The following is a 113,833-nucleotide window of genomic DNA, read 5'->3' on the forward strand; positions in this document are numbered from 1 at the left end:
GGGCAACGGGCAATCACTGCCTGAGCGATTCGCGCCAAGCAGCCCAGGCGCAGCGCCGAGTCACCGCTCGACCGATTCGGGCGCCGCGGCACGCCCGTTCATTTCACGCTGAACTTGTAGCTGCCTTGCGTGCGATGGCCGTCGGTCGCAACCGCCACCCATTTGACCGTGTAGGCGCCCGGCTGCAACGGCTTGAGCGCGACCGACATGTGCTTGCGGCTGGCATCGACGATCGATTTGTCGGTCGTCACGAGCACGCCTGCCGCATCGACAACCGCGATCGAGCTGAATGCAGGCTCAAGCGTCTCGGTGAAATTGATCGCCACATCGTCAGGCGCCGCAACCACGGCGTTCGCGGTCGGCTGAGTCTGCTCCGGTTTCGCATGAGCCAACGCAAAACCCGGCAACGTGAGCACAAGCGCGGCGGCGATGCCGCCGCGCGCCATCAGCATGATCTTCTTCGATGTCATTGGATACCTTCATTAAAACGACGAAACAAACGACCAAACACGGCGCGCCGGTGCGGACCGCGGCCGTCAGCTTACCAGCCTTACGCGCGCGTGCGCCCCTGCGCGAACGTATTGGCGCACGCCCGCTTGATACAATGCGCACGCCATGGATCTCGAAAGCATTCTGTTTACGCAAGGCTTCGGCTCGCGCCGCCAATGCCGCGCGCTCATCGACGCGGGACGCGTCGCGATCGGCGGCGCGACGTGCGCCGATCCGCAGGCATCGTTCGATGCCGACCGACTGATCTTCAAAGTCGACGGTGTCGCGTGGCCGTACCGCGCGCGCGCGTATCTCGCGCTCAACAAGCCCGCTGGTTACGAATGCTCGCGCGAGCCGCAGCATCATCCGAGCGTCTTCAGCCTGCTGCCGCCCCAGTTCGCCGAGCGCGGCGTCCAGTGCGTCGGACGGCTCGACCAGGACACAACGGGCCTGCTGCTGCTGTCCGACGACGGTCAATTCGTTCACGCATACACGTCACCGAAGCGCAAGGTGCCGAAAACCTATGCCGCCACGGTGCGCCACCCGCTCGACGGCGCGCAACTCGACGCGCTGCGCGCCGGCGTGCTGCTGCACGGCGAGCCGAAGCCCGTCGCCGCGATTGCCGCGCATGCCAGAGAAGAACGACTCCTCGAATTGACTATCGCGGAAGGCAAATACCACCAGGTCAAACGCATGGTCGCCGCAGCGGGCAACCGCGTCGACGCGTTGCACCGGATTCGCATCGGCGGCTTCGCTCTGCCAGAGGATCTCGCGCAAGGCGCGTGGCGCTGGCTCGACGCATCCGAGCTGGCCGCGTTGCGCAATACAGCGAAAACCCTGTAAGGGAAAGCCCGCACGGCCTGCGCACGAGCGGCTCCGGGCTTGCTGCTTCGCAGCATGGCAGCCTCGAAAAGCCTCGCTATACTCAAATCACAAGCACAAAACATGAGTACAGGGTTTTTCTGGTTTGGGGAGGCATGATGATCATCAGCAGTCCGATTGAAATTTCGTCCGTGATCCTCGCGTTCGCGGCGCTTGGTGCGATCGTGATCGGCGGATTGCTCACCGCGATGCATTTGAAGCACAAATATCACCCGAACCTGATCGGCGCGATGATCGGCGCGCTGTTGTGCTTCCTGCTGATCGAGGCGCTGCCGGCGCTTACTTGAGCGCGTCCGGCCCGGCGGTGGCGCGCAGGAACGCGTCGACGCTGGGGTAGCGCAGCATGATGCGCAATTCGTGCTTCATGCGCGCGTTCACGAGCCGCCGCGATTCGCGCATGAACGAAAGCAGCGTCGGATCGAGCCGCCGCTGCGCGTCGGCGCGCGTAATACGCGGCGGGCTCGGCTTGCCGAACGCACGCGCGACTCGCTCGAAATACTCCGCCATCTTCATCTCGGTGTCGTCGCACGCATGCACGGCCCGCGCCGGCTTGCCGCGCACGGCCGCGCGCAGCAGGATCGAAGCGAGATCGTCCGCGTGAATGTGATTGGTGTAGACGTCGTCGGCATCGACGAGCGCTGGCGTGCCCTTGTCGAGCCGCGCGAGCGGCAGCCGGTTTGCCGCGTAGATGCCCGGAATGCGGATGATGCGCGCAGACAGCGCGCCGCGCGCGGTCGCGCGGCGCAATTGGCGCTCGGCCGACACGCGCCGCCGCGCACGCGGGTTAGCCGGCCGCACCGGCCGCGTTTCGTCAACCCACGCGCCGCCGCAGTCGCCGTAGACGCCGCTCGTGCTCGCGTAGACGACGACCGGCCGCGACGGCACGTCGGGTACAATATGCGAGCGCCGAAACCGCGGCCGAAATGGCTGCCGAATCGCTGTCACGGCGGCCTGCTTCGCGCGCCATTTGCCGTATGCACGGCCCGCCTGCGCACCCGCCAAGCGGCGCGGCACCCGCCGCGGCGATGCCAACGCGGCGATCAGCGCCTGCGTGCGGCGATCGGCGTCGCCCGTCGCCTGCGGCGGCGCGAGATGCAGCACGGTATTCGCGAGCCGGGAAAGACGCGCGAGTGTCGCCGGCTCGTCGAGATTGCCGACGAGCGGCACGGCGCCCGCCGCGCGCAGTTCGGCGCGACGTGCCGGCTGGCTCGTCAGCGCGACGATGCGCAGGTTCACGCGCCGCGCGCGCAGCTGAGCGACGCAGCGCATGCCAACATCGCCGCAGCCAACGATCAGCACGCGCGAGCGGCGCAGGATTCGTGTCGCAATCATGGTGTACCGGTTGATTCCTTCGGGATGCATTGTAGCTGCCGTGCCTGAATCGCACGGTCCCCACATACTGTTCTCAACGGACTTATGGCTTTTAACGTAACCATCAAGCAAAGCGGCCGGCAATTCCAGGTCGAGGCCGACGAAACCGTGCTCGCGGCAGCGCTGCGTCAGAACGTGCATTTGCCGTACGGTTGCAAGAACGGCGCATGCGGCTCGTGCAAGGGCGCGGTCACGCAAGGTCAGATCGAGCAGGGGCCGCATTCGGCGTCGGCGCTGTCAAACGACGAACGCACGCGCGGCCTGGCGCTGATGTGCTGCGCGAAACCGCAAAGCGACCTCGAAATCGACGTGCGCGAAATCGCGGGCGTCGACGGCGTGCAAGTGAAGAAGCTGCCCTGCCGCGTCGCGGCGCTCGAGCGCCGCGCGGACGACGTGATCGTGCTGAAACTGCAGCTTCCCGCAAACGAGCGGCTGCAGTACCTCGCCGGTCAATACATCGAATTCATCCTGAAGGACGGCACGCGCCGCAGCTACTCGATGGCGACACCACCGCACGAGGACGGTCCGATCGAGTTGCACATCCGCCACATGCCGGGCGGCAAGTTCACCGATCATGTGTTCGGCGCGATGAAGGAGCGCGATATCCTGCGCTTTGAAGGCCCGCTCGGCACGTTCTTCCTGCGCGAGGAATCGGACAAGCCGATCGTGCTGCTCGCCTCCGGCACGGGCTTCGCGCCGATCAAGGCGATCATCGAGCATGTAAAGCACCTGAAGCTCGAGCGTCCAATGACGCTTTACTGGGGCGCGCGCCGCAAGAAGGATCTGTATCTGCTCGACGTCGCCGAACAATGGGCGGGCGAAATCCCGAACTTCAAGTTCGTGCCGGTGCTCTCCGAGCCCGACGACAGCGACGGCTGGACGGGCCGCACAGGCTTCGTGCACCGCGCGGTGATCGAGGATCTGCCGGATCTGTCGGGCCATGAGGTGTATGCATGCGGCGCGCCGGTGATGGTCGAATCGGCGCAGCGCGACTTCACGCAGCATCATGGTCTGCCCGCGGACGCGTTCTACGCCGATTCGTTCACGAGCGCCGCGGACCTCGCGCATACGGTCTGAGTGCCTTGCGCCGGCATGTGCGCGCAGATCGAACCGCCGCGACACCGAATTGCCGCGTCGCGGCGGTTTACTTGAAGCCAAGCGTGCCTTAAGCTTGCGCCCATGAACCGTTTCCAGTCCACGCTTCGACGTCGCCGCCCGCTTCCCGTCCCGGATGCCGCCGGCTCGTCACGGACTCGCGCCTAACCGCTTCCCTGTTACGCGCAAGCTGTTCGAACCACCCAGCCACGGCATGTACCGTGGCTTTTTTTGTTGCTTTTCATTCCGCTTCATTTCGCTAACCCCTGCCCGGAGCCCGCCGCCATGCCGTTGACCGATTACCCGATCGACTCGCTGATGTACATCACGAACCGCCCCGACATCGTGTTCACGCACGGTAAGGGATCGTGGCTCCACGACCATACCGGCAAGCGCTATCTGGACTTCATCCAGGGTTGGGCGGTCAATTGCCTCGGCCACTGCAACGACGGCCTCGTGCACGCGCTGCAAGCGCAAGCGGAGAAGTTGCTCAACCCTTCGCCTGCCTTCTACAACGAACCGATGGCCAAGCTCGCGGCCCTGCTCACGCAGCATAGCGTCTTCGACAAGGTATTCTTCGCGAACAGCGGCGCGGAAGCGAACGAAGGCGCGATCAAGCTCGCGCGCAAATGGGGCCGTCGATACAAGAACGGCGCCTACGAGATCATCACGTTCGATCATGCTTTCCACGGCCGCACGCTCGCGACGATGTCGGCAAGCGGCAAGCCCGGCTGGGATACGCTCTTCGCCCCGCAGGTGCCGGGTTTCCCCAAGGCCGAGTTCAACGATATCGCGTCGGTCGAAAAGCTGATCGGCGACAAGACGGTCGCCGTGATGCTGGAGCCCATCCAGGGCGAAGGCGGCGTGATTCCGGCGACGCGCGAATTCATGCAACAGTTGCGCGCGCTGACGAAGCAGCACGGCCTGCTGTTGATCGTCGACGAGGTGCAAAGCGGCTGCGGCCGCGCCGGCACGCTGTTCACATACGAACTCGCGAACATCGAACCGGACATCATGACGCTCGGCAAGGGCGTGGGCGGCGGCGTGCCGCTCGCGGCGCTGCTCGCGAAGGCCGATGTCGCGGTGTTCGAAGCGGGCGATCAGGGCGGCACCTACAACGGCAACCCGCTGATGACGGCGGCGGGCCATGCGGTGATCTCGCAGCTCGTCGCGCCCGGCTTCCTCGAAGGCGTGCGCGCGCGCGGCGAATATCTGAAGAAGAAGCTGCTCGAGCTGTCCGACGAGCGCGGCTTCGAAGGCGAACGTGGCGAAGGCCTGCTGCGTGCGCTGCTGCTCGGCAAGGACATCGGCCCGCAGATCGTCGAGAAGGCGCGCGACATGCAGCCCGTGGGCCTGCTGCTGAACGCCGCGCGGCCCAATTTGCTGCGCTTCATGCCGGCGCTCAACGTGAGCATCGACGAGATCGACCAGATGCTCGCGATGCTTCGCTCGGTGCTCGATTCGCTTTGATGAGAGCATGCCGGCGCGCACTCCGAGCGCGGCCGGCCCGCTGTCGATGAGCGTGCGGGGCTCGCGCGCGACGATATCGACGCCGCGCTCGCCGTGCGGCGCGCCGCATTTTCCGAATACCCGAATAGGCCGCGCGGGCGGCGCGCGGCCCATCCGCGCCGCGCGTCATGCCGTGATCGGCCCCGAGCCCGGCTGTGGATTGCCGAGCGCGTCGGTCGGCACCGCCTGCTGCTCGAATGCCGCGAAATAAGCGGCCCACTGCTGGTTGCCGTCGATACAAACCATCAGCGCGCCGTCCTGCCACACATCGTTGTGATCGGCGCCGTCGTCACCCGCGCGGTGCAGATAATGCGCGCCGGACGACCCCTGGTTCATGTGCGTGTCGTGAATGCCGTTACCTTCGCTATAGGTCCGGCCGAACACGTAGAAATCGAGACCTTGCTGCTGCGCCTGGTTGACAAGACGCAGCACCGACGGTATCGGTTCCGCATGCTCGGAGCCGTCCATCACGTCGCTCGAGCGCCACGCGCCCGTCTCGTTCAGGATGTCGCTGCGCGTGTAATCGAGCGCGGGCAGCGCGTCGCGGCCGGTGAGATCCGTGAAGCCCTCGTGCGCCGCCGCGAGCGTGTCCGTGATCGGATGATGGAAATCGTAGACGAGCTTGTATTTGAGCAAGTCGTCCGCGTCATTGGTGCCGACATTGATCGCGACATCCCAATCGCCCGCCGGCAACGCGAGCGTCAAATGCACGTGATATTGCGTCTCGGCGCCATGCCCCGCCGCCTTCAGCCCCGCCACCGCTTTCACCTTCGCCTTTACGAAACCGTAATCCAGACTCACGCTTCGCCTCCTGATTCGAGTTTGCCGTACGCTCGACATACGCGGTTCGTGAATGGATTCGACAGCGCGCGGGGAGTTCACTGCGCCTGCAAACGCCCGATAAGAAAAAGGCCGTCACGGCCAACCGTGACGGCCTTTCGAAAGCATCAGGAGCGATGCGCCGCCGCACGCGACGCGATCATGCGCTCACTCGCCTAGGTAGGCCGCGCGCACCTTCGGATCGTCGAGCATCTGCTTGGCGTCGCCCGACATCGTGACCATCCCGGAATCCATCACATAGCCTCGATCGGCTGCCTGCAACGCGAGGCGCGCGTTCTGCTCGACGAGCAGCACCGTGAGCCCCTCCTTCGAGATCTCGCGCACCACCTCGAAGATCTTCTCAACCATGATCGGCGACAGCCCCATCGACGGCTCGTCGAGCAGCAACAGCTTGGGCCGGCTCAGAATCGCGCGCGCCATCGCGAGCATCTGCTGCTCGCCGCCCGACAGCGTGCCCGCCAGCTGCGTCGCACGTTCCTTCAAACGCGGGAAGAAACCGAACATCCGCTCCACGTCCTGCTTGATGCCGTCGCTGTCGTTGCGCAGATACGCGCCCATCTGCATGTTTTCGACGATCGACATCCGCGCGAAGATGCCGCGCCCTTCCGGCACCATCGCAAGGCCGCGCTTGAGCAGTTCGTGCGTCGGCACGCCCTTGATCGACTGGCCGTCATACTCGATGTCGCCCGCCGAATACGGCTTGAGACCCGTGATCGCCTTCATCGTCGTGGTCTTGCCCGCGCCGTTCGCGCCGATCAGCGTGACGAGCTCGCCCTGACGGACTTCCAGATCGACCCCCTTGACGGCTTGGATGCCGCCGTAGTTGACCTGCAGGCCTTTGATTTTCAACATTGCCGCTGCCATCAGTGCACCCCTGCGCCGAGATAAGCTTCAATCACTTTCGGGTCCTTCTGCACATCCTGCGGCAGCCCCTCGGCGATCACCTTGCCGTAATCGAGCACCGTCATCCGGTTGCACAGCCCCATCACGAGCTTCACGTCGTGCTCGATCAGCAGGATCGTGCGGCCGTCGGCGCGGATTTTGTCGAGCAGCCGCGTGAGTTCGACCTTCTCGGTTGCGTTCATCCCCGCCGCCGGCTCGTCGAGCGCGAGCAGTTTCGGATCGGTCGCGAGCGCGCGGGCGATCTCCAGGCGCCGCTGATGGCCATATGACAGATTGCGCGCGGTGTAATCCGCATACTGCAGCACGCCGACGTAATCGAGCAGTTCGATCGCGCGTTCCCTGATCTCGCGCTCTTCCTTGCGCTCGGCGGGCGTCTGGAACACCGCGCCGATCAGGCCGTGCTTCGTGCGCACGTGGCGCCCGACCATCACGTTCTCGAGCGCGGTCATTCCGCCGAACAGACGAATATTCTGAAACGTGCGGGCGATGCCCGCCTTTGCGACCTGATGGACGGCGGTTGGCGTGTAAGTTTCGCCGTCGAGCTTGAACTCGCCGGAATCGGGCGTATAGAGCCCGGTGATCACGTTGAAGAACGTGGTCTTGCCGGCGCCGTTCGGGCCGATGAGACCATAGATCTCGCCCTCCCGAATCTGGAGGCCGACGTCGGACAACGCCTGCAGGCCGCCGAAGCGTTTATTCACGCCTTTGACGGACAGACGAATTTGTTCGCTCATTACCTTCTCTCCTGTGTCGGCGGGAGTTAGCGCTTTAGCGCTTACTCCCGCCCCATGCAACGCTGTCGGCGGACGTCAGCGCTTTAGCGCTTACTCCCGCCCCATGCAACGCTGTCGATAGGAATCAGCGCATCAGCGCTCACTCCACTCGCGCGATTCAAGCGCGCACCGGCTTCTTGCCGCCGCGTTTCGCCAATTTCGCGATCTTGTCCTCATGCTTCGGCGCGGGCCACAGGCCCTCCGAGCGGTACAGCATGATGACGACCATCGCGAGGCCATACAGCGCCTGACGGATCACTTCAGTATCGACAACATCGTGACCGAACAGCATGTGTTGCAGCGGGCTCATCGTCGAGCGCAGGAATTCGGGGAACACGGCGAGCAGCACGGCGCCGAGAATCACGCCCGGAATATGTCCCATGCCGCCCAGCACGACGCACGCGAGCACGACGACCGATTCCCAGAACGTGAACGATTCCGGCGACACGAAGCCCTGAAACGCGCCGAACATCGCGCCCGACAGCCCGCCGAACGACGCGCCCATCGCGAACGCAAGCAGTTTCACGTTGCGGGTGTTGATGCCCATCGCCTTCGCGGCGATCTCGTCCTCGCGGATCGCGGCCCACGCGCGGCCGATCCGCGAGTGTTGCAGCCGCGTGCAGACCCAGATCACGAGCAGCGCGCAAAGCACGAACAGGTAGTAATACAAATAGACCGAAGGCAGCGAGAAGCCGAAGATCTCGTGCGTCTGCGCGAAGTTGAAACCCGCCACCTTGACCGGATCGACGCCCGTGATCCCTTGCGGCCCGTTCGTCACGTTGACCGGACGATCGAGGTTGTTCATGAAAATACGCACGATCTCGCCGAAGCCGAGCGTGACGATGGCGAGATAGTCGCCGCGCAGACGCAGCGTCGGCGCGCCGAGCAGAATGCCGAACACCGCCGCGAGCGCCATCGCGATCGGCACGATGAGGAGAAACGGCACATGCAGGCCGGCCGGCGCGAGCTGCGCGATCCAGTCGAAATGCGACGTCAGGTGCGGCGAGCTCAAGAGCGCCGCGGTATAAGCGCCCACCGCGTAGAACGCGATGTAGCCGAGATCGAGCAGCCCCGCGAAGCCGACGACGACATTCAGCCCCAGCGCGAGCATCACGTATAGCATCGCGAAATCGAGCACGCGCACCCAATAGTTGCCGCCCGTCGCGCCGATGATGAGCGGCGCGGCAATGACGAGCGCGGCGGTCAGCACGCCGATAGTGACCGTCTTCGCGGTATGACGCTCGTCGACGAGCGTCGCGGACGTTTCGATCGGTTGAATCGATGTCATGTTGTTCTCCTCCCGTTACGCGCGATCGGCGACACGTTCGCCCAGCAGGCCCGACGGCCGGAACACCAGCACGACGATGAGCACGATGAACGCGAACACGTCCTGATAGTTACTGCCGAACACCCCGCCCGTCAGATTGCCGATATAGCCCGCGCCCAGTTGCTCGATGAGACCGAGCAGCACGCCACCCACCATCGCGCCGCCAAGATTGCCGATCCCGCCGAGCACGGCGGCCGTGAATGCCTTCATGCCGGGAATGAAGCCCATGTAGAAATGCACGTTGCCATACTCGGACGCAATCATCACGCCCGCGAGCGCAGCCAGCGCTGAGCCGATCATGAACGTCGCCGAAATCACGAAATTCGGATTCACGCCCATCAGGCTCGCCGTGCTCGGGTTCTCGGCGATCGCGCGCATCGCGCGGCCGAGCTTGGTCTTGTGCACGAGAAGCAGGAGCCCGCCCATCACCACGAATGCGACGATGATGATCGTGATCTCAGTCAGCGAAATCACCGCGCCCGGATTGTTCTCGCCCGCCTTGATCACGTTGATCGGATCGGTCGGCAGAAGCTGCGGAAACGGCAGCGGATTGCGCGACCAGATCATCATCGCGGCCGTCTGCAGCAGGATCGACACGCCGATCGCGGTAATCAGCGGCGCCAGGCGCGGCGCGCGGCGCAGCGGCCGGTACGCGACACGCTCGACCGTGAAGCCGACGCACGCGCAGACGAGCGCGGCGATCACGAGCCCGATGGCCAGCGTCGCGATATGGCCCAGCTCCGGAAAATGGTTCTGCAACACGGTGATCGCGGAGAGTGCAACCATTGCGCCCACCATCAGCACATCGCCGTGCGCGAAGTTGATGATGCCGAGAATGCCGTACACCATCGTGTAGCCCAACGCGATGATGGCGTAGATGCTGCCGAGCACCAGCCCGTTGAGAATCTGCTGGATTAAAATATCCATTTAAAGCTCCTTGGTCCGTGCCGTCCGGACGATGCTCGGCCACGCGGATAAGCGATGGAGTCGCGCCGTTTCGGCGGGCACTGCGGGTCCTGAATCAATACCGGTAGGTGATGTCGCCCCGGCGCGCAGCGCGCGAAAGCATGCCGCGCGCATCGAGCCGGGATAGAGGCGGAAACGGCGCCGCACGGATTTTCGGCACCACCCGAATCCCGTTGAAATTCTCACGACTTGAGGACGGTGTGCTGGGCCTCCTTGAAGTCGTAGCGTGTCCGAGCACGCGCCTTCCGGCCGCACGGGCGGTGCATCGGATGAACCGCCGCCGCGCGCCGCGAACGCGCTGCAAATGCCGCGGCGCAATGAAGGCGCGCCGGGGCGTCGGCGCGCACGCCGGCAAGCAACCGAACCTGCGCGCGAACGCATACACGCGAAATGGACGTCGCAACTGCGCGCGCGGCGAACCGCGCACAGCCGGCCCCGGCGCGCATGCCGCGCGGGAACCCCCCGGGCATCGCCACTCCGGGACGACACGTAACGGCGCATGCCGTAAAAAGCGCAACCGCAGCGCCGTCGAACTCGGCGCAAGCCAACTTCCGATGCATCAAAACAGGTCTCCAGCGCCTTGCCCAATTCGTGTTTCAAGGCCCCAGGCCTGAAAACGGGCGAATTGTAACTCTATTTATAGAAGCGCCAATATTCCTGATTCGACAGGGTTTTCCTGCATTGCAACCTTTTTCAGGAAGGCCATTTCAATTTAAATAGCAACTTGGTTGCACCAATTTAACGCCATCCGGTTGCTCCACAAAGGGCCATCAAAACAAAAGCGCGCCCGAAGGCGCGCTTTCGCAATACAACCCGAGGCGAAACAGCCGCCGCCGATCAAGCGGCAGGCGGCAGATTCAAGCCGCGCGGCAGCGGGAATGAAACGTTTTCCTCAATGCCCTCGAGCGCACGCACGTTGGTCACGCCAAGCTCGCGCAAACGCGCGATCACCGCCTGCGCGAGCACTTCGGGCGCCGACGCACCCGCCGTCACGCCGATCCGGCGCTTGCCTGCGACCCAAGCCGGATCGATCTGCTCGGGCGCATCCACCATGTACGCGGCGACGCCGCGCTTTTCCGCGACCTCGCGCAAACGGCTCGAATTCGAACTATTCGGACTGCCGACGACGATGACGACATCGCATTGAGGCGCCATGAACTTCACCGCATCCTGGCGATTCTGCGTCGCATAGCAGATGTCCTGCTTCTTCGGCTCGCGAATCGCAGGGAATTTCTGCTTGAGCGCCGCGATGATCTCGGCCGCGTCGTCGACCGACAGCGTCGTCTGCGTGACGAGCGCGACGCGCCCCGGATCGGGCAATTCGAGGCGGTTCACATCCTCGACGCTCTCGACGAGATGCATCCCGCGCTCGACCTGCCCCATCGTGCCCTCGACCTCCGGATGCCCCTTGTGGCCGATCATCACGATATCGACGCCCTCCTGGCGCATCTTCGCGACCTCCACGTGCACCTTGGTGACGAGCGGGCAAGTCGCGTCGTAAATGCGCAGCCCGCGTACCGCCGCCTCGTCGCGCACCGCCTTCGATACGCCGTGCGCGCTGAAGATCACCGTGTTGCCGGACGGCACTTCGGCGAGTTCCTCGACGAAGATCGCGCCTTTTTTCTTCAGATCCTCGACGACGTATTTGTTGTGGACGATTTCGTGGCGAACGTAGATCGGCGCGCCATGCATCGCGATCGCGCGCTCGACAATCTCGATCGCCCGGTCAACGCCCGCGCAAAAACCGCGCGGCTGAGCGAGCAGGATCTCGGCATCGGCCGCAGCAACCTGGCCGGACAGCGTATCGATGGAGCTCATGATTACAGAATCCCGATGATTTTCACTTCGAACGTGAGCGCCTGGCCCGCGAGCGGATGATTGAAATCGAACAGCGCCGACGTCTCGCCGACCTCCTTGAGCACACCAGCATAACGCCCGCCGCCGGGCGCGTTGAACTCGACCAGATCACCGGGTGTGAAATCCTCGCCGACCATCGCGTTCTCACGCAGCGTGGCCATCGACACCCGCTGAATCAACTCCGGATTGCGCGGCCCGAACGCTTGCTCGGGCGCTAGCCGAAAAGTCGAATGGTGCCCCGCCTTGAGCCCGATCAGAATCTCTTCCAACGACGGCGCGAGCTGCCCGGCGCCGAGCAGCAGCGTGGCGGGCTTGTCGGTAAACGTGTTGACGATGTCGGCGCCGTCGGCCAGGGCGAGCCGGTAATGAAGCGTGACGTGGGAACCGGGCTTCACTTCTGCAAGGTCGATGAGACTCATGATGGTACTCGTTCAATCGGCGCCTGAAAAACGCGGGCGGCGCGGTACAAAGCCCCTATTGTAAGTCACCCTCGGCGATCGGGGCGGCAGATGGCGTCATTGGCGCCGCCGCCTCCGCCCGGTCATGGAGCCAGCAAGATGCAGCACGACCTTCTGATGATTGGCGAAGACACCGATGAACCGCCGCGAGAACGGCGCGCGGCGGCGGCCCCGCCCGCCGCGGCCGCGCTCACGGCCTGCCGCGCCGCGGCACCTGCGGCCGCGCCGATGCCCGCGCGGCGTGGCGGCGATCTGCCGCGCGAACGCTTGCTCGAACGCGGCCCGGCCGCGCTATCCGATGCGGAACTCATTGCGCTTTTGCTTGGCACCGGCCTACCCGGCCACGATGTCTTCGCGCTTGCGAACACGCTGCTCATGCGCTTCGGCTCGCTGCGCGCGTTGCTCGACGCGGCGCCCGGCGATTTCAAGGGCCTGCGCGGCATCGGCAATGCGCGCACCGCGATGCTCGTCGCGGTCGTCGAGCTGGCCCGGCGCGCGCTCGCCGAAAAGGCGCGCGAACGGCCGCTCGTCGATTCGCCCGGCGCGCTCGAGGATTACTTGCGGCTCATGATCGGCACACAGCCGCGTGAGGTTTTCGTTTGCCTGTTCCTCGACGCCCGGCACCGCGTGCTGCGAACGGAGGAAAGCGCGCGCGGCTCACTGACGCGAATGGCCGTCTACCCGCGCGAAATCGTGCGGCGCGCGCTCGCCTTGAACGCGGCCGCTCTGATCGTCGCGCACAATCACCCGTCGGGCGCCGTGCAGCCGAGCGCCGCAGACCGGCGGCTCACGTGCGTGCTGCGCGATGCGCTCGCGCTCGTCGACGTGCGGCTGATGGACCATCTCGTCATCGGCGCAAACGATACCTTCTCGTTCGCGCACGCGGGCTGGCTCTAGCACGGACGGCCTGCGCGGCCGGCCCGAACCCGCCGACAAATTGGGTTTGATTTTCCTGAGGTTTTTCTGTTAGAATCGCCGTCTGACTTTTTTCCAACCAGTTCTGAAGCCGCTTCAGCGGTCCCGCAAGCCTGTTTTGTCCATACCGGCACAAGCTCGCGGAAACCGTCACCGGCGATTGAACCCCGAATTCAGCGTATTAGGAGTGCTCTCATGGCACGCGTATGCCAAGTGACTGGGAAAGCGCCGATGAGCGGCAACAACGTTTCCCACGCGAACAACAAAACGAAGCGTCGCTTCCTGCCGAATCTGCAAAACCGCCGGTTCTGGGTGGAAAGCGAAAACTGTTGGGTGCGCCTGCGCGTCTCGAACGCCGGCCTGCGCCTGATCGACAAGAACGGCATCGATTCCGTGCTCGCTGACCTGCGCGCACGCGGCGAAGCCTAAGCCCAAAGGAGCACTACCATGGCGAAAGGCGCACGCGACAAAATCAAGCTCGAGTCGACCGCAGGCACGGGCCACTTCTACACGACCACGAAGAACAAGCGCAACATGCCGGAAAAGATGGAGATCATGAAGTTCGATCCCGTCGCGCGCAAGCACGTGGCATACAAGGAAACCAAGATCAAGTAATGCTCCGGTTTCCACGAGCCTGACGATGACGAAAAGCCCCGCAATCGCGGGGCTTTTTACTTGAGCCGCCGTCCGCGCTCCGTTCTGAAGCGGTATGCTCTGCACTTCCCGTTCGCCTGGCGCGCGGCGGGGAAGATGAGACAGAACGCACAAGCAACGGAGATGCAGATGAATTTCGATGTGGCGATTGTCGGCAGCGGCCTCGCCGGCCTGTCGGTCGCGCTCAATCTCGCGCAAACACGCCGCGTCGCGCTGATCGCGAAGCGCTCGATGATGGAAGGCGCGAGTGACAACGCGCAAGGCGGAATTGCCGCCGTGCTCGATTCGGCGGACAGCGTCGAAAACCACGTCAACGATACGCTGATCGCAGGCGGCGGCCTGTGCGACGAAATGGCAACACGCTACATCGTCGAGCGCGGCCGCGAGGCGATCGAATGGCTGATTTCGCAAGGCGTGCCGTTCACGAAGGATGATGCGGCCGAGCTGGGCTTCCACCTGACCCGCGAGGGCGGTCACAGCCACCGCCGCATCATTCATGCTGCCGACGCGACCGGGCATGCCGTGCTCGCGACGTTGTCCGAGCGTGTGCGCAGCCATCCGAACATCACGTTCTTCGAGGATCACCACGCGATCGACCTGATCACGTCGGATCGCCTCGGGCTGCCCGGCCTGCCCGGACGGCGCTGCGTCGGCCTCTACGCGCTCGACGTGCAAAGCGGCCGCACGGTGACGATCGAAGCGCCGCACACGGTGCTCGCGACGGGCGGCGCCGGCAAGGTGTATCTGTATACGACGAATCCGGACACCTCGACCGGAGATGGCATCGCGATGGCATGGCGTGCGGGCTGCCGAGTGGCGAACATGGAATTCATTCAGTTCCATCCGACCTGCCTATTCCACCCATATGCCAAGTCGTTCCTGATCACCGAGGCCGTTCGCGGCGAAGGCGGCGTCCTCCGGCTACCGGACGGCACCCGCTTCATGCCCGAGCATGATCCACGCGCCGAGCTTGCGCCGCGCGATATCGTCGCGCGCGCCATCGATTTCGAGATCAAGAAGCGCGGCATCGATTGCGTCTACCTCGACATCAGCCATCAGCCGGAAGCATTCCTGCGCGAGCACTTTCCGATGATCCACGCGCGATGCCTCGAATTCGGCATCGACATCGCAAAAGAGCCAATTCCCGTCGTGCCGGCCGCGCACTACACATGCGGCGGCATCGTCACGGATTTGGCCGGCCGCACGGATCTCGCGGGGCTCTACGCGGTGGGCGAAGCATCGTACACCGGCCTGCACGGCGCGAACCGGCTCGCCAGCAATTCGTTGCTCGAATGCCTCGTGATCGGCCGCGCCGCCGCCGGTGCAATCGAAAGCGCCGGCTACGATTCGGCTACGCACGGCCCGCTGCCTGCGTGGGACGAGAGCCGCGTATCGGACCCGGACGAGGAAGTCGTCGTCGCGCACAACTGGGACGAACTGCGCCGCCTGATGTGGAACTACGTCGGCATCGTGCGCACGGACAAGCGGCTCGAACGCGCGAAGCACCGGCTGAAGCTGCTGCGCAACGAGATTCACGATTATTACTCGAATTTCCGCGTGAGCCGCGATCTGCTCGAACTGCGAAACCTGGTCGATGTCGCGTCGCTGATCGTCGACAGCGCACGCGCGCGGCGCGAAAGCCGCGGCCTGCACTACAGCCGCGACTGGCCGCATGCGCTGCCGAAAGCGTTGCCGACCGTGCTTACGCCCACGCGGCGAGCAGCAAAATAACCACCTGACCGGTCGCGCACGGCCCACTGCGCGGCGCCGTGCGCGCGATGAAACCAGGCCGCCGGCACATCACGCGCCGGCGGCCTGGTTTCATTTGTCTAATGCATGTTGAAACGGGTCGCCACTTTTTCGAAAAAAATCGAAGCAACCACCGGCAGCGCGAAAGATCGACCGGACGCCGCGGCGCAGCCGCAATTCAGCCTGCTTTTTTCAAGCCGCCGCCCGCGTCTGCCCCATCATTCCTGCCGGACAGCGCGGCCCTGCTGCGCCTATTCGACGATGCGCATCGAATAATCGGTCGCGCGCACGTCTTTCGTCAGCGCACCGATCGAGATCCGGTCGACGCCCGTCTCGGCAATCGCACGCACCGTGTCGAAATTCACGCCGCCCGATACCTCGAGCACCGCGCGGCCTGCGGCGATGCGCACCGCCTCGCGCATCGCATCGAGCGTGAAATTATCGAGCAGCACCGACTGCGCGCCATGCGCAAGTGCGGTGCGCAACTGATCGAGCGTCTCGACCTCGATCTGCACCGGCACATGCGCATCGAGTGCGAACGCCGTATCCAGCGCCTCACCGACGCCGCCCGCCGCCGCGATATGGTTTTCCTTGATCAAGATGCCCGCATAGAGCGCGAGCCGCTGATTCGCGCCGCCGCCCACGCGCACCGCGTACTTCTGCGCGAGCCGCAGGCCCGGCAACGTCTTGCGCGTGTCGAGGATGCGCGCGCGCGTATCGGCGATCCTGTCGACATAGCGGCGCGTTGCCGTCGCGACGCCCGACAGCAATTGCAGGAAATTGAGCGCATTGCGCTCGCCTGTCAGCAGCGATCGCGCCGGGCCGCGCAAGTCGCAGACGTTCGAGTCCGGCGTCATCCAGGCGCCTTCGCGGCAGTGCCACTGAACCTCGATCGCCGGATCGACCGCGTGCATCACCGCATCGAACCACGGCACGCCGCACAGCACCGCTTCTTCGCGCACGATCACGCGCGCGGCACGCGCCGGGCCATCCGGCACGAGCCGCCCGGTCTGGTCGCCCGCACCGACATCCTCGGCAAGTGTATCGGCGACATTACGCGCGATCGCCGCGTCGAACGCGGCGCCGTACTCGCGCGAGATGTCCGCAAACAGCGGCGACACTGCATGTCTGGTCATGCCGGCCCCACGTTCGCGAAAAGTTGCTGATCGCGCTGCAAATCGCCGCTCGCCTGCACGCGCTGCTTGTGACGCGCCGCGAAATCGAGCATCCGGTCGATCGGCACGCGCGCGCGCTCGGCAATGGCGGAATCGACGAGGATTTCACCGTAGCCGTGCTCGAGCGCGTCGGCCAGATTTGACAGCGCGTTCATCGCCATCCATGGGCAATGCGCGCAGCTCTTGCAAGTCGCGCTATTGCCGGCCGTCGGCGCCTCGATAAAAACCTTGCCCGGCGCCGCGAGCCGCATCTTGTGCAAAATACCGAGATCGGTCGCGACAATGAAGCGCTGCGCATCGAGCTTCACGGCCGCGTCGATCAACTGCGACGTCGAGCCGACCACGTCCGCGAGCGCGACGACGCTTTCCGGCGACTCGGGATGCACGAGAATCTTCGCGTCCGGATATTCGCCGCGCAGCAGTTCGAGCTCGACGCCCTTGAATTCGTCGTGAACGAGGCAGGAGCCCTGCCACATCAGCATGTCCGCGCCGGTCTTCTTCTGGATATAGCTTCCGAGATGCCGGTCCGGCGCCCAGATGATCTTCTCGCCGCGCGCATGCAGATCGGCGACGATCTCGAGTCCGATCGACGACGTGACCATCCAGTCGGCGCGCGCTTTCACCGCGGCGCTCGTGTTCGCATAAACGACCACCTGGCGATCCGGGTGCGCGTCGCAAAACCGCGAGAACTCGTCCACCGGGCAACCCAGGTCGAGTGAGCAGGTCGCATCAAGATCGGGCATCAGCACGCGCTTGCCCGGGCTCAGAATCTTCGCCGTCTCGCCCATGAAGCGCACGCCGGCGACAACAAGCGTCTGCGCGTCGTGATCGCGGCCGAAGCGGGCCATTTCGAGCGAATCGGCAACGCAGCCGCCCGTTTCGTCCGCGAGCGCCTGCAGATCCGCGTCGACATAGTAATGCGCGACGAGCACCGCCTTTTCGCGCTTGAGCAGCGCCCTGATCCGCGCCTTCCATTCATCGCGCTCGCCAGCCGTGAGCGGCGCGGGCACTTTCGCCCACGCCTCGCCGACGCCGCAAGCCGCTCCTGAGGCGAGCGGCCGGTCGAATTCGATGGGTTTGATCCCGATCGCCGAATGCATCATCAATCTCCTGTCGAGCAGGCGCGGCGTTTCGTGCCGCCTCTGCTCCCATGCCGCGATTGACCGGCGCCAGCACTTCGACGCCTGTCCAGCCCTGCGGCGGTGTGCCGATTGGGGTGAGCGCATAGCGCTCGGACGCCCCAGGCCTCACACTCCAATTCCATGCCACGCCCCTCCTCCCGTGGGCAGCCCACCCAATCATCAGTCCAGCGCAGGCGAGCCATTCGAGCGGGAACAAAAAACCCCGCCAGCGCGGGGTTTGTGACGTCCGGAAATTTTAATCGATTTCGGTCTGGACGGCTTATGCGTAGCGGCTCAGGCGTGTCGCGAACTCCTGCAGCGCCTTGATGCCGCTTTGTTCGGCACGATGGCACCAATCCTGCAACTGGGCCAGCAACTGTTCGCGCGACGCATTCGAGCGTTCCCAGATCGCGGCAAGCTCGGCGCGCAGTTGGAAGAACGTATGCAGCTTCTGGCTGTTCGCGAAAATCTCCGGCAGCAGGCGCTTTTGCGGCTCGTCTAGGCCTGCTTCGTCCTTGTGGAACCACTTGCGCGCGCCGTGCATCAATTGGTACTTCTCGCGCGCGCCCAGCTCCTTCAGATGCGCCAACTCCTGGCGATACGCACGCTTGAGCGTCTTCGCGTAACGCGCCATCACCTCGTAGCGGTTCGACAGCACCGCCTGCAGCGTTTCCTGATCGAGCACCGTCTTGCGTGCGGCCAGGCGCGGCGTCGGCGCGATCTTCTTCACTTTGGCGAGCCCGAACACGGACATGATGCGGATGTACATCCAGCCGATATCGAATTCGTACCACTTGTTCGACAGCTTCGCCGACGTCGCGAACGTATGATGATTGTTGTGCAGTTCCTCGCCACCGATCACGATGCCCCACGGAAACAGGTTCGTGCTCGCATCAGCCGAATTGAAGTTCCGATAGCCCCAGAAGTGGCCGAGGCCATTGACGACGCCCGCCGCCCAGAACGGAATCCAGATCATCTGTACCGCCCAGACAGTCAGACCGGCGAGGCCGAACAGCGCGACGTCGATCACCATCATCAAGCTCACGCCGAGAATCGGATATTTCGAGTAGACATTGCGCTCAAGCCAATCATTCGGCGTGCCGTGACCGTACTTGCGCATCGTCTCTTCGTTCTTCGCCTCCGCGCGATACAGCTCGGCGCCTTCGAGCAGCACCTTCCAGATCCCGCGCGTTTGCGGGCTGTGCGGATCTTCCTCGGTTTCGCATTTCGCATGATGCTTGCGATGGATCGACGCCCACTGGCCCGTCAGCATGCCCGTCGTCATCCACAGCCAGAAACGGAAGAAATGGCTCACGATCGGATGCAAATCGAGCGCGCGATGCGCCTGGCAACGGTGCAAATAGACGGTCACGCCGACGATCGTCACGTGCGTGACGGCCAGCGCGAACAGCACGATCTGCCACCACGAGAAGCGCAGAAGCCCGTTGGAAAGGAAATCGAGCAGGGAATTCAGCAAGGCGTTACCTGTGGAAGTAGTCAGACCGCCGGCTCAACCGCGGCCCATGTCAAGAAAATGAAAGCACACTGCGTAGTAGGACGGGATTTTACTGCATCCGTTCCAAGTCTTTGTAAAAAATGAACATTTCTTGTCGCAACGCAATACGCGGCGCTACGCGCCGGCCGCGGCCCTGCCCGCCGGCGCGCCATTCGCGCCCGCCGCCGCGAACCCGTCCGGCAGCCCGACCACGCGCACCTCGCGCTGTGGAAACGGAATCGAGATCCCATGCTCGGAGAAGAGCCGCCAGATGTTGCGGTTGACCGCCGAGCGCACGCCCGCCGTTCCCTTGGCCGCCTGATCGATCCAGAACGCAAGCTCCAGATCGACGCCGTCCGCGCCGAAGCCGACGAGGTATGGCGTTGGCGCGGGCTCCTCGAGCACGCGCTCGACGCCCTTTGCCGCTTCGACCAACAGCGCAAGCGCGCGCTCGACGTCCGACGTATACGCAACCTGCACCGCAACCTTCGCATAGCCGTGAGTCAGATACGACGACTGGTTCTGCACAATGTCGGTGACCAGTTTTTCGTTCGGAATCAGCGTCTCGTTGCCGTCGAGGCCGCGCACGACCGTGTAGCGGGTACGAATCTGCGTGACGACGCCCTGCTGGCCGCCGACGTTGATCGCGTCGCCAAGCCGCAGCGACCGGTCGAGCAAAATAATGAAGCCCGACACGTAATTGCTCGCGATCTTCTGCAGACTGAAACCGAGGCCGACACCGAGCGCGCCGCCAAACACGCCGAGCACCGTCACGTCGATGCCGACGAGCGACAGCCCGACCAGGATCGCCGCGAACACGAGAAGCGCGCGCCCGGCCCGCGACAGCACGACTTTCAGGTTCGCGTCGAGCGTTCTCGAGCGCGTCAGGCGCTCATCGAGCACCGAGCCGAGCCACATCGCGAGCATCAGCGTCACGCACAGCCACAGCACGCCCGAGATCACCGACATGAGCGTCAGATGCGCGTTCGCCACGCGAAATTGCACGCTGTCGAGCCATGCGATCACGTCGCGCTGGATGCCGAGCACGGTCAGCGCCATGGCTATCCAGACGACGGTCGACACGATCTTCTCGACGATCGACAGCCACGCGTGCGTGTGGCCGTCGCGCGCGAATACGCGGCGCGCGGCGAAAAACAGCACATAGATGACGCCGATCCCGATGAGCGGCACGAGCGCAAGCTGCAGCAGCGACGTCGGCATCAGGCCATCGAAAACGAGCTGCGCGAGCCACATGAACACACCGCCGACGAGCGGAAACAGCGCCCGGTTCAGGCTGAGCGAGCCCGCACCGGGCATGCGGCCTGCCGCGCGGCGTCGCGCGTCGATCCGGCTGCGCAGATAACGCGCGACGAGCCATGCGAGCACGAGCGCGCCGAAGAACGCGACGGCCTGCCAGATCATCGCGGGCTGGCTGAAATCGCGCACGACCGCCTCAAGCCGCCGGGTCAGCAGAAGATTCGTCATCATGCGTGCCGTCTCCCGCTACTGCGCGCGCCGCTCGAGAACCGCGGCGAAGAAGCCGTCGGTCGCATGCCGATGCGGCCAGAGCGACAGGTAATCGCCCGTATCGAGCGCGATCCGCTGCTCGGCGAACACGCGGCTCGCAGGCGTCAGCACGAACTCCGGATGCGCGTCGAGGAACGCCGCGACGATCGCCTCGTTCTCCGCGTCGAGCACGCTGCAGGTCGCGTAGACAAGCCGGCCGCCTGTTTTCACGAGACGCGCGGCGCTTGCGAGAATCGACGCCTGTTTCGGCGCAAGCTCGGCAATGGTCTCGCGCGTTTGCCGCCACTTCAGATCCGGATTGCGGCGCAGCGTACCGAGCCCGCTGCACGGCGCATCGACGAGCACGCGGTCGATCTTGCCCGCGAGGCGCTTGATCTTCGCGTCGTGTTCGCTGTCGATCAGCACCGGATTCACGTTCGACAGGCCGCTTCTCGCGAGGCGCGGCTTGAGCTTCGCGAGACGCTTGTCGGACACGTCGAATGCATACAGCCGGCCCGTCGAGCGCATCATCGCGCCGAGCGCGAGCGTCTTGCCCCCCGCGCCCGCGCAAAAATCGACAACCATCTCGCCGCGCCGCGGCGCGACGAGCGAGCACAGGAGCTGGCTGCCCTCGTCCTGGACTTCGATCAGGCCGTCCTCGAACAGCTTGAGCTTCGTGAGCGCCGGCTTGCCGACGACGCGCACGCCGGACGGCGCGAACGGCGTCGCGCCCGCCTCGATGCCGGCCGCGCGCAAAGCGTCGATCGCTTGATCCCGGGTCGTGCGCAGCAGGTTCGCGCGCAAATCGAGCGGCGCCGGATAATTGACGGCCGCGGCGAACTGCGCGAGTTCGTCGGCGCCGATTCGCTGCGCCAGCATCTGGTGGATCCAGTCGGGCAAGTTCGTGCGCACCCGCAGCGGCAGGCTCGCCGGGTCGATTTTCGCGACATGCTCGAGCCACGCCGCCTCGGCCTCCGACACGAACGGCCTGAGCGCGCCGCGCCCGGCCGTCTGCATCAGGCCGAGCAGCGCCAGGCGCCGCGCCGGCGCGCCGGCGCCGCTCTCGGCCAGATGCGCGTACTCCATCTTTCGCCGCAGCACCGCGAACACCGCCTCGGCGATCACGCCGCGCTCCGCGTGGCCGAGCTTCGGATGCGCGCGGAAAAAGCGGCTCGTCACGACATCGGCCGGGCCCGCGAACTTGAGCACCTCGGCAAGCAGCGCCTCGGTCTGCCCAATCAGAAAACCATGCAGCTTCATACGCCCTCACCCATCGAAATATCGGTCGCATCCGCGAACAGCCAGCGCGCACAGCCCGGCGCGAGCACCGCGCGCCCGTCCACGAGCCGCACCTGTTCCTGGACGAACCAACGCACCGCGCGCGGATACAGCACATGCTCGGCGGCCAGCACGCGCGAGGCGAGCGCGTCGGCGTCGTCGCCCGCGACGACGGGCACGGCCGCTTGAGCGACGATCGCGCCGCTGTCGAGCTCCGGAGTCACGAAATGAACCGTCGCGCCATGCACCGCGACGCCCGCGTCGAGTGCCTGCTGATGCGTGTGAACGCCCTTGAAGCTCGGCAGCAGCGACGGATGGATATTCAGCATCCGGCCCTCATAGCGTGCGACGAATGCTGGCGTGAGAATGCGCATGAAGCCGGCGAGCATGACGAGATCGGGCTCGAAGCGGTCGATCTCGGCCGCGAGGGCCGCATCGAAGCTATCGCGGCTATCGAAGCCGCGGTGATCGACGAGCGCGGTCGCAATGCCGTGCGACGCCGCGAATGCCAGGCCCGCTGCGCCCGGCCGGTTGGAAATGACGGCGGCGATCTCAGCAGGCCAGCCTTCGCGCGCGCACGCGCGCACTACGGCCTCCATGTTGCTGCCGCGCCCGGAAATCAGGATGACGAGTTTCTTCATCCGCGGAATTTTACCATTCGGCCCCGCCGTTTCCGGCATCACGAGCCGCCTGCGTGCACGAACGTTTATAATTATCTGCTTTGCGGCGTCTGGCCGCTCACTTCCCACGCTGTCATCCGCTAACGTGAAAGTCTTCCGCGGCCTGCCCAACGACGAAAGCCGCGCCCCGTGCGCGCTGACGATCGGCAACTTCGACGGTGTCCATCGCGGCCACCAGGCCCTGCTCGCGCGCGTGCGCGCGGCGGCGGACGCGCGCGGGCTGCCCGTCTGCGTGATGACGTTCGAGCCCCATCCGCGCGAATTCTTCAATCCGGCCGGCGCGCCGCCGCGCATCGCGATGCTACGCGACAAGCTCGAGGCACTGCGCGAGCACGGGGTCGACCGGGTCGTCGTCGAGCATTTCAATCACACGTTCGCGAACCAATCGCCGGATGCGTTCGTCGAGCGCACGCTCGTCGACGGCCTGCACACGCGCTGGATCATGGTCGGCGACGATTTCTGCTACGGCGCGAAGCGCGCCGGCAGCTTCGCGTCGCTGAAGGCAGCGGGCGAACACCACGGCTTCGAGGTCGAGCAGATGCAGACGCTCGCCGGCGCCGACGGCCAGCGCATCTCGAGTTCCGGCGTGCGCGCGGCGCTCGCCGCGGGCGATCTCGACGCCGCGGCGGCCGCGCTCGGCCATGGTTACGCGATCAGCGGGCATGTCGTCCACGGCCTGAAGCTCGGCCGCGACCTCGGCTTTCCGACGCTGAATCTGCCGATCGCACACAAGCGCCCCGCGCTGTCCGGCATCTTCGTCGTGCAAGTGCACGGCATCACGCCCGAGCCGCTGCCCGGCGTCGCGAGCCTCGGCGTGCGGCCGACCGTCGACGATTCGGGCCGCGTGCTGCTCGAAGTGCATTTGCTCGACTGGCACGGCAACGCATACGGCAAGATCGTACGCGTCGAATTCCTGAAGAAACTGCGCGACGAGGCGAAATTCGTCGATCTCGAAACGCTCGCGCGCGCGATCGCCCAGGACGTCGCCGACACGCGCGCGTACTTCGCCGCGCACGGCCGCGCGCCGGGCAGCCGCGCAACCGGCTTCGCGACGTCGGCCACCGACCGAATTAGCTGAAGCGCCGCTGCCCGTCTCGCCGGGTGCCCCGCCCGCCGCGCCGCCCGATCCCGGCGCCGCGCCCACGATACACGACGCGCGAGCGTCCTCGAGATTTTCAAAGCGATCCCGACATGAGCAACAAAAAAGCCGATTCGAAACCGCAGGCCAAATATCCGGTCAACCTGCTCGACACGCCGTTCCCGATGCGCGGCGATCTGCCCAAGCGCGAGCCGCAATGGGTCGCGGACTGGGAAGCGCGCGGCGTCTACGACAAGATCCGCGAAGCGAGCCGCGGCCGGCCGAAATTCATCCTGCACGACGGCCCGCCGTATGCGAACGGCGACATTCACCTCGGTCACGCGGTCAACAAGATCCTGAAGGACATCGTCGTCAAGTCGCGCAACATGGCCGGCTTCGACGCGCCTTACGTGCCCGGCTGGGATTGCCATGGCATGCCGATCGAAATCCAGATCGAGAAGCAGTTCGGCAAATCGCTGCCCGCGGCCGAGGTCATGAGCCGCGCGCGCGCGTATGCAGGCGAGCAGATCGATAAGCAGAAAGCCGGCTTCAAGCGTCTCGGCGTGCTCGGCGACTGGGACAATCCGTACAAGACGATGAATTTCGTCAACGAGGCCGAGGAAATCCGCGCGCTCGGCAAGATCCTCGAAAAGGGCTACGTGTACCGCGGCCTGAAGCCGGTCAACTGGTGCTTCGATTGCGGCTCGGCGCTCGCGGAGGCCGAAGTCGAATACAAGGACCGCACCGATCCGACGATCGACGTGCTGTTCCCGTTCGCCGAGCCCGACAAGACCGCGCACGCGTTCGGCCTGCCCGCGCTGCCGCGCGCCGACGGCGGCATCGTGATCTGGACGACCACGCCGTGGACGATTCCCGCGAACCAGGCGCTCAACCTGCATCCGGAGATCGTCTACGCGCTCGTCGAGACGGAGCGCGGCCTGCTCGTCATCGCCGACGAGCGCGTGCCAGCGTGCATGAAGGATTTCGGCCTGAGCGGCCGCGTCATCGCGACGGCGCGCGGCGACAAGCTTGCCGGCCTGCGTTTTCACCATCCGCTTGCCGCCGCGCATCCGGGCTACAAGCGCACGTCGCCCGTCTATCTCGGCGATTACGTGACGACCGATACCGGCACGGGCGTCGTTCACTCGTCGCCTGCCTACGGCATCGAGGATTTCACGTCGTGCAAGGCGCACGGGATGACCGACTCGGACATCATCAATCCGGTGATGGGCGACGGCCGCTATATCGAATCGCTGCCGCTGTTCGGCGGCCTGTCGATCTGGGACGCGAACCCGAAGGTCGTCGAGGCGCTGAAGTCCGCCGGCACGCTGCTGCGCAACGAGCACTACTCGCACAGTTACATGCACTGCTGGCGTCACAAGACGCCGATCATCTATCGCGCGACGTCGCAGTGGTTCGCCGGCATGGACGTGACGCCCGCGAGCGGCGGCAAGACGCTGCGCGAGACCGCGCTCGAAGGCGTCGACGCGACCGCGTTCTATCCGTCGTGGGGCAAGCAGCGCCTTCACAGCATGATCGCGAACCGCCCCGACTGGACGCTGTCGCGGCAGCGCCAATGGGGCGTGCCGATGGCGTTCTTCGTCCACAAGGAAACCGGCGAGCTGCACCCGCGCACGCTCGAGCTGCTCGAGGAAGTCGCAAAACGCGTCGAGCAGGCCGGCATCGAGGCATGGCAGACGCTCGATGCCCGCGAGCTGATCGGCGACGATGCGGACCTCTACGAAAAGAACCGCGACACGCTCGACGTCTGGTTCGATTCGGGCACGACGCATTGGCACGTGCTGCGCGGCTCGCACAAGGATCAGCTGCAATTCCCGGCCGATCTCTACCTCGAAGGCTCGGACCAGCACCGCGGCTGGTTCCATTCGTCGCTGCTGACCGCGTCGATGCTCGACGGCCGCGCGCCGTACAAGGCGCTCCTCACGCACGGCTTCACGGTCGACGGCGAAGGCCGCAAGATGAGCAAGTCGCTCGGCAACGGCGTCGATCCGCATGAAGTCGCAAACCGGCTCGGCGCGGAAATCATCCGGCTGTGGATCGCATCGACCGACTATTCGGGCGAGCTTGCGATCTCGGAGGAAATCCTCAAGCGCGTGACGGAAGGATATCGCCGGATCCGCAACACGCTGCGCTTCCTGCTCGCGAACCTGTCGGACTTCGATTACGCAAAGGACGCACTGCCCGCAAGCGAATGGCTCGAGATCGACCGCTACGCGGTTGCATTCGCCGCGAAGCTGCAGGCGGAGCTGCTCGCCCATTACGACAAGTACGAGTTCCACCCGATCGTCGCGAAGCTGCAGACGTTCTGTTCGGAGGATCTCGGCGGCTTCTATCTGGATGTGCTGAAGGACCGCCTCTATACGAGCGCGGCCGCGTCCCGCGCGCGGCGCGGCGCGCAAACGGCGCTCTATCACCTCACGCAGGGCCTGCTGCGCGTGCTCGCGCCGTTCCTGTCGTTTACCGCCGAGGAAGCCTGGCGCGTGTTCCAGCCGTCGAGCGAAACGATCTTCACCGAAACCTATTACGCGTATCCGCAGATCGACGGCGCCGACGCGCTCGTCGAAAAATGGGCGCTGTTGCGTGACGTGCGCGGCGCCGTCACGAAGGCGCTCGAGGAAGCACGCACCGCGAACCGCATCGGCTCGTCGCTGCAAGCCGAAGTCGTCGTGCGCGCGTCGGGTGCGCGCTACGACGCGCTCGCAAGCCTCGGCGGCGATCTGAAGTTCGTGCTGATCACGTCGGCCGCGACGCTCGCGAAGGTCGACGGCGAAGCCGACGAAGGCGTCGAAGTCGCGGCGTCGAAGTATCAGAAATGCGAGCGCTGCTGGCACTATCGCGAGGATGTCGGCGCGCACGCCGATCATCCGGCGCTCTGCGGCCGCTGTTTCTCCAACCTGTTCGAAAACGGCGAAATCCGGAGCGCGGCTTAAATGGTGAAAACCGTGTCCAAGGCAACCCAATCGAAATCCACGAGCGGCGCGCTCGCGCCGTGGCTCGGCCTCTCGCTGATCGTGATCCTGTTCGATCAACTGACGAAGATCGCCGTGCTGCGCACGTTCGCCTATGGCGTGCTGCACCCGCTCACGCCGTTCTTCAATCTGACGCTGATCTATAACCGCGGCGCCGCGTTCGGCTTTCTCGGCACCGCGAGCGGCTGGCAGCGCTGGGCGTTCACGGCGCTCGGCCTCGGCGCGACGGTCGTGATCTGCTACCTGTTGAAGCGCCACGGCCATCAGCGCCTGTTCAGCCTTGCGCTCGCACTGATCCTTGGCGGCGCGCTCGGCAACGTGATCGACCGGCTGCTGTACGGCCATGTGATCGACTTTCTAGACTTCCATGTCGGCGCGTGGCACTGGCCCGCGTTCAATCTCGCCGACACGGCGATCACGATCGGCGCGGTGCTCCTCGTCTACGACGAGCTGCGCCGGGTGCGCGGCACGCGCTGAGCGCCGGCACGGCGCGCAACGGCCGGCGCAGCGCGCCGGCCGCCCGCTTACGGAGGCCCCAATTGGCACACGCAGAACTCGCAGGAAAACACCTCGTCGTCGGCCTCACGGGCGGCATCGCGTGCTACAAGATCGCCGAACTCACGCGCCTGCTGACCAAGGCCGGCGCGAGCGTGCAAATCGTGATGACCGAAGCCGCGGCGCAATTCATCACGCCCGTCACGATGCAGGCGCTGTCGGGCCGCCCCGTCTATACGAGCCAATGGGACGCGCGGGTGCCCAACAACATGGCGCACATCGATCTATCGCGCGAAGCCGACGCGATGGTGATCGCCCCCGCGTCGACCGACTTTCTCGCCAAGCTCGCGCATGGCTTCGCCGACGATCTGCTGTCGACGCTCGCCGTCGCGCGCGACTGCCCGCTGCTCGTCGTGCCCACGATGAACCGTCAGATGTGGCAAAACCCGGCCACGCAGCGCAACGCGGCGCAGCTTCGCGCGGACGGCGTCGCCGTGCTCGGGCCGGATTCCGGCTCGCAGGCGTGCGGCGAGACCGGCGACGGCCGCATGCTCGAACCGGAGGCGATCTACGAGGCGATCGTGTCGCACTTCCAGCCGAAGGTGCTCGCGCACCGCCGCGTGCTGATCACCGCCGGCCCGACGTTCGAGCCGCTCGACCCGGTGCGCGGACTCACCAACCGTTCGAGCGGCAAGATGGGCTTCGCGCTTGCGCGCGCCGCGCAGCAGGCGGGCGCCGACGTCCATTTGATCGCCGGCCCCGTTTCATTGCCGACACCGTGGGGCGTGTGGCGCGAAGACGTGCAAACCGCTCAGCAGATGTACGACGCGGTGATGCATGCCGTGCCGAGCGCCGACGTCTTCGTCGCGGTCGCCGCGGTCGCCGACTGGCGTGCGGCGCAGCCCGCCGAGCACAAGATCAAGAAAACCGCCGATCACAAGATGCCGGCGCTATCGTTCGTCGAGAATCCGGATATCCTCGCGAGCGTCGCCGCACAGCCCAACGCGCCGTACTGCGTCGGCTTCGCGGCGGAAAGCGGCGATCTCGACGTGCACGGCGAGGAAAAGCGCGTGCGCAAGAACGTGCCGCTTCTGATCGGCAATCTCGGGCCGCTGACCTTCGGCCTCGACGACAACGAAGTCGTGCTGTTCGAAGCCGGCGGCACGACGCGCTTGCCGCGCGCGAACAAGATGACGCTCGCGCATGCGCTCATTGCCGAGATCGCCAAGCGGCTGCCCGACACTCGCCTGATTTAACGCCGGCCGGGCTTTCGCCCGCCGTCCCGCGGCCGTCTCACGCGGCCGCGCCTTTAAACCTCCGTCACCGATCGTCACCGCATGAAACTCGACCTGAAGATTCTCGATGCGCGGATGCGCGACTACCTGCCGCACTACGCGACGCCGGGCAGCGCCGGTCTCGACCTGCGCGCGTGCCTCGATGCGAGCGTCACGCTGAAGCCGGGCGACACGGCGCTGATCCGCACCGGCCTTGCGATCCACGTTGCCGATCCCGGCCATGCGGCGCTGATCCTGCCGCGTTCGGGCCTCGGCCATAAACACGGCATCGTGCTCGGCAATCTCGTCGGCCTGATCGACTCCGATTACCAGGGCGAACTGATGATCTCGACCTGGAACCGCGAACAGAGCGAATTCGTGCTGAATCCGTTCGAGCGCCTCGCGCAGCTCGTGATCGTGCCCGTCGTGCAAGCGACGTTCAATATCGTCGACGAATTCGCGCAAAGCGAGCGCGGCGCGGGCGGCTTCGGCAGCACTGGCCGGCACTGAGCGCCCGATGAAAAACGCGTGCGGGCGGATGACCGCCCGCACGCGCATCGCCCTGCGCTGCGGCACCGCTCACTCTTCGAACGCCCGCTCCTGCCAGCCGATCCGCAACGCACGCTCACGCTTCGCGCGCGTCGATTCGGCGATCGTCGCGTAAATCACGAGCGCGATCAGCACCCCCGCGAGAATCGCCGACGAGCCGATCGTGCCGGCCCCCAGCCCGCCCTTGGCGGGCGGCTTCGTCAGCAAATCGCCGAGCGTCGCGCCGAACGGCCGCGTCAGCACGAACGCCGCCCAGAAGAGGAATACGCGCGAAACGTTCGTCCAATATGCCGCGAGCACGATCACGACGAGCAGCCCGCCGATCAGCATTGCGCCGCCCGCGAAACCCAGGCCCGAACTGTCGGCGAGAAAATCGCCGAGCGCGGTACCGAGCGTGTTCGAGAACAGGATCGCGATCCAGTACAGCACTTCGACCTTGCGGGTGCGGATCTGGTCGACCGACAACGATTCGCCCGACCACCGCCAAACGGCGAAGATCGTCAGCAAAATCGCGACCAGAATCGCCGAGCCGGCCGCGTAGCCCAAGCCGAGCGTGCGGTCCATAAAATCGGACATCGTCGTGCCAGCCGTGCTGGTTGCCACGATCACGGCCCAATAGATCACCGGGCGATAACGTGCTGTCGCGAGCTGCGCGACGAGCGTGACGATGAAAAACGAAAAGAGAATCAACGAGCTGTACAGATAACCCACGTTGAGCGTCATCGACAGCAGATCGCCGCCCGTCTCGCCGAGCGTCGTCGCACAGATCTTCATCACCCAGAAGGCGAGCGTGATCGCCGGAAGTTTATTCATGCGAGCCTCAGGAAAAATCGGGGGCCGGATAGACTGCGATGGGCCGCAATAGGCCGCGATGGGCCGACGCGCCAGCCTAGCCGCCGCATACGGCTTACGAGGCTCGAATGCTATGGGACGCTCGCTTAACAACACATTAAGGTCGATCACGCCAACCGGCGGCAGCCGCGCAAATTAACGCATCCTGCGCAGAATCCCACCCGGATTCACACCACGAATGAAACAATCCCGCGCGGCGACCACCAGATAATCGTCGAGACGCCGCGCATCGAGCTCGCAGGCTGCGCCTGACGCCTGCGGGCGCAGCAAGGTCGCGTCGACATCCGACACGGATTTCATCATCAGCAACATTTCCATGCGCGTCGTCGTGGCCGCGCCGCCGAACGAATAACTGACACGCCCGCCATGCACAATCAGCCTGCGCGCGCCGTCGCTGCTGCGCCAATCGCCGTCCCAGCCGGACGCGCGCGCCGATGCGGCCGCCGGCTTCAGATGCGAGCGCACAAGCCAGCCGGATATCGCCACGCCCTGACGATCGATGTAGGTCGCATACACCATACCGTCCATCCACATGTCGCCTTCCGGCGACTCGGCTACGATCACCCGGTTGCCTTTCGCCAGATAGCGGCCGCTGTTCGTGAAATGGAACGACACATGCTCGGCATCCGCCTGTCGCTCGAAAAAAGGCGTCTTTGGCGCTTGTATGCTGGCGAGCCAGGGTGTGGTGTCGAGCAGCGGCACGGCATCACGGTTCACCGACGCGCGCGCGAGCGCGCCGAACGAAGCTGCCGGCCACGGCAGTGCGGCCGCACCAACAAGCACGCTGGCCGCCACGAGCCTCACGATACGCGGCGGCACGCCGGCTTTTGCCCTCGCCCCGCGCGCCGCATGGTTCTGTTTATCGCCCATACTGCCTCGCTTTCAATTATTTGCGATACGGCGCTCTTGCGGCGCCTTCCGTTAGTGCGCGCACTAACGGATGTGCCGCTTCCGATAATACAAACGATAAGCGAGCGTAAGCAGCACGATGAACACGATGCCGACCACCATCGTCATCTGGAATTCGCGCGTGAATGCTGTCGTGACAAGCACCGCGCCGACGAGCGCCGCGCCGAGCAAACTGCCGGCCGGATGCAGCCACATCCGAAACGCGGGTGCTGGCCCGCGATAGCGCGCGCGGAAAAACAAATGCGTGACGAAGATCATCAGCCATGTGAATAGCGCGCCGAACATCGCAATCGCCATCAGCAGCGTATAGGCGGTTTCCGGATACGCCGCGACCACCACCGCTGCGACCGCGATACCGCTCGACGATACGGCGAGCGCCGCAACCGGCACGCCGTTCGCACCGATGCGCCCGAATATCGCCGGCGCGAGCCCCGCGCGCGACAGGCTGAACATCATCCGCGTCGTCACGTAGAGTTGGCTGTTCATCGCGGACAGCGCCGCAACCAGCACGACGAAGTTGATCACGCCGGCCGCATAGGGCACGTGCGTCGCGGCCATCACCTTGACGAACGGGCTTTCATCGGTGCCGGCTTGCGTCCATGGCACGATCGCCAGCATCAGCGACAGCGTGAGCAAATAAAACAGCACGAGGCGAAACACCGTCGAGCGAAACGCGCGTGACACCGCGCGTTGCGGATCGCGCGCCTCGCCGGCTGCAATCGCGACGGTTTCGATGCTCATATAGCTGAAGATCGCGACGATCACCGCGACCCAGGTGCCCCATGCGCCTTTCGGGAAAAAGCCGTCGTGCGCAACGTAGTTTGCCGCGCCGATACCGGACGACGCCGGCGCCGTGCCGACAAAATATGCACCGAGCACGACGAAAGCGACGATCGCCGCGATCTTCAGCATCGAAAACGCGTACTCGACCACACCGTACAACGTCACGCTCGCCATATTGACCACGATCAGCGCTGCCGAGAAACCGACGACCCAATACCAGCCGGGCACCCCCGCAAACCAATACTTCATGAAGACGGCAATCGCGCTGATCTCGGTGCCCACCGCGAACACCACCGCCAGCCAGTACGCGTAACGGACGAGAAACCCGGCGAGCGGGCCGACATAGTGCTCCGCATATGCGCCGAACGAACCCGACGTGGGATGCGCAACCGTCATCTCCGCAAGCGCGCCCATCAGCAGCAGCGCGATCAGCGCGCCGATCGCATATGACACGAGCACGCCTGGCCCCGCGAGCTGGATCGCGAAGCCGCTGCCCAGAAATAGCCCCGTGCCAATCGCGCCGCCGATCGCGATCATCGCCATCTGGCCCGACGTCAACCCGCGCCTCAAGCCCTTCTCACGCTCGACGATCGAATCGAACGTCCGTTCTTGTACCGTCAAATCAAACTCCCGAATCCATGCTCGTTGACTGCCTTCAAATAAAACGAAACGGCGCGGAGGACTTCCCGCGCCGTTTGTTTAAAGCGAAATGATGACTGTTATTCGACTTCCACCGTTTCCTCGTTGGGCTTGCTAGGCGGCGTCGCCGTCTTGTCGAATGACAATTGCACCTTGTCGTCGCCATCGACATCGACCGTCACCCGGCCGCCGCTGACAAGCTTGCCAAACAGCAACTCGTCGGCAAGCGCGCGGCGGATCGTATCCTGAATCAGCCGCTGCATCGGGCGCGCGCCCATCAGCGGATCGAAGCCATGCTTCGCGAGATGCTTGCGCAGCGCATCGGTGAAAAGCGCTTCGACCTTCTTCTCGTGAAGTTGCTCTTCGAGCTGGATCAGGAACTTGTCGACCACCCGCATGATGATTTCCTCATCGAGCGGACGGAAGCTGATGGTCGCGTCGAGCCGGTTGCGGAATTCGGGCGTGAACAACCGCTTGATGTCGGCCATTTCGTCACCGACTTCGCGGCGCGTCGTGAAACCGATCGTCGCCTTCTGCATCGACTCGGCGCCCGCGTTCGTCGTCATGATGATGATGACGTTGCGGAAATCCGCCTTGCGGCCGTTGTTGTCGGTCAGCGTGCCGTGGTCCATCACCTGCAGCAGCACGTTGAAGATATCCGGATGCGCCTTCTCGATCTCGTCGAGCAGCAGCACGCAATGCGGCTTCTTCGTCACCGCCTCGGTGAGCAACCCGCCCTGGTCGAAGCCGACGTAGCCCGGCGGCGCGCCAATCAGACGGCTCACCGCATGCCGCTCCATGTACTCCGACATGTCGAAGCGAATCAGCTCGATGCCGAGCGTGAACGCCAGTTGCCGTGCGACCTCGGTCTTGCCGACGCCGGTCGGACCAGAGAACAGGAACGCGCCGATCGGCTTGTCGAGCTTGCCGAGGCCCGCGCGCGCCATCTTGATCGCGGCCGCGAGCGCGTCGATCGCCGGGTCCTGGCCGAACACGACGCTCTTCAGATCGCGATCGAGCGTCTGCAGCTTGCTGCGATCGTCCTGCGACACGCTTTGCGGCGGCACGCGGGCGATCTTCGAGATGATTTCCTCGATTTCGCTCTTGCCGATCGTCTTCTTCTGCTTCGACTTCGGCAGCACGCGCTGGGCCGCGCCAGCCTCGTCGATCACGTCGATCGCCTTGTCGGGCAAATGGCGGTCGGTGATGAAGCGCGCGGACAATTCCGCGGCGGCCGACAGCGCACCCGACGAATACTTGACGCCGTGATGCTCCTCGAAGCGCGACTTCAACCCGCGCAGAATCGCCACCGTCTGCTCGACCGTCGGCTCGGTCACATCGACCTTCTGGAAGCGCCGCGACAGCGCCGCGTCCTTCTCGAAAATGCCACGGTATTCGGTGAACGTCGTCGCGCCAATGCACTTGAGCGTACCCGACGACAGCGCCGGCTTCAGCAGGTTCGACGCATCGAGCGTGCCGCCCGATGCGGCACCCGCGCCGATCAGCGTGTGAATCTCGTCGATGAAGAGAATCGCGTGCGGGCGCTCCTTCAATTCCTTGAGCACCGTCTTCAGACGCTGCTCGAAATCGCCGCGATATTTGGTGCCGGCAAGCAGTGCGCCCATGTCGAGCGAATAGACCTGGGCGTTCGCGAGAATGTCCGGCACCTCGCCGCGCGTGATCCGGTAAGCGAGCCCTTCGGCGATCGCGGTCTTGCCGACCCCCGCCTCGCCGACGAGCAGCGGATTGTTCTTGCGGCGGCGGCACAGCACCTGCACGACGCGCTCGACTTCGGACTCGCGCCCAATCAGCGGATCGATGCGGCCGTCCTTCGCCATTTGGTTCAGGTTCTGCGTGAACTGCGCGAGCGGCGTTTCTTTCTGCGTGTTCGTATCGTCGGCTTCGGCGTTCGCATCAGCGGGCTTCGCGGATTCACCGGTGCTCGTCTTCGCGATGCCATGCGAAATGAAGTTGACGACATCGAGACGCGTCACGCCCTGCTGCTGCAAATAGTAGACCGCGTGCGAATCCTTTTCACCGAAGATCGCGACGAGCACATTCGCGCCCGTCACTTCCTTCTTGCCGTTCGACGTCGACTGCACATGCATGATCGCGCGTTGAATCACGCGCTGGAAACCGAGTGTCGGTTGCGTGTCGACGTCATCGGTGCCGGGCACCGTCGGCGTATTGTCGTGAATGAAATTGCGCAGGTTCTGACGCAGGTCCTCGATGTTCGCGGCGCACGCGCGCAACACTTCGGCCGCTGTCGGATTATCCAACAGCGCCAGCAAAAGATGCTCGACCGTAATGAACTCATGCCGCGCCTGGCGCGCTTCCATGAACGCCATGTGCAAGCTGACTTCCAATTCCTGGGCAATCATGCTTCCTCCATCACGCACTGCAGCGGATGCCCTGCCTGCCGCGCATGGGTAACGACTTGCTCGACTTTGGTCGACGCGATGTCCCGCGTATAGACCCCACAAACCCCCCGCCCTTCGCGATGCACCTTCAGCATAATCTGTGTGGCCGTTTCGCGATCTTTCTTGAAATACTCCTGGACGACCATGACGACAAACTCCATCGGCGTGAAATCGTCATTGAGGAGCACCACCTTGTACATCGAAGGCGGCTTGAGCTGCTGCTCCTTGCGTTCCAGGACGGTACTGTCCTGCTTGTCCGGGATAATCGCCATACACCCATTCTAAACAACTCGGACAGGCCCGCAATCCTGTCATTAACCGACTTGACCAGCCGGCGCCCTTCCCGGCCTCCCGGTGCCGCGCGCGGGATGCGTCTGCCGCGACGGACGCAAACCGGCTTGCGGTACCGGCTTGCGTTCGTTGCGCGCGTCATAGGAATGCGCCGCTCGCGCGCCACGCCAGATCGAGTATCCCACATTGCGCGCTGTCGAACGCGTGTCACCCGCCTCCGGTATGTAAGACGATTATGCGACTTTTCAAGCAGCCTCGCTTGCGCGGATGCCGCAAAGCAAAGCGGGATAAACCCTGAAAAATGGGTTCTTTACAACGTCCCCGTATACGTCTAAAAATTTCCTTGACACTCCAATAAAGAGCGCCAACAATCAAGCTGGCACTTTTTTCAATTCGTCTTCGACAATATGTCTTTGACAATCGGAAAAGGCCGAGGTGAGCTTGTGAGGGGGGAACGGCTGCGTAGGTCGTTTAGCTTTTCGAGCGTGCTCGTTGTAAGTAGCGACTTGTGTGACAGGGGAAGTAGGTATGGCAACTGGTATTGTCAAATGGTTCAATGACGCGAAGGGCTTCGGTTTCATTACGCCCGACGAAGGCGGCGAAGATCTGTTTGCACATTTCTCGGCAATCAACATGCAGGGCTTCAAGACCCTGAAGGAAGGCCAGAAAGTGAGCTTCGAAGTCGTCCAAGGTCCGAAAGGCAAACAAGCGTCAAATATCCAAGCTGCTTCTTAAGAGCTATCTGGATAAAGAATCGAAAGCCCGGCTTCCAGCCGGGTTTTTTTTTGCGCCGGTTTTGATTCTTGCCAGCGCGGCGGCAATCAAATGCGCGCTGGATTACAAAATATCCCCTGCCCATTCATTTCAAATGACTTTCAGAACACCCATCATACCGAGATCCTCGTGTTCGAGAATATGACAATGGAACATCCGCTCGCCGCGCTCGGTTTGCGTCACAAGAATCCGCACGGTTTCTCCGTCGCCGACATTGACCGTATCACGCCATGCGCGATAGGGCTCCACCACCTTTTTACCCGCCGTTTCGCGCTCGATTACCTGGAACTGCGTGCCGTGCAGATGAAATGGATGGTCCATGTCGGTTTCGTTGCGGATCGTCCATAGCTCGACGTCGCCGCGCCGGCTCGTGAAAGTCGTGCGACGCGGATCGAATGTCGCGCCGTTCACCATGAAGCGCATACCAGCCGGCCGGCCGCGTGTGCTCCCACGCATCATCGCGTCCATGTCCATCTCTTCGGCAAAGACCACTTCCTTGCGCGCCGCCGGCTCACCGAACGCGGGCACCGCGCGCAGTGTGGCGGGCAGCTCGCGCGGCGCGACGCTGGGCTCGAATGAAACGTCGGCAAGCGCCAGCGCACGCTCGGGCGTGGACGCGCTTTCATACGCGCCGCGCTGCATCGACATCTTGCCGCGATCGTAGCCAAGCGCGGTCAATGCCGCGCGCGACGCCGTCGCGCCCGCGCGCACGACAAACTCGGCGCGCTCGCCCGGCGCAAGCAGCAGCGACGTCACCTCGCGTGGCGCGTCGAACAGGCCGCCATCGGTGCCGACATGCGCAAAGCTGCGGCCGTCGTCGAATGCGATCAGCAGATAGCGCGCATTGCATGCGTTCCAGATCCGCCAGCGTTCATCGCCGGTGAGCACGATCCGCGGCCGCCGCGCACCGTTGACGAGCACGTACTGCCCCTCACGGCCGTTCATCCAATCCATTATGTCGTTCGGCGCGATCGCGCCGTCGGCCGCAAGCTTCAGGTCCGAAACGAAAAGCTGCCGCTCGGGCCAACCGGCGAGCGGATCGTCGGCGGCGCGCACGACAATCGGCCCCGCGAGCCCGCGAAACACCTGCTCGGCCGTGTACATATGCGGATGCGGGTGATACCAATACGTGCCCGCGCTTCCCTTGGGCAACGTGAAGCGGTAGACGCGCGTCGCGCCCGGCGCGACGAGATCGGTCGGGTTGCCGTCTTGATCGGGCGGCACGGGCAATCCATGCCAGTGAATCGTCGAAGGCTGCGGCAGCCGGTTGACGAAACGGATCTCGACGGCGTCGCCCTCGCGCAAATTGATGAGCGGCCCGACAACCGGCCCTTGCGTGCCGGCGCCGTATTGCCAGAATGTCGTTGCCGGCGCGCCCGGCAGCACTGCCCGCGCGATGGGCTCGGCTGTGAGCGTCGCGCGGAACACGCCCGGCTCGCGGCTTTCGTTCGCGAGCACGCGCAGCGGAGCAAGCGGCGCGCCTGCGGGCAGCGCATCGGGCGCGGCAAGCGCCGCACGCGCCGGCGTTGCAACGGCCGGCTTGCCGCCGTGAGCGCCGGCGCGCTTGGGCTTCATATCCGGCATGTCGTCCATCCCAGCCATGCCCTGCATCGAATGATCCGCTGCCGCCACGCCGCGGGCGAACAACGACGCGGCCGCCGCCGCGAACGCGTGGGTCAAGAATTGTCTGCGCAACATAGACTTTGTCCTCTTTTTACTCTGCTAAAACAGACATTTCGACGACGATACACCAGCGTCGCGCCCGATGCCCAGCCGAGCACCGCGTGAATATGCCGCGCCTGGAACGAAAACACCCCGGCGGGCGCGCGGCCTGCCGGGGTGTCGTTCCACGTCGGCAACGCCGATGCGCTTACTGCATGTTTTCGATCAGCACTTGACCGAAGCCCGAGCACGACACTTGCGTCGCGCCTTCCATCAGACGCGCGAAGTCATACGTGACGCGCTTTTGCAGAATCGATTTCTCCATCGCCGCAATGATCACGTCGGCCGCTTCAGTCCAGCCGAGGTGGCGCAGCATCATTTCGGCCGACAGGATCTCGGAGCCGGGGTTCACATAGTCCTTGCCCGCGTACTTCGGCGCCGTGCCGTGCGTCGCCTCGAACATCGCCACCGAATCCGACAGGTTCGCGCCCGGCGCGATGCCAATGCCGCCGACCTGCGCGGCGAGCGCATCGGAGATGTAGTCGCCGTTCAGGTTCAGCGTCGCGATCACGTCGTATTCGGCCGGGCGCAGCAGGATCTGCTGAAGGAATGCGTCGGCGATCGAATCCTTGATTACGATCTCGTTGCCCGTCTTCAGGTTCTTGAACTTCATCCACGGACCGCCGTCGATCAGCTCCGCGCCGAATTCCTTTTGCGCGAGCGCATAGCCGTAGTCACGGAACGCACCTTCCGTGAACTTCATGATGTTGCCCTTGTGGACGAGCGTGACCGACTTGCGGTCGTTGTCGATCGCATACTGAATGGCCTTGCGCACGAGCCGCTCGGTGCCTTCCTTCGACACAGGCTTGATGCCGATGCCCGACGTTTGCGGGAAGCGGATTTTCTTCACGCCCATCTCTTCCTGCAGGAACTTGATGACCTTCTTCGCCTGCTCGGACTCGGCCGCCCATTCGATACCCGCGTAGATATCTTCCGAATTCTCGCGGAAAATCACCATGTTGGTCTTCTCCGGCTCGCGCACGGGCGACGGCACGCCTTTGAAGTACTGGATCGGGCGCAGGCACACGTACAGGTCGAGTTCCTGGCGCAGCGCGACGTTCAGCGAACGGATGCCGCCGCCCACCGGGGTCGTGAGCGGCCCCTTGATCGATACGACATACTCCTTCAGCACCTGCAGCGTCTCGTCCGGCAGCCAGACGTCCGGGCCGTAGACCTTGGTCGCCTTCTCGCCCGCGTAGATTTCCATCCAGTGGATCTTCTTCTTGCCGCCATACGCCTTTTCGACCGCCGCGTCGACGACCTTGATCATCACCGGCGTGATGTCGAAGCCCGTGCCGTCCCCTTCGATGTAAGGGATGATCGGCTGATCGGAAACGTTGAGCGAAAAATCCTGATTGACGGTGATCTTGTCACCGCCTTCCGGAACCTTGATGTGCTGATACGGCATGATCGACTCCAGTGATAGGGCTGAGCTGATGAGTATCTGGTTGTGCGCAGCCGGGCGCGCGGCGCCGGCCCGGCGCCGGCAAGCCGCTATTCTAGCGCTCCAACGGCATGAGGCGGCGCGAGATGACGTGGGCTCAGCGCGCGGGGCTCGCGCAAGCTTTTGCTTAGGTCTTATATAAGACAAAAGACTTGCCGTTCCGTATTATGCATTAAGATTCCGCCATTTGCCATACGACGCGGCCTGCGCCCCAATGCCCGGGCTCCGTACCATCATGCGCCTCATCGCTCTCAACAAGCCGTTCGGCACGATCTGCCAATTCTCTGCGCACGACACCCGCACGTCGCTCGGCGACTGGGTGCAGACGCCCGGCGTCTACCCGGCAGGCCGGCTCGACGCCGACAGCGAGGGACTGCTGCTGCTCACCGACGACGGCGCGCTGCAAGCGAGGATCGCCGAGCCCCGTCACAAACTGGTCAAGCGGTATTGGGCGCAAGTCGAGGGCGCGCCGACGGGCGAAGCGCTCGCGCATTTGGCACGCGGCGTCGATCTCGGCGATTACGTGAGCCGGCCATGCCACGCGCGCATCATCGCGCCGCCCGACGCGCTCTGGCCACGCACGCCGCCGATCCGCTACCGCGCGGCGATCCCGACCACCTGGATCGAACTGGAGATTGCCGAAGGCAAGAACCGCCAGGTGCGGCGCATGACCGCCGCCGTCGGCTTTCCGACGCTGCGTCTCGTGCGCGTCGGCATCGGCGCGCTTGACGTGTTCGCGCTCGGCCTCGCGCCCGGTGAAACTCGCGAGCTGCCGCCGCACGCGCCGTGGGACGGCTTGCCGCAGCGCGGCTAACCTCGCCGGCCGCTGCGAACGGTGCCGGCGGTGACATTTGCGTGACGCTCGACATCGCGCGTCAACCGACTGAGAGCCCGGTGCGTTAGACGGTACAGATGCCGCTCCCAGCTATCCGGCATTCGTGTCCGAACCGCTGCTGCGTCGTTTGATCGACGTCAAGCCGCAGACAGGACGCCCGCAGCGCGACGAGATTTTTCTCGATGCGTCTGTCAACCGAAAGGTGGATGGCACGTTAGACGACATGACTCCTATGCCGGGTCATTTGGTTAATTAACTAAAGCTGAGGAAACACAACATGAACAAACTGATCGCTGCTCTGGTTGCTGGCCTGTTCGCAACGGCTGCTTTCGCACAAGCTTCGGCTCCGGTCGCTGCTTCGGCTGCTCCGGCTGAAGCCGCTTCGGCACCGGCCAAGAAGGCTACGCACAAGAAGCACCACGCTTCGAAGAAGCACCACGCTGCGAAGAAGGCAGCAAGCGAAGCCGAAGCCCCGGCTGCTGCTTCGAACTAAGTAAGCAAGTTGTAATACGCAGTCAAGAACAAGCTGTTGCCGTTCTTACGGCGTTCCAAGGCAGATCGTTGCGAAGCGATCTGCCTTTTTCTTTGTTCGCGCGACGCGGCGCGGGCGCATCGATTCGGCCGCCACGCTGCGCGCGATGCCGCGCGTCGAGTACCATGCGAGTCTCGTTTTCCCGATAGGAGCTTTCGCCGTGCGATTTTCCCCATGCTCTTCGCTCGCCCGCGTCGCGCGAGCCGCCGTCATTCCGGTCGCGATCGCGCTCGCCGCGGGCGGCATGCAGGCCGCGCTTGCACAGACCGCGCAACTGCCGCCCAGCGCGAAGCAACCGGGCGATTTCCCGCGCGCGAAGCTGCGCGCCGGCATGCATGTGATCGACGCGGCCGTTGCGGCAAACGATTCCGATCGCGAGCAGGGCCTGATGTACCGGTCGCAGCTCGCACCGAACGAAGGGATGTTGTTCGTGTTCAACGAGAACGCGGTGCATTGCTTTTGGATGAAAAACACGCTGATCCCGCTGTCGATTGCGTTCATCCGCGCGGACGGCACGATCACCGACATCGACGAAATGCAGGCCGAGACCACCAATAACCACTGCCCGCGCAACAATGGCGTCTATGCGCTTGAGATGAGCAAGGGCTGGTTCGCGGCAAAAGGCATCAAGCCGGGCATGAAGATCGACGGGCTGCCAAAGCCGCAGTAACGCCGCTGCAGCCCGCCTGCCCTGGGCGCGCCGGCGAGTTGCCGTTGCCAGGACGAGCCGGCCGCGCGCCGGCTTTTTTGCATGAGCCGTTTGCGCCCAGGGCGGGCAACGCACGCCGCGCGGCGCAGCGCGCAGACGTGGCGCACCGGCCTTGATTGCGCGGCTTGCCGCCCGCATCTGCAAAAGCCTTGAGCAAGCGCTATGCTTTAAGTCTCGAGAGAACGACGGCGCCGGCCGGTCCAGCCGGCCCGTTTCCATCCAGGACCATTAGGAGGTTCACGTGCCCCGCAAAACGCCCATCGAGCGCTATAGAAATATTGGGATCAGCGCTCACATCGACGCCGGCAAGACCACGACAACCGAGCGCATCCTCTTCTATACCGGCGTGAGCCACAAGATCGGCGAGGTTCACGACGGCGCAGCGACGATGGACTGGATGGAGCAGGAACAGGAACGCGGCATCACGATCACGTCCGCCGCGACGACCGCGTTCTGGAAAGGCATGGCCGGCAACTATCCGGAACACCGGATCAACATCATCGATACCCCTGGACACGTCGATTTCACAATCGAAGTCGAGCGCTCGATGCGCGTGCTCGACGGCGCGTGCATGGTCTACGACTCGGTGGGCGGCGTGCAGCCGCAATCGGAAACCGTGTGGCGCCAGGCGAACAAGTACAAGGTGCCACGCATCGCGTTCGTCAACAAGATGGACCGCATCGGCGCGGATTTCTTCCGCGTGCAGCGGCAAATCGGTGAGCGCCTGAAAGGCGTCGCGGTGCCCGTGCAGATCCCGATCGGCGCGGAGGAGCACTTCCAGGGCGTCGTCGATCTCGTGAAGATGAAGGCGATCGTCTGGGACGACGAAAGCCAGGGCGTCAAGTTCACTTATGAGGAGATCCCGGCGAATCTCGTCGAGCTTGCGCGCGAATGGCGCGAAAAGATGGTCGAGGCGGCCGCCGAGGCAAGCGAGGCATTGCTCGAGAAATACCTGACCGATCACGATTCGCTGACCGAGGACGAGATCAAGACGGCGTTGCGCCAGCGCACGATCGCCAACGAGATCGTGCCGATGCTGTGCGGCAGTGCGTTCAAGAACAAGGGCGTGCAGGCAATGCTCGACGCGGTGATCGACTACCTGCCGTCGCCCGTGGACGTGCCCGCGATCCTCGGCCACGATCTGCACGACAACGAAGCGGAACGCCATCCGAGCGACGACGAGCCGTTCTCCGCGCTCGCGTTCAAGATCATGACCGATCCGTTCGTCGGCCAGCTGATCTTCTTCCGCGTTTATTCGGGCGTTGTCGAATCGGGCGACACCGTGTTGAACGCGGTGAAGGACAAGAAGGAGCGGCTCGGCCGGATCTTGCAGATGCATGCGAACGAGCGCAAGGAAATCAAGGAAGTGCGCGCGGGCGATATCGCGGCGGCCGTCGGGCTGAAGGAAGCGACCACGGGCGATACGCTGTGCGACCCGGCCAACCCGATCATTCTCGAGCGCATGGAGTTTCCGGAGCCGGTGATCTCGCAGGCCGTCGAGCCGAAGACGAAGGCCGACCAGGAAAAGATGGGCCTCGCGCTGAACCGCCTCGCACAGGAAGACCCGTCGTTCCGCGTGCAGACCGACGAGGAATCCGGGCAGACCATCATTTCCGGGATGGGCGAGTTGCATCTCGAAATCCTGGTCGACCGGATGAAGCGCGAATTCGGCGTCGAAGCGACGGTCGGCAAGCCGCAGGTCGCGTATCGCGAGACGGTGCGCACGAAGGCGGCCGACGTCGAGGGCAAGTTCGTCAAGCAGTCGGGCGGCCGCGGCCAGTACGGTCATGCGGTGATCACGCTCGAGCCGAATCCTGGCAAAGGCTACGAATTCCTCGACGAGATCAAGGGCGGCGTGATTCCGCGTGAATACATTCCGGCCGTCGACAAGGGCATTCAGGACACGCTGAAATCCGGCGTGCTGGCGGGCTATCCGGTCGTCGACGTGAAGGTCCACCTGACGTTCGGTTCGTACCATGACGTCGACTCGAATGAAAACGCGTTCCGGATGGCCGGCTCGATGGCGTTCAAGGAAGCGATGCGCCGTGCGAAACCGGTGCTGCTCGAGCCGATGATGGCCGTGGAGGTCGAAACGCCCGAGGATTTCATGGGCAACGTGATGGGCGATTTGTCGAGCCGGCGCGGCATCGTTCAGGGAATGGACGACATCGCGGGCGGCGGCGGCAAGATCGTGCGCGCCGAGGTGCCGCTCGCCGAGATGTTCGGCTATTCGACGTCGCTGCGCTCGGCAACGCAAGGCCGCGCGACTTACACGATGGAGTTCAAGCACTACGCGGAAACGCCCGCGAACGTGTCCGAGGCCGTCATCAACGCGAAGCAGGTCGACCGCCGATAAGCGCGCTCGCGCCGGGCTGCGCACGCGGCTCGGCGCGCGGCGCGGGCATCGGCATTGCTGCCGTTGTCCCTATTGCTCATTGCTCCGCCGCGAAGCCAACCAGCCCGCCCGGAAACGGACGGGCTTTTTCGTGGCTTCGTCCATTAGCGAGTTTGCCGTGCCGCTCGCGCGACAACGGATGTCAATTGACATTCCGCGCACGGCCAATGCCAATTCATCGCGCCGCGAACGGCGCCGGCGGCACACCGGCGCGCAGCGCGGGGCGACGCCCTTCGCCCGCGCGTCGGCCGCCTCGCCGCTACAGCGTTTCGAGCGGCCGCTTGCGCTGCGGCGGCCTGAAATGCGCATCGAGCCGGGCGCGCTCGGTTGCGTCGAGCGTCAGATCGAGCGCCGCGCGATTGTCGCGCACATGTTCGATCTTGCCCGCCTTCGGAATCGCGAGTACGTTCGGCTGCGCGAGCACCCATGCAAGCGCGACGCGCATCGGCGACACGCCGCGTTCGCGTGCGATGCCGTCGAGCACCGTGCGCTTCGGAAAACGCAGGTGATCGATCGGGCTGTACGCCATCGCGGGCATGCCGTGACGCGCGAGCCACGGCAGCAGATCGAATTCCGGAGCGCGACGCGCGAGGTTGTAGAGAATCTGGTTCGTCGCGCATGCGTCACCGTCCACGATATCGACGAGTTCCTCCATGTCGTCGACGTCGAAGTTGCTGACGCCCCAGTAGCGAATCTTGCCCGCGTCGCGCAACGCGCTGAAGCCGGCGAGCGTCTGCGCGAGCGGAATCGCGCCGCGCCAGTGCAGCAGATACAGATCGATCCGGTCGGTACGCAGCCGCTTCAGGCTCGCTTCGCACGCGGCGATCACGCCCGCGCGGCTCGCATGCTGCGGCAGCACCTTGCTGACGATGAACAGTTCGTCGCGCCGGTCGGCGAGCGCTTCGCCGACGAGCGTTTCGGTCGCGCCGTCGCCGTACATTTCCGCGGTATCGATAAGCGTCATCCCAAGCTCCACGCCTTCGCGCAGCGCGGCGATCTCCGCCGCGCGCCGCGACGCCTGCTCGCCCATTTCCCAGGTGCCTTGCCCGAGCCTCGGAATGCGCTCGCCGCCGGGCAGCGCGACGGTCGTCTCGAGGATGCTTGTCATCTGGCCTCCGTCGTCACAGATTCGCACGCGGCCCGCCGACGCGCGCCGTTTCGTCAGTTTAGCGGCTTGTACCATCGCAAACCGCACTCGGCGCAAAAACCGGTTATAACGCCAGCACGCGATGTCTTAGAATGGCTGCACTGTTTTCTGCAACCCATTCATGAAGCCATCGATGGAAGACCGCTGGTCCGGCCTGCGCCCCGATCCCGACAACGACACGCCGCTCTATCTGCAACTCGCCCGCAAACTCGGTGACGCGATCCACGACAATCGCTGGACCGCCGGCGAAGCGTTGCCGTCCGAGCGGCTGCTGGCGGAATCGCTCGGCGTGTCACGCATCACCGCGCGCAAGGCGATCGCGCTGCTCGTCGAGCAAGGGCTGATCCGGCGCACGCAAGGCGCCGGCAACTTCATCCAGCCGCGCTATGAAGACCCGCTGTCGCGCCTGTCGAGCTTCAGCGAAATGCTCAAGCGCCGCGGCTTCACGCCAAGCTCGACTTGGCTTGCGCGCGGGATCGAACCCGCGAACCGCGACGAAGTGATCCAGCTCGGGCTGTCGCCCGCCGCGTCGGTCACGCGATTGAAGCGCCTGCGGCTCGCGGACGGCATCGTGATGGCGGTCGAGAACTCGACGTTTCCGGCAACGATCATTCCCGAGCCGCAATCGATCGGCGATTCGCTGTACAGCTATCTCGAGCAGCGCGGCACGCCGATCGTGCGCGCGCTGCAGCACTTCCGCGCGGTCAACGCGAGCGACGAAATCGCCAGGCAGATGGACATCGCACCGCACGACGCGCTGCTGCTGATCACGCGGATCGGCTTCACGCACGATCAGCGCGCGATCGAGCTGACCGATACCTATTGCCGCAACGACTACTACGATTTCGTCATCGAATTGCGCAAATAACGGGCTTTGCGGGGTGCACGCGGGCCGCTCGCGCCCCATGCCGCCGCGACACCCAGCGCCAAGTGCCTAGCGCTCAATGCTGCCGTGGCGCTCGAACCCGCCCCGGGCGACGCGTGAAATCGCGCATCGCGCAATATACGAAAACAGGCGGCACTGCGCGGCAATGGGCGGATACTGACGGATACAAGCCGCGCCGCGTCACGATAACCAGCACGGCGCGTCGCTGCCGACGGGCACGGGCGGCCGCCCGAAACCAGGCGCAGTCTCCGACAATCGCTCGGCCGGCTGCACGCCGCGCACCGCACCGAACGGCGAATCGATCGCGTCGTCCAGACAATCGCGGACATCGTCGAGCGTCAAATCCGGCGCGCGCTCGCCCCCGTCGACAAGCCCCATCGACTGCAGCCACCGCCCGGTTTGCGCCAGCGACACGCGCACCCGCCAGCTTCCGCCTTCGCGCGCGCGGCGCACGAGCGCCATCATCGCGCCGAACGCTGCGAGATAGCCGGTGGCATGATCAAGCGCCTGGCAAGGCAGATGCCGCGGCGCGCGGGTGCCCGCCGCGCGCTGCTCGGTCCAGGCAATGCCGCTTGCCGACTGCACGAGACTATCGAAGCCGCGGCGCGACGCCCACGGCCCGTCGTATCCGTATGCGCACACCGACACGCAGACGATCCCCGGATGACGCCGCGCCAGCTCGGTCGCGCCGAAGCCGAGCGCATCGAGCGCGCCCGGCCGGTACGATTGCACGAACACGTCGGCACGCGACGCAAGCACATCGAGCGTCGCGCGCCCGGCATCGTCGCGCAGATCGACGAGCGCCGAGCGCTTGCCGCGGCCGTTGTCGATCACGAGCGCCGGAATGTTCGGCAGATGCGGGCCATTGACGAGCAGCACCTGCGCGCCGTGCTGCGCAAGCGTGCGGCCCGCGACAGGCCCGGCGATGATCCGCGTCAGATCGAGCACGAGCGTACCGGACAGCGGCTGCAAGACCGCGGCGGCGCCCGCATGCGCGCGCATGCCCGCCGCGATTCGCCCGTCCGCGCCGACGGGCTTCGGCGGTGCGTCGCCAATGCGTTCGATCTCGAACAGCGCTCCCCGCTCGAGCGCACGCGCGGGTTCGAGCGCGCGCCATTCTTTTGGAGAGCGAATCAACGCTGCGCAAAGCCCTGCTTCGGCGAGCGTTGCGTCGAGCGTCTCGCCATCCCAGCCGCGAATCGCCGCTGCCACCTGGCCTGGTTCGCCGCCGCAGCCGAGCACCTCGACGATGCCGGCCAGATGATGCGGAAAATTCGCGTGAAGCTGAATCCAGCGCGCGTCGCGCGTCTGGTAAAAACCGGTGACGGCATGGCGCGGCTCGGGTGGCGCGCCGCCGTCGACGCGCAAATACCGCTCGCTGCGAAACGCCGCGAGCGCGCGCCGCACCGACACGCCGACGCGCTGCGCACGCCCGGTTCGCACGCGATAGCACTCGGCGGCCGCCAGCCCGGCAGCCGCGATCGTCGACGCGGCGAGCACGCCAATCCGATGTACCGACGGCAGGCCGGGATCGCCGCCGTCGAGATCGACGCGCTCCAGCGCAGCCGGATTGCCCGCGGCGAGATGCCAAAGATGCGTCAGTGCTTGCAAGGAATTCATCGCCGCCGGCCTCGTCTTCGTCAATGTGCGAACGAGTCTAGAATGGCGTGCCGACGCATTCAATCTTGATTGCGCGAATCAACGCAAAATGAATCGCATCGCGGCCGCCCACGCGTTCGGCGTTCGATGCGAGGAGCCGCTGCCATGTCCCGCTTGAGTGCGCGCGAAGCCGCGCAGTTGCTCGGCATCAGCCTGCCGACCCTCTACGCCTATGTCAGCCGCGGCCTGCTGCGCTCGCACGCGCACGGCACGAGCAAGCGCCGCTACTACGACGCCGACGAAGTTCGCCTGCTCGCGCGCCGCCGCTCGGATGCCAAGCGCGCGGGCAATGTCGCCGAGCGCTCGCTCGACTGGGGCATGCCGGTTCTCGAATCGCGGATCACGCAGATCGCAGACGGCCGGCTCAGCTATCGCGGCCGGGATGCGGTCGCGTTCGCGTCGGCCGCGACGCTGGAGGACGCCGCCGCGCTGCTGTGGGCGTGCCCGCTCGCGCGCATCGAGGCGGACGAAACCGTCGCGCCCTGCGTCGATGCATCGCGCTGGCGGCATGGGCTGGACCTCTGGCGCACTCGGCCGCCGCTCGAACGCGCGCTCGCGCTGCTGCCGTTTGCCGCGCCCGCCGACGATGCGGCGCCGGCCGCGCCGCTCGACGAGGCCGTCACGCTGCTGCGCTTCGCAACCGCCGCGCTCGCCGCGCGCGCGCCGTGCGCCGAGCCGGCGCACCGGCAGCTTGCCGCCGCGTGGCGCGTGAGCGAGCCGCGCGACGTCGAGCTGCTGCGCATCGCGCTGGTGTTGTGCGCCGATCATGAACTCAACCCGTCGACGTTCGCCGTGCGCTGCATCGCGTCGACGGGCGCGCCGCTGTTCGGCGCGATCGCGGGCGGCCTCGCCGCGCTGTCCGGGCCGCGGCATGGCGGCGAGACGGCGCGGGTGGCCGCGCTGCTCGACGGCGCGGCCCGCTCGCGCGATCTGCAGCGCTACGTCGCCGCCCAATGCGCGGCATACGCGCGCGACGCAAACGCGCGCACGAGCCTGCCCGGCTTCGGCCATCCGCTGTACCCGCATGGCGATCCGCGCGCGGCGCTGCTCATCGACGCGATCATCGCCCGCACCGCGGCGCGACCGCCGCGCGCGCGGCATGCGCCGCCGCTCGAAAGTGCACTCGCGCTCGCCGAAGCCGCGCAAGCCGCGACCGGCGAAAAACCGACGATCGATTTTGCGCTCGCGTTGCTCGAGCGCGTGCTCGCGCTGCCGCCGGGCGCGGCGTTTGCGCTGTTCGCCGCCGGCCGCATCGTCGGCTGGATCGCTCACGCGCTCGAACAACGCGCGCACGGCCGGCTGATCCGCCCGCGCGCGCGTTACGTCGGCGTCGAGCGCGTGCAATGAAGCCGATGCCGCACGCGGCCATTCTGCGCGCGCGAGCGGCCTTCCCTAAAATGTCGGCTGCGTCGTTCGTCAGCGCCCATGGCGCCCGTCTCCCATGCCCAGTACCCCGCCTGCCGCCGTCCCGAGCGAAAAATCGCTGACCGTGATGCTGTGGCTCGTCGCCACCGGCTTCTTCATGCAGGCCCTCGACGCGACGATCGTCAACACCGCGCTGCCGTCGATGGCCGCGAGTCTCGGCGAATCGCCGCTGCGGATGCAATCGGTCGTGATCGCCTATTCGCTGACGATGGCCGTGATGATCCCCGTGTCCGGCTGGCTCGCCGACACGCTCGGCACCCGCCGCGTGTACTTCAGCGCGATCGCGATCTTCGCGCTCGGCTCGCTGCTTTGCGCGAACGCGCACACGCTGCCGATGATCGTCGCGTTCCGCGTGATCCAGGGAATCGGCGGCGCGATGCTGCTGCCCGTCGGCAGGCTTGCCGTGCTGCGCACGTTTCCCGCCGAGCGCTATCTGCCCGCGCTGTCGTTCATCGCGATTCCCGGCCTGATCGGCCCGCTGATCGGCCCGACGCTCGGCGGCTGGCTCGTGAAGATCGCCTCGTGGCATTGGATCTTTCTGATCAACGTGCCGATCGGCATTGCCGGCTGCATCGCGACGTTCTATTCGATGGCCGACGCGCGCAACCCCGCCGCAGGCCGCTTCGACATCAAGGGCTATCTGCTGCTGACGATCGGCATGGTCGCGCTCACGATCTCGCTCGACGGCCTCGCCGATCTCGGCTTGCAGCATGCGGTGGTGCTCGTGCTGCTGATCCTTGGCCTCGCTTGCTTCGCCGCCTACGGTCTGTACGCGGTGCGCGCGCCGCAGCCGCTTTTCTCGCTCGAACTGTTCCGCATCCACACGTTCAGCGTCGGCCTGCTCGGCAATCTGTTCGCGCGGCTCGGCAGCGGCGCGATGCCGTATCTGATTCCGCTGCTGCTGCAAGTCGGGCTCGGCTACGGCGCATTCGAGGCCGGACTGATGATGCTGCCGGTCGCGGCGGCGGGCATGTTCTCGAAGCGCATCATCACGGTCCTCATCACGCGCCACGGCTACCGCAAGGTGCTGCTCGCGAACACCGTGATGGTCGGCTTGACGATGGCGAGCTTTGCGCTGATGCGCGACGCGACGCCGGCCTGGGTCCGAATCGCGCAGCTCGCGCTGTTCGGCGGCTTCAACTCGATGCAGTTCACCGCGATGAACACGCTGACGCTGAAGGATCTCGGCACGGGCGGCGCCAGCAGCGGCAACAGCCTTTTCTCGCTCGTGCAGATGCTGTCGATGAGCCTGGGCGTGACGGTGGGCGGCGCGCTGCTCGCCACCTTCACCGGCATGATCGCGCACGGCGCGCCGGCGCATCCGCTGCCGGCGTTCCATGCGACCTTCGTCTGCGTCGGCGTCATCACCGCCGCGTCAGCATGGATCTTCGCGCAGCTTTCGCCTGAGATCCGCAGCGCCGCGCGCAAGACCGATCCGTCCGAACGCGCATAGCGCACCGCGCGCCACGATAAAGCGGCGCGCACCAAGCGGGTGCAACCGGAGTGCATCCGGGCCAGCCGCCGCACGGCGGCGGGCTGCCCGCCGGCGCGGCTTTTTGCGCATGGTTCTTGCTCAGCTATGCTGTGCAGGTACACTGATGCTTCCCGGACAGTCGCCCCATGACGAGCATGATCGACATCGATCCTCCCAGCTTCCAGCCGCCGCGCCCGATCGCGGGCGACGACGGTAACCGGCGCACCGTCCTGTACGGCGACTACACCGTTTTCAGCGTCTTCCAGCCGGTTTTCTCGGTATCGCATCGCCGTGCGATCGGCTACCACGCATCGTTGCGCGCGCATGATGCGCACGGCGGCCAGGTGCCGTCGCATGAGGCGTTCACGCAGGCCGCGCGCCGCGGCGATCTGCTCGAACTCGGCCGGCTCGCGGAATCGCTGCATCTGGGCAATTTTCATGCGTTCGACAGCCATGACGAATGGCTCTTCCTGAGCCTGCACCCGGCCGCGCTGATGGATACCGTCTACGGCGACGCGCTGCTTGCGAACCTGAAAACGCTCGGCCTGCCGCCGCAGCGCGTCGTGCTCGAGGTGCCCGAGCAGGCGGGCGGCGAGACGCCGCGCTTCGCCGCGATCGTCGACGGGCTGCGCAAGGCGGGCTTTCTGATCGCGCTCGGCGGCTTCGGCTCGAAACACTCGAACATCGATCGCGTCTGGCACCTGCATCCCGACATCGTCACTCTGGATCGCGGCATCCTCGCGCAGGCGAGCGAGCACTCGCACCTGGAGCGCGTGCTGCCCGGCCTCGTATCGCTGCTGCACGAGTCGGGGCAACTGGTGCTGATGGGCGGACTCACGACCGAGCGCGAAGCGCTGATCGCGCTCGAATGCAATGTCGATTTCGTACAGGGCCAGTATTTCGCGGGACCGAGTGTCGAGCCGGTGCAGCCGCAAGCGGCCGCGGGCATCATGGATACGCTGTCGGCCGCGTTGAGGCTGCGCGTGGCCGAGCGCGAGCGCGCGCAGCAAGCGCGCCTTGCGCCGTATGTCGCGGCGCTGTCGGGCGCGAGCGCGCGGCTGCGCGACGGCCACGATCTGCTCGACGCGGCCACGCAGCTGCTCGCGCTGCCCGAGACGGCGCGCTGCTTTCTGCTCGACTCGTCCGGCCGGCAGATCGGCGAGAACCTGCTGCCGCGCGGCCACGCATCGCAGCGCGCCAAGCGCTTCAAGCCGCTGCTGCACTCGGAAGGCGCGAGCTGGGAGCGCCGGCCATACTTCATCGACGCAATGCGCACGCCGGGGCACGTGCATTTCACGCCGCCCTATCTGTCGATCAATGAAGCGCACCTGTGCGTAACAGCGTCGATCGCGGCGCCCGCCGCGCAAGGCATGCAGGTGCTCTGCGTCGACATCAACTGGGAAGCGGCCGCGCACCGCCATTGACGCGGCGTGCACGTGCGTCCGCGTATTCCGACGTCTCCGTCGCCACTCGGCGAAGGCCGTGCGATTGCCTCGGCATACCGAAGCTCGCGGGCGCGCAGCACCTGCCGAGCCGAAATGAAACATCGCATCGAGCGGCGCGCATCGACTCATGCCGCGCCAAGCCCGATTCCCTCGATGGCGACGATTCGCGTGTAACGCGCGGGTTTAGCCAGCGGCATTCGAGCGGCTTGCAAAATCGCGGCTGCGCCCGCCCGTGCAATGCGGCAACGCGGCGGGCTATACGACGCCGCGCGACGCCGCGCGCAGTTCGGCAAGCAGTGCCTCGCCACTCCACGCCGGCCGCGCCGCGGCCCGCTGCGCATCGTGCACGAGCGCGCACAGGCGGGCATTGACGGGCGCCATCCGCCCGAGCCGCGCAGCCAGTTGCACGATCTCGCCGTTGATCCAATCGACTTCGGTTGGACGCCCCGCATCCAGATCGTCCGACATCGACGAACGCGCCAGCGGATCAATCGCGAGCATCGCGCCCGCGAGCCTCGCGAACAGCGCGTCGGGCATGCTCAGCAACCGTGGCATCCACGTGGCGGGCAGCGGCGTAATCCGCGCGGGCCGGATCGCCGCGCGTTTGAGCAGCGCCAGCCCCTCGGCCTGCGCGAGCGCAAGACAGCGCCGATAGCCGCGCTGCGCGAGTTCGTCCTTCAGCGGCCGATTCGCCAGCGCATTGATCGCATTATTGAGATTGACGAGCAGCTTCGCCCATTGCACGGCGCGCATGTCCGCGCGCTGCCCGAGCGGCAGGCCCGCGCGCTCGAACGCGCCGGCAAAGCATTGCAGCGCGGGCGCGGCCTCGACTTGCAGCTCGCCCGACGTGCCCTGATGGAACGCGCCGGCGCCGCGTGCGCTCACGTTGAACGGCACCATCGCGCCGAGCACCGTCGCGTGCGGCAGCGCGGCGCGCAGCACGTCCGCGTTGCGCACGCCGTTCTGGAAACTGACGACGACCGTGCCGGGCCGTACCGCGCGCGCAAGCGCCTCGGCAACGGCTGGCGTCGCGGCCGACTTCACCGTCACGAGCACGAGCGACGCCGCCGCGACAGCGGCGGCGGCAGCGGCGTCGCCCGCCGCACAGGCGATCCGGGACGCAGGCACCCGCACATTGCGCCCCCGGTAGTCCGACAGCACGAGACCATGCTCGCGCAACTGCGCTTGAATCCGCTGCCGTCCGATCAGTTCGACGTCGGCGCCCGCCGCGAGCAGCCGCCCGCCCAGATAGCAGCCCACCGCCCCCGCGCCATAGACGCAAATCGCCGCCATGGCTGCCACGCTCACACGCGTGCATTGCGCGCGCCCGCCCGCACCGGCCCGACGCGGCGTTCGATTGCGTCGCGCACGTCGGCGCGCAGCCCGACGAAGAACGCCACTTCCGCGACGACGAACAACGGGCCGACGATAAGCCCGATCAAGTCGTCGACGAAGGCGGGCTTACGCCCTTCGAAATAGTGACCGACGAATTGGATCACCCAACCGACGAAAAAGAGACCGAGCCCGCCGCCGAGCCACACACCGGTTGTCTGCGCGGCGAGTGCGCGGCCGGCCCAGAAACTCAACGCAAGCAGCGCGGCCATCACGACGCCGAAACGCAAATCGACGCGCAGATAGAAGATCGCGGCCGCCAGCGCCGCGGGCAACGCGGGCGTGAGCACCCCCGAAGCGTCGAGCGCCGGACGCGACAGCAGCACCGTCACCGCGACGACGATCATCGGAATGCCCACCAGATGCGTGACGATATTGCGCGCATCACGATGATAGGCCGCGTATTGCGCGAGTTGATCGACGAGGGATTTCATGATGTCTCCTCCTGATGCAGGTGCGCGTTATGATGCCCGTGACGGGCCGACCTCTCTGTCGGCCAGCCGACACCCGCGAGCCGCCGATGCACCCGCTTCTCGAACCCTGCCAGCCGCTGCTCGATGCAAACCCGTGGTTCGCCGCGCTGCCCGCGCCGCTGCGCGACGCGCTGCGCCAGGCGGCCGTGGCCCGCCGGCTGTCGGCGGGCCAAATGTTGTTCCGGCGCGGCGACGCGCCGTGCGGCCTCTATGCGGTGCTGTCGGGCGCGCTGACCATCGGCGCCGTCGACGCGAGCGGCAAGGAAGCGCTGCTGACGGTGGCCGAGCCCGTGACATGGTTCGGCGAGATCGCGCTTTTCGACGAACTGCCACGCACGCACGACGCAATCGCGATCAACGACACGCTGCTGCTGCATCTGCCGCAGCCCGCGCTACAGCAACTGCTCGACGACACGCCGCGCTACTGGCGGTATTTTGCGCTGCTGATGGCGCAAAAGCTACGGATGTCGTTCGCGAATGTCGAGGCGCTGAGCATGATGCCCGCCGCCCAGCGGCTCGCGGCGCGCCTGCTGATGATCGCCGAAGGCTATGGCGGCATCAGCGCGGGTCATACGCGCATCAGACTGTCGCAGGAACGGCTCGGCGCGATGCTATCGCTGTCGCGGCAAACCGCCAATCAGTTGCTGAAGGAACTCGCCGCGCGCGGGGTCGTGCGGCTGCATGTCGGCGAGATCGAGATCGTCGATCTCGACGCATTGCGACGCGCGAGCGTCGAACGCAGCCCAGGCGCCGATGGCAACGCGAGCGATCGCGGCTGACGGTGCGGCGCGCGCCCGATTCGGCCCCGCCCCGCGCGGCGAGCGGCCAATAAAAAGCCCCCGCGCCGCAACGGACGCGAGGGCTTTGGGCAGGCTGCCGCGCCCCGGACATTCCGGGCCGCGCCAGCCGTCTGGCGACAATCGCGTTACGCGAAGTTTTTCGCGGCGAAATCCCAGTTCACGATGTTCCAGAACGCTTCGACGAATTTCGGACGCGCATTGCGGTAATCGATGTAGTAAGCGTGCTCCCACACGTCGATCGTCAACAGCGGCTTGTCGGCCGTCGTCAGCGGCGTTGCGGCGTTGCTGGTCGACACGATATCGAGCGAGCCGTCCGCCTTCTTCACGAGCCAAGCCCAGCCCGAGCCGAACGTGCCGACCGCGGCCTTCGTGAACGCTTCCTTGAACGCATCGAACGAGCCCCACTTCGCGTTGATCGCGTCGCCGAGCGCGCCCGTCGGCGCGCCGCCGCCGTTCGGCGACAGGCTGTTCCAGAAGAACGTGTGGTTCCAAATTTGCGCGGCGTTGTTGAAAATGCCGCCCGACGACTTCTTCACGATCTCTTCCAGCGACAGATTCTCGAATTCGGTGCCCGGAATCAGATTGTTCAGGTTCGTCACATAGGTCTGATGGTGCTTGCCGTAGTGAAACTGGATCGTCTCCTGCGAGATGTGCGGAGCGAGCGCGTCTTCTGCGTAGGGCAACGGCGGGAGCGTATGAGCCATGATCGGTTCCTTCGAGTGTATGTAGGGAGGGCAAATATTTGAATGCAGCGCAACGCCCGATTGTAGGCGAGTCCGGATAACCCCGCAAACGCGCGGGCCTTTATCCGCCGCATCCGGCAAATCGTTGCTGGTGCGCCGCGCACGGCGCATGCCTGGGATTCGGCGCCCGATACCAGGCATTGCGATGCGTGCTCAAAACGTATCCGAAAGCCGCGGCTGCACGTCGGCAAGCGATACGTCCGCAGAGCCTTGCGCGAGATGCACGGTCAGCCGGCGCTGCGGCTTCAACGCCGACGGCGCGCGCAGCGCGTGGCCCGTTTGCGCGTCGATCAGCGCCGCGTAGCCGCGCTCGAGCGTGCGTTGCGGGCTCAACACGTCGAGGCGCGCCGCACACGCGGCCACGCGCGCGGCATCGCGCTCGCGGCGGCGCTCGAAAGCGGCATGCAAGCGCTGCGCGGCCCCCGCGAGCGTCTGACGTGCGTGCGCAAGATCCGGCCGGGCGCGCTGCCAGCGCAACTGCACGAGCGCGAAGCGCGCGCGTGCGTCACGCATGGGCCGCGCGCCCGCCGCCGCGAGCCGCGCCGCAAGCTGGCCGACGTGCTCGGACTGGCGCCGCAGGCGCTCGGCGGGACTGATGAGCCTGCGCGCGAGCCAATCGAGCTGCTGCGCGCGCAGATCGAGCGTGCGGCGCAGGCCGCGCGCGAGCGCGCGCTGCCGCTCGGCCAGCTCGCGCAGCAGCAGCGCGCGCTGCGGGCTCGCCAGTTCGGCCGCGCCGGTGGGCGTCGGCGCGCGCAGGTCGGCCGCGAAATCGGCGATCGTAAAATCGGTTTCGTGCCCGACGCCGCAGACAACCGGCAGCGCGCTCGCCGCGATCGCCCGCGCAAGCCCCTCGTCGTTGAACGACCATAGATCCTCGATCGAGCCGCCGCCGCGGCAGACGATCAGCACGTCGACCTCGCGCCGCTCGTTGGCCGTCGCCACCATCGCCGCGAGTTTCTCGGCCGCGCCCGCGCCCTGCACGGGCGCCGGATAGACGATCACCGGCACGTGCGGCGCCCGGCGCGCGAGCGTCGTCAGCACGTCGCGCAGCGCAGCGGCCTGCAGCGACGTGACGATGCCGATCGCACGCGGATGCGATGGCAGCGCGCGCTTGCGCTCCGGCGCGAACAACCCCTCGGCCTCGAGCTGCGCCTTCAGCCGCAGGAATGCCTCGAAGAGCCGCCCCTGCCCGGTGCGCCGAACCGCCTCGACATTCAGTTGCACCTCGCCGCGCGGCTCGTACATCGTGACGAGCGCGCGCACCTCGATCTTGTCGCCTTCGCGCGGCGTGAATTCCGCATGCTGCGCGCGGCCGCGAAACATCACGCAACGCATCTGCGCTTGCTGATCCTTGATCGAGAAATACCAATGGCCGCTCGCCGCGCGCGTGAAGTTCGAGACTTCGCCCGCGACCCACAACAGCGCAAACGTGCGCTCGAGCATCGAGCCGATTGCGCGGTTGAGCGCGGATACGGGAATCACGCCGTCACCGCCGCTCGCGCCGCCAGGCCCGGAAAAATGAGTATCGGAATGCATAGACGATAGGAAAATTTCAGCCGGCCCAACGATAGACTGCGCACGCGCGCACGGCAAGTCGCTCAGGCGCCCGCCCAAGTGTCCACACCGCGAGCCAAGCGGGGACAGAGTCGCAACGATTACCGCCCAACCCCTTATGTTTTTTATTAAGCAATTGATTTAAATGATTTTTCCCAGAAAAAGGCAACGGAAACCGCCGACCGAAAGTCCACCTCACGGGCTTGCCAGGGGTTTCGGCGGCGGGTTTTTCACAGAGTTATCCACAGGCTGCCGGGCAGCGTGCCCAAGCGGCGCACACCGCCGTGCACGCCCGCGTGACTTGCCGGGCGCACGGCGGGCACGCTAGAGTGCCGCCTTTCGAAGACCGCGCGGCCTGCCGGCCGCCCTCCGGAGAAAACGAGTTGACGAACCCGTCGAGAGCCGCGATGCGCACCGCATCGTCCACCGCGCCATGAACGCGCCGCAGCGATTTCTCGCGCGCGCCGAAGCGCGTCTTGTCCGCGAGTGGCAGCGCCGCGGCGCGATCGCCTGGGCGCTCACGCCCTTTGCGTGCGCATTCGGCGCGATCGCCGCACTGCGCCGCGCCGCGTATGCGCGCGGCTGGAAGGCTCGGATCGATTGCGGGGTGCCCGTCGTCGTCGTTGGCAACGTGACGGCCGGCGGCACCGGCAAGACGCCCACCGTGATCGCGCTCGTCGACGCGCTGCGCGCGGCCGGCTTCACGCCGGGCGTGGTCTCGCGCGGCTACGGCGCGAAGATCGTCGAACCGACCGCCGTCACGCCGGCGTCGCTGCCCGGGCAGGCCGGCGACGAACCGCTGCTGATCGCGCGCCGCACGCTCGCGCCGGTGTGGGTGTGCCCGGATCGCGTCGCCGCCGTGCGCGCGCTGAAGGCCGCGCAGCCGGACGTCGACGTCGTCGTCAGCGACGATGGCTTGCAGCACTACCGGCTCGCCCGGACCGTCGAGCTCGTCGTGTTCGATCACCGCCTGGGCGGCAACGGTTTCCTGATACCCGCCGGGCCGCTGCGCGAGCCGCTGTCGCGACGCCGCGACGCCACGCTCGTCAACGATCCGTACAGCCGCGTGCTGCCGCCGTGGCCCGACACGTTCGCGCTCTCGCTCGCGCCGGGCGACGCGTGGCATCTCGATCAGCCGTCGCGCCGCCGGCCGCTCGCGCAGTTCGCCGCCGAGCGGATACTCGCCGCGGCGGGCATCGGCGCGCCGGAGCGCTTTTTCGCGACGCTGCGCGCTGCGGGCCTCGCGCCCGCCACCCGCGCGCTGCCCGATCATTACGCATTCGCCGAGAACCCGTTCGCCGACGACGATGTCGATGCGATCCTGGTAACCGAGAAGGATGCGGTAAAATTAGCCGCTTCGTGGCGCGACGCTCGCATCTGGGTTGTCCCGGTCGAGGCCGCGCTCGATCCCCGCCTCATCGCTCTCGTTGTGGAGAAACTCCGTGGACGCTCGCCTGCTTGAAATCCTCGTTTGCCCGATTTGCAAGGGCCCGCTCCACTACGACCGAGGCGCGCAAGAGCTTGTCTGCCACGCCGACAAGCTCGCGTACCCGGTCCGCGACGGCATTCCGGTGATGCTCGTCGACGAAGCGCGCCAGACGGTCGAAGGCACGCCGGTCGATGCGGCCGGACCGGCCGCCAGCCACTGACGCTGGCGCGCGAACGACGCGCCCGGCACTCGCCCGCGCGATGCCGCCGCGCATGCGCCCGAGCACCGTCCGCCGCAATGCCGCCTACCCATTCTCCGCTGCCCGCGCCGGCCGAGCCGGCGCGCTTTGATCCGCACCCGCGCCCCCAACCGCACCGCATTTTCGCCCGATGACTTCCACACCCGCCTTCGTCGCCATCGTTCCCGCCCGTCTCGCGTCGACCCGCCTGCCGAACAAGCCGCTCGCGGATCTTGGCGGCAAGCCGATGGTCGTGCGCGTCGCAGAGCGCGCGCGTGACGCGGGCGCGCAGCGCGTGCTGGTCGCCTCCGATGCGCACAGCGTGCTCGACGCGGTGCGTGCGCACGGCTTCGAAGCGTTGTTGACGCGCGCCGATCATCCGTCGGGCACCGACCGCCTCGCGGAAGTTGCCGAGCAGCTCGGCCTCGACGACGAAACGATCGTCGTCAATGTTCAGGGCGACGAACCGTTGATCGATCCGCAACTGGTGCGCGACGTAGCGTCGCACCTCGCGTCGCATCCGGCATGCGCGATCGCGACCGCCGCGCATCCGCTGCACGACGCGCAGGACGTGTTCAATCCGAATTACGTGAAGGTCGTGCTCGATGCGGCGAGCACCGCGCTGTACTTCTCGCGCGCGCCGATTCCCTGGTCGCGCGACGCCTATCAGCCGCACTGGCCAAACGGCGTCGCGGCGATGCCCGCGCCTACGTGCGCGGTTTATCGGCACATTGGGCTATACGCATATCGCGCGCGCTTTCTGCGCACTTATCCGACGCTCACGCCCGCGCCCATCGAAGCGGCCGAGCAACTCGAGCAATTGCGCGCGCTGTGGCACGGCGAGCGGATCGCCGTGCTCGTCACCGAGCACGCGCCCGAAACCGGCGTCGACACACCCGCCGATCTTGCACGGGTGCAGGCCCTTTTTCGGGCTCGCGCCGAATAACCCATGGCATAATCGGGCGAATCGTGCGGGCCGCCTGCCCGCGCCGCTCTTCGAGATTCGTCCCAAGCCCTCATGCGCCGGCCGCCGCGCTTGCGGCCGAACCGTCGAGCCGCGCAACCGGCGCACCGGCATCCCGCGCTCAAGCATTCCATACATACCGGAGATATCACCATGCGTTTGATCCTGTTGGGCGCTCCCGGCGCGGGAAAAGGCACCCAGGCAAACTTCATCAAGGAAAAGTTCGGCATTCCGCAAATCTCGACAGGTGACATGCTGCGTGCGGCCGTCAAGGCCGGCACGCCGCTCGGCGTCGAAGCGAAAGCCTACATGGACGAAGGCAAGCTCGTGCCGGATTCGCTGATCATCGGCCTCGTGAAGGAGCGGCTGAAGGAAGCGGACTGCGCGAACGGCTACCTGTTCGACGGCTTCCCGCGCACTATCGCGCAGGCCGATGCGATGAAGGACGCCGGTGTCGCAATCGATTACGTGCTCGAAATCGACGTGCCGTTCTCCGAGATCATTGAACGGATGAGCGGGCGCCGCACGCATCCGGCCTCGGGCCGCACGTATCACGTGAAGTTCAACCCGCCGAAGGTCGAGGGCCGCGACGACGTCACTGGAGAGCCGCTGATTCAGCGCGACGACGACAAGGAAGAAACAGTGAAGAAGCGCCTGGATGTCTATGAAGCGCAAACCAAGCCGCTCATCACTTACTACGGTGACTGGGCCGCGCGCGGCACCGAGAACGGTCTAAAGGCGCCCGCGTACCGCAAAATCTCCGGCCTCGGCACGGTTGACGAGATCCGCGCCCGCGTGTTCGACGCGCTGAAGTAAGCCCGCGCCGCGCGAGCCGCGAGAACCGCCCGCTTCGGGCGGTTTTTTTTCGTCCGGGCGTTCGCTTCGCACCGCCCTTCGGCGGCGGCCCGTACAATCGGCCTATCGTCGCGGCGCGTCACGAGCGCTGCCGCAAACGACATCCGAGCGACACTCATTCCAACCAGGACAAGGAGCAAACATGGAGATTCGCGGCAACGTGTTCGTCATCACCGGCGGCGCATCGGGGCTCGGCGCGGGCACGGCGCGCCTCATCACCGAAGCGGGCGGCAAGGTCGTGCTCGCCGACCTGAATCAGGCCGCGGGCGACGCGCTCGCGCAGGAACTGGGCGGCGCGTTCGTCAAATGCGACGTCGCGAACGACCCCGACGCGCAGGCGGCCGTGGCGGCCGCCACGCGACTCGGCACGTTGCGCGGGCTCGTCAATTGCGCGGGCATCGCGCCTGCGTCGAAGACGCTCGGTAAAGATGGCCCGCACGCGCTCGATCTGTTCGCGAAAACGATCACCGTGAATCTGGTCGGCACGTTCAACATGATCCGCGTCGCCGCCGCCGCCATGGCCGCCAACGAGCCGACGCCGAGCGGCGAACGCGGCGTGATCGTCAGCACCGCGTCGGTCGCCGCGTTCGATGGGCAGATCGGCCAGGCAGCCTATGCGGCGTCGAAGGCGGGCGTCGCCGGCATGACGCTGCCGATCGCGCGCGACCTGTCGCGCCACGCGATCCGCGTCATGACGATCGCACCCGGCATTTTCGAGACACCGATGCTGCTCGGAATGCCGCAGGAAGTCCAGGACGCGCTCGGCGCAATGGTGCCGTTCCCGCCGCGCCTCGGCAAGCCGGTGGAATATGCGATGCTCGTCAAGCAGATCATCGAGAATCCGATGCTCAACGGCGAAGTGATCCGCCTCGACGGCGCGATCCGGATGCAGCCGAAATGAGCGCGGCGCGGCGGTGAGTCACACGCTGCACCAAGCCGCGGCGCGGCGTGCGATCAGGCCCGAATGGGCTCAGTCGTCGTCGCGCTGCATCCGCTGGCGCAACTCGCTGACCTGCGCCTCGACGATCGTCGCGTCGGCCGCGTCGGGCCGCTCGCCGAGATAGGTCTCCAGATCCTCGAGCGCGGGCCGCAGATAATCGAGACGCGCATACGCGAAACCGCGGTCGCGCACTTCGTCAAGCTGCCCCGGCAGCAGGATCACGAGCCGTTCCTGCACCGCGAGCAGCCGCTGCCAGCGCTCCGTCTGCCGGTACACGGCCTTCAGGTTGTTCAGCATCCGCGCGATGATCTCGCGGTGCATCGCCGGCTGCAGCAACGCGCGCAACGTGCTCGCGGCATGGTCGGCGCTGCCGCCGCGCCTCGAAAAAGGCTCGAGCATCTCGACTAGCTCCGCCTCCGACAGCGTGCGGCCTGTGGTCGGATCGAGGATCGCGTCGCCGCCGGGCAACGCGATGCGCAACAGGAAATGGCCGGGAAACGACACGCCGCGCGCCGCCACGCCGATCTGCTGCGCGAACTCCAGATACAGCACCGCAAGCGAGATCGGAATCCCGACGCGGCGCTGGAGAACGACGTTCAGATAGCTGTTGTCCGGATTGAAGTAATCGTTGCGGTTGCACGCAAAGCCGAGTTCGCGGAAGAAAAAATCGTTCAGCAGCGCGAGCTTGCCATTCGCGTCGACGGCATCCGGCACGCGCCTCGCGAGCCGCGCCGCGAGCGCGTCGAGTTCGAACAGCACGCCTTGCAGATCGACATCCGGATAGGCATCCTGCGCGAGCGACAGCGCTGCCTCCGTGAGCGGCAGCCCTTCGTCTTCGGCAACGAGCGAGCTGAAATAGTCGAGAACGCGAGTCATGGGTCCGTTATTTCGCACGCCGTCTGAAATACGCATATTTGAAGCCCATCAGCCCCAATATGCCGAAATATAATGCAGCGAATAAAACGAGACACGACGCCATCAGCGCGATGCGCTCGAGCGGCGCCGCGCGCATCGCGGTCCAATCGAAGTTCAGCGCGCACCAGCGCATCGCGCCGGCAAGCACGAGTGACGCGCCGCCAAGCTGCACGAAAAAGCGCAGCCAGCCCGGCGACGGCCGGTAAATGCCGCGGCGGCGCAGCCCGATGAACAGCAACAGCGAGTTCAGGCAAGCGCCGATGCCGATCGACAACGTCAGCCCCGCGTGGCCGATAACGGGCACGAACACATAGTTCGACAACTGCGTGACGATGAGCACGCCGATGGCGATTTTCACCGGGGTCTTGATGTCCTGCTTTGCGTAGAAACCGGGCGCAAGAATCTTGATGAGGATGATGCCGACCAGGCCGATTCCGTATGCGGCAAGCGCGCGCGCGACCATCGTCACCGTGTGCGCGTCGAATTTGCCGTAGTTGAAGAGCGTCGCCGTCAGCGGCTCGGCAAAGAAAAACAGCGCGAGCGCGCTCGGCGCGGCGAGCAAGAACGTAACCCTGAGTCCCCAGTCGAGCAACGCCGAATATTCAGCCGAATCGGCATCGACATGCGCCTTCGACAAACTCGGCAACAGAATCGTGCCGAGCGCCACGCCGAGCAGCGCGGTCGGAAACTCCATCAGCCGGTCGGCATAGTTGATCCACGATACCGCACCCTGCCCGAGCCGCGACGCAATGTTCGTATTGATGATCAGCGACAGCTGCGCGACCGACACCGCGAAAGTCGCGGGCACCATTTTCGCGAGCACGCGCTTGACGCCCGGATGCGCGAGCGCGCGCAACGGATGGATACCGATCGCGGGCATCATGTCGATGCGCTTCAAGCCCGGCAGTTGCACGATGAATTGCAGCACCCCGCCCGCGATCACCGCCCATGCCAGCGCGTAGACGGGCATCTTCAAATGCGGCGCGACGAACAGCGCCGCGACGATGAACGACACGTTGAGCAGCACGGGCGCGAACGCCGGCAGCGAGAAACGCTTGTACGTGTTGAGCACGCCCGAGGCGAGCGTCGTCAGCGAGATGAACACGATGTACGGGAACATGATCTGCGTCATCGTGACGGCGAGCGGGAACGCCTGTCCGTCCGTGCGCAGCCCCGAAGCAACCGCCAGCACCACCCACGACGCCCCCGCGACGCCCGCCACCGACAGCAGCACGAGCGCCCACGCTAGCAGCGTCGACATAGCGTCGACGAGCGCCTTCGTCGCATCGTGCCCTTTTTGATTCTTGAACTCGGCAAGAATCGGCACGAACGCCTGCGAGAACGCACCTTCGGCCGACAGCCGGCGCAGCAGGTTGGGAATGCGAAAGGCGACGTAGAACGCGTCGGTGAATTGACTGGCGCCGAACGCGCGTGCGATCAGCGTTTCGCGGGCCAGTCCGGTCACGCGGGACAGCAGCGTGAAGCCGCTGACCGTCAGCAGGGCTCGGAATAGATTCATGGGGCGCTTATTATACGGACCTCGCGCGTCGGCAACCGGCATCGGGCGAGGGAAATGCCGCGCCGCACACGGAAAGGCTCTGTCTGCGCTTGCCACTTGCTTGATTTTGTTGCTATAATCGCCGGTTTCTGGGCCTGTCTGGCGGGTTTTGGGTTCCGCGCGCGGCAATATTCGAGTGCGCATCGAACCGGGCACGCCGACCGGCCTCGGTGAAACCGACGTTTTTTGCGCCCCGGGCAATCGCTTCCGGGAGTGAGATCGAAAAGCAGCGCTTGGCCGTCAGGCTCCAAGCTCTGGAAACAGGACAGGATAAGGAACCGTCATGGCTAACTCCGCACAAGCACGCAAGCGCGCCCGCCAGGCAGCGAAGGCAAACTCGCACAACTCGGCGCTGCGCTCGAAATTCCGCACCGCCATCAAGGCTGTTCGCAAGGCAATCGACGCCGGCGATCAAGCAAAGGCCGCGGAAGTCTTCAAGCTCGCAACGAAGACGATCGACACGATCGCCGACAAGAAGATCGTTCACAAGAACAAGGCCGCTCGCCATAAGAGCCGCCTCGCAGCCGCCATCAAGGGCCTGCAAGCCGCGCAGTAAGGCTGGCGCGCCCGCATCGCGGGCGCCCTGTTTCCACTGCGATCGACAAAAAGCCCGCGTGCAGCGGGCTTTTTTGCTGTGAGCGCAACGGCCCGGGCTCAGCGCAACCGGCATGCCGGCCACGAAGCCCGACTCCCGCCACACACGCTCCGCGCAGTCATCCGTTACTTTGCCGACTTGCCGTAATCGGGCAATTCACACGCCTCGGTCACGACGAGGTGATTGTCCTTCGCGAAGTTCATCACGAAATCGAACGCCATCGGCTCGATATCGCGCAGCCGCGAATCGACGATCACGCACTTGACGTCGCCGATCATCGTCGGCCGGACATACAGCGAATACTTAAGGCGCGCGTTGGGCCCGCTTGCGCCCGGACCGAAGCACGACATCACGCCGGCAAGACGCTCGGACCAATCGCTCGGCCGAAACTTCTTCCCATCTTTCGTGATGCCCTGAATAAAGTATTCGGTCGGGAAAGTTTCAGCCATGAGGATACCCAAGTGACAGCCCAGCAGTGCGCCGGCGAACCCTCGCCTGGACACTCGGAACACAATGGAGACGGTTTCGCCGCAACCCGGAAGGAGCCGCCGGAACATGCGCTCCGGCATACGGCACCGCACGCAGCAGACAAGCTGCTTGTGTCCGGCAGACCAAGCATGAACCTTGCCCGCCGGGCTTAAGAAAACCTTGAAATTATAGCGCAGTGCGCCATCGCGCGTCGTCTCAAACGCATGAGCGAAGCCGGTGCGCCGCGGCTCGTCAAAGCAGGCAAAATCATTTATGCTGCATCGAGTTACCACAACGACGGCGGCGCCGTCCGGCGCGCCTTGCCGCCGGGTGAGTCCGCCGTATTTCGTTTCATGACCGCCAAAACCATTCGTCACTACCTGCAGTTCAAGGATTTCTCGCTGGAAGACTACGAGTACGTGCTCGAGCGCACCGGTATCCTGAAACGCAAGTTCAAGAACTACGAGACCTATCACCCGCTGCACGACCGCACGCTCGCGATGATCTTCGAGAAAAGCTCGACGCGCACGCGCCTGTCGTTCGAAGCCGGCATCTTCCAGCTCGGCGGCCACGCCGTGTTCATGAGCACGCGCGACACGCAGCTCGGCCGCGGCGAGCCCGTCGAGGATTCCGCGCAGGTGATCTCGCGAATGGTCGACATCATCATGATCCGCACGTTCGAGCAGGACATCATTCAGCGTTTCGCGGAAAACTCGCGGGTGCCGGTGATCAATGGCCTGACGAACGAATACCATCCGTGCCAAGTGCTCGCCGATATCTTCACGTATTACGAGCATCGCGGCCCGATTCGCGGCAAGACGGTCGCGTGGGTGGGCGACGCGAACAACATGCTGTACACGTGGATTCAGGCCGCGCAGATCCTCGGCTTCAAGCTGCGCCTGTCTACGCCGCCCGGCTATGCGCTCGACCCTAAGCTCGTCGACGCGCAAAGCGCGCCGTTCTACGAAGTCTTCGACGATCCGAACGAAGCGTGCAACGGCGCCGATCTCGTGACGACCGACGTGTGGACCAGCATGGGCTTCGAAGCAGAGAACGACGCGCGCAAGCGGGCATTCGCCGATTGGTGCGTCGACGACGAAATGATGTCGCACGCGCATTCCGATGCGCTTTTCATGCACTGCCTGCCCGCGCATCGCGGCGAAGAAGTCACGGCGTCGGTAATCGACGGCCCGCAGAGCGTGGTCTGGGACGAAGCGGAAAACCGGCTTCATGTGCAGAAGGCGTTGATGGAATTCCTGCTGCTTGGGCGCTTGAAGCACTGACGCGCGGCGGCAAGCCGCGCGCTTGCGCGAAACCGCTGGTCAATGCGATGAAGCGTGCGATGAAGCGACGCCCGTAGAAATGCGTCGCGCATGTGCCGCGCAACAACTCCGGCACGCGGCAACTTCGGCTCACGCAGCTCACGACGCGCGTCCACCGCACCGGACATTCCGGAATACTTCAGCAAAAACGCGTCGCGACATCCGGCGCCGGCGGTTTTTATCAGCCGCCCGCCCGCGGCACGCACCCCTGCCCGCTGTTTATAGGCACACCGGCTCCGCTTCAAGCTCGACACCGAAGCGCTCGCGCACGTCGCGCTGGATCGCGCGCGCGAGCGCGAGCACGTCGGCGCCCGATGCACCGCCGCGATTGACGAGCACGAGCGCCTGCCTGTCATGCACGGCCGCCGCGCCGAGCGCGCGCCCTTTCCAGCCGCAACGGTCGATCAACCAGCCGGCCGCGAGCTTCACGCGGCCATCCGGCTGCGGATACGACACGATCTCAGGCTCCCGCACGCGCAGTTCGGCAAACCGTTGCGCATCGATCACCGGATTCTTGAAAAAACTTCCCGCGTTGCCGAGCGCAAGCGGATCGGGCAGCTTCGCCCGCCGGATGGCGACCACCGCGTCGAATACGTCGCGCGGCGTTACGCGATCCTCGTCGACGCCGCGCGCCGCCAGCTCGCGCGCGACGTCCGCGTAACCGAGCCGCGGCGTCCACACCTTCGGCAGCCGGAACGTAACCGACACGATCGCGAAGCGGCCGCGCCCTTCCCGTTTGAAAAAGCTGTCGCGATAGCCGAACGCGCAACGCCGCGCATCGAATTCGACCATCTCGCCCGTCGCAAGCTCGATCGCACGCAGCGACTCGAAATGCGCGTTCATCTCGATTCCATACGCGCCGATGTTCTGGATCGGCGCAGCGCCGACCGTGCCCGGAATCAACGCGAGATTCTCCAAGCCCGGCATGCCCTCGGTAAGCGTCCAATCGACGAACGCATGCCAATTCTCGCCGCCGCCCGCCTCGACATACCACGCGGCTTCATCGTCCCGCACGCGCGCGCGGCCGCGAATCTCGTTGAGCAGCACGAGCCCGTCGAAATCGCTCGAAAACACCACGTTGCTGCCGCCGCCAAGCACCAGCGTCGGCAGCCCCGCGACACGCGGATCGTGCGCGAGCGATGTGAACTGCTCGGGCAAGCCGATCCGCGCCGCGACGCGCGCGCGCACGTCGAAGCCAAACGTGTTGTGCGCGTGCAATGGATAGTCGGGAATCAGTTGAACGGGGGAATCGGAGCGAGGCATCGGCATTCGGGGTTGCGCCGGCGCGGAAAACCAGCCCGCGGCCTTGGGCAAATGTAGGGGCGCCGGTAAAATGGCGGCTAGTCAGCCATTATAGCGAGTGAGCGCACGCGCAATCGCGCGCCGCCGTTCTCTACAGTACCCCTCTTACACGAGACCGGAGCGGGCGCCAACGCGTGCACGCCGGTCGACACAGGAGAATGCCATGCCATCGTTCGACGTCGTTTCCGAAGCGAACATGATCGAAGTGAAAAACGCCATCGAACAATCGAACAAGGAAATTTCCACACGCTTCGATTTCAAGGGCTCCGACGCACGCGTCGAGCAAAAAGAGCGCGAACTCACGCTGTTCGCCGACGACGATTTCAAGCTCGGCCAGGTCAAGGACGTGCTGATCGGCAAGATGGCGAAGCGCAACGTCGACGTGCGCTTTCTCGACTACGGCAAAATCGAGAAGATCGGCGGCGACAAAGTCAAGCAAGTCGTGACGATCAAGAAAGGCGTGTCGGGCGATCTCGCGAAAAAGGTCGTGCGCATCGTCAAGGACAGCAAAATCAAGGTGCAGGCGAGCATTCAGGGCGACGCGGTGCGCGTGGCCGGCGCGAAGCGCGACGATCTGCAAAGCGTGATCGCGCTGCTGCGCAAGGAAGTCACCGATACGCCGCTCGACTTCAATAACTTCCGCGACTGACGCCGCATTGCGTCAAGCCGCTGAATAGCCGGATGGCGGGCCTCGGCGGCGTGCGTCATGCCGCCGAGGCCCGCGGCAGCGGCCAAGCCGGCTGCGCGGCGGCCCATCGCCGGCGTCATGCGCATTCCGTTCGCCGGCGCAGTACCGCTCACTCCCCCAGACGCATTGGCGACGGCGACGCGTTCAATCCCGGCAACGCGCGGCAAGATGCGCCGCCATGGCTCCGCATCTTGCCGCGCACCGCGCGCCCCTCCGCCCGGCCACGCTCGACGAAGCAAAACGGCCTGAATCCGCGGGAATCACGCGCCCTTCTTCTTTTGCCCGATCCGGCTTTCCTCGCCCGCGAGCAGCTTCGAAATGTTGCTGCGATGCCGCCAAATCAGCAGCGCGCTCATCGCGACCACCGCCAACATGACCGGATTGCCGCGCGTGCCGAACAAAAACGCGTCGAAAAGCGGCGCGAATACGGCTGCGACGAGCGCCGCGAGCGACGAGTAGCGGAAGAAAAACGCGACGATGAGCCAAGTCAGCGCGGTCGCAAGACCCAGCACCGGATGCACGGCAAGCAGCACGCCCGCTGCCGTCGCGACGCCCTTGCCACCCTGAAAGCGAAAGAACACCGGGTACAGGTGACCGAGGAACACGCCGATCGCGGCGAGCGCGACACCGATCTCCCCGCCAATGCCCAAGCGCTTGACGAGCCAGACCGCAAGCCAGCCCTTGAACGCGTCGCCCACGAGCGTAAGGATCGCCGCCGTCTTGTTGCCGCTGCGCAGCACGTTGGTCGCGCCGGGATTCTTCGAGCCATACGACCGGGGATCGGCGAGCCCCATCGCGGCGCTGACGACAACGGCAAACGACACCGATCCAATCAGATAAGCGGCAACGGTAGCGAGCAGGATCTGCATGCGAAGGACTCTTGTTTCAACAAAACGATGGATGGACAAACGGCACGGGCCACAAGGCCGCGGCGGCGCTCATTCTACCGAAGCGCCGCGCCGTGCCATGCGGGTGAAACCCTAGGCCGGCCGAAAAGCTAGTCGACGCTCGCGCATTGCACGGGCCGCGCGTGGAGAAGCGTGGTCAGCACGCCAGGCACGATGCTCACCAGATAGCCGCGCCGCCCGCCGTTCAGATAGATCGACGGCAGTTCGAGGATCGTCGATTCGACGTAGACGGGCATTGCCCGCTTCGTGCCGAACGGCGACGTGCCGCCGACGAGATAGCCGGAATGGCGGTTCGCGATCTCGGGCTTGCATGGCTCGACACGTTTCGCGCCAATCTGCCGCGCCAGACTTTTCGTCGACACCTTGCAATCGCCGTGCATCAGCACGATCAACGGCTTGGCATGCTCGTCTTCCATCACCAGGGTCTTGATAACCTGATGTTCGTCACAACCGAGCTGCCGCGCCGATTCGGACGTGCCGCCATGTTCGACGTAATCGTAAGGATGCTCGCCGAATGCGATGCCGTGACGGCGCAGGAACTGCGTGGCGGGCGTTTCGGAGACGTGTCTGGATTTACTCATCCGCGCATTTTAATTGCATCGGCGTTGACGGACCATTGTCCGAATGGCAGATTGCGCGCCGCAAGCAGCGATGGCACGATCCCCCCACGAAGAGCCATGACGGCGCGCCTGCCGCTTCGCTCACGCCAACCTGCCGGAGAAATCATGACAGCGAACCCGCCTCATCGAGCGCGATGGGATATCGACACATTGATCGCGTCGCTACCGTCGCGCATCGCGGCACTTCCCGAACGGATCGCAAGGCACACTCCGGATCACGTTGCGTTGATCGAGGACGCGCGCCGCTTCACCTACGCGCAGCTCGCGTGCGCGATCGATGCCGCTGCCGCCCGGTTACGCGATCTCGGCGTGCAGCCTGGCGACCGGGTGATGATTGCCGCCGAGAACAGCATCGCGCAAGTCGTGCTGCTGTTGGCCGCCACTAAACTCGACGCGTGGGCGCTGGTCGCGAACGCGCGGCTTTCGCCGCTCGAATTCGATGCAATCGCCACGCATGCGAAGCCGCGCCTCATCGCGTTCGCGACCAGCACGTCGCCCGATGCGCTTGCGCACGCCGAGCGGCGCGGCGCACTGCCGGCCCAGCCGTTCGAGGCCGATATCGGCGCGTGGTCGTATGCGGTCGATCCGTCGGCGCACGCGGAGCCGGTCGACGCCGACAGCGCACGCCAGTGCGCGGCGCTCATCTATACGACGGGCACGACGGGCGCGCCCAAGGGCGTGATGCTGTCGCACCGCAATCTGCTGTTCGTCGCGGCGGTATCCAGCACGCAACGGCGCGTCGCTCCCGCCGATGTCGTCTACGCAGCGCTGCCGATCTCGCACTCGTACGGACTCGCATCAGTCTGCCTCGGCAGCCTCTACGCAGGCGCGACGCTGCGGCTCGTGCCGCGCTTCTCGCCGCAGGCATTGCGCCGCGCGCTCGTCGACGAACGCGTGTCGATTTTCCAAGGCGTCCCCGCGATGCACGCAAAGTTGCTCGAACATCTGCATACGCATGGCCACGCGTGGCATGCGCCCCATTTGCGCTTCGTCTATTCGGGCGGCTCGCCGCTCGACGCCGATCTGAAGGCACGGGTCGAGAGCGTGTACGGATTGCCGCTGCACAACGGCTACGGCATGACCGAAAGCAGCCCGACCGTCGCGCAAACGTCGATCGACGCGCCACGCACCGATTGCTCGGTCGGCGCGCCGATTCCAGGCATCGGCGTGCGGTTCTGCTCGGCGCAAGGCGTCGATGTCGCGCCGGGCGAAGTCGGCGAACTCTGGGTGCGGGGGCCGAACGTGATGCTCGGCTACTATCGCGACCCGCAGCGCACACGCGCGACCGTCACGGCCGACGGCTGGCTGAAGACCGGCGATCTCGCGCGCGCGGAGCACGACGGATCGCTGACGATCGTCGGCCGCAGCAAGGAACTCATCATCCGCTCCGGCTTCAACGTCTATCCGCCCGAAGTCGAGCAGGCGCTGAACGCGCATCCGGACGTCGTGCAATCGGCGGTCGTCGGGCACGCAGTCGAAGGCAACGAGGAAGTCATTGCATTCGTCGAACTCACGCCCAATGCCGCCGCGACCGAGGACGATCTGAAAAACTGGTGCGCGGCGCGGCTCGCGCCCTACAAACGGCCCGCGCGGATACGCACGCTCGCCGCGCTGCCCGCCGCGTCGACCGGCAAGGTGCTCAAGCATAAGCTGCGGGAATTGCTTTGACGTGGCCGTTTGCCTCGGCATGGCAATGCATGGCAACGTCCGGTGCGGCGCAACGTCCGGTGCGGCGCATCGCGCGCAGCGGGCGTCAGCCGCGGGGATGGTGCGCCGCGTGCAGCGTCCTCAGGCGCTCGCGCGCAACATGCGTGTAGATTTGCGTCGTCGAAATGTCGCTATGGCCGAGCAGCAATTGCACGACCCGCAGATCCGCGCCGTGATTCAGCAAATGCGTCGCAAACGCGTGCCGCAGCGTGTGCGGCGACAAGTGCGCGCGAATGTCGGCTTGCTGCGCATGGCGCTTGATGATGTTCCAGAACTGCTGGCGCGTCATCCCATCGCCGCGCGCAGTGACGAAGAGCGCGTCGGCCGCGCGCGCGCCGAGCAGCGCCGGCCGGGCATCGCGCAGATAGCGCTCGATCCAGCCGTGCGCGACCTCGCCGAACGGCACGAGCCGCTCTTTCGAACCCTTGCCCGTCACGCGCACGACGCCCTCGTTCATGCCGATCTCGACAGTCTTCAGCGTGACGAGTTCGCTCACCCGCAATCCGCTCGCGTACATCAGCTCGAGCATCGTCCGATCGCGCAGCCCAAGCGGCGTCTCGACGTCGGGCGCGCCGAGAAGCGCTTCGACCTGAGCTTCCGACAATGTCGACGGAAACCGCGCCGGTTGCTTTGCCGATGCGATCCTGAGCGTCGGATCGGAGGCTGCCCGATGCTCGCGCACCGCCCAGCCGTAATAGCGTCGAAACACCGACAGCCGCCGGTTCGACGACGTCGCTTTGCCATCGCTGCGCGCGGCGATATAGCCGGTTACCATCGCCTCGTCCGCGCGATCGACGCTCGCGTCGTGCCGCATGGCAAGCCACTGCGCCAGCAGTTGCAGATCGCGCCGGTATGCGTCGAGCGTGTTACGCGACAGCCCGTGCTCCAGCCACATCGCATCACAAAAAAGATCGATCGATACTCGGCTTTCCAACCACGCTGGCGACACATTCGCATCGCCAGCCGTGGAGTCGAGCACGTCGCCCCCCGGCGCGGCATCACGATCGGCCGCGGCGCTCGCCGGATCATCCGCGGCAGCGCGAACTGCGCGCGCCATCAGTACCGCACTCCCTCGTGAGCGAGCAGCCAGCGCTTGATCTGGAGGAAATAGCCGTCGTCGTGATTCGCGAAGCCGCCGATTCCGCTTGACGCGACGACCCGATGACACGGAATCACCAGCGGAAAGTAATTCGAGCCGCACGCCTGGCCGACCGCCCGCGGCGCGCTGCCGATCTGCTTGGCAAGCTGTCCGTAAGTGAGCACGATGCCGGGCGGAATCGCGCTGATCGCATCCCAAACGCGATGCTGGAACGGTGTGCCGACTTGAGCGAGCGGCAAGTCGAAACGCGCGGACGCGCGCTCGAAATAGCGCTCGATCTGGCGCACTGCCCGCTTTGCGGGCGCCGTATCCGGTGCGGCGTTCTTCATCGACTCGGGCAGATAGACAATCTCGCGCACCACCGACGCGTCGGTACGGATACCGACCTTGCCGAACGGTGCATCGATTACCGCGTTGAACATCGTTGCCTCCTTGTCGCCCCAAGCAAGTGCCCGACACTTACTCTGGTTCCATGCCACGGCTGGCCGGAGCCCGCGCTTTAGCGCGTACTCCCCCGTGGCGATCGACCGGCGCGAGCGCTTCAACGCTCACCCCGGTCCCCGGCTTCAAACTCTGGCCCGGCCGATCGAAATCAGCGTTTCAGCATCCGCGCCGATCCTCCACCAAGCGTGGCGGCCCCAGCCAAACCTCGGCCGCCCGCATCGACAATCACTCCGCCACTTTACGCCCCCTTCACGCCGCGCGCAGCGCCCATTCGACATGCTCGCGCACGAGCGCAGAAGCATCGCCGGCGCGCGCGCGCAGCGCGTCGACGATCGCCGCCCGCGCCACCGGATCGATGCGCGCCGGCGAGGCGCGCAGCGCGTTGCCAAGGCCGACCGCGAGATTGCGCAGCCAACGCTCGTGGCCGATCCGGCGAATCGCGCTACCCTGCATCCGCTCGTCGAACTGCTCGGCGCTCCAGCCGAACAGTTCGACGAGCGATGCGCGGTCAAGTCCATGCCGAACGTCGAAGTCGGCCACCGCGGACGCCTGCGCGAACTTGTTCCACGGGCACACGAGCTGGCAATCGTCGCAGCCGTACACGCGGTTGCCGATCAGCGGCCGCAGCGGCTCGGGAATGCTGCCGCGCAATTCGATCGTCAGATACGAGATGCAGCGCCGCGCGTCGACACGGTACGGCTCGACGATCGCCCCCGTCGGACACGCGTCGATACAGCGCGTGCAACTGCCGCAATGTGCGCCGGACGTCTCGGGCGCGGTGGACGGCGACGTCTGCTCATCAGTGGGCAGCGGCACGTCGACATAAATCTCGCCGAGAAAGAAAAACGAGCCCGCATCGCGTTGCAGCAGCAGCGTGTGCTTGCCGCGCCAGCCGATGCCGGCCTTCTGCGCGAGTTCGACTTCGAGCACCGGCGCGGAATCGGTGAACACGCGATAGCCGAACGCGCCGATCTCGGCTTCGATCCGCTCGGCGAGCGTCTGCAGGCGCGCGCGCAATACCTTGTGATAGTCGCGGCCGCGCGCATAAACCGATACGACGGCGGCTTGCGGGTCCGCGAGACGCGCCGCTTCACGCGCGCGCCAGCCGCCGCGATAAGCAGCCGGCGCGGCCGGCGCGCCGAAACCATCGGACGCGGCGTCGGCAGCACGGGCAGCGCTCGGCGCCCCCGCCGTATCCGAGGTGCCGCACACGCCCGAGCCGTTGCGCGCGCCACAGCCATCGGACGCCCCTGCGGCAAGCGCTCCGCCACTGCCCGGCCGGCTTCGCGCGCGCGCCGAGTCTGAGACATGCAAGCCGTCGGCCGGCGCATCGGCCCGCCGCGCCGCGCCCGCGCCGCTCGCCCCATCCGGCGCGGGCGCGCCATCCTGCCCGCCCGCTCCCTGCGCCGCCCGCGGATCGGCGCCGCCCACCGTCGCGGCGGGCAAATAGGCGAGCCGCGCGGAGATCACGCGTCGCGTACCGGCCACAAGTTCAGCCGGCCGCGCGCGTTTCATCCCATGTTTGGCCATATAATCCATCTCGCCGTGGCATCCGGCTTCCAGCCAGGCGGCGAGCCCCGCTTCGGCATCCGAGAGATCGGTATTGCTGATACCGATCGCCCCGAAACCCAATTCGCGCCCCCACGCCTTGATGCGCGACGCAAGCTCGGCGAGCCCGGCATCGTCAAGGCGAGACGGCGCCGTGCGCCCGTCATGCGGCGGGTGCGTATCTGCGACTGCGAGTTCCGGAATTCGGTCCATCGCTCTATTTTACGAGATGCCCGAAACGTCCAGCCACGTGTCCGTCACGACCGCCCTGCCCGCTGCGCTCAACGAGCGCACGTTCGCGCTCGCCGACGAAGCGGCGACGATCGCGTTCGGCGAACGCGTCGCCCGCGCACTCGATGCGACCTACGCGCAACGCTGCGCCGAGCACACGTTCGACGGCCTGCAAATCCAGCTCGATGGCGATCTCGGCGCGGGCAAGACGACGCTCGTGCGCGCGATGCTGCGTGCGCTGGGTTACACAGGCCGCGTGAAAAGCCCGACCTACACGCTCGTCGAACCGTATGCGCTCGCGTGCCCCGCCGGGGAACTCGAGGTGTATCACTTCGATCTGTACCGATTTAGCGATCCGGCCGAATGGGCCGACGCGGGTTTTCGCGAGTACTTCAATTCCGGCGCGGTCTGCATCGTCGAATGGCCGCAGCGGGCAGGCACGCTGCTCGGCGTGCCGGATCTCGTGTTCTCGCTTGACGTGGACGGCGCGGGCCGCGTCCTCGTCGCTCGCGCGTACAGCGCATCAGGAAACGCATGTCTCGAAAGATGTTGATCAAACCGTTCCGCTCGATTGAATCGGCGGCCACCGCGAACCACAATTGGCGGCGCAGGCAAATTCTGCGCGCGGGCGCGTCAACGCTCGTACTCGGGCTCGCGCTGCCGCGCATCGCGCATGCGACGTCGGTGCTCGGCGTGCGCGTATGGCCCGCGCGCGACTACACGCGCGTGACGATCGAATCCGATCAGCCGCTGCAGAACGCCCAGCAGTTGCTGCAAGGCCCGGACCGGCTCGTCGTCGACCTGAACGGCCTCGAACTCGATCAGTCGCTGCGCGACCTGGTGTCGAAGATCACGCCGAACGATCCGCAAATCCAATCGGTGCGGGTCGGCCAGTACCAGCCGCATGTCGTGCGGATGGTGTTCGACCTGAAAGGCTCGGTGAAACCGCAGGTGTTCACGCTGCCGCCCGTCGGCACTTATCGCTACCGGCTCGTGTTCGATCTGTATCCGGCCGTCGCGCCCGATCCGCTCGCCGATCTGATCATGCAGACGGAACGCAAGGAGCAGCAGCTCAACGACACGCTGCGCGCCCAGGAAGCGCAGCCGCCGAGCGCCACGCTCAACGGCCCATCGGCGCCGCCGGTCGCGGGCGGCGCCGACAACAGCGACGCCTTTTTCCAACGCTTCGCGCAGAACAACACCCCGCCGTCGCCCGCGCATCCCGCGCGCCCGGCGCCGAGCGCGCCGGCCAATCCGAGCGTCGCGCAAACCACGCCGCCCGCCACGGCGGCGCGGCCCGCGCCCAAGCCGTCAGCGCCGCCAGTCATCGCGCGCAAGAACGACGATGACGACGACACCTACGCATTCACCGCGCCCAAATCGGGCCGCGGCGCAACCGTGCGCCTGCTGACCGTCGCGATCGATCCGGGTCATGGCGGCGAGGACCCGGGCGCGATCGGCGGCGGCGGCACCTACGAGAAGCACATCGCGCTCGATATCGCCAAGAAGCTGCGTGCGAAGATCGACGGCGCGCCGAACATGCGCGCGATGATGACCCGCGACGCCGATTTCTTCGTTCCGCTGAACGTGCGCGTGCAAAAGGCGCGCCGCGTCGGCGCGGACCTGTTCGTGTCGATCCACGCGGACGCGTTCACCACGCCGTCGGCGCGCGGCTCGTCGGTTTTCGCGCTGTCCGATCATGGCGCGTCGAGCGCCGCCGCGCGCTGGCTCGCGAACAAAGAAAATTCGTCGGACCTGATCGGCGGCATCAATATCAAGACACAGGACGTGTCGGTAAGCCGCGCGCTGTTCGATATGTCGACGACCGCGCAGATCCGCGATTCGCTGCGCTACGGCAACTATGTGCTGAAGGAAGTCGGCAACATCAACAAGCTGCACAAGGGCTCGGTCGAGCAAGCCGGGTTCGCAGTGCTGAAAGCGCCCGACATTCCGTCGATCCTCGTCGAAACCGCGTTCATCAGCAATCCGGACGAAGAACGCCGGCTCAACGACGACGCGTACCGCGACCAGATGGCCGACGCGATCTTCCGTGGGATCAAGCGCTATTTCGCGGCGAATCCGCCGCTCGCGAAGAGCCGGATGGCCTGAGCCGCCCGAGCGTCGCGCCGCGGTGCGATCCGGCGCGGCACGGCTCGTCGTTCGGGCGATTTCGGATGGCTTGCGGCAGCGCCAGCGTAGTTGCGCTGGCCTGCCGCGCGCCGCCCGTCACGACGCGCCCACCGGACGCCGCACGAGCCGGGCTCCGAACACGTTCACCGCCAGCCCCGCCATCACCAGCGCCGCGCCGGCGAGCTGCGCGCGCGAAAGGTGCTCGCCGAGCAGCAGCGACGACGACGCAAGGCCGACGATCGGCACCAGCAGCGAGAACGGCGCGACCTGCCCGGCCGGATAGCGCGACAGCAGCCGGCTCCAGATACCGTAGCCGAACAGCGTCGCGACGAGCGCGAGATAGACGATCGCGAAGATCGACAGTCCCGACAGCGTCGTCATCGCCGCAGCCATCCGCCGCGGCCCCTCGAACAGACACGACAGCACGGCAAACGGCACGGGCGGCAACAGGCTCGCCCAGACGACCAGCGGCACGAGATCGACCTTGCCCATCTTCTTCATCACGACGTTGCCGAGCGCCCAGCACGCCGATGCGGCGATCGTCAGCAGGAAACCCGCAAGCGTCATCCCCTGGCCGCCTTGCGCGGCGATCACGACCAGGCCGGCGGCGGCGATCGCCAGGCCGGCGAGATTTTGCGCGCGCACGCGCTCGCCCAGCAACAGCGACGCGAAGCCGAGCGTGAAGAACGCCTGCGCCTGAAGGACGAGCGACGCGATCCCGGCCGGCATGCCGACTGACATCCCGAAAAACAGAAACACGAACTGTCCGAGCAGAATCGTCGAGCCGTAAAGCGCCAGCAGATGCCATGCAATGCGCGGGCGGCGCACGAAGAATACGGCAGGCACCGCGGCGAACGCGAAGCGCAATGCGCCGAGCAGCATCGGCGGCACGCCATGCATGCCGACCTTGATCACGACGAAGTTCACGCCCCACGCGACAATCACCAGCAGCGCGAGCAATAGATCCTTCGGTGACATCGGCATGACGCGTTCTCCTGGGTGCGCATTTGATTTGTACCGCCACCAGCTTCGGTGCGAAGCCAATCAGTGTAGCGAGATTTCGCGCATGGCGCTGCCGGCGCGCGCGGCAAACTACGATGGCGGCGGGCATCGCGCCGCCGCAACAGCCACTACAATGGGAGCCCCATCGCCTTCATCCGGACGCTGCCATGACCGATTCGATCCAGACCATTCTGAAGCCGCACGTTCGCGACCTCGGCGGCGGCGTGTCCGTGCGCCGCACGCTGCCCGCGCTGTCGCCGCGCTTCGTCGGGCCGTTCGTGTTCTTCGATCACCTCGGGCCGATCACGTTCGCGCCAGGCGAAGGTCAGGACGTGCGCCCCCATCCGCATATCGGCCTCGCAACCGTCACCTATCTGTTCGACGGCGCGATCATGCATCGCGACAGCGTCGGCTCGGTGCAAAAAATCGTGCCGGGCGACGTCAACTGGATGACGGCGGGCCGCGGCATCGTTCATTCCGAGCGCACGCCGGACGCGGAGCGCGCGAGCGGCCAGACCGTCCATTGCATCCAGACCTGGGTGGCGCTGCCGCGCGAATACGAAACGATCGAGCCGTCGTTCGAGCACCACCCCGCCGCGACCCTGCCGAAGCTCACGCGCGACGGCGTCGCGCTCACGGTGATCGCGGGCGATGCGTTCGGCCTGCGCTCGCCCGTCACGACCTATTCGCGCACGCTGTACGCCGCAGCTGAATTCGAGCCGGGCAGCGCGATCGCACTCGACGCCGAGCACGACGAGCGCGCCGTCTATCTCGCCGAGGGCGAGTTAGCCGTCGACGGCCAGCCACTGCCCGCCGCGCATATGGCAGTGCTCACGCCAGGCGCGCGCGTCACGCTCGCGAGCGCGCAAGGCGCGCGCGTGATGGTGCTCGGCGGCGACAAACTCGACGGCGAGCGTTTTCTCGACTGGAATTTCGTCGCGAGTTCCCGCGACGCGATCGAACAGGCAAAAAGCGCCTGGGCGGCCCAGCAGATGGGCGCCGTTCCCGGCGAAACCGAGTGGATCGCGCTGCCGGAGCGCCACGCGCATTGAAAACCCGCTGCGCATCCGCACTATGCGGATATCAACGTAAATGAGGACGTCATGAACACCACGCTCGCCACTTTCGAACAAGACGTCATCGAGGCATCACTTGCCGCGCCCGTGCTGGTCGATTTCTGGGCGCCCTGGTGCGGCCCGTGCAAGACGCTCGGCCCGTTGCTCGAGAAGCTCGAGCGCGATTACGAAGGCCGCTGGAAGCTCGTCAAGGTCAACGTCGACGAAAATCCCGAACTTGCATCGCACTTTCAAACGCGCAGCATTCCGCACGTGATCGCGTTCGCGGGTGGCCAGCCCGTCGACCAATTCGTCGGCGTGCTGCCCGAAGGGCAGTTGCGCGCGTTCATCGATCGGCTCGTGCCCGCGCCCGAGGAGGCCGAGCGCCGCGCCGCGCAGGCCGCGTTCGCCGAGGGACGGCCTGACGACGCGCACTCGCACCTCGAACACGCGCTCGCGCTGAACCCCGGCTACGACGAGGCACGGCTCGATCTCGTCGAGCTGCTGCTCGCGCAGAACCGGATCGACGACGCGCGCGCCGAAGCCGACCGGCTGTCGCCGCAAACCAAGAATGGAGCGGACCCGCGCTATCAGGCAATCAAGACGCGCTTCGACGCGCTCGACGCCACCGCCGATCTGCCGCCCACCGACGCGCTCGAAGCGCGGATCGCAAGCCATCCGGACGATCTCGAAGCGCGCTTCGATCTCGCGCAAAGCCTGATTGCCCGGCGCGCATACGAAGGCGCGCTCGAACAGCTTCTCGAGATCGTCAAGCGCGATCGCACGTTCGGCGACGACGTCGGCCGTAAAACAATGATTTCGGTGTTCGAGCTGGCGGCCGATCAGCCGGCGCTCGTGTCGACGTGGCGGCGCAAGCTGAGCACGGCACTCCATTGAAATCGCGCTGGCCGGTCGCGGCGACGCGATCGGCAACGGCAGACCACAACGGATAACGGCGAGCGGCGCACATACGCATCAGCCGTGCGCACGAGCGCGTTACCCTTGCGCGTTCGCCGCGAGCGCGCGCAGCGCATGCGCGGCCGCCGCGAAGCCGAAGCTCGCCGTCACGCATACGCTGGAGCCGAATCCCGCGCAATTGAGCCCCGCCGCCCCCATCGCGCTCGCCTGCGCGACGGAATCGCCGGCGCCGCATGCAGCCGCTTGCGGATAAATCAACGGCTCGTCCGAATAAACGGCGCTCACCTTGAATTTCGCTTTCGGCCCGCGCGGAAAACCATGCTGCTTGCGCAGTTGCGCGCGCACCTTCGACAGCAGCGGGTCCTGAATGGTCTGCGCGAGATCGTCGATGCGTATGCGGGTCGGATCGAGCTGGCCGCCCGCGCCGCCCACCGTGACGAGCGGCTGCGCGCGCGCGACACACCACGCGATCAGCGCGACCTTGGTGCGCACGCTGTCGATCGCGTCGATGACGAAATCGAAACCGGCGCCCAGCATTGCGTCGAGCGTGCCGGGCTCGACGAAGTCCTCGATCTTGACGACCTTGCACGCCGGATCGATCAGCGCGATGCGCTCGGCCATCGCATCGACTTTCGGCTTGCCGTAATTACCGTCGAGCGCGTGAATCTGCCGGTTCGTGTTGCTTTCGGCGACATTATCGAGATCGATGAGGGTCAATTCCCCGATCGCGCTGCGCGCGAGCGCCTCGGCCGCCCAGGAGCCGACGCCGCCGATGCCGATCACGGCAACGCGCGAGCGTTCGAACGCGGCCAGCGCGCTTGCGCCATAGAGCCGCGCGAGCCCGCCGAAGCGCCGCGCACGATCCACGTCAAGCTGTTGCGGCGCGCGCAGAGTAAGATCATCGGACGTCGCGATGGCGTCGGTACGAGGCATAAGAAAAAGACGGAAAAGGCGACAAGTCCGCTATTTTGCCTGATCACCGCGCGGCAAACACGCGCGTATCCGACGCCGCGCAGAATTTTTCCACCTTCGCTATACTGGCCCCGATTGAGCGCTCGCACACCGATGACGACCCTAGCCGATCTCCGCATCAATTACTCCCGCGCGTCGCTTGGCGAAGCCGACGTCAACCCGAATCCCTTCGTCCAGTTCGACGCCTGGTTCAACGACGCCCTCAACGCCCAGTTGCCCGAGCCGAATACGATGACGCTCGCGACCGTCGACGCGTCCGGGCGGCCGTCGGCACGTATCGTGCTGATCAAGGGCGTCGACGAGCGTGGCTTCGTTTTCTTCACCAATTACGAAAGCCGTAAGGGCCGCGAAATCGCGCAGAATCCGAATGCGGCGCTGCTTTTCTATTGGATCGAGCTAGAACGGCAAGTCCGCGTCGAAGGTCGCATCGAAAAGACCAGCGCGGAGGAAAGCGACCGGTACTTCGCGTCGCGTCCGCTCGGCTCGCGCATCGGCGCGTGGGCGTCCGAGCAGAGCGCGGTGATCGCAAGCCGCGACGTGCTCGAGACGCGCGAACGCGAAATCCGCGCGCGCTTCGGCGACGAGCCGCCGCGCCCGCCGCACTGGGGTGGCTACCGGGTCGTGCCGTCGTCGATCGAATTCTGGCAAGGCCGTCCGTCGCGGCTTCACGACCGTCTGTTATATACGCGCGATGCCGCGTCGGCGAGCGGCTGGACGATCTCCCGCCTGTCACCGTAAGTTCAGCCGCGCCCTTCGCGCCGCATCACGCACGGCCTGCGGCGCGGCGCGCTTTGCAGGGTGGCGGGGGCCGTCCGGTCGAAAATTTGGCTGTCTGTATTTCGTTTCAACGAACAACGGAGAATCCAAATGTTCTGGGAAAAGAAACTGGCACAGTGGGCGGACGACGTCAGGGCGAAGGCGAACTTGCCGGCGCGCCTCGTTCTCTGGAACGGCCAGCAGCTCGATTTCGGCACATTCTCGGCGCCGCGGGTAACGCTCAAGGTCAATCACGCGTCGGCGCTGCCGCTGCTGCTCGACCCGAGCCTGGACAATCTCGGCGAAGCGTATGTGAAGGGCAAGATCGACATCGAGGGCAAGGTTGCCGACATCATCAACATCGGCTATTCGCTCGCGCGCAGCACCGTGACGAGCGCGAGCAAGCTCGCGCGCATGAAGCGCTACTTCAGCCACTCGAAGCATTCGGATCAGAAGGCGATCCAGTATCACTATGACGTATCGAACGACTTCTACAAGCTGTGGCTCGACGAGAACATGGTCTACTCGTGCGCGTACTTCGAGAATGGCGACGAGGATCTCGGCACGGCGCAAATCAAGAAGATCGACCACATCCTGACGAAGATCCAGCTTCAGCCCGGTCAGCGTCTGCTCGACATCGGCTGTGGCTGGGGTGCGCTCGTGCTGCGCGCGGCAAGCAAGTTCGGCGCGCGCTGCGTCGGCGTCACGCTGTCGCAGAACCAGTTCGATCTCGCGACCGAGCGCGTGAGGGCCGCGGGCCTCAGCGACCAGATCGAGATTCGGCTGCAAGACTACCGCGATATCGACGGCCAGTTCGATCGAATCACGAGCGTCGGGATGTTCGAGCACGTCGGCCGCAAGAACCTGCCGCTCTACTTTTCGCGTGTGCGCGAGCTGCTCGTCGAGGACGGCATCGCGATGAACCACGGCATCACGTCAACCGACGCCGATAGCGGCGAAACCGCGCTCGGCGGCGGCGAGTTCATCGACCGCTACGTGTTTCCGGACGGCGAACTGCCGCACATCAGCCTCGCGCTCGAGGCCGCGCAGCGCGGCGGGCTCGAGGCGGTTGACGTCGAAAGCCTGCGCCGGCACTATGCGCGCACGCTCGAAATCTGGACAGAGAACTTCGAGGCGAAAGCCGACGAAGCGAGAAAGCTCGTCGACGACGAAAAATTCCGGATCTGGCGCGTCTATCTGGCCGGCTGTGCGTATGCGTTCGAGCACGACGACGTGTCGATCTTCCAGATCGTGTGCCGCCGGGCCGGGCGCAGCGCGAAAACGCTGCCGTGGTCGCGCCGCTATATGTACGAACACGCGCTGCCGCGCTGAGCAGCGTCTTTTTGCGATGACGGATGGGTGACGACAGCACGCGGCGCGCGCCGCGAGAGCCGCAGCAGGAAAACAGCGCGCAACGCGATCAGTTCGATTTGTTCGGAAACGCGTTGCCGCCCACCTCCGGCAGCAAGCCGCCGCGCAAGGCGACCGGCATTACGAATGCCGGTGGCTCTTCCGATACGTCAAACCCGCCCAGCGCTACGGCCGCGCGTAACGCCGACGCGGCCGATGATCACGCCACGCCCACGCTGCCGGGCTTCGACGCCCCGCCGCCACCCGGCGCTCCGCCGAAAAAGCGCGCTCGCCGGCACGGTCAACGCGGCGTCGCGCCCGCCGAGATTTCCGACGACGTCGCCGCCGCCGCGCAAGCCCTGCCGCCGCTCGTGCGGCTCGGCACGTCGTCGTGGTATTTCCCCGGCTGGAAAGACATCGTCTATGGCGGCGACCACGCACAATCGAAGCTGTCGCGCGAAGGGCTCGAAGCCTACGCGGCACACCCGCTGCTCAAGAGCGTCAGCCTCGACCGCTCGTTCTACGCGCCGCTCAACGTCGCCGATTACCTGCGCTACGCGCAGCAGGTGCCGGACGATTTCCGCTTCGTCGTGAAAGCGCCCGCGTCGGTCACCGATGCGCTCGTGCGCGGTGCGCGCGGCGAGCCGGCCGGCCCGAACCCCGCGTTCCTGAACGCGCAGATCGCCACCGACGAATTCGTCCAGCCCTGCCTGGAAGGGCTCGGCCACAAGGCGGGCGCGCTCGTGTTTCAGTTTTCGCCGATGCCGGATACATTGCTTGCCGATCCGGCCGCGCTGATCGAGCGGCTTGCCGCGTTCCTCGCCGCGCTGCCGCCGCTGCCGGAACCGCCCGCGGGCTCAGGCTGCTCCGGCGGCCCGCGCTACGCGGTCGAGATCCGCGACGCCAGCCTGCTCACGCCGCGCTTTATCCGCGCGCTAGCGGCCGCCGGCGTGCGCTACTGCGTCGGGCTGCATGCCAGAATGCCCGACCCACTGCGTCAATCGGCAGCGCTTGCGTTGCTCGACGGCGAGCCGTCCGGGCCGCTCGTCGTTCGCTGGAGCTTGCACGGCGGCTTCAAGTACGAACAGGCAAAGGCAAAATACGAGCCGTTCGACCGGCTCGTCGACGAAGATCCGCACACGCGCTCGGCACTCGCTGAACTCGCCGCGCGATATGCGCTCGCCGGGCAACCGGTGATCATCACGATCAACAACAAGGCGGAAGGATCGGCGCCGCTGTCGTGCATCGCGCTCGCGAAGGAGATTGCGGCCGCCTACGCTCGCGGGCAAGGCGAAGCAGCTTAGTGCGAGCGCGGCGCGCTTGAACAGCGCGGGCGGTAATAAACATGCGCAGCGCACATCGTGCTCAACGCGGCCGCGCAAGGTGCAACGAATATGCCGTCGAGCGGCTCATGCCATCGATTCCGCGCCTACGCGATGCCCGCCGGGCCGACACCCATGCCGCTCGACCCGAATCCCGCGCGGCCCGCGTCGCTCGATAACAGTCACGACGGAACGGCCGGCGCCTCCCCACCCGCCGACGCGGCCAAGCCCACCAACCGCAAGCCGGCCGCGCCCCGCATCACGCACCGCGCGACTTCAGCCGATGCGCGAACTTCTGCCGGAACTTCGCGAGCTTCGGCCCGATTACGACCGCACAATAGCCCTGCCCCGGATTGCGCGCGTAGTAATTCTGGTGATACGCCTCGGCCGGCCAGTAATTGCCGTCGAGCGGCTCGACACGCGTGACGATCGGCGCGTCGTACAGCTTATCGCGCTCGAGCGAGCGGATCACGTCGAGCGCGGTTTCGCGCTGCGCGTCCGAGTGCGTGAAGATCACCGACCGGTATTGCGTACCGACGTCGTTGCCCTGCCGGTCGAGTTGCGTCGGATCGTGCGTCGCGAAGAAGATCTCGAGAATCTCGCGATAGCCGATCCGTGCCGGATCGAACCTGACATTGACGACCTCGGCATGACCCGTCTCGCCGTCGCACACGTCGCGATAGCCGGGATTGCGCGTATGGCCGCCCGCATAGCCCGACTCGACGGCCACCACGCCGTCGACATCGAGAAACACCGCCTCGGTACACCAAAAACATCCGCCGCCCAGCGTGGCGACTTCGTGCATTGCCTGATTCATACCGGTATCCTTTCTTTCATTACCCATTTCGCGTGCGGTATTTTGCGCGCCTAATGCGGCGCGGGCCGCTTAGTCAAACGTCATGCCCATCGCAGCCCAGCGCGATTCCGCTAAAATCGTCACACTCTGACCGATTCCCTCATGACTTTTCTTTTCTCTTCCCGCCATCCGGCACGCGCCGCCATAGTCGCCCGGTGCCGCGCGTCGTCCAAGGCCATCGCGCGATGAAACAAGCCAGCCCGCCGAATTTCGATTCCGCCGCGTTCCGCCAGGCGCTCAGCCAGTTCGCGACAGGCGTCACCGTTGTCACCACCCGTGCGCCGTCCGGCCAGCTCATCGGCATCACCGCGAGTTCGTTCAACTCGGTGTCGCTCGATCCGCCGCTCGTGCTGTGGAGCCTCGCGCACAAAGCGGCGTCGGCGTCCGTGTTCCGCGCGAACAGCCATTATGTCGTGAACGTGCTGGCCGCGTCGCAGCTCGATTTGTGCATGCGCTTCGCGACAGTCAAGGGCGATCGCTTCGAAGGCGTGTCGCACGCGGCGGGCGACACGGGCATGCCGGTGCTCGACGGCGCGCTCGCATGGTTCGAGTGCCACAACCGCAGCCGCTACGACGAGGGCGATCATGTGATCTTCGTCGGCGAGGTCGAGCGGTGCGGCTTCCAGCGCGACGGCGCGCCGCTCGTGTTCCACGGCGGCGGCTTCCATCGCCTTACACAGCTTTGATCGCTCCGGTGCGTGCAAGCGCGACGGGCGGCCCCGCTTCGTCCTTCAGCGTTTGCAGCACAATGTTCGAGCGAATGTCCATCACGCCGGGCGCCTTGTAGAGCTGATTAAGCACGAAATCCGAATAGTGCTTGAGATTATGTGCAAGCACGCGTAACAGATAATGTGACTCGCCCGTCACGACGAACGCACCCACTACCTCCGGCCATTCACGCAGCGCTTGCGCAAAGCGCTCGTGCCATTGCGCCTCGTCATTGCGCATCGACACCTGTACGAACGCCTCCAGCTCGAACCCGAGCTTCTCGCGGCTCAAACACGCGCGATAGCGTTCGATCACCCCCTGCTCTTCGAGAAGCCGCATCCGCCGCAGACAAGCCGACGGCGACAGAGAAATACGCTCCGCGAGATCGAGGTTGCTGATCCGGCCTTCTTGCTGCAGGACGGCAAGAATACGGCAATCTGTAGCGTCCAGCGTGATCGCATGCACTTTTGGTCTCCGTTTTGAATCTATTTCGAATTATCTGCCAAATTGGTGGATTGTCCATGCTTATTTCGCAACCATCTGCGGCAAGCGTTTGCCTATCATCCCGGTACATGCCCGGCCGCCGCGCGCACCGGCGCACGCCGTCGCCCGCCCGGCGCAATCTCCCGGTGATTCAGCAGCAAACGCGGTGAGCGCAGGGCGAATCGATTTATTCGTCTGATTTCAGCATTCGACTCGCTTCGATCTCACATGGCCGACCTCTGGGACATCTCCCCGTCAATCCACCCCGCCACCCCCGTTTGGCCGGGCGATACGCCCGTTCGCGTCGAGCGGATCTGGCGCATCGAAGCGGGATCGCCCGTCAATGTCGCACGGCTCACGCTGTCGCCACACACGGGTGCACACGCGGACGCGCCGCTGCACTACGACACGCGCGGCGAGCCAATCGGCGCAGTGCCGCTCGACGCGTATCTCGGCCATTGCCGCGTGATCGATTGCATCGGTGCGCATCCCGCGGTCATGCCCGGCGATGTCGCCGCGGCGCTCGCCGACGCCCCGCCGCCGCCGCGCGTGCTGCTGCGCACGTACCGGCAGACGCCGCTGCATGCGTGGGATAGCGCGTTCTGCGCGGTCGCGCCGGCGACCATCGATCTGCTCGCCGAACGGGGCGTGCGCCTCATCGGCATCGACACGCCGTCGCTCGATCCGCAGGAATCGAAAACGATGGACGCGCACCGCCGCGTTCGCGCGCATCGGATGGCGATTCTCGAAGGACTCGTGCTCGATGCCGTCGCGGCGGGCGACTACGAGCTGATCGCGTTGCCGCTCAAGCTCGACGGGCTCGACGCGAGCCCCGTGCGCGCGGTGTTGCGCGCGCTGCCCGGCGCGCGTTGACGCGCCTGCCCTCCTCTTTTCTCGTCAAGCTGACCGATCTTATGAAGACACGTGAAGAAGCGCTCGCCTTCGACCGCGACGATCCGCTCGCCCCGCTGCGCGACGCATTCGCACTGCCCGACGCCGTGATCTATCTCGACGGCAACTCGCTCGGCGCGCAGCCGCGCGCGGCAGCCGCGCGCGCGCAGCAGGTGATCGGCGCCGAATGGGGCGCGGGCCTGATCTGCAGTTGGAACACGGCCGGCTGGTTCGCGCTGCCGCGCCGGCTCGGCGACAAGCTCGCGCCGCTGATCGGCGCGGCGCCTGGCGAAGTCGCGATCACCGATACGATCTCGATCAACCTGTTCAAGCTGTTGTCCGCGATGTTGCGCCATCAAGCGCAGCATGCGCCGCGCAAACGCGTGATCGTATCGGAGCGCGCGAACTTTCCGACCGATCTGTATATCGCCCAGGGACTCATCGCTCAGCTCGGCCAGGGCCATACGCTGCGCCTGATCGACGACCCCGCGCAACTGCCCGACGCGCTCGACGACGAAACCGCCGTCGCGATGCTCACGCACGTGAACTACCGCACGGGCTACATGCACGACCTGCCGGCCGTCACGCAAACGGTCCGGCAATCCGGCGCGCTGATGCTGTGGGATCTCGCGCATTCAGCCGGCGCGGTGCCGGTGGATCTGAACGGCGCGCACGCGGACGGCGCGGTCGGCTGCACGTACAAGTATCTGAACGGCGGCCCCGGCGCGCCCGCGTTCGTTTGGGTGCCCGCTCGTCACCAGAGCAGTTTCGAACAACCGCTGACCGGCTGGTGGGGTCATCGCGCGCCGTTCGCGATGCAGCCCGGCTTCGATCCCGACCCCGGCATCGCGCGCTTTCTGTGCGGCACGCAGCCGATCGTGTCGATGTCGATGATCGAATGCGGGCTCGACGTGTTCGCGCAAACCGACCTTCATGCAATCCGCCGCAAGTCGCTCGCATTGACCGACGCATTCATCGCGCTCGTCGAGTCGCGCTGCGCGGGACATGCGCTGAAACTCGCGACGCCGCGCGCGCATCATCAGCGCGGCTCGCAGGTGAGCATCGAGCATCCGCACGGCTATGAGGTGATGCAGGCGCTGATCGCGCGCGGCGTGATCGGCGACTATCGCGAGCCGCGCATTCTGCGCTTCGGATTCACGCCGCTCTATACGCGCTTCGTCGATGCATGGGACGCAGTCGACGCGCTCGCCGACATCCTCGACACCGAGGTTTGGCGCGCCGGCGCGTTCGCGACGCGCTCGCCGGTAACCTGAGCGGCTCGCGCGGCCACGCTTGCGTTCAGCGCTCGCCCTGCCCGCGCCGCACTTCGACACGCGCGCGGGCGCGGCTTATCCCAACATGGAGACCTTCGTGAATTCAGATCATCCCCCGCCGCTGGATAGCGGCGACGGCAATCCGCGCTGCCCGTTTGCCGGTTCCGGCGCGCCTCAAGCGCCTCAAGCGCCTCAAACACCTCAAGCGACGCACGCGCCGGACGCGGCCGGCGACGACACGGCCGCCGGCTGGCACCACGCGCAGCTCGACTTCTCGCAATCGATGAGCTACGGCGACTATCTGTCGCTGTCGACGCTGCTGAATGCGCAGCACCCGCGCTCGCCCGAACACAACGAGATGCTGTTCATCATCCAGCATCAAACGAGCGAGCTATGGATGAAGCTCGCTCTGTTCGAGCTGCGTGCGGCGCGCGCATCGATCGTCGGCAATGCGCTGCCGTCCGCGTTCAAGATGCTCGCGCGCGTGTCGCGCGTACTCGAGCAACTCGTGCAGGCATGGAACGTACTTGCGACGATGACGCCGTCCGAATACTCGGCGATGCGGCCGTATCTCGGCGCGTCGTCGGGCTTCCAGTCGCACCAGTACCGCGAACTGGAGTTCATACTCGGCAACAAGAACGCGCAGATGCTGCGTCCGCACGCCCATCGCGCGGAAATCCATGCGCATCTGGAGGCGTCGCTGCGCGCGCCGTCGCTGTACGACGAGGCGATATTCCTGCTCGCGCGCCGCGGTTTTACGATCGCGCCAGAGCGGCTTGACGCGGACTGGACGCAGCCGACGCGCGCCGATCCAACAGTCGAGGCAGCGTGGCTCGAAATCTATCGCGCCCCGGATGCGCACTGGGAACTGTACGAACTGGCTGAGGAACTCGTCGATCTCGAGGACGCATTCCGTCAATGGCGGTTCCGCCACGTGACCACGGTCGAACGGATCATCGGCCTGAAAACCGGCACGGGCGGCACGAACGGCGCACCGTACTTGCGCAAGATGCTCGATGTCGTGCTGTTTCCCGAGCTTTGGCGAGTGCGCACGGCACTGTAGCTTTGCCGTACGCGGCCGGCTGCTTCGACGAGGCGGACGCCGCGCCTAAGCTGCAATGCCGGCCGGCGTCGCAGCTTAAGCGCCCGGTCATGCTGCGCGCCCGCTTCGCGAGAGGCGGCCGGCACCGGCGCGTTGGCGCTGACGTCTATCGCACCAGCGCCGCTGCGACGCCAATCCACCGGTTCCCACGCACGCTCCTCATCCACTGCGGCGCGTCACGCAATCGCAATATCGACAGTTGCGGACGTCGGCCGCGCACGCGCACGCCGGCACACTGCATCCGATACGCGATCGGCACGCAGCCGAACCTTCCACTCGGTGCGCGGCACCGGCGCGTTCGCACGCACTTCGACAATCGACGCGAACAGGTGCCGCGCGGCCGGCTGTCCCGCCGATACACAAATCGCACCTCCGTCCGAGCGGCGGCGAACGACGCAGCGCAGCATCGAAATCATCGGCGCCTGCCTTGACTTTCCCCGATCCGAATAAGATCATTCGCTCACCAGATGATCAAATGATCTAAAACGTGGCTCGGCAGGCTTGAGTCGGCCGTCAGCCTTATATGGGATCGGATTAGGTGCTGAAGCCTTTAGCTACGATCGACCGCCGCGAGGCGCGAAGTAAGCGCTGAAGCGCTAACTTCGGCCAATCACGGCATGGGATCGGAGTAAGCGCTAAAGCGCCAACTCCGATCGACAGGAGACACGCAATGAGCAGTCCGGCCAGCGCCGCGCCAACGATCTTGCATATCGGCATCGGATCGTTTCATCGCGCGCATCAGGCGTGGTATCTACATCGCGTCAACGAAATGTCGCCGGCACACGAGCGCTGGTCGCTCGTCGTCGGCGACATCCGCGACGATCTGCGCGAAACGCGTGACGCGCTCGCTGCGCAGCACGGCGTCTATACGCTCGAAACCGTCACGCCGCAAGGCGAGCGCGCTTACGAGACGATCCGCTCGATCACCCGCGTGCTGCCGTGGTCGGCGGATCAAGCGGCGCTCATCGATGCCGGCGCCGATCACACGTGCAAGATCGTGTCGTTCACGGTGACGGAAGGCGGCTACTACCTCGATGAACTCGATCGCCTCGACGTCGCGCATCCCGATCTCGCTGCCGATTTGCAAGGCGCACGCAAAACGATCTACGGCACGCTCGCCGCGCTGCTCGCCGAGCGCGCGGCGCGCGGCGCGGGCCCCATCACGCTGCAAAGCTGCGATAACCTGCGCAGCAATGGCACGCGCTTTCGCGCCGGCATGCGCGAATTCCTCGCACGGCGCGGCCTCGCAAGCTCCGTTGACGGGCGGCGCGACGCCGCCGCGCTGCCTCGGGCAACGCCCGCCGGCGCAATCGGCGCGCCTGAGCAGCCCGACTTGCTCGCGTGGTTCGATGCGAACGTCACGTGCCCGTGCGCGATGGTCGACCGGATCACGCCGCGCCCGACCGCCGACGTGCGCGAGCGCGTGCGCGCGGCAACCGGCGCCGACGATGCGTGCCCGGTGATGGGCGAATCGTTCATCCAATGGGTGATCGAGGAGCGCTTCGCCGCCGGCCGCCCCGCATGGGAACGCGCGGGCGCCGAGCTTGTCGCCGATGTTCATCCTTACGAGGAAGCGAAAATCCGGATCCTGAACGCAACGCACAGCTGCATTGCGTGGGCTGGCACGCTCGCAGGCTATGCGTATATCCACGAAGGCACGCAGGACGAAGCGATCCGCCGCTTCGCGCGCGCATACGTGACGGACGACGTGCTTCCGTGCCTGACGCCCAGCCCGCTCGATCTCGCCCGCTACCGCGACGTCGTGCTCGAGCGCTTCGGCAATTCGCACATCCTCGACACGAACCAGCGTGTCGCGGCCGACGGCTTCTCGAAGATCCCCGGTTTCATCGCGCCGACGCTCGCCGAATCGATCGCGCGCGGCGCCAAGCCGGTATCGACCGCGGTGCTGCCGGCGCTCTTCCTGCGCTTCCTGCAGCGCTGGGCGCAACACGCGCTGCCCTATGCATATCAGGACGGCGTGATGGACGAGCAGACCGCGCGCGCGATCGCGGGCGCGGCCGATCCGGTCGCGGCGCTCGCGGCCGACCGTCAGCTCTGGGGCTCGCTCGCCGGCGTGAGCGCACTCGAGCGTGCGCTGCGCGCCGGGCTCGAGCGCGTCGATGCATGGCTGGCGAGCCGGTGAGCGGCGGCGCGCCGCATCCGGGTCAACCCTGCATTGGCACGCCGGCAAACGCACGGCTAAAGTAGCGGCTCTCTTTCGTCTAGCGGTTTGCCCCGCTCATCGCCCATGTATCTCGGCATCGATCTCGGTACATCCGAAGTCAAAGTGCTACTGCTTTCGGAAGACGGCACCGTCGTCGGCACGGCCGGCACGCCGTTTTCCGTCGAGCGCGCGCATCCGCGCTGGGCCGAGCAGCATCCGCAAGACTGGTGGGCCGGCACGCTCGCCGCGCTCGCCGCGTTGCGCGCGCAACACCGCCAAGCGTTCGCGCAGGTGCGCGCCATCGGGCTGTCCGGGCAGATGCACGGCGCGGTGCTGCTCGATCGCGACGATCGCGTGCTGCGTGCCGCGATCCTGTGGAACGACATGCGCTGCGCCGACGAAAGCTCGGAATTCGAAGCGCTCGCACCCGATCTGCATGCGATCGCCGGCAATCTGTCGATGCCCGGCTTCACCGCGCCGAAGCTGCTGTGGGTCGCGCGCCACGAGCCGCACGTGTTTCGCGAGATCGCGTGCGTGCTGATGCCGAAGGATTATCTGCGGCTCAAGCTCACGGGCGCGAAGGTGTCCGATCCGTCGGATGCGGCCGGCACGCTATGGCTGGACGCCGCTAAACGCGACTGGTCCGACGCGCTGCTCGCCGCCGGCGGGATGACGCGCGCACAGATGCCGCGCCTCGTCGAAGGCAATGCGCCGTCCGGCACACTGCGCGCCGACGTCGCGCGCACGCTCGGGCTGTCCGAGGCGGTCGTCGTCGCGGGCGGCGGCGGCGACAATGCGACGAGCGCGCTCGGCATCGGCGCGACGCAGCCGGGCGACGGCTTCCTGTCGCTGGGCACCTCGGGCGTGCTGAGCATCGTCGGCGACCGCTTCCGCCCGAATCCGGCATCGGCCGTCCACACGTTCTGCCACGCGATTCCGCAGCGCTGGCAGCAGATGAGCGTCGTGCTGTCGGCGGCAAGCTGCCTGCGCTGGTTCTGCAAGCTGACGTCGACCGACGAGCCCACGCTCGTTGCCGAAATCGCCGCGCTCGCGCCCGCCGCGTGCGCCGACGCACCGTACTTCCTGCCCTATCTGTCCGGCGAGCGCACGCCGCACAACGATCCTTACGCGCAAGGCGTGTTCCTCGGCATGACGCACGGCACCGACCGCGCGCTCGCTGGCTACGCCGTGCTCGAAGGCGTGACGCTCGCGCTCGCCGACGGCTACGACGCGTTGCGCGCGGCCGGCGCCGCAACCGATGCGCTATCGCTGATAGGCGGCGGCGCGCGCAGCGCGTACTGGGCGCAGTTGCTCGCCGACGCGCTCAATGTGCGCACGCGCCGGCACGGTGGCGGCGAGACGGGTGCGGCGCTCGGTGCAGCGCGGCTCGGCTGGCTCGCGCTCGGCGGCGCGCCCGCCGACGCGCTCGCGAAACCGCCGCTCGCCGACGAGTTCACGCCCGATGCGGCCCGCCATGCGGCGCTGCGCGAGCGGCTCAACACGTTCCGCTCGCTGTACCGTCACGTGCGCCCGCTATTCACGCCGACGCGCGCGCGCCTTGCGTGAGCGCGGTGCGGTAAAGTGCGGTCTTTATCCGGCGCTCGCCGCCTCGCCCGACCTGAGACGATCCCTCACCGTGTCCAAATCCTCCGAAAAACTCGATCTCGCGACGCGTGCCGCTTGGCTCTATTACATCGCGGGCGACACGCAAAACGAAATCGCCGAGAAGCTGCAGGTATCGCGGCCGGTCGCGCAACGGCTCGTCGCGCTCGCGGTCGAGAAGAACCTGATCCGCGTGCGCGTCGACCATCGGATCGCCGACTGCCTCGAACTTGCCGCGCAGTTGTCCAAGCGTTACGGCCTTGAGATGTGCGAGGTCGTGCCGATCGACGGCGATATGCCCGATGCGATCGACCGCAAGCTCGCCGTCGCGGGCGCGCAAGTGATCGAGCGCTATCTGAGCGAGGAAAAGCCGATGGTCATCGCGCTCAGCAGCGGCCGCACGCTGAAGGCCGCGGTCGCGCAGATCGCGCAGATCGATCGGCCGCAGCACCGCCTCGTGTCGATGGTTGGCGCGATCGCGCAGGACGGTTCGTCGAACCGCTACGACGTCGCGCAACACATCTCCGAGAAAACCGGCGGCAAGCATTTTCTGCTGCCCGCGCCGCTTATCGCCGATAGCGACGCCGAGCGCGCCCAGTGGTGCAATCACCGGCTGTACCGGATCGTCGAGCAATTGTCGGCCGAAGCAGACGTCGCGTTCATCGGCATCGGCAACATCGGCGCGCACTGCCCGCTGTTCGAGGACGGCTTCATCACCGCCGACGAGTTGAACGACATGGTCGCGCGCGGCGCGGTGGCCGAGATGCTCGGGCTGCCGATCGACGCGCAGGGCCGCCGCATCGAAGCATCGACAAGCCCGCGCGTGACGAGCGTCGCGCTCGACGCGCCGCCCGTGCGGCCGACGATCGCGTTCGCGGGCGGGCCGCGCAAACGCACGGCGGTGCTCGCAGCGTTGCGCGGCGGCTGGCTGTCGGGGCTGGTGACGGACGAGAGCTGCGCGCGAGCGGCGTTGGGCGGCTAAGAGCCGGAACGCGCGCAGAGTAGAAACCGACGGCATAACCAAGCCGACGGGCGGCGCGTCCAACACAGTGAGCCAGTGGCGAACCGGTTGCGCCGTCGGCACGCGCGCGGCGCGTCGCATTCCGACAGCCAGATGTCGGATTTTAACTGTCCGCCGGTTTTATGCGGAGCGAAGCTGGGCGACGGCCGGCCGATTCCGGCCGAACCCGTCGGCCACCATGGCTGCGCCGGTTTTCCCCGGCCCCTTCAACCGCTTGCGGTCAGCCTGCCCAGCCCCATCACGTGCGCATTCTTTCGGAGGACAAACGATGAAAACAGCACGCCGGCATTTCGTCCGGTCACTCGCCGGCGCATCGGCCGCAATCGCGGCCGGCGCATGGACGCCCGCACGCGCGGCAAACGCCGGCGCCGAGCCGCTGTCGCTCGCGCCCGGCCGCTGGTCGCCGCGCAACGCCGCGCGGCTCTCGGCGGTGCTCGCCGCGCATGGCTCGCGCAGCCCGGCGTACCAAGCCGAACGCCGGCCCTACGCAGTCTTCGACTGGGACAACACGTGCATCATGAACGACTGCGAGGAAGCGTTGATGATGCATCAGATCGAAGGGCTGCATTACCGGCTCACGCCCAAGCAGTTCGCGGCGATCCTGCGCCAGGGCGTGCCGAACGGCCCGTTCGACGCGAAGCTCGGCTACACCACGATCGACGGCAAGCCGGTGCGTATGGAGGATATCGCAGCCGATGTCGAAGACGATTACCGCTGGCTATACGCGAACTACCGCGGCCTGAACGGCGACATGCCGATCGACGAGATTCGGCGCAGCGAGCCGTTCAAGGATTTCCGAGCAAAGCTGTACTTCATGTACGACGCGATCTGCGACACCTATCCGGTCGAAATCGGCTACAAGTGGATCATGTACTGGTACGCCGGCATGACGCGCGACGAGCTTCAAGCCATGGCCTACGACAGCAACGTCGCGAACCTCGGCGACGCGCTGCGCAAGCTCACCTACGAAAGCTCCCGCGAGCGGCCGGGCCGGGCGGGCGTGGTCGCCGCGACCCATTTTCATGGGATCCGGATTCACGAGGAGATTCGCGCGCTGATGGACACGCTGCGCTCGAACGGCATCGACGTATACGTGAGCACCGCGTCGCTCGACGACGTCGTGCGCGTATTCGCCGGACATTCGGCATTCGGCTACGGCGTGCCCGACGATCATGTGATCGGCATGCGGATCGTGATGGAGAACGGCAAATACGTGAATCAGTACGCGCCCAACTGGCATTTCAACTACGGGCCGGGCAAGACCCTCGGCATTCGGCGCGAGTTGCAATCGAAGAAGGGCTATGGGCCGCTGCTCGTGTTCGGCGACAGCGACGGCGATGCATGGATGCTACGCGATTTCGACGACACGGCGCTCGGTGTGATCGTCAACCGGATGAAGAAGGGCGAGATCGGGCTCGACAGCCAAAAGGCAGCCGCGCAACTCGGCGCGAAGGATGCGCGGCTCGTGCTGCAAGGGCGCAACGAGAATACCGGGCTGATGATCGCCGATGAACGCTCGATCAAATACGGCAAAAGCGAGCCGAAACTGCTGGCATAGCGTGCGATCGGCCCATGCTCGGGCAGACCGCGCAACAGGTTGCCGCCGCGCTTTGAAATGCCGGCGGCCCGGGTGGCGGCCGTCTCCGTTCGCCAGCATTTACTGCCGTCATGCGCTGCCCTCCCGCCGTCCTCCAAGTTCGCCCCTGAGCCCCCGCATTGCTCGCGTCATTCAGTAACGCCAATTTTAAAATAGGCGTCCTCACACCCTCGCCATACCGTGCTTGAGTGAGCCAATCTGGATAAGCAATATGGGTCGCGTGCGTCCAAATTAGGCATTTTCCTTCAAACGGTAGTCAACCCAAAGTTCGCCGTGCTTCAATGCAAACCAGCCTTCCTGCGGCCGCACCATTTAGAAGTACCTAAGAAAATGTCGGGCAACGCATTCCCCAAAGCAGCGATCGAATCGACGCCCCCAACCAGACAATTAATTAGCAAATCGAATCATTTAGATAATGCACTGACCGCCCTGAACGCGTCGAATGAACAGCGAGTCTCGCGGGCGCCGGAGACTCGGCAAGCGGAGATGCAATGGCGCCGATCCCATTAGGAGGAGACATCGAGTGAAACCGAGCCTGCATGCATTCGCCGCCGTTCTGGCGTCGATCACGACCGCAACGGCAATCGCCGCGACCGCACCGACGCCCATGGCGGGCGGCGCCGACGATCCGTTCTATACGTACTCCGGCAGCACGCCGCTGTCGGCCATCGCGCCCGGCACCGTGCTGAAGACCCGAACCGTGAACTACCACATAGCGGGCATTCCGACCACGGTGCTCGCGCAGCAACTGCTGTACCGGACCCACAACGCGCGCAAGGAAGCCGTCGTCAACGTGACGTCGGTCATCGTCAATCCCTACAGCAACAATAACGGTCACGCGATCTCGTACCAATCGGCATACGACTCGCTCAATCCGCTCGATGAACCGTCACGCGTAATCGCCGGCGACCGCACGCTCGGCGGCCTGCTTTACAGCGGCGAATCGATCCCGCTCTCGACGCTGCTGCTCGCGGGCTACAGCATCATCGTGCCGGACACCGAAGGTCAGACCGCCGACTTCGCGGCCGGCCCCGAATACGGAATGACCACGCTCGACTCCGTGCGTGCCGCGCTCAACACCCCGTCGACGGGCTTCACCGCGGCCAGCAAGGTCGCGCTGATCGGCTATTCGGGCGGCGCGATCGCGACCAACTGGGCGGCCCAACTCGCGCCCACCTACGCCCCCGACGTCAACCAGCGCCTCGTCGGCGCCGCCGAGGGCGGGGTGCTGGTCGATCCGGCCCATAACCTGTATTACGTCGACGGCAGCATTGTCTGGGGCGGCGTGGCACCGGCCACGTTCATCGGTGTCGGCCGAGCCTACGGCATCGATTTCACGCCCTATTTGAGCGACTACGGCAAGGCAGTCTTCGCGCAGATCCAGAACCAGTCGCTGCTTCAGTTCCTGCCGAGCCTGATGGGTCTGCGCTGGAAAACGCTGCTGAAACCGGAATACGCAAACGACATCAATCGAATCGAGCCTTACGTGGCCGCCGTCAACAAATTGAACGCGGGGCTCGTCGGCTCGCCGACAATCCCGATGCTCATCAGCCAGGGCACGGCCGGCGTGTTCAATGGCACGTTCAGCAACCAATCCGGCGACGGCGTGATGATCGCGGGCGACGTGCGCACGCTCGCACGGCAATTCTGCGCGAGCGGAACGCCTGTCGTGTATACAGAATATCCGTTGGAACACGCCGCGACTGCTGTCGCATGGGCAAGCGCCATGGTGCCTTGGCTGTTCGACCGGTTCGCCGGCAAGCCCGCGCCGAACAATTGCGCGCAGATCAAGCCGGGCAACTCGCTGGCTGCCGAAACGGTCCACTGACGAACGCGCGCCGGATGGCCGTCGCACCCGGTAACGGGAGGCGGCCCGCAGCCCGGATCGGCTGCCCGGCGGCATCGGCCGGATAAAAAACAGCGGCGATGCGTGATCGCCGCTGCGTCCGGTGCATCGAACCTTTTTCTGCCGCGCACCGAACCTTCGCTCCCGATCTTGCGCACGCGACGCGTCACGCAGCAAGCGCGTGGTTCGGCTTGCGCTTGAACGCGCTCCCGTCGCGATCGAACAGATGGCAATGCTCAGGCTCGGCCGTCACGCGCAGCATCTCGCCCGTGCGGTACGTCTGCAGCGGCGCAATCCGCGCGATCAACCCGTCCGGCGCGACGCTCGATTCGGCATACAGAAACGCCGCATCGCCAAGCGACTCGACTGCCATCGTGCGCACCGTCACGCCGCCATTCGCCGCACCGACGCTCAGATGCTCGGGCCGGATGCCAACCGTCACCGGATCGTCGACGCGCAGTGCCGCCGGCTCGAGCAAGACGCGCTGCGTCTCGCCCGTCGCAAAGCGCACCAGCACGCCGTCGGCAGACACCGCCTGCACGACGCCGGCGAGAAAATTCATCTTCGGCGAGCCGATGAAACCCGCGACGAACTGATTCGCCGGCGCGTGATACAGCTCGTTCGGAGTACCGACCTGCTGCACGCTGCCCGCCGACAACACGACGATCTTGTCGGCCAGCGTCATCGCCTCAACCTGATCGTGCGTCACGTAGATCATCGTCGTCTTCAGTTCGTCGTGCAGCCGGGCAAATTCAAGCCGCATCTTCACGCGCAGCGCCGCGTCGAGATTCGACAGCGGCTCGTCGAACAGGAACACCTTCGGCTTGCGCGTGATCGCACGACCGATCGCGACCCGCTGCCGCTGCCCTCCCGATAACTGCTTAGGTTTCCTGTCGAGCAAATGATCGATGTGCAGGATCTTCGCCGCCTGCTTGACCGCATCGTCGATTTCCTGCTTCTTCGCGCCGCTCAGCTTCAGGCCGAATGCCATGTTGTCGTAGAGCGTCATGTGCGGATAAAGCGCATACGACTGGAACACCATCGCGATGCCGCGCTTCGCGCTCGGCACGCCGTTGACGCGCACGCCGTCGATCAACAGGTCGCCGCCAGAAATCTCCTCGAGCCCCGCGATCATCCGCATCAGCGTGGATTTACCGCAGCCGCTCGGCCCGACGAACACGACGAACTCACCGTTCGCGATGTCGAGATTCACGTCCTTCAGCACTTCGTTGTTTTCATAGCGCTTGCCGATATTGCGCAGGATCACGCTTGCCATGATTCGTCTCCGTTGTCTTCGTTCAGCGTGGCGGCCGCGCGGCGGATCGTCGTCGTCACGCCCGCGCGACGCATTCGTTCAATCCGGCTGCACCTTGCCGGTTGCAAGCCATTGCGCGACGAGCGCCGGCAGCATGCGCATGTCGTCGAACACACGTCTGGCGCCGATTACGCGCAGCGCGTCGACCTGCGCGGCCGACGCGTGGCCGCCGCCGATGAAGCCGAGCACCGTCATGCCGGCGGCCAACGCAGCCGTCACGCCCGTCGTGCTGTCCTCGACGACAAGACACTGCGGCGGCGCGACGTCGAGCGCTTGCGCGGCGGCAAGATACACATCGGGCGCGGGCTTCGGCCGTGCGACGCTGTCCGCGCAAAACAGCCGGTCGCCAAAAAAACGCTTGAGGCCGGTACGGCTCAGCGCCGCGTCCACATAATGCCGGCGGCTATTGCTCGCGCACGCGATCGGCAAATCGAGCTGCGCAAGCGCCGCGTCGACACCGGCGACCGCGCTTGCCTGCCCGGCCTTCTCCTCGACGCTCGCGCGAATCGCCTCGACGTCGCCGGGGCCGAGCATGCGCCCCGCGCGCGCGCATGCGCCCTCGAGCACGCGCTCGGTGCGCAAGCCCAGCAGCGGCATCACGATCGGCCGCGCCGCCACCCCTGGCCAGCGCGCCTCGAGTTCGCGCACGAGCACGTCGGCCGCGATCGCCTCGCTGTCGATCAGCACACCATCGCAATCGCAGATCAGCGCGCGCGCATCGCGCGTGTGCATCGCCGCCGCCGTCATTTGACCGCTCCGAACGTGAGGCCGCGCACGAGCTGCTTTTGCGACAGCCAGCCGACCACCAGGATCGGCGCGACCGCGAGCAGCGACGCGGCGGACAGCTTCGCCCAGAACAAGCCCTCAGGGCTCGAGTACGACGCGATGAACACCGTGAGCGGCGCGGCGTTCGAACTCGACAGATTGATGCTCCAGAACGCCTCGTTCCACGATAGGATCACCAGCAAAAGCGCGCTCGACGCGAGCCCGGGCAGCGCCATCGGCATCAGCAGATAGACGATCTCCTGCCACGTCGACGCGCCGTCGATGCGCCCGGCTTCGAGAATGTCGCGCGGAATCTCGTTGAAATAGGTGTACGTCATCCATACGGCGATCGGCAGATTGATCAACGTATAGACGATCACGAGCCCAGCCACGGTATCGAGCAGCCCCGCGTTCTTCCACATCAGATAGATCGGCACGAGCACGCCGACGGACGGCATCATCTTCGTCGACAGCATCCACAGCAGCACCTTCTGCGTGCGTTTGCCCGGGAAAAACGCCATCGCATATGCAGCGGGCACGGCCAGCAGCAGGCAGATCACGGTGACGCCCGCCGAAATCAGCACCGAGTTCCAAGCGAATGCGAAGTAATTGCTGCGCGCGAACACCTCGCGAAAGCTGTCGAGCGTCGGCATGAACAGAAGCGTCGACGAATACGCCTGCTGCTCCGTCTTGAACGCCGTGATCGCCATCCAGAAAATCGGAAAGAACAACGCGAGCGCGACAAGCCAGGCAAGCACGCCGGGCAACGCACGCGCCGCCGTGCGCAGCAAGCCGGGCCGATCGCCGGGCGCGCCGCGCGAAACCAGTACAGACAAGTCACTCATGCTTCGTACTCCCCTTTCAGATTGCGCGCGAGCATTCTCACGAGGAAGAACGACACGACGTTCGCGAGCACGACGGCGAGAATGCCGCCCGCCGATGCCAGCCCGACGTCGAATTGCTGCAGGCCTAGCGCGTAGATCAGATACGACAGGTTGGTCGTCGCATCGCCCGGACCGCCGCCCGTCGTCGTATAGATTTCAGCGAAGATCGACAGCAGAAAAATCGTCTCCATCATCACGACCACCGCGATCGCGCGCTTCAGGTGCGGCAGCGTGATATAGAAAAACATCGCGAACGGTCCCGCGCCGTCGATGCGCGCAGCCTCCTTCTGCTCCTGATCGAGCGATTGAATCGCGGTAAACAAAATCAGGAATGCAAATGGCAGCCATTGCCATGCGACGATCATCACGATCGACGTCAGCGGATACTGTGCGAACCAGTCGATAGGCTGCATCCCGAACGCGCGCATCGCGCGCGCGACGAGCCCATACACCGGGTGCAGGATCATGTTCTTCCAAATCAGCGCCGACACTGTCGGCATCACGAAGAACGGCGCGATCGCGAGCACGCGCGCGACGCCCTGCCCATAGAACTTGCGGTCGAACAGCACCGCCATCAGCACGCCGCCCGCCACGGTAATCACGAGCACCGAGCCGATCAGCGCGAGCGTGTGCCAGATCGCCGGCAGGAACGACGGATCGGTCGCAAGGAACCGGTAGTTGTCGAGTCCGGCGAAGCCCTTCACGTCGGGATTCAGCAAGTTGTAGCGCGTGAGCGAAAACCAGATCGTCATCGCGAGCGGAATGGCCATCCACAGCAACAGCACGGCGACGGACGGCGCCGCGAGCCAGCGCGCGGGCTTGCCGCGTGCATGCTCGGCGGCGGCGAGCGGCGCATCGGCAAGCGGCGCCGAACTGGACAGAGAAACGCGTAAGTGACGCATGATCGGAATCACCTCGTTCAATGCGTGCGCACTGCCGCTTGCGCCCGCGTTAGCGCCAAGCCGCGCGCGCGTCGCCGCGCGCACGGCGCTTCACTTTTTGTAGCCTGCCTGACGCACTGCGCGATCGGCCGCGGCCTGCCCGGCGGCGAGCGCCTGGTCGACCGTCATCTGCCCGGCCACCGCGCCCGCGATCGCCTGCCCGACCACCGTGCCGAACGATTGGAATTCAGGAATCCCGACGTATTGCACGCCGCTGTACGGCACTTTCTTCAGCGACGGATCGTTCGGATCGGCGCTCTGAATCGCGTTCAGCACGAAGTCGGAAAACGGCGCCGCCTTCTTGTACTCGGCGCGCTGATAGGTCGACAAGCGTGTGCCGGGCGGCACCGACGCCCAGCCTTCGTCCTTGCCGACCATCTCGACGTACTGCTTCGACGTGGCCCAGGCCACGAACTTCCTGGCCGCGTCCTGCTGCTTCGACGTTTTCGGAATCGCGAGCGCCCATGCCCATAGCCAATGCGAGCCCTTCGGCGTGACGGCAACCGGCGCAGCGGCAAAGCCGATCTTGTCGGCAACCTGCGACTGCTGCTTGTTGTACAGCATCCCCGCCGCGACAGTCGCGTCGATCCACATCGCACATTTGCCCGATGCGGTGAGCGTCAGATTTTCGTTGAAGCCGTTCGAACTCGCGCCCGGAGGGCCATCCTTCTTCAGCAGGTTCGTGTAGAAGCCGATCGCCTTCTTCCACTCTGGCGACGTGAGTTGTGCATTCCAGTTTTCGTCGAACCAGCGGCCGCCGAACGTATTGACGACGGTCGACACATACGCCATGTTCTCGCCCCAGCCCGCCTTGCCGCGCAGACAGATTCCGTACACGCCGCCCGCGCGGTCGGTCAGCTTGTCGGCAAACTCGGCGATCTGGTCGTAAGTCGGCTGAGCCGGCATCTTCAGGCCCTTCGCGGCGAACAGATCCTTGCGGTAGAACGTCATCGAACTTTCGACATAGAACGGCAGCGCATAAAGCTGACCGTTGTAGGACAGGCTGTCGCGCGCGGTCTTGATCACGTCGTCCAGATCGTAATCGGCGGGCAACCCCGTCATCGGCGCGAGCCAGCCGCGCTTGCCCCATTGCGGCGCCTCGTAGGTGCCGATCGCCATCACGTCGAACTGGCCGCTGCCCGTCGTGATATCGGTGGTCGCGCGCTGGCGCAGCACGTTTTCCTCGAGAATCACCCAGTTCAGGCGAATGTCCGGATTCGCCTTCTCGAACGCCACCGACAATTTCTTCAGCTCGATCATGTCCGGGTTGTTCAGCGTCGCGATGGTCAGCGTCGCCGCGTGTGCGGCCAATCCCGGCGCCGTAAGCGCGACACTCGCGACAAAACGCGCGGCGGCGGTGAAGGTCTTTCGTTGCATGGCATGTCTCCTGATTGCGTTTTGATTTCGTGTTGACTGCGTGCCGCATCGACGGCGTGCCGGCTTCGTGCCGCCGCGCATGGGTGCGGCCCGTTTTCAACCACGTTGCTCCATCGCGCATGCTTGCGCGTAGCGCGAGATCACATCGCGGATGCGGTAGCGCACCCATGCGGCGGGCTCGCGCGCAAGTTCGCCTCGCCGGCACGCGGCATACACGTCGGGCAGCCACTGCGCGACGAGCGTTTCGGGCGGCGCGCGGCGCGCGAGATTGTCGAACAGACGTTCGAGCGCCGCTGCAACCGCCGGTTGCAGCCAGTAATAGCGAATCCGGTCGCTGTAGCTGAACTGGCGCGCGAGCCGCTGCGCGAGCGCGTCGCCGCGATAGTAAGGCGCCCAGTATTCGGGCCCCTCGCGCATCGCCGCATCGATCACGTCGCGCAATTGCGAGCGCTGCGCCGCGTCGTCGAACAGCGCGTCCTCGATATACGTCAGCGCGAACAGCGCCTCGCGCAGCGCGAACGTCAGCGCCGGGCCTACCTTCAGGATCGCGAAGTGATCGCGCACGAGCGCGGTGAGCGCCGCTTGCGTCTGATAGTCGGTCGAATGCGCTTCGAACACGAGCCGCGGCTCGCGCAGGATGCTCGCGCCCAGTTCGGCCGCGCGCGACGGATCGTAGTCGAGTACGCGCCGGTCGTCGAAATCAACGCCCGGCTGCGCGACGAGCGCGATCACGCGCGACCACGCGTCATGCAGGCCATATCGCGCGAACGCCTCGCGATGCGCGTCGAGTGTCGCTCGCACGCTGGCCACACGGGTCACTTCGATTTGCGCGAGCGCGCCGCTGCTCGCCGCATCACTCACCTCGCCCCCCGGCGTCGGCACCTCGGTGCCGATCACGTAGACGGGCGAGGCACCGATCGCACGCGCCGTGCGTTCCGCCGTCGCGCACAACTGCGCGGCCCGCTCGGCGAGCGTCGCGTCGGACAGCGCGACCGCGTCGTCCGCACAGGCTGCGCTCGCATCGAGATGGATCTTCGAGAAGCCCGCTTCGACATACGCGGCCACCATTTCGTCCGCTTCGCGCATCGCGTCGCGCGCGCTCAGATGGCGCCACGGAATCGGCCCGAGATGATCGCCGCCGAGAATCAGCGCATCGGCCGGAAACCCGCTGTCACGCGCGAGCGCGTCCACGTCGCGCCGGAATTCGGCGGGCGTCATGCCGGTATAGCCGCCGCGATGATTGACCTGATTGCAAGTCGCCTCGATGAGAAGCGGGGATTCGTCGTCACGCGCGGCTTCGAACGCCGCTTCGAGCACGATGCGGTGCGCGCTGCACACCGAATAAATACCGCAGCGCCGGCCCGTGCGGTTCGCCTCGAAAATCTCGCGCAGCATCTGCGTGGCGCCGTGCATGCGCGGCTCGATGAGGGTGCTCACGCCACGCATGCGGCACCTCGCTCGCCGAGAACACGTTCGATTTCATCCGGCATACTGTTACCCTCCATCGGACCGACCCGCGCGACGGCAAGCGCGCCTGCCGCGTTCGCGCGCGCAAGCGCAACCTGAATCGGCGCGCCTGCGACCAAGCTCGCGACCAGCGTGCCGCCGAAGCAATCGCCGGCGCCCGTCGGATCGGCTTCGACGGTCCTGAACGCCGGCACGGTAAAGCTGCCCGTGCGGTCGAACACGGCGCTGCCCGCCGCGCCGCGCTTGAGCACCACCCTCTCGAGCAGCGGATACGTGGCGAGCAAACCCGCAATCGCGCGTTCGCTTGGCTGCGCGCCGCAGAAAAACGGCAGATCGGCCTCGCTCGGCAGAAACAGATGGCATACGCCGAGCATCTCGAGCAGCGCCGCGCGCATCGGTTCGAACGCGAGCATCTCGGCACGCACGTTCGGATCGAACGAAATCTTCGCGCCCGCCCGCGCCGCCTCGCTCACGCCGCGCTGCACCGTGGCGATCGCGCGTTCGCTCGTGAGCGACGAGCCCATCACATGAAAATAGTGGCAGCCGGCGAACATCGACGTATCGAGGTCAGCAGGCTCGATGAGCGCCGCCGCGCTGCCGTCGATGCTGTAGACGAATTGGCGCTCGCCGCTCGCGCGATAGGCGACAAACGCGACCCCGGTGGGGCGCGCGACACGGCGGATTCGCGCGACGTCGACGCCATCGCTTGCCAGGCGCGCGATGATCGCATCACCGAATGCATCGCACCCGACACAGCCCGCATACGCCACCGACGCCCCCATGCGCGCCGCCTGATCGGCAAAGATCGCCGGCGCGCCGCTCGGAAACGGGCCGACGAACTCACCCGGCGCATCGAAGCCCTGGCCGCGCGCGGCGGCGACGAATTCCGCGAGCAATTCGCCCGCGACGACAATTTCAGCCATCACGCCCTCCCGGCCAAGCCGCCCAGCGCGAGGGTCCGCCGCGCGGCTTGCGCAGCGCGGCACGGCACGCCGCGGCCTGTCTCATATCGCCCTCGCTCCCGCGCCCGCGCATGCAAGCCGCTGCGTGACGCGGCGGCCGCTGCGGGGCGCGCGCGAATCCGCTCATGTCAGCTCATCCAATTGCCGCCGTCGACATTGAGCGTCTGGGCGGTGATGTAATCCGCGTCGGCTGACGCAAGAAAGAGCGCGGCCCCGGTCAGATCGGCCGGCACGCCCATCCTGCCAAGCGGCACCGCTTCGCCTACGAGCCGCTTTTTCTCGCCTGGCGGGCGGCCCTCGTAGCGCGCGAAAAGTGCGTCGACCTGTTCCCACATCGGCGTATCGACGACGCCCGGCGCAATGCCGTTCACGTTGATCTGGTACTTCGCGAGCGCGAGCGCGGCCGATTGCGTGTAGCTCAGCACGGCGGCCTTCGTCGCGCAGTAGTGCGAAACGAGCGCCTCGCCGCGCCGGCCCGCCTGCGACGACATATTGATGATCTTGCCGCCGCGCCCTTGCTCGACCATCCGTTGCGCGACCGCCTGCATCAGGAAAAACATGCCCTTCACATTGACGGCGAACAAGCGGTCGAACACGTCCCACGATTCGTCGAGAAGCGGGCGCATGTCGAACAGCGCCGCGTTGTTGAACAGAATGTCGATGCCGCCGAACCGCTCGACGGCGGTCGTGACGATACGCGCGATGTCGTCGCGGCGCGTGACGTCTGCCGTGATGGCCAGCGCGCGATCCGGATGCGCGGCGATTAGCGTGGCAAGCGCGCCGTCGGCCGGTTTCAGATCGACGAGCACGCAGCGCGCGCCCTCGTCCAGATAGCGTTGCGCGACTGCTTCGCCGATGCCGCTCGCCGCGCCCGTCAGGATCGCCACCTTGTTCTGCAATCTCACAGATCTGTCTCCGATTCGTTATTCATCGCGCCGCCGGAACTGAGCGAACGCTCATTTATTGATCATTTGCTCTAATTTTGAACGAATGATCGGCCACGAACCCCACGCTGTCAAGGCGGAAAAACCGTCTTTTGATGCTGCGCCGCCGCATTGCGAACGCGCGGCCTATGCGCACACCGCGGTCTGCGCGAAATAGGAACCAGCGGGAAACGAAGCGCGAAACCCGCCAAAAAGCAAACGCGGCGAGAATCCGGAAAGCGCATCGCCGAAGGCGGTTGACGCAACGGCACATCCACGGAACGACAAACGCGACGCAGCGGCCGCCGATATGGGCGCCCGCGTATCCGGCCTTCTTGCCGGGCGGCCCACATGGCTGCCGAAGGCCGCCGGGAACGCAAAACAGCAGGCAATGGGGCAACCGCCGGGATGCAAGGCCCGCCGATACGTTATATCATCGCCGTAGTATTCGACCTATCCGACCGACCGGTTCAACGATGGCCTCAACCCACCCTCTCGCCGCCCGCCTGTCCCGCGCCGATGCGTTTGCCGCCGAGCACGGTCTCGCGTGGACGCCGCTGCGCCGCCAGGTCTACGAGCATGTGCTTGCCGCGCTGCGGCCGATCGGCGCCTACGATCTGCTCGCCGAGCTGGAGCCGCAGCGCGGCCGCGTGCCACCGACCACCGTCTACCGCGCGCTCGATTTCCTCGTCGAACACGGCTTTATCCATCGGATCGAATCGAAGAACGCGTTCGTCGCGTGCTGCGAGATCGGTAAACCGCACGACGGTCAGTTCCTGATCTGCGAAGCGTGCGGCGAGACGGTAGAAATTCCCGGCGGCGAACTCGCCAAGCAATTGTCCGCGAGCGCTCCCGCGCACGGCTTCGAAGTGCACCGGCAAGTCGTCGAGCTGAGTGGCCTGTGCGGCCAGTGCAAAAGCAAACACGCGCGGCACGACTGAGCCCGCCGCGCCAGGCTTTCGTCCCGCCCAACCGAAAAGGATCGACCGTATGTTCCTCGCCGCCCCGACGCGCGCGCCGCTGCACGCGTCTGTTCTGTTGTCGCGCCGTTTGACCGGCGCGTGCGCCGCGTGCGACGTCACGTCCACCACGCGCGTGCGCCGCGCCCCGCGTGCATCCACCATCGCGCGGCGCGCGCGCTCGCTCGCCGCCGGCATCGCCGCGCTGCTTGCCGCCAGCGCCGCATTCGCGCAAGGCGCGCCGCTCAAGGTGGTCGCCGCGGAGAATTTTTACGGCGACGTCGCGCGGCAGATCGGCGGCACGCATGTGCAGGTATCGAGCATCCTCAGCAATCCCGATCAGGATCCGCACCTGTTCGAAGCCAGCCCGAAAATCGCCCGCGAGCTGCAACAGGCGAAAGTCGTGATCTACAACGGCGCCGACTACGATCCGTGGATGCCGAAGCTGCTGGCCGCGTCCAAGCGTGACAGGCAGGCCACCATCGTCGTTGCCGAGCTGGTCGGCAGAAAGGCCGGCGACAACCCGCACCTCTGGTACGATCCGCCGACGATGCCCGCCGCCGCACGCGCGCTCGCGTCGGCGTTCGGCTCGGCCGACCCCGCGCACAAGGCCGATTACGACGCGAATCTCGCGAAGCTCGTCGCATCGATGCAGCCAGTCGGCGCGAAAGTGGCCGAGTTGCGCGCGCGTTACCGGGGCGTCCCCGTCACCGCCACCGAGCCCGTATTCGGCTATATGGCCGACGCGATCGGGCTCGACATGCGCAACCCGCGCCTGCAACTCGCGGCAATGAACAACACCGAGGCGAGCCCGGCCGATATCGCCGCGTTCGAGAACGATCTGAAGAAGCGCCAGGTGCGCGTGCTGTTCTACAACAGCCAGGCCGTCGAGCCGATGACCAAGCGGATGCTGAAGATCGCGAACGACGCGCACGTGCCGGTCGTCAGCGTCACCGAGACGCAACCGGCCGGCAAGACCTTCCAGCAATGGATGCTGTCGCAGCTCGACGCGCTGGCGGCGGCGCTTGGCCAACCGCAACCGTAACGTGGCGCGCGATTCCATGCTTGCACTCGAACTCGATCACGTCACGCTCGCGCTCGGCGGCCGCACGATCCTGCACCACGTGAGCCTCGCCATCGAGGCGGGCGAATTCGTCGGCGTGCTCGGCCCGAACGGCGCGGGCAAGACAACCTTGATGCGCGCCGTGCTCGGCCTCGTGGCGGCCGGGCACGGCACGATCCGCGTCGCGGGTGACGTGGTCGCGCGCGGCAATCCGGCAATCGGCTACATGCCGCAAGTGCGCAGCGCGCTCGCTGGCCGGCGCGTGCGCGGCTACGACTTCGTCGCGATGGCCGCGCGCGGCCATCGCTGGGGGCTGCCGCGCATGAGCGCCGCGATCCGCGCCGATGTCGAGCGCGCGCTCGAGCTGGTCGGCGCGACGGCGCTCGCGAAACGGCCGCTGTTCGAGCTGTCGGGCGGCGAACGCCAGCGTCTGCTGCTCGCGCAATGCCTGCTCGGCGCACCGAAGCTGTTGCTGCTCGACGAGCCGCTGATCAGCCTCGATCCGAACCATCAGCGCGGCGTCGTCGAGCTGGTGCGGCGCGTGCAGCGCGAGCTTGGGATCACCGTGCTGTTCTGCGCGCACGAACTCAATCCGCTGCTCAACGCGCTCGATCGCGTGCTGTATCTTGGCAACGGCGTCGCCGCGCTCGGCACCGTCGACGAGGTGATCACCAAGCCGGTGCTGTCGCGGCTGTATGGCGCGCCGATCGACGTGATGCGCGCCAACGGCCGCATCTTCGTGATGTCGGGCGACATCGAGGTGGAAAAGCACGATCACGGGCACGAAGACGATCACCACCACGGCCATCGACATGGCCATGCGCACTCACACGGCAGCGGACATACACACGATGCTTGAATACGACTTCATGGTCAACGCGTTCGCGGCGGCGGGCATCGTCGCGGTGCTCGCGGGAATCGTCGGCTATTTTCTCGTGCTGCGCGGCCAAACGTTCGCGGGGCATGCGCTGTCGCACGTCGGGTTCACCGGCGCGACGGGCGCGGCGCTGATCGGCGTGTCGCCGATCTGGGGAATGGTGGGCTTCACGCTTGCGGCGGGCATCGGGATGGGCGCGCTCGGCGAGCGGCTGGCGGGGCGTGACGTTGCGATCGGCGTGACGCTGTCGGTCGCGCTCGGCTGCGGTCTGCTGTTTCTGCATTTCTATACGAGCTACGCGACGCAGGTGACCGCGCTGCTGTTCGGCAACGTGCTCGGCGTGAGCCGCGAGACGCTCGCCGTGCTCGCGGGTATCGGCGCGGTGAGCCTTGCCGCGCTCGCCGCGATCGCGCGGCCGCTGCTGTTCGCGTCGCTTCAGCCGGAACTCGCGGAGGCGAAGGGCGTGTCGCTGCGGCTCGTGTCGGTGCTGTTCCTGTCGATTTGCGCGCTCGCCGTCGCCGCGTGCACGCAGATCGTCGGCGTGCTGCTCGTGTTCACGCTGCTCGTCGGCCCCGCGGCGGCCGCGCAGCATCTCGCCACGCGCCTGTCGACGGGGCTCTGGCTCGCGGCCGGGCTTGCGCTTGGCCAGGCGTGGCTCGGCATCGCGCTCGCGTATTACACCGATTGGCCAACGAGCTTCTGGATCACCACGCTGTCGGCGGCGACCTACGGGCTGAGCCTCGTTGGGCAGCGGCGCGCCGCGTAATGGCGGCGCGGTGCGGTGCGCTCCCGCCGGCGCCGGCCGATAGCGTCCGGTTTCGATAGCGCCTGCACCGATAACGCGCCGCCCGGCGTCGCTACGCGCGTCGTCTTCGTTCCTGCCGCGCGGCGCCCCGCCGTCACTGCCGCTGCCGCAGCCTGCGCGCACTCACGGCCACGCTACGCCACGGCCCGCAGCACAGCATCGCACACCATGCATGGCGTCTGGCCATGCCGGCCAGACGCCGGGCGGTTCCCCTCCACCCGCGGGCCGCGCGCGCGTGGTCCCCAGGCCGCGTGCGGCCGGCGCGCTCAGCGCGTCAGCGCGCGTGCGTGATGCGCGATGTGATCGGCGATGAACGTCGAGATGAAGTAATAGCCGTGATCGTAGCCCGCATGCCGGCGCAGCATGAGCGGCTGACCTGCCGCGCGGCACGCGGCCTCGAGCACATCCGGATTGAGCTGCGTCGCGAGGAATTGATCGGCGAGCCCCTGGTCGATCAGGATGGCGTCGGCAAACTTGTGCGCATCGGCGCGTGCGACCAGTTCGCTCGCGTCATACCGTTTCCACGCTTCGCGATCGGCGCCCAAATAACCGGAAAACGCCTTTTCGCCCCACGGGCAGCGCGTCGGCGCGGCAATCGGCGCGAACGCCGATACTGACCGGTACACGTCCGGATGGCGCAACGCGAGCACGAGCGCGCCGTGGCCGCCCATCGAATGCCCGAAGATGCCGAGCCGCGCGCCGTCGATCGGCAACTCGGCCGTCACCGCCGCGCGCAGCTCGTCGGCAACGTATGACTCCATCCGGTAATGCGCCGACCACGGCGCTTCGGTCGCGTCGACGTAAAAGCCCGCGCCGACGCCAAAATCCCACGCGTCGGTCTCGCCCGGCACGCCCGCGCCGCGCGGGCTGGTATCGGGCGCGACGAGCGCAAGCCCCGCCTGCGCGGCAAAGCGCTGCGCGCCGGCCTTGATCGCGAACGTCTCGTCGGTGCAGGTCAGCCCCGCGAGATAGAACAACGCCGGCACGCGGCCATATGCCGCCTGCGGCGGCAGATACACCGAGAATTTCATCGGCAGCCCGATCGCCTTCGAAGCGTGCCGGTAAAAGCGCTGCTCGCCGCCGTGGCAAGCATGCGACGAAACGAGTTCGAGCATCGCGTCACCTGCGCTCAATACAATACGACCGAGCGGATCGACTCGCCGCGCTTCATCAGCGCGAAGCCGTCGTTGATCCGCTCAAGCGGCAGCGTGTGCGTGATCAAGTCGTCGATGTTGATCTTGCCTTCCATGTACCAGTCGACGATCTTCGGCACGTCGGTGCGCCCGCGCGCGCCGCCGAACGCCGAGCCCTTCCATTCGCGCCCCGTTACGAGCTGGAACGGCCGCGTGCCGATCTCCTCGCCCGCCGCCGCGACGCCGATGATGAACGACTGCCCCCAGCCCTTATGCGTGCATTCGAGCGCCTGGCGCATCGTCGTCACGTTGCCGATGCATTCGAACGAATAATCCGCGCCGCCGTCGGTCAGCTGCACGATATGGTCGACGACGTTCGGCACGTCCTTCGGATTGACGAAGTGCGTCATCCCGAACTTCTTCGCAAGCTCGACGCGCGCCGGATTGATGTCGACGCCGATGATCTTGTCCGCGCCGACCATCTTCGCGCCCTGGATCACGTTCAGCCCGATGCCGCCCAAACCGAACACCGCGACGTTCGCGCCCGCCTCGACCTTCGCCGAGTAGACCACCGCACCCACGCCCGTCGTCACGCCGCAGCCGATATAGCAAACCTTGTCGAACGGCGCGTCCTCGCGGATCTTCGCAACCGCGATCTCCGGCACGACGATGTAGTTCGAGAACGTCGACGTGCCCATGTAATGGAAGATCGGCTTGCCGCCGATCGAGAAGCGCGACGTCGCATCGGGCATCAGCCCCTTGCCCTGCGTCGCGCGGATCTTCTGGCACAGGTTCGTCTTGCGCGACAGGCAAAATTTGCATTCGCGGCACTCGGGCGTATAAAGCGGAATCACGTGATCGCCCTGCTTCAGCGTGCCGACGCCCGGCCCGACATCGACCACGACGCCCGCGCCCTCATGGCCGAGAATCGCCGGAAAGATGCCTTCCGGGTCCGCGCCGGACAGCGTGTAATAGTCCGTATGGCAGATACCCGTGGCCTTCACCTCGATCAGCACTTCGCCCGCACGGGGGCCTTCGAGATCGACTTCTTCGATCGTCAGCGGCTCGCCCGCCTTCCATGCAATTGCGGCCTTCGTTTTCATCGGGGACTCCTGTCGGTAGCGGGCCGCGCCGCGTGCGGCTGTCGCCGCGCGGCGCGGCAATGGGAACATAGGCAAACAGCATGATCGCAAAGCAGCGGGCGGCGCGCGTGCACGCACGAGCCGTCCGCTTGCTCAAATGCGACATTGCTGGCGCCGGCAAGCAAAACGTAAAATTTTAATCGCTTGTGCCAAACCACGCTTCGGTTCGCCTGTACAGCTCGACGAAGCGCGCGTGGCGCGCAGCAAGCGCCGCATCCCCGCTCGGCGTGGCCACGCATGACGCCGCCGGCGCGAGCGCGGCAAGCTCGGCCGCCCGCCAATGCCCCGCCGCAACGCCCGCGAACAGCGCCGCGCCACGCGCGGCGGCATGTGGGCAATCGACGGCGAGCAATTCGACGTCGAGCGCGTCGGCCAGCAATTGCCGCCAGCGCGGCTCGATCGAGCCGCCGCCCGCGAGCCGCAACGCACGCACCGGCAAGCCGTGCGCACGGATCGCGTCGAGCCCCGCACGCAACGCGAACGCAACGCCCTCGAACGCAGCGCGCATCAACGCGCCGCGCGCGTCGCCCAGCGTGAGGCCGAGCCAGCCGCCGCGCGCCGCGGGGTTCATCCACGGCGAACGCTCCCCCGTCAAATACGGCAGGAAACTGAGCTGCGGCGACGCCGGCACGGAAAACGCGTCGTCGTAGGCCGAACGCCAGTCTGAGTAGACGAGCCAGCCGCGCGCCGCATCGAGCGCGATCCCGACGTTCTGCATCGCCGCCATCGTGTAATAGCGCACGCCGAGCGCCGCCCGGTAACGGTGCAGCCCGGCGCGCGGCGCGCCCGCCCGCTCGCTCAGCACGACAATCTGGCCGCCCGTGCCGGTGGTGAGCAGCGCGTCCCCGTCGTGCACGAGGCCGCTGCCGAGCGCCGCGCACGGCGTGTCGCCCGCGCCCGTGGCAAGCGGAATGCCGGCAGGCAGGCCAAGCGCGCTCGCGGCATCGGCCGACAACGCGCCGCAAACCGCATGCGACGCGCGCAGCGGCGCGAACAGCGCACGCGGCAGACCGAGCGCGTCGATCAGCGCGTCGTCCCGGTCGCCGTCCGGGCTCGCGAGCGCGGTCGCGCACGCATCGGACGGATCGCTCGCGCTCTCGCCGCCCAGCGCGGCGCGCAGCCAGTCCTTCGGTTGCCACGCCCAGCGCGCGGCGTGCAGCAGATCCGGCTCGTGCGACGCCAACCATGCGAGCAGCGGCCCTGCCATGCCAGGCGAGACGGGATTGGGCGCGCGCGGCCGGTGCGCGAGCTGCGGCTCGCCCGCATTCGATCCGGACTCGGTCTGCCCGGCCCCGCCGCTGCACTGCCCGCTCGTCCCGGCCGGCGCCGGCCTGCCGACGCCCGGCCAAGCCGCGACGAGCGCCGACGCACGCGTATCCGGCCATAGCATCGCCGGGCGCATCGCACATCCGGCCGCATCGGCCAGCACCACACCGTGCATCTGTCCTGACAAGCCGATCGCGCCGATGCGCGCGCGTTCGCCGTCGGGCAAGCGCTGCGCGGCGTCGACGAGCGCACGCCACCAAACCTGCACGTCGATCTCCGCCCACCCCGGCTGCGGCGTCGCGACCGGATACGCGGCGCACGCCGTCGCGCGCACTTGGCCGC

General features: G+C 65.9%; 105 protein-coding genes and 1 pseudogene (1 of these 106 only partly in view). 53 read left to right on the forward strand and 53 right to left on the reverse strand.

Translation table 11 applies throughout. The features are described 5' to 3' along the window. Positions 1-98: 98 nt before the first annotated feature. Positions 99-470 carry a copper homeostasis periplasmic binding protein CopC gene (copC, locus tag WS68_RS03410; protein WP_442857142.1) on the reverse strand — a complete coding sequence of 124 codons (372 nt, stop codon included), beginning with the start codon at positions 468-470 and terminating at the stop codon, positions 99-101. 145 nt (positions 471-615) lie between these two features. Here copC and WS68_RS03415 point away from each other — a divergent pair, with 145 nt between their 5' ends. Both WS68_RS03415 and WS68_RS03420 read left to right on the forward strand, forming a co-directional pair. Continuing rightward, positions 616-1,332, forward strand: a complete 717-nt coding sequence (locus WS68_RS03415) for a pseudouridine synthase (RefSeq protein ID WP_059569434.1) — start codon at positions 616-618, stop codon at positions 1,330-1,332. A gap of 134 nt (positions 1,333-1,466) precedes the next feature. Beyond that, positions 1,467-1,658 carry a hypothetical protein gene (locus tag WS68_RS03420; protein ID WP_089339229.1) on the forward strand — a complete coding sequence of 64 codons (192 nt, stop codon included), beginning with the start codon at positions 1,467-1,469 and terminating at the stop codon, positions 1,656-1,658. Here WS68_RS03420 and WS68_RS03425 read toward each other — a convergent pair. Then, positions 1,651-2,758, reverse strand: a pseudogene (locus tag WS68_RS03425) (NAD-dependent epimerase/dehydratase family protein). The gene WS68_RS03420 and the pseudogene WS68_RS03425 overlap by 8 nt on opposite strands. Positions 2,759-2,787: 29 nt before the next feature. On the opposite strand from WS68_RS03425, the gene WS68_RS03430 reads away from it, so the two are divergent. Both WS68_RS03430 and WS68_RS03435 read left to right on the forward strand, forming a co-directional pair. Further along, on the forward strand, positions 2,788-3,819 hold the full coding sequence (locus WS68_RS03430; RefSeq protein WP_059569435.1) for a CDP-6-deoxy-delta-3,4-glucoseen reductase: 1,032 nt from the start codon (positions 2,788-2,790) through the stop codon (positions 3,817-3,819). 303 nt (positions 3,820-4,122) lie between these two features. Next, positions 4,123-5,307 carry an acetylornithine transaminase gene (locus tag WS68_RS03435; protein WP_059569436.1) on the forward strand — a complete coding sequence of 395 codons (1,185 nt, stop codon included), beginning with the start codon at positions 4,123-4,125 and terminating at the stop codon, positions 5,305-5,307. Positions 5,308-5,472: 165 nt separating this feature from the next. On the opposite strand, the gene WS68_RS03440 is transcribed toward WS68_RS03435, so the two are convergent. The 7 genes from WS68_RS03440 to WS68_RS03475 all read right to left on the reverse strand — a co-directional run bounded on the left by WS68_RS03440 (position 5,473) and on the right by WS68_RS03475 (position 12,431). Further along, positions 5,473-6,147: a DUF2278 family protein gene (locus tag WS68_RS03440; protein WP_059569437.1), complete on the reverse strand. Its 675-nt coding sequence runs from the start codon at positions 6,145-6,147 to the stop codon at positions 5,473-5,475. A 186-nt stretch (positions 6,148-6,333) separates the two neighbouring features. Then, the gene (locus WS68_RS03445; RefSeq protein ID WP_059569438.1) at positions 6,334-7,050 is read right to left on the reverse strand and encodes an ABC transporter ATP-binding protein; all 717 of its coding nucleotides are present in this window, start codon (positions 7,048-7,050) and stop codon (positions 6,334-6,336) included. After that, positions 7,050-7,823 (reverse strand): ABC transporter ATP-binding protein, encoded by a 774-nt coding sequence (locus tag WS68_RS03450; protein WP_059520452.1) that lies wholly within the window; start codon positions 7,821-7,823, stop codon positions 7,050-7,052. The genes WS68_RS03445 and WS68_RS03450 overlap by 1 nt, the downstream gene beginning before the upstream one ends. 157 nt (positions 7,824-7,980) lie before the next feature. Next, the gene (locus WS68_RS03455) at positions 7,981-9,150 is read right to left on the reverse strand and encodes an ABC transporter permease subunit (protein ID WP_059569439.1); all 1,170 of its coding nucleotides are present in this window, start codon (positions 9,148-9,150) and stop codon (positions 7,981-7,983) included. A gap of 15 nt (positions 9,151-9,165) precedes the next feature. After that, positions 9,166-10,116 (reverse strand): branched-chain amino acid ABC transporter permease, encoded by a 951-nt coding sequence (locus WS68_RS03460; RefSeq protein WP_059569440.1) that lies wholly within the window; start codon positions 10,114-10,116, stop codon positions 9,166-9,168. A gap of 876 nt (positions 10,117-10,992) precedes the next feature. Then, positions 10,993-11,973 carry a 4-hydroxy-3-methylbut-2-enyl diphosphate reductase gene (ispH, locus tag WS68_RS03470; protein ID WP_059569442.1) on the reverse strand — a complete coding sequence of 327 codons (981 nt, stop codon included), beginning with the start codon at positions 11,971-11,973 and terminating at the stop codon, positions 10,993-10,995. A gap of 2 nt (positions 11,974-11,975) precedes the next feature. Continuing rightward, on the reverse strand, positions 11,976-12,431 hold the full coding sequence (locus WS68_RS03475; RefSeq protein ID WP_059569443.1) for an FKBP-type peptidyl-prolyl cis-trans isomerase: 456 nt from the start codon (positions 12,429-12,431) through the stop codon (positions 11,976-11,978). 138 nt (positions 12,432-12,569) lie between these two features. Between WS68_RS03475 and radC the strand changes: the two genes are divergently transcribed. The 4 genes from radC (at position 12,570) to nadB (ending at position 15,770) form a co-directional block, all read left to right on the forward strand. Beyond that, positions 12,570-13,367, forward strand: a complete 798-nt coding sequence (radC, locus tag WS68_RS03480; protein WP_059569583.1) for a RadC family protein — start codon at positions 12,570-12,572, stop codon at positions 13,365-13,367. A 213-nt stretch (positions 13,368-13,580) separates the two neighbouring features. Then, the gene (gene rpmB, locus WS68_RS03485; protein ID WP_059569444.1) at positions 13,581-13,814 is read left to right on the forward strand and encodes a 50S ribosomal protein L28; all 234 of its coding nucleotides are present in this window, start codon (positions 13,581-13,583) and stop codon (positions 13,812-13,814) included. Positions 13,815-13,832: 18 nt separating this feature from the next. Next, entirely contained in the window at positions 13,833-14,000 is a 168-nt protein-coding gene (gene rpmG / locus WS68_RS03490; RefSeq protein WP_004185395.1) for a 50S ribosomal protein L33, read from the forward strand. Between the two features lie 168 nt (positions 14,001-14,168). Continuing rightward, positions 14,169-15,770: an L-aspartate oxidase gene (gene nadB / locus WS68_RS03495; RefSeq protein WP_059569584.1), complete on the forward strand. Its 1,602-nt coding sequence runs from the start codon at positions 14,169-14,171 to the stop codon at positions 15,768-15,770. A 269-nt stretch (positions 15,771-16,039) separates the two neighbouring features. Here the strand turns inward: nadB and nadC are convergent, their stop codons facing one another. The 6 genes from nadC to purN all read right to left on the reverse strand — a co-directional run bounded on the left by nadC (position 16,040) and on the right by purN (position 23,004). Next, complete coding sequence (nadC, locus tag WS68_RS03500; RefSeq protein ID WP_059569445.1) at positions 16,040-16,924, reverse strand: carboxylating nicotinate-nucleotide diphosphorylase; 885 nt, start codon at positions 16,922-16,924, stop codon at positions 16,040-16,042. After that, positions 16,921-18,063 (reverse strand): quinolinate synthase NadA, encoded by a 1,143-nt coding sequence (gene nadA / locus WS68_RS03505; RefSeq protein WP_059569446.1) that lies wholly within the window; start codon positions 18,061-18,063, stop codon positions 16,921-16,923. The genes nadC and nadA overlap by 4 nt, the downstream gene beginning before the upstream one ends. A 301-nt stretch (positions 18,064-18,364) precedes the next feature. Further along, complete coding sequence (locus tag WS68_RS03510) at positions 18,365-19,561, reverse strand: DesA family fatty acid desaturase (RefSeq protein WP_059569447.1); 1,197 nt, start codon at positions 19,559-19,561, stop codon at positions 18,365-18,367. Positions 19,562-19,714: 153 nt separating this feature from the next. After that, on the reverse strand, positions 19,715-21,067 hold the full coding sequence (locus tag WS68_RS03515) for a mechanosensitive ion channel family protein (RefSeq protein ID WP_059569448.1): 1,353 nt from the start codon (positions 21,065-21,067) through the stop codon (positions 19,715-19,717). 15 nt (positions 21,068-21,082) lie between these two features. After that, positions 21,083-22,345 (reverse strand): RsmB/NOP family class I SAM-dependent RNA methyltransferase, encoded by a 1,263-nt coding sequence (locus tag WS68_RS03520; RefSeq protein ID WP_059569449.1) that lies wholly within the window; start codon positions 22,343-22,345, stop codon positions 21,083-21,085. Then, positions 22,342-23,004 carry a phosphoribosylglycinamide formyltransferase gene (gene purN / locus WS68_RS03525; RefSeq protein ID WP_059569585.1) on the reverse strand — a complete coding sequence of 221 codons (663 nt, stop codon included), beginning with the start codon at positions 23,002-23,004 and terminating at the stop codon, positions 22,342-22,344. The genes WS68_RS03520 and purN overlap by 4 nt, the downstream gene beginning before the upstream one ends. 124 nt (positions 23,005-23,128) lie before the next feature. On the opposite strand from purN, the gene WS68_RS03530 reads away from it, so the two are divergent. The 5 genes from WS68_RS03530 to dut all read left to right on the forward strand — a co-directional run bounded on the left by WS68_RS03530 (position 23,129) and on the right by dut (position 29,390). Continuing rightward, positions 23,129-24,121 (forward strand): bifunctional riboflavin kinase/FAD synthetase, encoded by a 993-nt coding sequence (locus WS68_RS03530; protein WP_059569450.1) that lies wholly within the window; start codon positions 23,129-23,131, stop codon positions 24,119-24,121. A 113-nt stretch (positions 24,122-24,234) separates the two neighbouring features. Then, positions 24,235-27,072 carry an isoleucine--tRNA ligase gene (ileS, locus tag WS68_RS03535; protein ID WP_059569451.1) on the forward strand — a complete coding sequence of 946 codons (2,838 nt, stop codon included), beginning with the start codon at positions 24,235-24,237 and terminating at the stop codon, positions 27,070-27,072. Further along, the gene (gene lspA, locus WS68_RS03540; protein WP_059569452.1) at positions 27,073-27,588 is read left to right on the forward strand and encodes a signal peptidase II; all 516 of its coding nucleotides are present in this window, start codon (positions 27,073-27,075) and stop codon (positions 27,586-27,588) included. A gap of 62 nt (positions 27,589-27,650) precedes the next feature. After that, positions 27,651-28,862: a bifunctional phosphopantothenoylcysteine decarboxylase/phosphopantothenate--cysteine ligase CoaBC gene (gene coaBC, locus WS68_RS03545; RefSeq protein ID WP_059569453.1), complete on the forward strand. Its 1,212-nt coding sequence runs from the start codon at positions 27,651-27,653 to the stop codon at positions 28,860-28,862. Between the two features lie 81 nt (positions 28,863-28,943). Next, a complete protein-coding gene (gene dut, locus WS68_RS03550; protein WP_059569454.1) occupies positions 28,944-29,390 on the forward strand; it encodes a dUTP diphosphatase in 447 nt (148 codons plus the stop codon). A 69-nt stretch (positions 29,391-29,459) separates the two neighbouring features. Here dut and WS68_RS03555 read toward each other — a convergent pair whose 3' ends face one another. The 5 genes from WS68_RS03555 to clpS all read right to left on the reverse strand — a co-directional run bounded on the left by WS68_RS03555 (position 29,460) and on the right by clpS (position 35,304). Beyond that, positions 29,460-30,242 carry a COG4705 family protein gene (locus tag WS68_RS03555; protein WP_059569455.1) on the reverse strand — a complete coding sequence of 261 codons (783 nt, stop codon included), beginning with the start codon at positions 30,240-30,242 and terminating at the stop codon, positions 29,460-29,462. A gap of 174 nt (positions 30,243-30,416) precedes the next feature. Beyond that, positions 30,417-31,151, reverse strand: a complete 735-nt coding sequence (locus WS68_RS03560; protein WP_059569456.1) for a hypothetical protein — start codon at positions 31,149-31,151, stop codon at positions 30,417-30,419. Between the two features lie 63 nt (positions 31,152-31,214). Continuing rightward, positions 31,215-32,594 (reverse strand): amino acid permease, encoded by a 1,380-nt coding sequence (locus WS68_RS03565; protein ID WP_059569457.1) that lies wholly within the window; start codon positions 32,592-32,594, stop codon positions 31,215-31,217. A 98-nt stretch (positions 32,595-32,692) separates the two neighbouring features. Further along, positions 32,693-34,993 carry an ATP-dependent Clp protease ATP-binding subunit ClpA gene (gene clpA, locus WS68_RS03570; RefSeq protein ID WP_059569458.1) on the reverse strand — a complete coding sequence of 767 codons (2,301 nt, stop codon included), beginning with the start codon at positions 34,991-34,993 and terminating at the stop codon, positions 32,693-32,695. Continuing rightward, the gene (gene clpS, locus WS68_RS03575) at positions 34,990-35,304 is read right to left on the reverse strand and encodes an ATP-dependent Clp protease adapter ClpS (protein WP_059520473.1); all 315 of its coding nucleotides are present in this window, start codon (positions 35,302-35,304) and stop codon (positions 34,990-34,992) included. The genes clpA and clpS overlap by 4 nt, the downstream gene beginning before the upstream one ends. A 547-nt stretch (positions 35,305-35,851) precedes the next feature. Between clpS and WS68_RS03580 the strand changes: the two genes are divergently transcribed. Beyond that, a complete protein-coding gene (locus WS68_RS03580) occupies positions 35,852-36,058 on the forward strand; it encodes a cold-shock protein (protein ID WP_059520474.1) in 207 nt (68 codons plus the stop codon). A gap of 129 nt (positions 36,059-36,187) precedes the next feature. On the opposite strand, the gene WS68_RS03585 is transcribed toward WS68_RS03580, so the two are convergent. Beyond that, positions 36,188-37,795, reverse strand: coding sequence for a multicopper oxidase family protein (locus WS68_RS03585; protein WP_059569459.1), 1,608 nt, complete (start codon positions 37,793-37,795; stop codon positions 36,188-36,190). Between the two features lie 172 nt (positions 37,796-37,967). Further along, positions 37,968-39,227 (reverse strand): NADP-dependent isocitrate dehydrogenase, encoded by a 1,260-nt coding sequence (gene icd / locus WS68_RS03590; protein WP_059569460.1) that lies wholly within the window; start codon positions 39,225-39,227, stop codon positions 37,968-37,970. A gap of 271 nt (positions 39,228-39,498) precedes the next feature. Between icd and WS68_RS03595 the strand changes: the two genes are divergently transcribed. The 5 genes from WS68_RS03595 (at position 39,499) to fusA (ending at position 43,695) form a co-directional block, all read left to right on the forward strand. Continuing rightward, positions 39,499-40,077 (forward strand): pseudouridine synthase, encoded by a 579-nt coding sequence (locus WS68_RS03595; RefSeq protein WP_059569586.1) that lies wholly within the window; start codon positions 39,499-39,501, stop codon positions 40,075-40,077. A gap of 124 nt (positions 40,078-40,201) precedes the next feature. Next, positions 40,202-40,354 (forward strand): hypothetical protein, encoded by a 153-nt coding sequence (locus WS68_RS27230; RefSeq protein WP_156429324.1) that lies wholly within the window; start codon positions 40,202-40,204, stop codon positions 40,352-40,354. 21 nt (positions 40,355-40,375) lie between these two features. Continuing rightward, on the forward strand, positions 40,376-40,591 hold the full coding sequence (locus WS68_RS25660) for a hypothetical protein (protein ID WP_082709777.1): 216 nt from the start codon (positions 40,376-40,378) through the stop codon (positions 40,589-40,591). Positions 40,592-40,790: 199 nt separating this feature from the next. Next, on the forward strand, positions 40,791-41,300 hold the full coding sequence (locus tag WS68_RS03600) for a DUF192 domain-containing protein (RefSeq protein WP_059569587.1): 510 nt from the start codon (positions 40,791-40,793) through the stop codon (positions 41,298-41,300). Positions 41,301-41,580: 280 nt separating this feature from the next. After that, positions 41,581-43,695, forward strand: a complete 2,115-nt coding sequence (fusA, locus tag WS68_RS03605; protein ID WP_059569461.1) for an elongation factor G — start codon at positions 41,581-41,583, stop codon at positions 43,693-43,695. 298 nt (positions 43,696-43,993) lie between these two features. Here fusA and WS68_RS03610 read toward each other — a convergent pair whose 3' ends face one another. Continuing rightward, positions 43,994-44,842: an aldo/keto reductase gene (locus WS68_RS03610; RefSeq protein WP_059569588.1), complete on the reverse strand. Its 849-nt coding sequence runs from the start codon at positions 44,840-44,842 to the stop codon at positions 43,994-43,996. 160 nt (positions 44,843-45,002) lie between these two features. Between WS68_RS03610 and WS68_RS03615 the strand changes: the two genes are divergently transcribed. Further along, the gene (locus tag WS68_RS03615) at positions 45,003-45,749 is read left to right on the forward strand and encodes a GntR family transcriptional regulator (protein WP_059569462.1); all 747 of its coding nucleotides are present in this window, start codon (positions 45,003-45,005) and stop codon (positions 45,747-45,749) included. A 198-nt stretch (positions 45,750-45,947) separates the two neighbouring features. Here WS68_RS03615 and WS68_RS03620 read toward each other — a convergent pair whose 3' ends face one another. Continuing rightward, positions 45,948-47,387, reverse strand: coding sequence for a CoA transferase (locus WS68_RS03620; RefSeq protein ID WP_059569589.1), 1,440 nt, complete (start codon positions 47,385-47,387; stop codon positions 45,948-45,950). A gap of 144 nt (positions 47,388-47,531) precedes the next feature. Here WS68_RS03620 and WS68_RS03625 point away from each other — a divergent pair, with 144 nt between their 5' ends. From WS68_RS03625 to WS68_RS03635, 3 genes are all read left to right on the forward strand, one after another. Beyond that, positions 47,532-48,773, forward strand: a complete 1,242-nt coding sequence (locus WS68_RS03625; protein WP_059569463.1) for a citrate synthase family protein — start codon at positions 47,532-47,534, stop codon at positions 48,771-48,773. A gap of 94 nt (positions 48,774-48,867) precedes the next feature. Continuing rightward, positions 48,868-50,304 carry a multidrug transporter subunit MdtD gene (mdtD, locus tag WS68_RS03630; protein WP_059569464.1) on the forward strand — a complete coding sequence of 479 codons (1,437 nt, stop codon included), beginning with the start codon at positions 48,868-48,870 and terminating at the stop codon, positions 50,302-50,304. A 176-nt stretch (positions 50,305-50,480) separates the two neighbouring features. Beyond that, on the forward strand, positions 50,481-51,749 hold the full coding sequence (locus WS68_RS03635) for an EAL domain-containing protein (protein WP_173678746.1): 1,269 nt from the start codon (positions 50,481-50,483) through the stop codon (positions 51,747-51,749). A gap of 276 nt (positions 51,750-52,025) precedes the next feature. On the opposite strand, the gene WS68_RS03640 is transcribed toward WS68_RS03635, so the two are convergent. Both WS68_RS03640 and WS68_RS03645 read right to left on the reverse strand, forming a co-directional pair. Then, complete coding sequence (locus WS68_RS03640; protein ID WP_059569466.1) at positions 52,026-53,063, reverse strand: 2-dehydropantoate 2-reductase; 1,038 nt, start codon at positions 53,061-53,063, stop codon at positions 52,026-52,028. Between the two features lie 11 nt (positions 53,064-53,074). Continuing rightward, positions 53,075-53,596 (reverse strand): Mpo1 family 2-hydroxy fatty acid dioxygenase, encoded by a 522-nt coding sequence (locus WS68_RS03645; RefSeq protein ID WP_059569467.1) that lies wholly within the window; start codon positions 53,594-53,596, stop codon positions 53,075-53,077. 86 nt (positions 53,597-53,682) lie between these two features. Here WS68_RS03645 and WS68_RS03650 point away from each other — a divergent pair, with 86 nt between their 5' ends. Further along, positions 53,683-54,414, forward strand: coding sequence for a Crp/Fnr family transcriptional regulator (locus tag WS68_RS03650; protein WP_059569590.1), 732 nt, complete (start codon positions 53,683-53,685; stop codon positions 54,412-54,414). 146 nt (positions 54,415-54,560) lie between these two features. On the opposite strand, the gene sodB is transcribed toward WS68_RS03650, so the two are convergent. Together sodB and xseA are read right to left on the reverse strand one after the other, a co-directional pair. Then, a complete protein-coding gene (gene sodB, locus WS68_RS03655) occupies positions 54,561-55,139 on the reverse strand; it encodes a superoxide dismutase [Fe] (protein WP_059520490.1) in 579 nt (192 codons plus the stop codon). Between the two features lie 192 nt (positions 55,140-55,331). Then, positions 55,332-56,714 carry an exodeoxyribonuclease VII large subunit gene (gene xseA / locus WS68_RS03660; RefSeq protein ID WP_059569468.1) on the reverse strand — a complete coding sequence of 461 codons (1,383 nt, stop codon included), beginning with the start codon at positions 56,712-56,714 and terminating at the stop codon, positions 55,332-55,334. Positions 56,715-57,165: 451 nt separating this feature from the next. Between xseA and lpxK the strand changes: the two genes are divergently transcribed. From lpxK to WS68_RS03685, 5 genes are all read left to right on the forward strand, one after another. Beyond that, the gene (gene lpxK, locus WS68_RS03665; protein WP_059569469.1) at positions 57,166-58,194 is read left to right on the forward strand and encodes a tetraacyldisaccharide 4'-kinase; all 1,029 of its coding nucleotides are present in this window, start codon (positions 57,166-57,168) and stop codon (positions 58,192-58,194) included. Further along, positions 58,175-58,381 (forward strand): Trm112 family protein, encoded by a 207-nt coding sequence (locus WS68_RS03670; protein WP_059569470.1) that lies wholly within the window; start codon positions 58,175-58,177, stop codon positions 58,379-58,381. Before lpxK ends, WS68_RS03670 begins: the two co-directional genes overlap by 20 nt. A gap of 169 nt (positions 58,382-58,550) precedes the next feature. After that, positions 58,551-59,345: a 3-deoxy-manno-octulosonate cytidylyltransferase gene (gene kdsB, locus WS68_RS03675; protein WP_059569471.1), complete on the forward strand. Its 795-nt coding sequence runs from the start codon at positions 58,551-58,553 to the stop codon at positions 59,343-59,345. Positions 59,346-59,516: 171 nt separating this feature from the next. After that, positions 59,517-60,179 carry an adenylate kinase gene (adk, locus tag WS68_RS03680; protein ID WP_059520604.1) on the forward strand — a complete coding sequence of 221 codons (663 nt, stop codon included), beginning with the start codon at positions 59,517-59,519 and terminating at the stop codon, positions 60,177-60,179. A 181-nt stretch (positions 60,180-60,360) separates the two neighbouring features. After that, the gene (locus WS68_RS03685) at positions 60,361-61,119 is read left to right on the forward strand and encodes an SDR family NAD(P)-dependent oxidoreductase (RefSeq protein ID WP_059569472.1); all 759 of its coding nucleotides are present in this window, start codon (positions 60,361-60,363) and stop codon (positions 61,117-61,119) included. A gap of 69 nt (positions 61,120-61,188) precedes the next feature. Here the strand turns inward: WS68_RS03685 and WS68_RS03690 are convergent, their stop codons facing one another. Continuing rightward, complete coding sequence (locus WS68_RS03690; RefSeq protein WP_059569473.1) at positions 61,189-62,034, reverse strand: SirB1 family protein; 846 nt, start codon at positions 62,032-62,034, stop codon at positions 61,189-61,191. 7 nt (positions 62,035-62,041) lie between these two features. Continuing rightward, entirely contained in the window at positions 62,042-63,775 is a 1,734-nt protein-coding gene (gene murJ, locus WS68_RS03695) for a murein biosynthesis integral membrane protein MurJ (protein ID WP_331457836.1), read from the reverse strand. A 139-nt stretch (positions 63,776-63,914) separates the two neighbouring features. Here murJ and rpsT point away from each other — a divergent pair, with 139 nt between their 5' ends. Further along, a complete protein-coding gene (rpsT, locus tag WS68_RS03700; protein ID WP_059520498.1) occupies positions 63,915-64,187 on the forward strand; it encodes a 30S ribosomal protein S20 in 273 nt (90 codons plus the stop codon). A gap of 164 nt (positions 64,188-64,351) precedes the next feature. Here rpsT and WS68_RS03705 read toward each other — a convergent pair whose 3' ends face one another. Beyond that, positions 64,352-64,675, reverse strand: a complete 324-nt coding sequence (locus WS68_RS03705; protein WP_059569474.1) for a DUF3579 domain-containing protein — start codon at positions 64,673-64,675, stop codon at positions 64,352-64,354. A gap of 372 nt (positions 64,676-65,047) precedes the next feature. Here WS68_RS03705 and argF point away from each other — a divergent pair, with 372 nt between their 5' ends. Next, on the forward strand, positions 65,048-65,977 hold the full coding sequence (gene argF / locus WS68_RS03710; RefSeq protein ID WP_059569592.1) for an ornithine carbamoyltransferase: 930 nt from the start codon (positions 65,048-65,050) through the stop codon (positions 65,975-65,977). Between the two features lie 258 nt (positions 65,978-66,235). On the opposite strand, the gene murB is transcribed toward argF, so the two are convergent. Further along, positions 66,236-67,285: a UDP-N-acetylmuramate dehydrogenase gene (gene murB, locus WS68_RS03715; protein ID WP_059569475.1), complete on the reverse strand. Its 1,050-nt coding sequence runs from the start codon at positions 67,283-67,285 to the stop codon at positions 66,236-66,238. Between the two features lie 196 nt (positions 67,286-67,481). Here murB and WS68_RS03720 point away from each other — a divergent pair, with 196 nt between their 5' ends. Next, positions 67,482-67,967 carry a YajQ family cyclic di-GMP-binding protein gene (locus tag WS68_RS03720; protein WP_059520500.1) on the forward strand — a complete coding sequence of 162 codons (486 nt, stop codon included), beginning with the start codon at positions 67,482-67,484 and terminating at the stop codon, positions 67,965-67,967. Between the two features lie 299 nt (positions 67,968-68,266). Here the strand turns inward: WS68_RS03720 and plsY are convergent, their stop codons facing one another. Together plsY and WS68_RS03730 are read right to left on the reverse strand one after the other, a co-directional pair. Next, positions 68,267-68,875, reverse strand: coding sequence for a glycerol-3-phosphate 1-O-acyltransferase PlsY (plsY, locus tag WS68_RS03725; RefSeq protein ID WP_059569476.1), 609 nt, complete (start codon positions 68,873-68,875; stop codon positions 68,267-68,269). 128 nt (positions 68,876-69,003) lie between these two features. Continuing rightward, complete coding sequence (locus tag WS68_RS03730) at positions 69,004-69,495, reverse strand: aminoacyl-tRNA deacylase (protein WP_059569477.1); 492 nt, start codon at positions 69,493-69,495, stop codon at positions 69,004-69,006. Between the two features lie 144 nt (positions 69,496-69,639). On the opposite strand from WS68_RS03730, the gene WS68_RS03735 reads away from it, so the two are divergent. Then, positions 69,640-71,202: a class I adenylate-forming enzyme family protein gene (locus WS68_RS03735; protein WP_059569478.1), complete on the forward strand. Its 1,563-nt coding sequence runs from the start codon at positions 69,640-69,642 to the stop codon at positions 71,200-71,202. 85 nt (positions 71,203-71,287) lie between these two features. On the opposite strand, the gene xerD is transcribed toward WS68_RS03735, so the two are convergent. The 3 genes from xerD to queG all read right to left on the reverse strand — a co-directional run bounded on the left by xerD (position 71,288) and on the right by queG (position 74,437). Further along, positions 71,288-72,298 (reverse strand): site-specific tyrosine recombinase XerD, encoded by a 1,011-nt coding sequence (gene xerD, locus WS68_RS03740; protein ID WP_197419513.1) that lies wholly within the window; start codon positions 72,296-72,298, stop codon positions 71,288-71,290. Then, positions 72,298-72,762, reverse strand: a complete 465-nt coding sequence (locus WS68_RS03745; RefSeq protein WP_059569479.1) for a methylated-DNA--[protein]-cysteine S-methyltransferase — start codon at positions 72,760-72,762, stop codon at positions 72,298-72,300. Before WS68_RS03745 ends, xerD begins: the two co-directional genes overlap by 1 nt. A 271-nt stretch (positions 72,763-73,033) precedes the next feature. After that, on the reverse strand, positions 73,034-74,437 hold the full coding sequence (gene queG, locus WS68_RS28690; RefSeq protein WP_442857143.1) for a tRNA epoxyqueuosine(34) reductase QueG: 1,404 nt from the start codon (positions 74,435-74,437) through the stop codon (positions 73,034-73,036). A gap of 124 nt (positions 74,438-74,561) precedes the next feature. On the opposite strand from queG, the gene tsaE reads away from it, so the two are divergent. Both tsaE and WS68_RS03760 read left to right on the forward strand, forming a co-directional pair. Then, positions 74,562-75,116: a tRNA (adenosine(37)-N6)-threonylcarbamoyltransferase complex ATPase subunit type 1 TsaE gene (tsaE, locus tag WS68_RS03755; RefSeq protein ID WP_059569480.1), complete on the forward strand. Its 555-nt coding sequence runs from the start codon at positions 74,562-74,564 to the stop codon at positions 75,114-75,116. Then, positions 75,098-76,672, forward strand: coding sequence for an N-acetylmuramoyl-L-alanine amidase (locus tag WS68_RS03760; RefSeq protein ID WP_059569481.1), 1,575 nt, complete (start codon positions 75,098-75,100; stop codon positions 76,670-76,672). The genes tsaE and WS68_RS03760 overlap by 19 nt, the downstream gene beginning before the upstream one ends. A 117-nt stretch (positions 76,673-76,789) precedes the next feature. Here the strand turns inward: WS68_RS03760 and WS68_RS03765 are convergent, their stop codons facing one another. Further along, positions 76,790-77,671, reverse strand: a complete 882-nt coding sequence (locus tag WS68_RS03765; protein ID WP_059569594.1) for an EamA family transporter — start codon at positions 77,669-77,671, stop codon at positions 76,790-76,792. A gap of 191 nt (positions 77,672-77,862) precedes the next feature. Between WS68_RS03765 and WS68_RS03770 the strand changes: the two genes are divergently transcribed. Together WS68_RS03770 and trxA are read left to right on the forward strand one after the other, a co-directional pair. Continuing rightward, positions 77,863-78,747, forward strand: coding sequence for a pirin family protein (locus tag WS68_RS03770; RefSeq protein ID WP_059569595.1), 885 nt, complete (start codon positions 77,863-77,865; stop codon positions 78,745-78,747). Between the two features lie 51 nt (positions 78,748-78,798). Further along, positions 78,799-79,647, forward strand: a complete 849-nt coding sequence (gene trxA / locus WS68_RS03775) for a thioredoxin (protein WP_059569482.1) — start codon at positions 78,799-78,801, stop codon at positions 79,645-79,647. Between the two features lie 99 nt (positions 79,648-79,746). Here the strand turns inward: trxA and tcdA are convergent, their stop codons facing one another. Continuing rightward, a complete protein-coding gene (tcdA, locus tag WS68_RS03780; RefSeq protein WP_059569483.1) occupies positions 79,747-80,601 on the reverse strand; it encodes a tRNA cyclic N6-threonylcarbamoyladenosine(37) synthase TcdA in 855 nt (284 codons plus the stop codon). A 132-nt stretch (positions 80,602-80,733) separates the two neighbouring features. Here tcdA and pdxH point away from each other — a divergent pair, with 132 nt between their 5' ends. The 3 genes from pdxH to WS68_RS03795 all read left to right on the forward strand — a co-directional run bounded on the left by pdxH (position 80,734) and on the right by WS68_RS03795 (position 84,050). Further along, a complete protein-coding gene (gene pdxH, locus WS68_RS03785) occupies positions 80,734-81,378 on the forward strand; it encodes a pyridoxamine 5'-phosphate oxidase (protein ID WP_059569484.1) in 645 nt (214 codons plus the stop codon). Positions 81,379-81,507: 129 nt separating this feature from the next. Beyond that, positions 81,508-82,728, forward strand: a complete 1,221-nt coding sequence (locus tag WS68_RS03790; RefSeq protein WP_059569485.1) for an SAM-dependent methyltransferase — start codon at positions 81,508-81,510, stop codon at positions 82,726-82,728. A gap of 23 nt (positions 82,729-82,751) precedes the next feature. Next, complete coding sequence (locus WS68_RS03795; protein ID WP_059569486.1) at positions 82,752-84,050, forward strand: DUF72 domain-containing protein; 1,299 nt, start codon at positions 82,752-82,754, stop codon at positions 84,048-84,050. 277 nt (positions 84,051-84,327) lie between these two features. Here WS68_RS03795 and msrA read toward each other — a convergent pair whose 3' ends face one another. Further along, a complete protein-coding gene (gene msrA, locus WS68_RS03800; RefSeq protein WP_059569487.1) occupies positions 84,328-84,885 on the reverse strand; it encodes a peptide-methionine (S)-S-oxide reductase MsrA in 558 nt (185 codons plus the stop codon). A 224-nt stretch (positions 84,886-85,109) separates the two neighbouring features. Between msrA and WS68_RS03805 the strand changes: the two genes are divergently transcribed. Then, positions 85,110-85,610: a flavin reductase family protein gene (locus WS68_RS03805; protein ID WP_059569596.1), complete on the forward strand. Its 501-nt coding sequence runs from the start codon at positions 85,110-85,112 to the stop codon at positions 85,608-85,610. On the opposite strand, the gene WS68_RS03810 is transcribed toward WS68_RS03805, so the two are convergent. Beyond that, positions 85,597-86,097 carry an Lrp/AsnC family transcriptional regulator gene (locus WS68_RS03810; RefSeq protein ID WP_059569488.1) on the reverse strand — a complete coding sequence of 167 codons (501 nt, stop codon included), beginning with the start codon at positions 86,095-86,097 and terminating at the stop codon, positions 85,597-85,599. The genes WS68_RS03805 and WS68_RS03810 overlap by 14 nt on opposite strands. A 246-nt stretch (positions 86,098-86,343) precedes the next feature. On the opposite strand from WS68_RS03810, the gene kynB reads away from it, so the two are divergent. The 3 genes from kynB (at position 86,344) to kynA (ending at position 89,343) form a co-directional block, all read left to right on the forward strand. Further along, a complete protein-coding gene (gene kynB, locus WS68_RS03815) occupies positions 86,344-86,988 on the forward strand; it encodes an arylformamidase (RefSeq protein WP_059569489.1) in 645 nt (214 codons plus the stop codon). 41 nt (positions 86,989-87,029) lie between these two features. Next, entirely contained in the window at positions 87,030-88,280 is a 1,251-nt protein-coding gene (gene kynU, locus WS68_RS03820) for a kynureninase (protein WP_059569490.1), read from the forward strand. Between the two features lie 85 nt (positions 88,281-88,365). Next, a complete protein-coding gene (kynA, locus tag WS68_RS03825; RefSeq protein WP_059569491.1) occupies positions 88,366-89,343 on the forward strand; it encodes a tryptophan 2,3-dioxygenase in 978 nt (325 codons plus the stop codon). A gap of 215 nt (positions 89,344-89,558) precedes the next feature. On the opposite strand, the gene WS68_RS03830 is transcribed toward kynA, so the two are convergent. Next, on the reverse strand, positions 89,559-89,798 hold the full coding sequence (locus WS68_RS03830; protein WP_059569492.1) for a hypothetical protein: 240 nt from the start codon (positions 89,796-89,798) through the stop codon (positions 89,559-89,561). Between the two features lie 254 nt (positions 89,799-90,052). Here WS68_RS03830 and WS68_RS03835 point away from each other — a divergent pair, with 254 nt between their 5' ends. The 5 genes from WS68_RS03835 to WS68_RS03855 all read left to right on the forward strand — a co-directional run bounded on the left by WS68_RS03835 (position 90,053) and on the right by WS68_RS03855 (position 97,594). After that, entirely contained in the window at positions 90,053-91,525 is a 1,473-nt protein-coding gene (locus WS68_RS03835; RefSeq protein ID WP_059569493.1) for a mannitol dehydrogenase family protein, read from the forward strand. 105 nt (positions 91,526-91,630) lie between these two features. Beyond that, positions 91,631-93,112 carry a xylulokinase gene (gene xylB / locus WS68_RS03840; RefSeq protein ID WP_059569494.1) on the forward strand — a complete coding sequence of 494 codons (1,482 nt, stop codon included), beginning with the start codon at positions 91,631-91,633 and terminating at the stop codon, positions 93,110-93,112. 70 nt (positions 93,113-93,182) lie between these two features. Continuing rightward, positions 93,183-94,130, forward strand: a complete 948-nt coding sequence (locus WS68_RS03845; RefSeq protein ID WP_059569597.1) for a sugar-binding transcriptional regulator — start codon at positions 93,183-93,185, stop codon at positions 94,128-94,130. Between the two features lie 307 nt (positions 94,131-94,437). Then, a complete protein-coding gene (locus WS68_RS03850; RefSeq protein WP_059569495.1) occupies positions 94,438-95,727 on the forward strand; it encodes a haloacid dehalogenase-like hydrolase in 1,290 nt (429 codons plus the stop codon). A gap of 646 nt (positions 95,728-96,373) precedes the next feature. Beyond that, on the forward strand, positions 96,374-97,594 hold the full coding sequence (locus WS68_RS03855; protein WP_331457837.1) for a lipase family protein: 1,221 nt from the start codon (positions 96,374-96,376) through the stop codon (positions 97,592-97,594). A 184-nt stretch (positions 97,595-97,778) separates the two neighbouring features. On the opposite strand, the gene WS68_RS03860 is transcribed toward WS68_RS03855, so the two are convergent. The 8 genes from WS68_RS03860 to WS68_RS03895 all read right to left on the reverse strand — a co-directional run bounded on the left by WS68_RS03860 (position 97,779) and on the right by WS68_RS03895 (position 106,228). After that, positions 97,779-98,888 carry an ABC transporter ATP-binding protein gene (locus tag WS68_RS03860; protein WP_059569497.1) on the reverse strand — a complete coding sequence of 370 codons (1,110 nt, stop codon included), beginning with the start codon at positions 98,886-98,888 and terminating at the stop codon, positions 97,779-97,781. A 78-nt stretch (positions 98,889-98,966) separates the two neighbouring features. Then, positions 98,967-99,674 (reverse strand): HAD family hydrolase, encoded by a 708-nt coding sequence (locus tag WS68_RS03865; protein ID WP_059569498.1) that lies wholly within the window; start codon positions 99,672-99,674, stop codon positions 98,967-98,969. Beyond that, positions 99,671-100,537, reverse strand: coding sequence for a carbohydrate ABC transporter permease (locus WS68_RS03870; RefSeq protein WP_059569499.1), 867 nt, complete (start codon positions 100,535-100,537; stop codon positions 99,671-99,673). The genes WS68_RS03865 and WS68_RS03870 overlap by 4 nt, the downstream gene beginning before the upstream one ends. Then, positions 100,534-101,478, reverse strand: coding sequence for a carbohydrate ABC transporter permease (locus WS68_RS03875; RefSeq protein WP_059569598.1), 945 nt, complete (start codon positions 101,476-101,478; stop codon positions 100,534-100,536). Before WS68_RS03875 ends, WS68_RS03870 begins: the two co-directional genes overlap by 4 nt. A gap of 90 nt (positions 101,479-101,568) precedes the next feature. Then, positions 101,569-102,894, reverse strand: coding sequence for an ABC transporter substrate-binding protein (locus tag WS68_RS03880; protein WP_059569500.1), 1,326 nt, complete (start codon positions 102,892-102,894; stop codon positions 101,569-101,571). Between the two features lie 96 nt (positions 102,895-102,990). Beyond that, positions 102,991-104,340, reverse strand: a complete 1,350-nt coding sequence (locus WS68_RS03885) for a D-tagatose-bisphosphate aldolase, class II, non-catalytic subunit (RefSeq protein WP_059569501.1) — start codon at positions 104,338-104,340, stop codon at positions 102,991-102,993. After that, the gene (locus WS68_RS03890) at positions 104,328-105,284 is read right to left on the reverse strand and encodes a sugar kinase (protein ID WP_059569502.1); all 957 of its coding nucleotides are present in this window, start codon (positions 105,282-105,284) and stop codon (positions 104,328-104,330) included. Before WS68_RS03890 ends, WS68_RS03885 begins: the two co-directional genes overlap by 13 nt. Positions 105,285-105,451: 167 nt before the next feature. Continuing rightward, positions 105,452-106,228, reverse strand: a complete 777-nt coding sequence (locus WS68_RS03895) for an L-iditol 2-dehydrogenase (protein ID WP_059569503.1) — start codon at positions 106,226-106,228, stop codon at positions 105,452-105,454. A gap of 494 nt (positions 106,229-106,722) precedes the next feature. Between WS68_RS03895 and WS68_RS03900 the strand changes: the two genes are divergently transcribed. From WS68_RS03900 to WS68_RS03915, 4 genes are read left to right on the forward strand one after another with little or no spacing between them, the layout of a single operon-like run. Further along, positions 106,723-107,187 (forward strand): Fur family transcriptional regulator, encoded by a 465-nt coding sequence (locus WS68_RS03900; protein WP_059569504.1) that lies wholly within the window; start codon positions 106,723-106,725, stop codon positions 107,185-107,187. A gap of 49 nt (positions 107,188-107,236) precedes the next feature. Beyond that, a complete protein-coding gene (locus tag WS68_RS03905; RefSeq protein ID WP_059569505.1) occupies positions 107,237-108,250 on the forward strand; it encodes a metal ABC transporter solute-binding protein in 1,014 nt (337 codons plus the stop codon). Between the two features lie 16 nt (positions 108,251-108,266). After that, entirely contained in the window at positions 108,267-109,127 is an 861-nt protein-coding gene (locus tag WS68_RS03910; RefSeq protein WP_059569599.1) for an ABC transporter ATP-binding protein, read from the forward strand. Further along, positions 109,120-109,911 carry a metal ABC transporter permease gene (locus tag WS68_RS03915; RefSeq protein ID WP_059569506.1) on the forward strand — a complete coding sequence of 264 codons (792 nt, stop codon included), beginning with the start codon at positions 109,120-109,122 and terminating at the stop codon, positions 109,909-109,911. The genes WS68_RS03910 and WS68_RS03915 overlap by 8 nt, the downstream gene beginning before the upstream one ends. 305 nt (positions 109,912-110,216) lie before the next feature. Here WS68_RS03915 and fghA read toward each other — a convergent pair whose 3' ends face one another. From fghA to WS68_RS03930, 3 genes are all read right to left on the reverse strand, one after another. Next, positions 110,217-111,065, reverse strand: coding sequence for an S-formylglutathione hydrolase (fghA, locus tag WS68_RS03920; RefSeq protein ID WP_059569507.1), 849 nt, complete (start codon positions 111,063-111,065; stop codon positions 110,217-110,219). Positions 111,066-111,079: 14 nt separating this feature from the next. Then, positions 111,080-112,186: an S-(hydroxymethyl)glutathione dehydrogenase/class III alcohol dehydrogenase gene (locus WS68_RS03925; RefSeq protein WP_059569600.1), complete on the reverse strand. Its 1,107-nt coding sequence runs from the start codon at positions 112,184-112,186 to the stop codon at positions 111,080-111,082. Positions 112,187-112,361: 175 nt separating this feature from the next. Further along, positions 112,362-113,833, reverse strand: the 3' portion of a protein-coding gene (locus WS68_RS03930) for a xylulokinase (RefSeq protein ID WP_059569601.1). Its footprint extends 61 nt past the window's final position; 1,472 of the gene's 1,533 nt are visible here — the last part of the coding sequence; its start codon lies off the right edge, out of view — the gene reads right to left on this strand; it ends in the stop codon at positions 112,362-112,364.

The organism is Burkholderia sp. TSV86 (genome assembly GCF_001522865.1).
GTDB lineage: Bacteria > Pseudomonadota > Gammaproteobacteria > Burkholderiales > Burkholderiaceae > Burkholderia.

Excerpts from the sequence above, each read along its gene's own strand:
- copC (WP_442857142.1), bottom strand. The coding sequence starts at position 470 with ATGACATCGAAGAAGATCATGCTGATGGCGCGCGGCGGCATCGCCGCC.
- WS68_RS03415 (WP_059569434.1), top strand. The coding sequence starts at position 616 with ATGGATCTCGAAAGCATTCTGTTTACGCAAGGCTTCGGCTCGCGCCGC.
- WS68_RS03420 (WP_089339229.1), top strand. The coding sequence starts at position 1,467 with ATGATGATCATCAGCAGTCCGATTGAAATTTCGTCCGTGATCCTCGCG.
- WS68_RS03430 (WP_059569435.1), top strand. The coding sequence starts at position 2,788 with ATGGCTTTTAACGTAACCATCAAGCAAAGCGGCCGGCAATTCCAGGTC.
- WS68_RS03435 (WP_059569436.1), top strand. The coding sequence starts at position 4,123 with ATGCCGTTGACCGATTACCCGATCGACTCGCTGATGTACATCACGAAC.
- WS68_RS03445 (WP_059569438.1), bottom strand. The coding sequence starts at position 7,050 with ATGGCAGCGGCAATGTTGAAAATCAAAGGCCTGCAGGTCAACTACGGC.
- WS68_RS03450 (WP_059520452.1), bottom strand. The coding sequence starts at position 7,823 with ATGAGCGAACAAATTCGTCTGTCCGTCAAAGGCGTGAATAAACGCTTC.
- WS68_RS03455 (WP_059569439.1), bottom strand. The coding sequence starts at position 9,150 with ATGACATCGATTCAACCGATCGAAACGTCCGCGACGCTCGTCGACGAG.
- WS68_RS03460 (WP_059569440.1), bottom strand. The coding sequence starts at position 10,116 with ATGGATATTTTAATCCAGCAGATTCTCAACGGGCTGGTGCTCGGCAGC.
- ispH (WP_059569442.1), bottom strand. The coding sequence starts at position 11,973 with ATGAGCTCCATCGATACGCTGTCCGGCCAGGTTGCTGCGGCCGATGCC.
- WS68_RS03475 (WP_059569443.1), bottom strand. The coding sequence starts at position 12,431 with ATGAGTCTCATCGACCTTGCAGAAGTGAAGCCCGGTTCCCACGTCACG.
- radC (WP_059569583.1), top strand. The coding sequence starts at position 12,570 with ATGCAGCACGACCTTCTGATGATTGGCGAAGACACCGATGAACCGCCG.
- rpmB (WP_059569444.1), top strand. The coding sequence starts at position 13,581 with ATGGCACGCGTATGCCAAGTGACTGGGAAAGCGCCGATGAGCGGCAAC.
- rpmG (WP_004185395.1), top strand. The coding sequence starts at position 13,833 with ATGGCGAAAGGCGCACGCGACAAAATCAAGCTCGAGTCGACCGCAGGC.
- nadB (WP_059569584.1), top strand. The coding sequence starts at position 14,169 with ATGAATTTCGATGTGGCGATTGTCGGCAGCGGCCTCGCCGGCCTGTCG.
- nadC (WP_059569445.1), bottom strand. The coding sequence starts at position 16,924 with ATGACCAGACATGCAGTGTCGCCGCTGTTTGCGGACATCTCGCGCGAG.
- nadA (WP_059569446.1), bottom strand. The coding sequence starts at position 18,063 with ATGCATTCGGCGATCGGGATCAAACCCATCGAATTCGACCGGCCGCTC.
- WS68_RS03515 (WP_059569448.1), bottom strand. The coding sequence starts at position 21,067 with ATGATGACGAATCTTCTGCTGACCCGGCGGCTTGAGGCGGTCGTGCGC.
- WS68_RS03520 (WP_059569449.1), bottom strand. The coding sequence starts at position 22,345 with ATGAAGCTGCATGGTTTTCTGATTGGGCAGACCGAGGCGCTGCTTGCC.
- purN (WP_059569585.1), bottom strand. The coding sequence starts at position 23,004 with ATGAAGAAACTCGTCATCCTGATTTCCGGGCGCGGCAGCAACATGGAG.
- ileS (WP_059569451.1), top strand. The coding sequence starts at position 24,235 with ATGAGCAACAAAAAAGCCGATTCGAAACCGCAGGCCAAATATCCGGTC.
- lspA (WP_059569452.1), top strand. The coding sequence starts at position 27,073 with ATGGTGAAAACCGTGTCCAAGGCAACCCAATCGAAATCCACGAGCGGC.
- dut (WP_059569454.1), top strand. The coding sequence starts at position 28,944 with ATGAAACTCGACCTGAAGATTCTCGATGCGCGGATGCGCGACTACCTG.
- WS68_RS03555 (WP_059569455.1), bottom strand. The coding sequence starts at position 30,242 with ATGAATAAACTTCCGGCGATCACGCTCGCCTTCTGGGTGATGAAGATC.
- WS68_RS03560 (WP_059569456.1), bottom strand. The coding sequence starts at position 31,151 with ATGGGCGATAAACAGAACCATGCGGCGCGCGGGGCGAGGGCAAAAGCC.
- clpA (WP_059569458.1), bottom strand. The coding sequence starts at position 34,993 with ATGATTGCCCAGGAATTGGAAGTCAGCTTGCACATGGCGTTCATGGAA.
- clpS (WP_059520473.1), bottom strand. The coding sequence starts at position 35,304 with ATGGCGATTATCCCGGACAAGCAGGACAGTACCGTCCTGGAACGCAAG.
- WS68_RS03580 (WP_059520474.1), top strand. The coding sequence starts at position 35,852 with ATGGCAACTGGTATTGTCAAATGGTTCAATGACGCGAAGGGCTTCGGT.
- WS68_RS03585 (WP_059569459.1), bottom strand. The coding sequence starts at position 37,795 with ATGTTGCGCAGACAATTCTTGACCCACGCGTTCGCGGCGGCGGCCGCG.
- icd (WP_059569460.1), bottom strand. The coding sequence starts at position 39,227 with ATGCCGTATCAGCACATCAAGGTTCCGGAAGGCGGTGACAAGATCACC.
- WS68_RS03595 (WP_059569586.1), top strand. The coding sequence starts at position 39,499 with ATGCGCCTCATCGCTCTCAACAAGCCGTTCGGCACGATCTGCCAATTC.
- WS68_RS25660 (WP_082709777.1), top strand. The coding sequence starts at position 40,376 with ATGAACAAACTGATCGCTGCTCTGGTTGCTGGCCTGTTCGCAACGGCT.
- WS68_RS03610 (WP_059569588.1), bottom strand. The coding sequence starts at position 44,842 with ATGACAAGCATCCTCGAGACGACCGTCGCGCTGCCCGGCGGCGAGCGC.
- WS68_RS03615 (WP_059569462.1), top strand. The coding sequence starts at position 45,003 with ATGAAGCCATCGATGGAAGACCGCTGGTCCGGCCTGCGCCCCGATCCC.
- WS68_RS03620 (WP_059569589.1), bottom strand. The coding sequence starts at position 47,387 with ATGAATTCCTTGCAAGCACTGACGCATCTTTGGCATCTCGCCGCGGGC.
- WS68_RS03625 (WP_059569463.1), top strand. The coding sequence starts at position 47,532 with ATGTCCCGCTTGAGTGCGCGCGAAGCCGCGCAGTTGCTCGGCATCAGC.
- mdtD (WP_059569464.1), top strand. The coding sequence starts at position 48,868 with ATGCCCAGTACCCCGCCTGCCGCCGTCCCGAGCGAAAAATCGCTGACC.
- WS68_RS03635 (WP_173678746.1), top strand. The coding sequence starts at position 50,481 with ATGATCGACATCGATCCTCCCAGCTTCCAGCCGCCGCGCCCGATCGCG.
- WS68_RS03640 (WP_059569466.1), bottom strand. The coding sequence starts at position 53,063 with ATGGCGGCGATTTGCGTCTATGGCGCGGGGGCGGTGGGCTGCTATCTG.
- WS68_RS03645 (WP_059569467.1), bottom strand. The coding sequence starts at position 53,596 with ATGAAATCCCTCGTCGATCAACTCGCGCAATACGCGGCCTATCATCGT.
- WS68_RS03650 (WP_059569590.1), top strand. The coding sequence starts at position 53,683 with ATGCACCCGCTTCTCGAACCCTGCCAGCCGCTGCTCGATGCAAACCCG.
- sodB (WP_059520490.1), bottom strand. The coding sequence starts at position 55,139 with ATGGCTCATACGCTCCCGCCGTTGCCCTACGCAGAAGACGCGCTCGCT.
- xseA (WP_059569468.1), bottom strand. The coding sequence starts at position 56,714 with ATGCATTCCGATACTCATTTTTCCGGGCCTGGCGGCGCGAGCGGCGGT.
- lpxK (WP_059569469.1), top strand. The coding sequence starts at position 57,166 with ATGAACGCGCCGCAGCGATTTCTCGCGCGCGCCGAAGCGCGTCTTGTC.
- kdsB (WP_059569471.1), top strand. The coding sequence starts at position 58,551 with ATGACTTCCACACCCGCCTTCGTCGCCATCGTTCCCGCCCGTCTCGCG.
- adk (WP_059520604.1), top strand. The coding sequence starts at position 59,517 with ATGCGTTTGATCCTGTTGGGCGCTCCCGGCGCGGGAAAAGGCACCCAG.
- WS68_RS03685 (WP_059569472.1), top strand. The coding sequence starts at position 60,361 with ATGGAGATTCGCGGCAACGTGTTCGTCATCACCGGCGGCGCATCGGGG.
- WS68_RS03690 (WP_059569473.1), bottom strand. The coding sequence starts at position 62,034 with ATGACTCGCGTTCTCGACTATTTCAGCTCGCTCGTTGCCGAAGACGAA.
- murJ (WP_331457836.1), bottom strand. The coding sequence starts at position 63,775 with ATGCGCACTCGAATATTGCCGCGCGCGGAACCCAAAACCCGCCAGACA.
- rpsT (WP_059520498.1), top strand. The coding sequence starts at position 63,915 with ATGGCTAACTCCGCACAAGCACGCAAGCGCGCCCGCCAGGCAGCGAAG.
- WS68_RS03705 (WP_059569474.1), bottom strand. The coding sequence starts at position 64,675 with ATGGCTGAAACTTTCCCGACCGAATACTTTATTCAGGGCATCACGAAA.
- argF (WP_059569592.1), top strand. The coding sequence starts at position 65,048 with ATGACCGCCAAAACCATTCGTCACTACCTGCAGTTCAAGGATTTCTCG.
- murB (WP_059569475.1), bottom strand. The coding sequence starts at position 67,285 with ATGCCGATGCCTCGCTCCGATTCCCCCGTTCAACTGATTCCCGACTAT.
- WS68_RS03720 (WP_059520500.1), top strand. The coding sequence starts at position 67,482 with ATGCCATCGTTCGACGTCGTTTCCGAAGCGAACATGATCGAAGTGAAA.
- plsY (WP_059569476.1), bottom strand. The coding sequence starts at position 68,875 with ATGCAGATCCTGCTCGCTACCGTTGCCGCTTATCTGATTGGATCGGTG.
- WS68_RS03730 (WP_059569477.1), bottom strand. The coding sequence starts at position 69,495 with ATGAGTAAATCCAGACACGTCTCCGAAACGCCCGCCACGCAGTTCCTG.
- WS68_RS03735 (WP_059569478.1), top strand. The coding sequence starts at position 69,640 with ATGACAGCGAACCCGCCTCATCGAGCGCGATGGGATATCGACACATTG.
- xerD (WP_197419513.1), bottom strand. The coding sequence starts at position 72,298 with ATGGCGCGCGCAGTTCGCGCTGCCGCGGATGATCCGGCGAGCGCCGCG.
- WS68_RS03745 (WP_059569479.1), bottom strand. The coding sequence starts at position 72,762 with ATGTTCAACGCGGTAATCGATGCACCGTTCGGCAAGGTCGGTATCCGT.
- tsaE (WP_059569480.1), top strand. The coding sequence starts at position 74,562 with ATGCCCGAAACGTCCAGCCACGTGTCCGTCACGACCGCCCTGCCCGCT.
- WS68_RS03760 (WP_059569481.1), top strand. The coding sequence starts at position 75,098 with ATGTCTCGAAAGATGTTGATCAAACCGTTCCGCTCGATTGAATCGGCG.
- WS68_RS03765 (WP_059569594.1), bottom strand. The coding sequence starts at position 77,671 with ATGTCACCGAAGGATCTATTGCTCGCGCTGCTGGTGATTGTCGCGTGG.
- WS68_RS03770 (WP_059569595.1), top strand. The coding sequence starts at position 77,863 with ATGACCGATTCGATCCAGACCATTCTGAAGCCGCACGTTCGCGACCTC.
- trxA (WP_059569482.1), top strand. The coding sequence starts at position 78,799 with ATGAACACCACGCTCGCCACTTTCGAACAAGACGTCATCGAGGCATCA.
- tcdA (WP_059569483.1), bottom strand. The coding sequence starts at position 80,601 with ATGCCTCGTACCGACGCCATCGCGACGTCCGATGATCTTACTCTGCGC.
- pdxH (WP_059569484.1), top strand. The coding sequence starts at position 80,734 with ATGACGACCCTAGCCGATCTCCGCATCAATTACTCCCGCGCGTCGCTT.
- WS68_RS03790 (WP_059569485.1), top strand. The coding sequence starts at position 81,508 with ATGTTCTGGGAAAAGAAACTGGCACAGTGGGCGGACGACGTCAGGGCG.
- WS68_RS03795 (WP_059569486.1), top strand. The coding sequence starts at position 82,752 with ATGGGTGACGACAGCACGCGGCGCGCGCCGCGAGAGCCGCAGCAGGAA.
- msrA (WP_059569487.1), bottom strand. The coding sequence starts at position 84,885 with ATGAATCAGGCAATGCACGAAGTCGCCACGCTGGGCGGCGGATGTTTT.
- WS68_RS03805 (WP_059569596.1), top strand. The coding sequence starts at position 85,110 with ATGAAACAAGCCAGCCCGCCGAATTTCGATTCCGCCGCGTTCCGCCAG.
- kynB (WP_059569489.1), top strand. The coding sequence starts at position 86,344 with ATGGCCGACCTCTGGGACATCTCCCCGTCAATCCACCCCGCCACCCCC.
- kynU (WP_059569490.1), top strand. The coding sequence starts at position 87,030 with ATGAAGACACGTGAAGAAGCGCTCGCCTTCGACCGCGACGATCCGCTC.
- kynA (WP_059569491.1), top strand. The coding sequence starts at position 88,366 with ATGGAGACCTTCGTGAATTCAGATCATCCCCCGCCGCTGGATAGCGGC.
- WS68_RS03830 (WP_059569492.1), bottom strand. The coding sequence starts at position 89,798 with ATGATTTCGATGCTGCGCTGCGTCGTTCGCCGCCGCTCGGACGGAGGT.
- WS68_RS03835 (WP_059569493.1), top strand. The coding sequence starts at position 90,053 with ATGAGCAGTCCGGCCAGCGCCGCGCCAACGATCTTGCATATCGGCATC.
- xylB (WP_059569494.1), top strand. The coding sequence starts at position 91,631 with ATGTATCTCGGCATCGATCTCGGTACATCCGAAGTCAAAGTGCTACTG.
- WS68_RS03850 (WP_059569495.1), top strand. The coding sequence starts at position 94,438 with ATGAAAACAGCACGCCGGCATTTCGTCCGGTCACTCGCCGGCGCATCG.
- WS68_RS03855 (WP_331457837.1), top strand. The coding sequence starts at position 96,374 with ATGGCGGGCGGCGCCGACGATCCGTTCTATACGTACTCCGGCAGCACG.
- WS68_RS03860 (WP_059569497.1), bottom strand. The coding sequence starts at position 98,888 with ATGGCAAGCGTGATCCTGCGCAATATCGGCAAGCGCTATGAAAACAAC.
- WS68_RS03865 (WP_059569498.1), bottom strand. The coding sequence starts at position 99,674 with ATGACGGCGGCGGCGATGCACACGCGCGATGCGCGCGCGCTGATCTGC.
- WS68_RS03870 (WP_059569499.1), bottom strand. The coding sequence starts at position 100,537 with ATGAGTGACTTGTCTGTACTGGTTTCGCGCGGCGCGCCCGGCGATCGG.
- WS68_RS03875 (WP_059569598.1), bottom strand. The coding sequence starts at position 101,478 with ATGCGTCACTTACGCGTTTCTCTGTCCAGTTCGGCGCCGCTTGCCGAT.
- WS68_RS03880 (WP_059569500.1), bottom strand. The coding sequence starts at position 102,894 with ATGCAACGAAAGACCTTCACCGCCGCCGCGCGTTTTGTCGCGAGTGTC.
- WS68_RS03885 (WP_059569501.1), bottom strand. The coding sequence starts at position 104,340 with ATGCGTGGCGTGAGCACCCTCATCGAGCCGCGCATGCACGGCGCCACG.
- WS68_RS03890 (WP_059569502.1), bottom strand. The coding sequence starts at position 105,284 with ATGGCTGAAATTGTCGTCGCGGGCGAATTGCTCGCGGAATTCGTCGCC.
- WS68_RS03900 (WP_059569504.1), top strand. The coding sequence starts at position 106,723 with ATGGCCTCAACCCACCCTCTCGCCGCCCGCCTGTCCCGCGCCGATGCG.
- WS68_RS03905 (WP_059569505.1), top strand. The coding sequence starts at position 107,237 with ATGTTCCTCGCCGCCCCGACGCGCGCGCCGCTGCACGCGTCTGTTCTG.
- WS68_RS03910 (WP_059569599.1), top strand. The coding sequence starts at position 108,267 with ATGCTTGCACTCGAACTCGATCACGTCACGCTCGCGCTCGGCGGCCGC.
- WS68_RS03915 (WP_059569506.1), top strand. The coding sequence starts at position 109,120 with ATGCTTGAATACGACTTCATGGTCAACGCGTTCGCGGCGGCGGGCATC.
- fghA (WP_059569507.1), bottom strand. The coding sequence starts at position 111,065 with ATGCTCGAACTCGTTTCGTCGCATGCTTGCCACGGCGGCGAGCAGCGC.
- WS68_RS03925 (WP_059569600.1), bottom strand. The coding sequence starts at position 112,186 with ATGAAAACGAAGGCCGCAATTGCATGGAAGGCGGGCGAGCCGCTGACG.